This window comes from Dietzia papillomatosis NBRC 105045 (assembly GCF_001570845.1).
GTDB lineage: Bacteria > Actinomycetota > Actinomycetes > Mycobacteriales > Mycobacteriaceae > Dietzia > Dietzia cinnamea.
Window position 1 is genome coordinate 1 of sequence record NZ_BCSL01000011.1, and the last position, 86,277, is coordinate 86,277.

An 86,277-nucleotide genomic window follows, 5' to 3' on the forward strand; every position below is an offset into this window, starting at 1 on the left:
CTGCTCCCGGGACCCACTCGGCGCGGCCGCCGAAGTTGGCCGCCCGTCCGGACGGAGTAACCACTCTCGCCACACAAGCAACACTGATAATCGCTGGTCACAGCGGTAACGCGGTGCCGAGTCCGGTTCGTTACCTGATCGATCAAACGGTTCGCGTCAGGCGCACCGAAACGGCATTATCACCATCATGCGCACAAGGCTCACCGCGTCACTCGCGACGATCGCCGTCACCGCCGCCACCCTCGTGGGCGGCGGGGCGGCCACGGCTTCCGCCCAGACCCTGCCTTCCTTCATCCCCCAGCACCTGATCCCGGCGCACCTCGCGCCGCAGGTGGAGGGGATCGTCTCGCAGGTGCGCGCCGCCCTGCCGCCGGAGGCGTGGGCGGCGGTCGGTTCCAGCGAGATGGCGTACGGGGATGTCGCCGCCTTCGGGGTCACCGGGGGGTTGCGCGAGGGGATCATTCGCGAGATCGACGCCTACCGCATCGCCCACGGCCGCGGAGCCCTTGCGCCCAACGCCGACCTTGACCGCGAGGCCCAGGCGTGGGCGGATCGCCTCGCCGCCCGGGATGAGGTGATTCACAACACAGCATTGATCAACCGGGGTCACGGGGAGAACATTGTCGCCGCGGGCACCCATTGTGGGGCGATCTGCCTGGTCGACCTGTGGAAGAACTCGCCCGGCCACAACGAGAATCTCCTCGACCCGGGCTACCGCTCGGCGGGCATGGGCATCGCCTACTCCGGCAACGGCAAAGTTTTCGTGGTACACAACTTCGCGTACTGACCTATGAACTCTGACTGAGCTACTCGATCCGGCAGCGGTGCTCTGAGGGGGCCGAGACGACGGGAGAGATCATGTCCGAACGGATACTGCGAGCACTGAGGCTCAAGACCGATCCGGGGGTGTTCTTCTCGACTGTCGGGGTGATCCTCGCCTTCGTCGTCATCACTTTCTTCGCCGGCGAGTGGGTGGGCGAGGTCTTCGGCACCGCGTCGGGTTGGATCATGACCAACCTCGGGTGGTTCTACGTATTCGGGGTCACGTCGTTCCTGGCCTTTCTCATCTGGATAGCCATCAGCCGGTTCGGACACGTCCGTCTGGGCGGCGACGACGAGGACCCGGAGCACTCCACCGCGGCGTGGTTCGGCATGCTCTTCGCCGCGGGCATCGGCACGATCCTCATGTTCTGGGGCGTCGCGGAGCCCATCTCTCATTTCGCCACGCCGCCGCGGGGGAACGTGGAACCGGGCAGCACGGACGCCGCGCAGGAGGCGATGGCGTTCACGCTGTACCACTTCGGTCTGCACACGTGGACGATCTTCGCCCTGCCGGCCCTCGCGTTCGCCTACTTCATCTACAAGCGCAAGATGCCGCCGCGCGTCAGCTCGATCTTCGCCCCGATCCTCGGGGACAAGGTCTTCGGTCCCATCGGCAAGACAATCGACGTCGTGGCGCTCGTGGGTACCGTCTTCGGCGTGGCCACCTCGGTCGGCCTCGGTACCCTGCAGATCAACGCGGGCCTGGCGGAACTCTTCGGCATCGCGATGTCGCCGGTCGTCCAGGTGCTCATCATCGCGGTCGTCACGTCCGTGGCCTGCATCTCCGTGGCCCTGGGGCTGGAGAAGGGCATCAAGCGGCTGTCCAACCTCAACATCGCCATGGCGATCGCCCTGCTGCTGTTCATCCTCGTCACGGGCCCGACCCTGTTCCTGCTCAAGGGCACGGTCGAGTCGCTGGGCGTCTATCTCGCCACGCTGCCGGAGCTGGCCCTGTGGAACAACGTCTTCCCCGCCAGTGACGACCTGGAATCGTGGCAGAACACGTGGACCGTCTTCTACTGGGCGTGGACCATTACGTGGTCGCCGTTCGTGGGCATCTTCATCGCCCGGATCAGCCGCGGCCGCACCATCCGTCAGTTCGTCTTCGGCGTCCTCGGCCTGCCGGTGGGCTTCTCGGTCCTGTGGTTCGGGATCTTCGGTATGGCCTCGTTCCATGTCGAGTTGTTCGGCTCGGGCGGGCTGACCGAGGCGGTGGTCGACGAGGGTGACATCCCGGGTGCGCTCTTCGCGTTCCTGTCGAACTACCCGCTCGCGACGTTCCTGTCCGGTCTCGCGGTCGTCCTCGTCGTCATCTTCTTCACCACGTCCGTGGATTCCGCGGCGATGGTCGTGGACATGATCGCGTCCGGGAAGGACGACGACGTCCAGGTCTCGCCCACCCATCAGCGCGTGATCTGGGGCGTGCTCATGGGCGCGGTCGGTGCCACGATCCTGGCGGGTACCGGCGAGGGCGGTCTGACCGCCCTTCAGGAGGTCATCACGGTCGTCGGTCTGCCGTTCTTCGTGGTGGGCTTCGTGATGATGTACAGCCTCGTGCGGGGTATCAGCAACGATCTCGGCGAGCGGCCGCCCACGGTGACCCGCCAGTGGCGCCGTGCGTACTCGCCGGAGGCGCTCGAGCGGAACGAGCACTCGCCGTCGCCCGAACCTGTCCACCCGCTGCATCACATCCCGGACTCCGAGCAGGATGACGGGGCGCCGTCGGACGCCACCGAGGAGGGCTCGGCCAGCGGGGAGGGCTAGTGTCCGCGCACGTCGAGCATGGTCATGCCCGCGTGCATCTCCCAGACGAGGATCTCGGCGCCCTGCGCGCCGGCGGCGACGCGTCGCCCGCCCGTGGCGGTGAGGCGCGCGGCGTCGCCGGTGTCCAGGGCGCCCTCGCCTTCCAGGGTGACCGACCCGAGTGGGACGTAGAGGTGGAGATAGGGCGCGTCGGGGAGCTCGACGGTGCGTCCGGGTGTGAGCCGGGCGGCGTGGAGCGCGGACGTGCGGTTGCGGATCCGGATGGCGGCGCGGTCCGCGTGGGTGGGAAGGCCCCCGGCGACGACGACGAGGTGGTTCTCGAGCTCGCGCGGGTCGATCTCCATTTGTTCGTAGCCGGGTTGCTCACCGGTCGTGTCCGGCACGACCCACATCTGGACGAGGTGGACCGGTTCGGCGGGGGTGTCGGCACGGAGCGAGCCGTCGCGCCAGCCGTCGTTGCGTTCGGAGTGCAGGATCCCCGAGCCCGCGCTCATCCGCTGGGCGAGCCCCGGGTAGATGACGCCGCTGTGGCCCTCTGAGTCCTGGTGGACCAGCGAGCCGGACAGGACCCACGTGACGATCTCCATGTCGCGGTGCCCGTGGGTGTCGAAGCCGGTGCCGGGCGCGATGTGGTCGTCGTTGTTGACCAGCAGTCGCCCGAAGTGCGTGTTCATCGGGTCCTGGTAGCGGCCGAAGGAGAACGAGTGCTGCGAGTCCAGCCAGCCGCCCCGGTCGCGGGACCGCGCACGGGAGCGGTGGATCTCGACGCCGGGGACGAGCGCGGGCACGGTGACCTCCTCGGGACATGGCGGGCCCTGTGCGAGCGCCGCCGGCTCCGGTGACGCATCAACTATAGCGGCGGGGTGGCCGCGCCGCGCCGGGGATGGCCCGCGCCGCATCGGGGTCGCCCGCACCCGCACCGGGGCCGGGGGTCGCCCGCACCGGGGTCGCCCGCACCCGCACCGGGGTCGCCCGCACCCCCGGGCCGGGGGTCGCCCCGATCTGCGCCGAGTGGTCACAAGCGCAGGGCCGACGGGGTCGCGACCGGCGCAAACGTGATCGGATTCGACCGTTCGGCGCTACCCCGCCGGCTGACGGGCGGGATCCGGTGGCATCCGAGTAGGGGGATGGTTAGCGTTCGGAGTCGCACATCAGAACGGGCGTCCAGGTTTCTGGGTGGAAGTACCCGCGGGCGACCATGCTCGCAGGTACCGTGACAGGAGTCACATTTATCGACGGAGGGTAGAGGATGTTGCAGAACGCGCTGATCGCCACGGTTCGAGTGAGTGTGGCCACCTACGCCGGGGTGACGCAGCTCCTCGTGGACAACACGCTCGGCCGCGTACTCGACACGAACCCGGACAAGGTCCGCTAGGCGCCGGTCGACCCCTGAGGTGCGCCCGTTTCGGCCTCCGGGGTGGCATCACGGACCTCGCCGACGAGTCGGGCGAGCACGTCCTCCAGAACCACGAGACCCGACGGGCCGGCTGCGGAGGTGTCGTCCGCGGCGTCATCGCGGTCGACGACCCCCAGGTGGGCCCGGGCCCGCTGCATGGTGGCCAGCACGTCGTCCAGTGGCGTGTCGGGCGACACCGAGCCGAGCCGGCGGATCCGCTCGGGGCGCAACGGGCGGGACGGGTCGTCGGCCAGGACGTCCTTGACGTGGACTTACCCCACGTACCGGCCGTCGCGGAGCACGGGGAACCGAGAATGCCCGGTGCGGACGCACAGCTGTTGTATCTCGCCGGTCGTGAGGTCCGCGTCCACCGCGTCGACCTCATCGAGCGGTCGGAGCACATCCGCCGCGGTGATGTGATCGAACCCCAGCGCGCCCGCGAGGAGGGTGGTCTCGTCCTCGTCCAGCAGGCCCGATTCGCCGGCCGCCGCGACCATCCCGCGCATCTGGTCCACCGTGACCGTGGTGTCCACCTCGGACTTCGGCTCGACGCGTAGGACGTGGCGCACGACGAGGTCGGCGGTCTTGTTCATCAGCCAGATGGCGGGCAGGAACACCAGGACGAACACCCGCAGGACCGGACCCAACAGCAGCGCGGCGGCGGCGGGCCGTGCGATCGCCATGTTCTTGGGCACCATCTCGCCGAGCACCATGTGCAGGAACGTGACGATGAGCAGGGCGATCACCAGCGCGATGGGGTGCGCGAACCCGGTCGACACCCCCAGCCACTCCAGCGGCCTCTCGATGAGGTGCGCGATGGCGGGCTCGCCGACAGCGCCGATGAGGAGGGAACACGCGGTGATCCCGAGCTGCGTGGCGGCCAGCGAGAGCGACACGTTCTCCATGCCACGCAGTGACCACCGGGCGCGGGTGCTGCCCCGGGCCGCGCGGGGCTCGAGGTGGTCGCGGCGCGCGGAGACCATCGCGAACTCGGCGGCCACGAAGAAGCCGTTGCCCAGCAGGAGGGCGGCGAGCACTAGGATCGCGACGCCGTCACTCATCGGACTCCTCCGTCCCCGCGTCGCCGGAGTCGTCCGGCTCGCCGCGCAGGACCGTCGCCCGGACCCGCTCGGCCCGGTAGTCGCTCACCGTCTCGACCCGCAGCCGCACACGGGCCCGGGTGGGGAGGTCGTCGCGGTCGCGGTGCTCGTGGTCGTGGGCCTCCAGCTCCACCTCGTCTCCGACCTCGGGGAGGCGGTCCGCCGATTTTGACAGCACCCCGGACAGGGTCGACGCGGCGCCCGCCGGGGGGATCTCCAGCCGCAGGATCGCGCCCAGTTCGTCGGGCCGCATCATCCCGCCGACCAGGACCGTGTCGTCGTCGATCCGCTCGTGCGTGCGGGACGCGCGGTCCTGCTCGTCGTCGATCTCGCCGACGATCTCCTCCACCAGGTCCTCGAGCGTGACGATCCCCGCGGTACCGCCGAACTCGTCCACGACCACCGCCATCTGCAGATCGGTCTGCCGTAGCAGCCGCATCAGGGGATCGAGGGTCATCATCTCCGAGACCACGGTCGGCTCGGCGGCGATGTCGCGCACCGGAGTGCGGTCCCGCTCATCGGGGTCCACGGCCAGCGCCTGGCGGTAGTGGACGACGCCCACCACCTCGTCGACGGTGCCGCCGAGGACGGGGAAGCGGGACCGGCCGGTCGCGGCGACGGTGTCCAGCAGGTCCTGCGCAGTGTGGTCGCGAAGAAACGTCACGAGCGGCCTGGGCACCATCGCGTCGGCCGCCCGGTGCTCGCCGAACGAGATCGACCGGGTCACGAGCTCGGCGGTGTGCGGGTCCATCACGCCCTCGCGTCCCGACCGCGCCGCCGACGCCCGCAGCTCCTCGGGGGAGCGGGCGTCACCCGGTTCCTCCGTCGGGGTGAACCCGAGCAGGCGCAGCACCTGGTTGGCCGAGGCGTTGAGGGCGGTGACCAGCCAACCGAACACGGTCATGAACGTGCGCTGCGGATGCACGACCAGCCTCGCCACCTGCATGGGTGCGGCGATGGCCCAGTTCTTGGGGACGAGCTCGCCGAAGACCATCTGGAGGAAGGTGACGACGACGAAGGCCGCCGTCATCGCGATACCGCGGGCGGCGGCCTCCGGCATTCCGGACAGGCCCAACGCGCCGGTGAGCAGTTCCCCGACGGAGGGGCCCGTGAGGTATCCCGCCACGAGGCTGCTGACCGTGATGCCGAGCTGGGCCCCCGACAGGTTCGTCGAGGTCTTCGAGAGCGAGGAGTCCAGGGCCGCGGCGACGCGATCGCCCTCCGAGCCGGCGGCGCGGACGTCGTCCCGGTTGACGGTGAGGAACCCGAACTCGACCCCGACGAACAGCGCGTTCGCTGCGATGAGCAGGACCAGCGCCAGCGTGAGGAGGAGTGCGACGGTCACCGGTCGACCGGGCTACTGACCGTCGGCCGTGCCGTCGGAGCCGCCGACGGCGTGGTCCGGCTGCTCGGGGGTCCGGTACACCTTCGACTGCTCGGCCCGGTCGGCTGAGCTCTCACCGGACGCGCCGGTGGCCGCGTCGCCGGCGGCGTGCCCGGTGTCGCCGGCGGTCGAGGGCCGGGACGCCGGGGCGCGACCCTCCTCGTCGGTGCCTCGGGTGGTGCTCCCGTCACCGGCGCCGGAGCCGTCGACGGTGTTGCCGAGCTCCTCCGGCGACTCGTCGGGCACGCGGGCGTCGTTCTCGGGTCGGGTCGAGTCGGTCACGGTCGCCTCCGGGGGTCGTCGGTGGGTCGTGCTGTGTGGTGCCTCGGTCTGTGGTGTCGACCCTAGCCGTGTCCGCCACGGCCCGTCGGGCTCTCGCGGCGTCACAGGTGTGCCTTAGTCTGGTGCCCATGTCGGACAATCCCTTCGGTCGGGTCATCACCGCGATGGTGACCCCCATGCACGACGACGGCTCGATCGACTTCGACGCGCTGCAGCGACTCGCGGTCCATCTCGCCGACCACGGCCACGACGGTCTGCTGGTCAACGGCACGACCGGCGAGTCGGCCACCACTACGGACGACGAGGACTACGACAGCGTCGCCGCGGTCGTCGAGGCCGTCGGCGACCGCGTGCAGGTCATGGCCGGATGCGGCACCAACGACACCGAGCACTCCATGCGAGCGGCCCGCGAGATGGTGGCGAGGGGTGCGGACAGCCTGCTCGTGGTGACCCCGTACTACAACAAGCCCACACAGCACGGGATCGTCGAGCACTTCCGGATGATCGCCGAGGCCGCCGACCGGCCGGTGATGGCGTACGACATCCCGGGGCGCACCGGCACCGCGCTGGCCACCGACACCATCCGTCGGCTCGCGGAGATCCCCCACGTGCGGGCGGTCAAGGACGCCAAGGGGGACCTGTTCGAGGCCAGCCGCCTCATGGCCGAGACCGACCTGCTCTGGTACTCGGGTGACGACGTGCTCAACCTGGCGTTCCTGGCCCTCGGCGCCACGGGGATCGTCTCGGTGGTCGGCCACGTCGCCGGCGACGACTACCGGGCGATGATCGACGCCGTGGACGCGGGCGACCTGCCGCGGGCCCGCGAGATCCACACGCGCCTCATCCCGGGCGTGGACGCCATCATGCACACCTCGCAGGGCGCCATCCAGGTCAAGGCCGCGCTGAAGATGGCCGGTCTCATCGGCTCGGACCGCCTGCGCATGCCGCTGCTCCAGGGGCCGCCCGAGCATCAGGCCAAGCTGCGCGACGGGCTGGCCGCCGCCGGGCTGGCCTGACGGGTCGCTCCTAGCGGAACGCCGCGGCCTCCGTGCACCGCCGCCACAACGCGGCGGCGGTGGCACGGTCGTGCGAACGGCGGCTCGACCGGGTGAGGTGCGGGTGCCCCCGCAGACCACCGAGGCGGTCCGGTCCGACGAACGCCCCGCCCGGCACGTCGGGCACCGTCGCGGCGTAGAGCACGGACAGCGCGCCCGTCTCCGGTGACAGGCCCGCCCAGGTGAGGGAGTTGCCGAGTGCGAAGAACCGGTCGGCGACAGGGTTGCCGCTCTGCCGGATGAGTTCGGTCGCGGTGTAGCCGGGATGCGCGGCGACCGAGCGGAGGCCGCCGCCGGCCCGCTCGAAGTGCCGCTGCCACTCGTAGGCCAGCATGATGCACGCCAGCTTGGAGTTCGCGTACGCGGCCATCGGCCGGTAGCCGCGGACGTCCATGCCGAGGTCGTCGGTGTCGACCCGCCCCATCAGATGCGCGAGGGAGCCCAGCCAGACCACGCGGTCCGTCAGGATCGGCTCGAGGCCCAGGGTGAGCGCGTGGTGGCCGAGGACGTTGACCCCGAACTGCATCTCGTGGCCCTGCGCCGTGCGGGCGTGCGGGATGTTCATCACGCCGGCGTTGTTGATGAGGACGTCGACCCGGCCGCCACCGGACCGTGCCGCGTCGGGCGCCGAGGCCTCCGCCCGCATGGCGGCGACGAACTCGTCGACCGAGTCCAGATCGGCCATGTCCAGCCGGCACACACGCGCTCGCTCGCGCGAAGCCTCAGGAAGGGTCGCGCGCGCCGCCTCTGCCTTCTCCAGGTTCCGGCAGGCCATCACGACCCGGGCCCCCCGCGCCGTGAGCGCGGCCGTCGTGGCCAGCCCGATGCCCCCGTTGGCGCCGGTCACCACGAACGTCCGCCCGGTCTGGTCGGGGATGTCGACGGCGGACCATCTGCGGGATCGTGTCATGAAGATCAGTCAACCAGCCGCGCCTGCCCTGCGGTGGTGCTCTCCTGTGGTAACGCGGGGATATCGTCCGCGATCTCTTTGTGACACACTCGTCGGGGTGCGTGAGTCCCACAGGCCACACGCCTCCCTCACCGTTCGAGATCCCGGAGTACCTCCATGACGTTCGACCGCCGATCCTTCCTCCGTCGCGCAGGCCTCAGCGCGGCCGGGGCCGGCGCCATCGCCGCGGGCCTGACCCCCGCGGTGGGCGCTCAGTCCTCCATCCCCGCCGAGATCGGTGCCCTGCCGGGCGCGGGAGCCGGGGTCCCGGTCGGCACGCTGCTCGACTACGCCTCCGGCCCGCCGTCGGCGGCGTCGGTCCGCGCGGCCGGCCACATGGGTGCCGTGCGCTACTGCTCTAACCGCCGCCCCGGCGCCGAGTGGATGTCCGGCAAGCCGCTCCTGCGCCGCGAGGTCGACGACTTTCGTGCCCACGGACTGAACATGGTCTCCTGCTACCAGTACGGTCGCGCCGAGACCGCGGACTGGAAGGGCGGCGCCGGCGCCGGCGATCACCACGCGCCCATCGGCATCCGCATCCACCGGGAGGCCGGCGGGCCGTCGGGCGTGCCGATGTACGTGGCGATCGACGACAACCCCACCCGCTGGCAGTTCGACAACCAGATCCGCCCGTACCTCGAGCGCTGGCGCGCCCACCTGCACGGCTCGGGCATGAAGCTCGGCGTGTACGCCAACGCGCCGACGATCGACTGGTGCCGGCAGATCGGCCTCGGGCAGTACTTCTGGCAGCACGACTGGGGTTCCGGTGGGCGGCTCAACCCGGCCGCGACGATCCACCAGCTGCCCGTGGCGCAGCAGGTCACCGTCGGCGGTGTGGTGTCCGACCTCAACCGCGTCTACGCGCTGGACTACGGCCAGTGGTGGCCGATCGACCCGCTCGCGCTCGCGCAGTCGGCGCTGGGCAGCTCGATCTGACCGACCGGCGACGCTTCGGCACGCCCCGGCGTCGTCCGCGTCCGCGATCCCGCGGCCGGCGACACCGGGGCGCACTGCTATCCGGCGACGGTCACTCGACGGTGATCTCGCCCATCGTGCCCCACTGATCGCCCTCCGCCGGGGTGTTGATGATGCGCGGCGTTCGCTCGAGGTACCGGGCGGCTGACCCCGTGAACTGCTGGAAGTGGTCCGACTGCACATGCAGGGCCGGCGCGTCGCCCTCGCGGAACGCCTCGCACAGCAGGTAGGTGTTCGGGGACTCCGGCGAGCGGTACCAGTCGAACCACAGGTTGCCCGCCTCGGCGCGGGTGGCCTCGGTGAACTCGCGGGTGATCTCGAGCCAGGAGTCGGCGAACTCGGGTTTGACGTCAAAGCGCACGTTGATGAGGATCATGTCCCCATCCTGCCGGGCCCGGCGAGGGTCGTCGAGGCGTGGCTCGGCACGGGCGATTCGGCCGTGACTCGCCCGGCGTCGCCGCACACGCCTACCCTGTATCAGGTGACCATCGAGCTGAGCATCGAGAACCCGTGCGTCCCGCAGGCGGAGGCCGACTCCTCCGTCCGCGCCGTCTGGAACCGCTTGTCGCTCGACGCGACCTCGAGCCGGAACGAACCGCTGATCGCGGGTCTAGTCCTGGATCTCATCGACGGGTGCGACGACCTCGGTGAATCCCTGGCGCGGCTCGCCGCGTCCCGGATCGCGACGCCCGAGATCGGCCGCCACGTCCTGGAGAAGGAGATCCGGGCGGTGCTGGTCGAGCACCCCCACGTCCTCGACGCCGTGGCCGCGGACCTCGTGGTGAGCTACGAGAGGAACCCGGCCTACCCCAACTATCTGGTGCCCTATCTCTTCGCCAAGGGTTTCCTCGGGCTCCAGGTGCACCGCGTCGCCCACGAGATGTGGAACTCCGGTCGCGTGATGGCCGCGTCGTTCCTACAGAGCCGCATCTCCGAGGTCTTCGCGATGGACATCCACCCGGCCGCGCGGGTGGGCTCGGGCATCCTCGTCGACCACGCCACGGGCATCGTCGTGGGGGAGACCTGCGTGATCGGCGACGGCGTCTCGATCCTCCAGGGCGTCACCCTCGGCGGCACGGGGAACGAGGACGGCGACCGGCATCCCAAGATCGGTTCCGGTGTCCTCCTCTCGGCGGGCTCGATCGTGCTCGGCAACGTCCGCGTCGGCGACTGCTCGAAGGTCGCCGCCGGTTCGGTCGTCCTGCACGAGGTCCCGCCCCACACCACCGTGGCGGGAGTGCCCGCCAAGGTCGTCCGCCGCCACGCGGATTTGCTGGTCCCCGCCGAGCGGATGGACCAGGAGATCGACCCGCGGGGATAGGGCAGCGAGCCGATGCGGGTCCTTGTGGTCGACGACGAGCCGGCGCTGCGCGAGAGCCTGCGCCGCGGCCTGGCCGCGGGCGGGTGGTCCGTGGAGACCGCCCCCGATGGCGAAGCCGGTCTCGAGATGGCCTGCGGCGACGACTTCGACGTCGTCGTGCTGGACATCATGATGCCGCGCCGCAGCGGATACGAGGTGGTCCGCGAGATGCGGCAGCGCGGCATCTGGACCCCGGTGCTCATGCTCACCGCCAAGGACGGCGAGTACGACGAGGCCGACGCGTTCGACCTCGGAGCCGACGACTACCTGGTCAAGCCGTTCTCGTTCGTCGTCCTCGAGGCCAGGCTCCGGGCCCTCGTGCGCCGCGGCGCACCCGAACGCCCCGCCACCTTCGAGGCCGGTGACCTCGTCGTGGACCCCGCCGCCCGCGAGGTCCGCCGGGGCGACACCCGGATCAGCGTGACCGCCAGGGAGTACGCGGTGCTCGAGTACCTCATCCGCAACCGCAACCAGGTGGTGTCCAAGGCGCAGATCATGCGGGCCGTGTGGGACTCCGCCTACGACGGGGACGACAACATCGTCGAGGTCTACGTCGGCTACCTGCGCCGCAAGATCGACGCCCCGTTCGGGGCCCACGCCATCGAGACCGTCCGCGGCCAGGGTTACCGACTGGTCGACAGCCAGGTCACTCCGTCAGGGACAGCGCCTCGCGGTACGTGAGCTTGCGGCCGGTCTGCATGATCGACCGGCGGTAGACCCGCTCGGCGATCCGGATGATCACCGCGGCGGTGACGAGCGTGATCACGGTGGCGACGGCCGGCTCCCACCACGACGCCGTGCCGGCGACCAGGCGGATCGGCATCGTCACCGTCGACATGATGGGCACGTAGGAGCCGATGACCTGCCACGTGTCCTGCAGGAAGAGGCCTCCGAAGAACACGATCATGATGACCGTGAGCAGGGGCGAGGTCGTGGTCTGGACGTCCTCGGCGCGGGTGGCCATCGCGCCGGCGACGGCGAACAGGCACGCCAGGGCGACGAAGCCGATGACGAAGAGCACCAGGTACCAGACCGCCGCGCCGGCGACCGACGGCAGCAGGGTGGCGTAGTCGGTGAAGCTGAGGCCGATCAGGCCGATGGCCACGAAGATCACCATCTGCCCCAGGGCGAGGGCCGTGGCGCCGACGACCTTGCCGACGAGCAGCTGCCGCAGCGGGATGGCGGCGGCGAGGATCTCGACGATCCGCGACTGCTTCTCCTCCACGACGCTATTGGCGATGGCGTAACCGAAGAGGATCGCCGCCATGTAGAAGAGGAAGACGAACACGAACCCGGCGATCACCTGAATCCCTTCGTCGTCCGCCCCGTCGGCCTCGAGGAGACGCTCCTCGACGATCGAGCCCGCCGTGAGATCGGCGACGGTGGTCCCGGCGGCCGCGGCGTTGCGCTCGAGTGCAGCGGTCGCCACCGTCGCGCTGACCGCGGCGGCGATGTCGGAGTCGACGCCGTCCGAGCCGACGAGCGTCCATGCCCCCTGCTCGCCGAGGAGGGCCGCATCGACGTCGCCGTCGCGGACCGCCTGTTCGGCCGCCGCGGGATCCGCCACCTGCTCGGTCTCGAGTCGCACGGTGGGCGCGCCCGCGGTCGCCGAGGAGTCGGTGTCCTCGTCGTCGGCGGCGTCGGCCCGCGCGTTCGTCTGCTCGACGATCGTCACCGCGTCGCCCGAGACGACGGCGATCCGCTTCTCCCCGTCGTCTCCGCCCAGCAGGAACGACACCCCGAACGCGACGATGAAGATCGCGATGGTCGTGAGGGTGGAGATGATGAAGTTCCGGTCGCGCAGTTTGACCATGATCTCGCGCCCGGCGACGATCCGCCATGCGGCGTCCGTGGAGCGGGGCCCGGTGGAGGCGTCCTCGTGGTCGGCCGACGACGGGCGTCGTGTGAGGGGGGTGGTGGTCATGAGGTCACCTCGCGGTAGATGTCGGACAGGCTGGGCACGACCCGGGCGAGCTCGCTGACGCTGCCGCGGGCCATCGCCTCACGCAGGACGAGGTCCGTGCTCCCCGGGCCCTCGAGTTCGAGCAGTGCGGCCGGGCCGTCGACGTCCACGACGTGGACGCCGGGCAGCGCACGGACCCAGCCGGCGTCCCCGCCCACGACGAGGCGGTGCAGCACCCGGCCCCGGCTGCGGAGTTCGGACACGGTCCCGGTCGACACGACCCGCCCGCGGGCCAGGACGACGAGCTGGTCGCAGAGCCGCTCGACGAGATCGAGCTGGTGGGAGGAGAACAGGACGGGCACGCCCCGGGTGGTGTGCTCGCGGAGGAGGTCGACCATGGAGTCCACCGCCGCCGGGTCCAGTCCGGAGAACGGCTCGTCGAGGACGAGGAACTCGGGCTCCCCGATGACGGCGGCCGCGATCTGGACGCGCTGCTGATTGCCGAGTGAGAGCGACTCGAGCTTGTCGCTCGTGCGCTCTCCCAGGCCGAACCTGTCGAGGAGTTCGAGCGCGGTCTGCCTGGCGCCCGCCGCGCTGCGGCCCTGTAGCCGGCCGAGGTAGACGAGCTGGTCGAGGATCGGCTGCTTCGGGTACAACCCCCGCTCCTCCGGCATGTAGCCGAACGTGCGCCGGTCCGCGACCGTGACCTCGCGACCCGCCCACGTCACCGTTCCGGCGGTGGGCTGGAGGACGCCCATGATCATGCGCATCGTGGTGGTCTTGCCGGCGCCGTTGCCGCCGACGAAGCCGGTCATCGCCCCGGCGGGGACCTCGAAGGTCACGCCGTCGACGGCGAGGTTGTCGCCGAATCGTCTGGTCAGTCCGTTGACTCCGAGCATTCGTGCCCTCCCTGGTGCCGGTCTACTGCTCACGCTAGGCCCGGGTCCGGGGTCGGCGGATCAGCCCACGGGATGATCTGACGCGGACGGCGGCGGAGAGATCTCCTCCTCGGGGGGGAGGGCGGCGTCAGGAAGAGGGTGGCCTCGAGGGGAAGGGACCGGGCGGGCTCAGTCGCCGGGGTGGACCAGGCCGACCTCGTAGGCCAGGACCACCGCCTGGACGCGGTCGCGCAGGTGGAGCTTGGCCAGGCAGGAGGAGACGTGGGTCTTGACCGTCGCCTCGCCCACGACCAGTTCGTCGGCGATCTCGGCGTTGGACAGCCCCCGCGCGACCAGGCGCAGCACCTCGGTCTCGCGGGCGGTGAGTCCGGCGAGCTCGGATGCGCGCGGCCCCGGCCGCCCGGCATCCGGGGCGTCGTCGGTCGGGGGCGGGGCCGCCAGTCGCTCGATGACCCGGCGCGTGACCTCGGGCGCGAGCAGGGCGTGGCCGTGGCCCACCGCCCGGATGCCGTCGACCAGGTCGTCGGGGTCGGAGTTCTTGAGCAGGAAGCCGCTCGCGCCGGCCCGCAGGGCGTCGAACAGGTAGTCGTCCCGGTCGAAGGTGGTGAGGATGAGGACCTTGGCCAAGTGCTCTCCGGTGATGGTCTCCGTGGCGGCGATGCCGTCGGTCCCCGGCATCTGGACGTCCATCAGCACGACGTCCGGACGGAGGCGGCGGCACTTCTCGATCGCCGTCGCACCGTCCGCCGCGTCGCCGACGACGTCGATGTCCGGCTCGACGCCGAGCATCATCGAGAACCCGGAGCGCATGAGCGCCTGATCGTCCACGACGAGAACCCGGAGCACGCCGGCGCGGGCGGCCTCGTCGGTGTGCTCGCTGCCGGCGCGCGGTCGGTCGTTCGTCCCGGGCACGGTCACTCCTCGCCGCCGTCGGTGTCCGGCCGGTACGGCAGCCGCACGCGGACGCGGTAGCCGCCGGTCACCCGCGGACCGATCTCGCACTCCCCGCCGTGCGAGCGGACCCGTTCCCGCATCCCGAGCAGGCCGAGGCCGCTGCCCGAGGTCCCGGTGCGCGGCCGCCCGTCGTCGAGGACCTCGACTTCCGCGTACGGGGTGCGATCAGGGCCCTCCCCGGTACGCAGCACGATACCGGCGCGGTGCGCGGTGGAGTGGCGCCGGACGTTGGCCAGGGCCTCCTGGGCCGTCCGGTACAGGGACAGGCCGATGATGGGCGGGACCTCCTCGAGCGGATGCCCGGCGTCGGCGGCCACGGAGACGGTGGTGGAGAAGCCGGCCGTGTCGTGGGAGGCGGCCAACCGCGCGACGTCCGCGAGCCCGTGACCGGCGGACCGGGACGCCTCGCCCGTCGGCCGGGACGGCTCAGCCGTCGGCCGGGACGCGTCGCCCTCGGAGCGGGACCCCGGGTCGTCGGACCGGAGGGCGTCGAGCAGGGCCCGCATCTCCGCGACAGCCGAGCGCGAGGAGTCCTCGATCGTGCGCAGAGCGCCCGCGGCGGAGTCGGGATCACGGTCCATGACACGGCGCGCGGCGGCGGCCTGGACCCCGATCGCCGCGACGTGGTGGGCGATCACGTCGTGCAGCTCGCGGGCGATGCGTAGACGCTCCTCCACCACGGCCCGATCCCGCAGGGCCTCTGCCTGCTCCTCGATCGTCCGGGCCTGCTCCGCGAGGTCGTGCCGACGGCGGGCGCCGCGCCATGAGGCGATGCCGAGCGCGGTCGCCCCGCCGAAGTAGGCGATGTTGATCAGCACGGTGTACAGGAGATAGGCGGGGACCGGCGGGAGGAGGCCGCTCGAGCGGTCGACGTCGTCCACGGCGTCGAGTATCTGCTGCATCCCCGAACCCAGGGCGGTGTACCAGACCATCCACACCGCCAGGGCGGCGGTGATGCCCGCGGCGACGCCGATGAGGGCCCGCCGGTCGCGGGCCCAGGCGACCGCGGAGTAGACCCCGACGAAGTACAGCACCTGCTGCGAGACCTGCCCCATCACCAGCGGCATGACGCTGCCGACCACCAGCAGGTGCGCGGTGGCGCCGATACCGGTCGTGAGCGGGAAGCGGCGGCGGACCGCCAGCAGGGCCGCCACGCTGGCCATGGCCAGGTACTGGGCCCAGACCGGCGCGCTCTCGTCGGCCAGGACGCCCATGCTCCGCAGGATCTCCACGCCGACCGCCGAGCACGCGAACACCACCAGGGCGAGGACCGCGTCGGCGCGGAGGTAGTGCTCCGGCAGGGGGCGGATCCATGCGTCCTCGGCGTCGAACAGGCGGTTCAGACGGTCCAGCACGAGAAGTGAGCCTATCGGGTGGCCGGGCGGCCCTGCTCGCCGTCCGGTTCGTCTCCCGGCTCGTCCAGCGGCTCGACCGGCAGCTCGACGACGAACCGCGCGCCGCCGCCGGGCGCGTCCTCCGCCCGCACCGAGCCGCCGTGGGTCCGCGTGATCTCGGAGACGATCGCCAGGCCCAGCCCCGACCCGCCCGTGCCCCTCGCGCGGTCCGCGTCCAGGCGGGCGAAGCGATCGAACACCGATTTCCGCTGGTCGGGGGGGACGCCCTCGCCGTCGTCGTCGACGATGATCACGGCGCGCGGGGCTCCGGTACCGGACCGGTCGACGGTGAGGCGCAGCGACACGCGCTCGCGTGCGTGTCGGCGGGCGTTGTCGACGAGGTTGCGCACGACGCGTTGGAGGGCGTCGGGGTCGCCCACCAGTCGCGCGGGCTCGACCGAGACCGCCACCTCGAGTCCTCCCGCGTCACCGGGGCCGGCGAGGCCGCGCAGGCGCGCGGCTTCCGACAGGACGACGTCGTCGAGGTCCACGTCGTCGCGCCGCAATGGCATTCCACGCTCGTCGCTCTTGGCGAGCAGGAGCAGGTCCTCGACCATCGCGCGCATCCGCTCCACCTCCGGCAGGAGCAGTTCGTTGACGGTCTCGACGTCCACCGGGGTGCCGGAGGTGGAGGCCAGCTCGAGCATGGTGGACAGCGTGGACAGTGGGCTTCGCAGCTCGTGGGAGGCGTCGCCGACGAAGGCCACCTGGGCGGTGCGGGCCGCGTCGAGGCGGGCGAGCATCTCGTTCATGGTGCGGGCCAGGCGCGCGATCTCGTCCTCGGCCTCCGGCACCGGCACCCGCTCGCCGCGGCCGGAGACGGAGATCTCGGCGACGCGGGTGCGGATCGACTCGACCGGCCGCAGCACCCGGCCCATGGCGTAGTAGACGAACCCGGCGGTCGCGAGCCCGGCGACGGGCACGAACGACAGGAAGAGCACCGCGCCGGCGGCCAGGACGGTGTCGTACCGGTCGCTGTCGGTGCCCACGTCCACGGCCAGCGTCACCCCGCGCATGTCCACGCCGACGGACGTGACCCGCAGGTCGGTGCCGTCGGGGGCGTCGACCTGGCGGCGGAGGATCTCGCCGGGAGCCGGGACGGGCAGGGCGGGGACGGTCTCGAGCCCGCGGGTGACCTGGCCGGCCAGGACGCGGCCGTCGGGGGCGACGATGCGCACCAGGTCCACGCCGGACAGCGGTTCGGAGACCAGTTCGAGGGAGGCCTGCGGGCCGCGGGCGGCCAGCCTGTTCGCCACGTCGACCGCGCGGTCGCGCGCCGCCGAGTCGATCGCGCCGTGCACCGCCGAGCGCAGCAACAGCCAGGCACCGCCCGCCGCAAGGGCCAGCACCAGCATGACGATCGCGGTGGCGATCACCGTCGTGGCGACCCGGATGGGCCAGCGGCGGGGGGTCGTCAGGAACTCGGGGGTCAGGGGCACGTCTCCATTGTGCGGTGCGCCGGGGGCCCGGACGGGCGGGAACGCGGGCCGGGGGCGCGACTAGAACACGTGTTAGCGTCGCCGGGTGAGAGAATCGCAGCACAACGGCCCCGAGCCCCGCCTCGGCCTGACGTTCAGTGAGAACCCGGACGGCACGGTGAGCTGGCACCAGCCGGTCTCGGACCAGTTCGTCGACCCGTCCGGCCGCTTCGCCACCGGCGGCCTGGCCGTGCTGGTGGACTCGGGGCTCGGCGCGGAGAACCACCGCCGCCGCCCCAGCGGGAAGTGGACCGTCACCACCGAGCTGCGCCTGGATCTGATCGGCGCGCCGCGGGAGGGCTCGACCGGCCTGGGGATCCGCGCGGACCACCTGGGGCACGACGGTCACTGCCTCACCACGCGCGGTGAGGTCGTCGACGACGACGGCGAGGTGATCGCCTCGGGACTGGTCAAGACCATGGAGTTCGCGGCGGGCGTGGACGCGGAGGGATATGACGACGAGCCGCCGTGGCCGTCCGCGCTCGAGCCGGGGACGCTGGCCGAGGTGCTGTGTCTGACGTTGAGCGAGCGGGGCGACGGGGACGGCGGCCGCGTGGTGGAGGGCGTCATCGCGCCGGAGCCGACGCTCGCCAACCCCCTGGGCAATCTGCACGGGGGCGTGTTCGCGGCGGCCGCGGAGGTCGTCGGCGCCGCGGTCTTCTCGCACGAGCGCGACGTCAGCTCCTCCTCGCTGGACGTGCGGTACGTGCGGCAGATCCCGCTGGTGCAGCCGGTGACGGTCCGCGCCGAGGTGCTGCACGACGGTCGGAGCTGGGGGATCTCGCAGGTCACGACGCGGGACGAGCGGGGCCGGGTGTGCGCGGTGGCGACGGTCACGGTCTATGGCCGCCGGTAAGTCGTTGTCACGTCACTCACGTAGTATGGACGGGTAAGAATCAGTCCGTACGACGAGAGGGGACGCATGAAGATCGGCATCATCCTGGGCAGCATCCGCGAGGAGCGGACCGGCAAGTCCGTGGCCGAGTGGGTCGCGCAGCAGGCCCGCGACCGGCAGGACGCGACCTATGAGCTCGTCGATCTCAAGTCCTTCGACATCCCCCTGCTGACCTCGGCCACCGTGCCGGGCGCGGCGAACAAGCAGTACGAGGACGAGCGGGTCCAGCGCTGGAGCTCGGCCATCGACTCCTACGACGCCTTCGTCTTTGTGACCCCCGAGTACAACCACAGCGTCCCCGGCGGTCTGAAGAACGCCTTCGACTCGCTCGGGAACGAGTGGGCCGACAAGCCCGTCGCGTTCGTCTCCTACGGTGCCGAGGGTGGTGTGCGCGCGGTCGAGCACTGGCGGCAGATAGTGGCCAACTTCCGCATGTTCGGCGTGCGTCAGCAGATCTCGCTGAGCCTGTTCACCGAGTTCGGCCCCGAGGGCGTCCGGCCCGCGGAGCGGCGCACCGAGGAGATCGCGACCCTGTTCGACCAGCTCGAGGAGGCCACGCGGCGATTCGCGCTGGTGGACGCGGGCGCCTGAGTGATCCCGCGCTGATGCAGACACCGCGGCCCGCCCCCTGAGAGATACGGGGGCGGGCCGCGGGCGTTCGCGTCGGGGAGCCGTCAGTTCACGGCGGCGAGCGCGGAGTCGTAGTCCGGCTCGGTGGTGATCTCGTCGACGAGCTGGGTGTGGACGACCTTGCCCTCGGCGTCGACCACGACGACCGAGCGGGCGCACAGTCCGGCCATCGGGCCGTCGGTCATCTTGACGCCGTAGTCGGAGGCGAAGTCGCTACGGAACGTCGACCCCGCGGTGGCGTTCTCGATGTCCTCGGCGGCGCAGAAGCGCTTGTGCGCGAACGGCAGGTCGGCCGAGATGTTGACGACCACGGTGTCGTCCAGGCCGCTGGCCTTCTCGTGGAAGGTGCGCACCGACTGCGCGCACACGCCGGTGTCCACGCTCGGGAAGATGTTGAGGATGAGCTTCTTGCCGGCCAGCGACTCGGAGGTGACCGGGCCGAGGTCGGTGCCGACCAGCTCGAACGCCGGAGCGGTGGAGCCGACGGCCGGGAGCTCGCCGGAGGTCGTGACGGGATTGCCCTTGAATGCGGTGGTTGCCATGTGTCCGTTCTACCGGACGCCCCCGGCCGACGGGTGGCCGGTCAGCGCGGCGTCGCGACGTGGACGGCGATCTCCTCGGGCACACCTTTGACCCCGCCCCACCGGAAACCGCGCTTGGGGCGCGTCGCGACCCGGGCCGGATCCAGTCCGGCGCGCGTGACCTCGCTGACGAGGATCTCCCCGGCGCCCGCCTTCTCCGCGAGCCGCGCGGCGATGTTCACGTCCATGCCCAGGTAGTCGCCGCCGATCCTGCGCGGCCGCCCGGTGTGCACGCCGACCCGCAGACGCGGACGCCACCCGGCCACCTCGACCCCGGCCACCCCGGCGAGGCACGCCCCCACCGCGTCGAGCGCGAGCTGAGGCGACGGGAAGGCCGCCATGAGGCCGTCACCGAGCCGCTTGACGACGGTCCCGCGGTGCTCCAGCACCTCGGGTTCGGTGGCCGCGGCGACCCGGCGCAGCAGGAGCAGCGACTCCTCGTCACCGACGCGCATCGCCCAGTCGGAGAACCCGACGATGTCGGTGAACACGATCGTCACCTTGGCGCCGACACCGGCGCGACCGGTGCGTTCGCGCAGGGAGTGCCACACCTGTAGTCCGCCGAGCGTCACCTCGCGACTCGCGGTGGGCTGCTCGTCGAACAGTCGCCAGGCCAGCCGCGCGATCGTGCCCTCGCAGCGGCGCGGGCCGCCGCCGCCCGCGTCCGCTCCCAGTAGAGGTTCGCCATGCGCCCGAGCCTAGGACGCCGCGGACGTGGCGGGCACCGACTCGCCCGTCTGGTCGACCGCGCGCCACAGGTACCAGGACGCCACCGACCGGTACGGGGCCCACAGCCGCGCCCGTTCGAGCATGAGGTCGGGGGAGGCCTTCTCGTCGAGGCCCAGCACCCGCTCGAAGCCGCGCCGGACCCCGACATCCGCCACGGGGAAGACGTCGGGTCTGTCCAACAGGAAGATCAACTGCATCTCCGCGGTCCACCGGCCGATCCCGCGGACGGTCGTCAGGGAGGCGATGACCTCGTCGTCGTCGTACTCCCTCAACGCGGCGAGGGACGGGACCCGACCGGTGCCCACCGCATCGGCGAGATCCCGCAGGGCGGCCACCTTGGGCCGCGAGATGCCGCACGCCCGCAGCTCCTCGTCCGACAGGGCGGCCACCCGGACGGGGTCGAGCTGACCGGCGCTCGTGGCGCGCTCACGAAGCCGCCCGGCGATCGTCGCGGCGGCCCTGACCGACAGCTGCTGGGAGAGGATCGACGAGGCCAGGCGGTCGAACAGCGTGTGCGGCCCCGCATCCGGGGTGGGGGTGAGCGTGCACGGTCCCACCACGGCGATGTGCGCACCGAGCTCCGGATCCGCATCGTGGAGGTACCGCGCGGCCGTTACTCTGTCGTATCCTTCCGGCATGCCGTGCAGGGTACGCGGCGACGTCGTGACCACCCCGTGCTATGGGTAACGGCGGCCCCGTGATCCGCGATAACCATTCGGTCACGACACTGCTTGGGAGAGGAACGTTCTCGTGCGTAGAACACACACGCGTCTCGCCGCGATCGCGGCCGCCGGCGCGCTGGCGCTCGGAGCCGGGGCCGGCACCGCATCCGCCGGATCGGCCGAGATGCCCACACCGGTCGCGCTGTACAGCGGGCTGACGTCGCTCGGCTGCCAGCAGGTCGACGCCTCGCTGCTGCCGCTGTGTGGCGACTTCGAGGTGCTCACCTCCGACGACCCGGCGATGCTCACCATCAACCCCTTCACGACCGACATCGTGATCCTGGGCGCCGGCCTCTTCCCCGACGGCGGCATCCGCCCCGTGCTCGAGGAGCGGCTGCGCACCGGCTACCGGCTGGCTCAGGAGTACCCGACGGCCCGCATCATCGTCACCGGTGGCGTGCCGCAGAACGGGCGCACCGAGGCGCGCGCGATGGGCGACTGGCTCCGCGGCGCCGGCATCTCGCCGCTGCGGATCACCGAGGAGGGCAACTCCAACTCCACGGTGCAGAACGCCCAGTTCACCGACCGGATCTTCCGCGACCGCGGCACCACCGGCGCGGTCGTGGTCACTACGGGCGACCACGTCAAGCGCGCGGTGCTCAACTTCCGTCAGGCCGTGGGCGGGCGCATCCCGATCACCGGCGTCGTCGCGCGGGGCTGACCGGCCGGGGCGCTAGTCGGAGTCGGACTCCGGCCACGCGCCGGTCCGCAGCAGCTCCAGGCTCGCCTGCTGGTCGACGATCGGCTGGCGCATTTGTTCCGCGCAGAAGTCGAGCAGCGCCTCGGACAGCACCGAGTTGTCCGACGAGATCGCGCCGCGGGCGATCGCCACGTGCAGGTTCTCGGCGAACCCGTCGATCGCCGTCTGCGCCACGCAGCTGTGCGTCGACACCCCGCACACCAGCAGGTGGTCCACGCCCAGGTGCGCGAGCCGCGCCTTGAGATCGGTGCCGAAGAACGCGCTGTCGCGGGTCTTGACCACCTCGATGTGGTTCCCGGTGGCCAGCTCGTCGAGGAATTGCGCCTGCTCGGTGCCGGGGTAGGCGAACCCCTGGTCGTCCTCGCACATGTTGAGCGTCCACGTGGACCTGTCCCGGGCGTGCTCGGTGCGCACCAACACCACCGGGCGGCCGGCCTCGTGGGCGGCCTCGATGAGCTCGTTGATCGACGCGACCAGCTCGTCGCGCACGGAGGCGAGGTCGGGGAACTCGAAGTACGAGTTCTGCATGTCGATCACCACGAGCGCGGTCTGCTCGCCCGGACGCCACCAGGTGTCGGACACCTCGACCGGGGTCGTGCGCTTGTGGCGGTTGCGGTGCCACACCGACTCGATGGTCTCGGCGATCTGCTCGGGCACGTCGCGGCCCTCGAGGTAGTCGTCGATGTCGTCGTAGCGCAGGCCCAGCTCGTCCTCGTCGGTCTGCCCCTCGTTCTCGTCGAGCAGGTCGGCGGTGGGCACCTTGTTCCACAGCTGCTCGGGCGCGCCGAGGTGCCGCAGCAGCGCACGACCCTGCCGCTTGTTCAGGCCCGACAGCGGGAGGACGTCGGCGGCGCCGTCGCCGAACTTGGTGAAGAAGCCGGTGACGTTCTCGGCGGCGTGGTCGGCGCCGATCACGAGCAACCCGCGGTCCCCGGCGAGGGCGTACTGGGCGACCATGCGATGGCGGGCCTTGGCGTTGCCCTTGGTGAAGTCGGTGAGCTCGCTGCCCGTGGCCTCGCGGATCTCGCCGTTGAGCGCGTCGACGCCCGGCGCGACGTTGACGGTGACGGCCTCGTCGGCGTCGACGAACTCCACGGCCGCCACGGCGTCGGCCTCGTCGTGCTGCACGCGGTAGGGCAGGCGCATCCCGACGAACACCGCGTCCCCGCCCTCGGCGCGGATCCGCTCCACCGCGAGCTGGGCCAGGCGACCGGCCAGCGTCGAGTCGACCCCGCCGGACAGGCCCAGGACGTACCCCTTGGCGCCGCTCGCCCGTAGGTAGTCCACGAGGAACCGCACCCGACGGTCGACCTCGGCGGCCGGGTCGATCTCGGGCTTCACCCCGAGGTGGTCGATGATCGTCCTCTGAAGTTCACGCATGGCCCCATTGTGTGGATGGGCCGCGGCGGCGCGCCACCGGAGGCCGGAGCCGCGTTCAGGCGAAGAGTTGCTCGATCTCCGCCGCGTAGAGATCGTCGACCACCCGGCGTCGCAGCTTCATCGTGGGTGTGAGCTCGTGCCCGGGGCGCCAGTCCTGCCGCAGCACCGTGTACTTCTTGATCTGTTCGACCCGCGACAGCGTGGCGTTGGCGCGATCGATCTGCACCCGGATCGCCTCCTCGAGTTGCGGGTCGCCCGCCCGCTGCGGGTCCGCCACGATCAGGGCGACATTGTAGGGGCGCTGATCGCCGATCACGGCCACGTGGGAGATCGCGTTGCCCGCCGAGCGGATGGCCATCTCGATGTTGGCCGGGGACATGTTCTTGCCGGCCGCGTTGATGATCAGCTCCTTCTTGCGGTCGACGATCCACAGGTAGCCGTCCTCGTCGAGCCGGCCGATATCGCCCGTGTGAAGCCACCCGTCGCCGTCGATCGCCTCGGCGGTCTTCTCCGGCGCACCGCGGTACCCCCGCATGACCTGCGGGCCGCGCACCGCCACCTCGCCGTCCTCGGCGATCCGGACCTCGACGGTGTCGAGCGGCTTTCCGACGCTCCCGAGCTTGATGGCGTCCGGGGTGTTGGTGGCCACGCAGCACGAGACCTCGGACATCCCCAGCATCTCGCAGAGCGGGAGGCCGAGGGCGGTGAAGAACTCCAGGACACCACGAGGGGTCGGGGCCGCCCCGGTCACGACCCACCGGGCCTCGTCGAGTCCGATCTTGGCCCGCAAGGCCTCGGCTACCTGCGGGTTCGCGACGGAGTCGGCCACCGCGTCACCCGGGTAACCCGCCTCGAGTGCGGCCTTGAGCTTCTCCCACACCCGCGGGACGGCGCCGAACAGGGTCGGGCGCGTGGCCACGAGCGCGGCCGGCAGCTCCGCCATGTCGGCCACGCACGTCACCGTGTTGGCGTAGGCCATGAAGCCGGAGTAGTGCGAGGTCCAGCGATCGGCCACGTGGGCCGCGGGCAGGAACGAGATCTGGCGCCCGTGTCCCGGCAGCGGGACCGCGTGATGGACCCCGCGAAGCTGCGTGAGCATGCCCTCGTGGGTGAGCTCGACGCCCTTCTGCGGCCCCGTGGTGCCAGAGGTGTAGATGAGCGTCAGCAGGTCGTCGGGGCGGATCGCCTCGGCGCAGGAGAAGTCGAAAGCGGTCTCCTCGGCGGCCAACTCGCGCAGCAGGTCGTCGTGGTCGTCCGGGCTCTCGTCCACCAGGACGAGCCGCTCCACCGCCGGGGCGGACCCCCGTGCAGCCCCGAGGGCCCCGACGAACGCCGACTCGGTCACGATGGTCTTCACACCGGCGTCCGCCAGGACGTAGGCGAGCTGATCAGGCGCCGACGTGTTGTAGAGACTGAACGGCACGGCGCCGAGCATCATCACGGCGGTGTCCACGAGGTGGAACTCCGGTCGGTTGCGCAGCATCAGGGCGACCGGCTCGCCCGGGGCCACACCCAGCTCGCGGAGCGTGCCGGCGATCGCCCCGACCCGTGCCCGGGCCTGTGCGTACGTGACCTCGGCTCCCGTCTCGTGGGAGCGGAGCGCGACCTCGCCCGGGTGGGCGGCAGCCGTGGCGAGGAACAGGTAGGCGAGGGTGCCCGATTCCGCCAGGCGGGTGGCGATCGCGGACGCGGACGGGGTGGCGGTGGAGGTCACAATGGTTTCCTGGGGGTTGTCGGGGCTCTCGGGGTGGTCGCAGTGTCGTCTGACTCACATTCTCGCCGGGTTCGTGATCGCGGTGACACCCCCGGAGGTCGTGGAAGATCACCCGAACGGGTGCCGGCCCCGGCGGGCCGGGGCGGGCACACACGCTGCCGTAGCCTGGGCTGATGCACGACGATCCGTCCCTCGACTACCGGGACCTCCTGGCCCGGCTCGCGGATGTCGTCTACGCCGTCGACACCGACGGCAGGTTCACCTACATCAACCCCGCCGGCGAGCGGATCTTCGGCTGGGACCTCGCGGATCTGATCGGCGAACACTTCTCCAAGGTCATCGCCCCCGACGCCCTCGCGGAGACCGTCGAGCACTTCCGACTGGGGATGGCCAGCGCCGACCCTGGGCGCTACTTCGAGACGCGGATCCTGCAGCCGGACGGCCAGGTCCGCGACCTGGAGATCCACGCCGGGAACATCTACCGCGGCGGCCGGCTGGTCGGCCGGCAGGGCGTCGGCCGGGACATGACCGAGCTGCGCCGGCTCCAGGCCAACCTGGCCACCAAGACCAGGCGCCTGGAACTTCTCGAGGAGCAGCAGCGCACTGCGCTCGAGGTCTACCGGCGCCTCAACCTCATGGTCGGCCGCGCCGGCGGTGACCCGGGCCGGACGGAACGGGCGCTCGACGCCGTGGAGAGCTCGCTCCAGCTCGAGACGGCGCGCGTGATGGGGTTGCAGGACGACCTCGAGATCATCGCCCTGATCGCCGACGGCTACTCCAACCAGGAGATCTCCGACCGTGTCCACCTGAGCGTGCACACGGTCAAGGACCGCGTCAGCCGCATCATCACCAGGCTCGGCGCCCGCAGTCGCGCCGCGGTGGCCACGCGCGCTACCGAGGCGGGGCTGCTCCGCTCTCGCCGGTGAGGGCCCCGATGAAGGCCGCCACCGCCCGCGGCCACTTCTCGACCTCCGCCGGGGAGCGGGCGACCTCGAGCCGGGCGTCCGGCAGCAGCTCGAGCAGGTGCTCGGCCACCTCGAGCGGGTGGGAGGCGTCCTGCGGCCACGCCAGCAGCAGCACCGGCATCCGCAGCCGCCCGATCTGCTCCTCCGGCGGCAGGTCGGTCGCCGCCGCGCCCCGGAACGCCGCGGGCAGCCACTCGTCGCGCACGTCTGGGGCGGTGTGTGGCCGGTCCGGGTCGATCGCCGGCGAGGTCGGCGGCGTCCTCGTCAGCTCAGACCACCGCGCGCCGCCCCACCGGGCCACCTGCCGCGCGGCGAGGTCGTACAGGCGGGACTGCTCACGCCGCCACCCCCACACCGTCGGCGGGATGCCCAGCGTGAGAGAGGCGAACCGGTCCGGCTCGGCGGCCGCGGCGGTGAGGAGCGTGGCCGAGCCCATCGACTGCCCCACCCCGTGCACGCGCCGGCCCGGGAACTCCTCGTCGAGCAGCGCCAGCAGGTCGCGGGCCAGCGCGGGCCACGTGTAGTCGTCGGGATCTGTGGTGCCGGGCGACTCGCCGTGTCCGCGGGCGTCGTAGCGGACCACCTGCAGACCGTCGCGGCCCGCCGTGAGATCGAGCCCGAACACCTCGTCGCGGCGCCGGCTCGAGCTGAGCCCGTGCAGTTGCACCACCGGAAGGCCGGTGCCCCTGCGGTCCCGGGCCAGCGCGTGTCCGTCCCCGCCGGGCGGGGTGTCCGCCCGTCTCGTCGTCGTCACACTTCGCGCCTTTCCCCGTAACACGGCGGCCCTACCGTGCGGGCCATGAGGCTCACCACGGTAACCCGGATGGAGCTGCCGGACGGCGTCGTCCACCGGTATGTGACGAAGATCAGTCCAGCTCAGGACGCCGATCTGCCGCCGTCGTTCGACCAGGCGCGGCACGCCTCGCTCGGGCCGCGCGCGGGGTCGTGGATGGCGCTGGCGTTCACCCTGCCGCCGGCGGCCGACCGCGACCTGGTGGCCCGCGCGTGGCTGGGGGTCATCGAGCGGCACGGGACCCTGCGCACGGTGCTCGAGGGCGGGGGTCGCCGCGGCCGGGACGGGGCCGGGCGCGGCGTGGGTCACGGGGGAGGTGACGACGACGAGGTCGACGACGAGCTCCGCCTGCGGCCGGTGACCGTGCAGCCGCTCGGCTGGCGGGTCCCGCGGACGGGGCCGGGTGAGGACCCGAGGGCGGTGGTCCGGCGGGTCTTCGACGAGGCGTGCAGTCCGTTCGCCCGGCCGGCGCACGCGCTGTGCCTGGTGCAGCCAACCGATCCGCGGGAGCGGCCGGTGGTGGTGATCGGGTTCGACCACAGCCACGTCGACGCGTGGTCGCTGCTGGTGGTGATGCGCGACCTCTGCTCCGGCCTGGACGACCTGGCCCGCGGCCGCGAGCCCGCCGCGCGCCTGCCGCCGGCGGCGCCGTTCGCCGAGCACACCGCCGAGCTGGCGGCCCGGCCACCGGCGCCGGCCCGGGTGCACGAGAAGTGGGCGGGGATCATGGACCGCGGCGCGGGCGGGATGCCGGTCTTCCCCTTGAACCTGGGCGACATCTCGGCGCCCCGCGAGCAGGTGGTCGAGGTGCGCGACGTGCTCGACCCGGACGGGGTGGCCGCGCTGGAGGCGGCGGCCGCGGCGGGCGGGGTGCGGATGATCGCGCTGGCCGTGGCCGAGATGACCGAGGTGCTGCGCCGCCGCGCCGGGGTGGGGCTGCGGGCGGTGCTGCCGGTGCACTCGCGCCACGACCCCGATCGGCCGCACCGCTGGGACGACTCGGTGGGCTGGTTCATCACCAACTCGGTCATCGAGTGCGACGACCCCGACCCGGCGGCCTGCGCGGCGGCGGTGCGGGAGGCCATCGAGCTGGGCTCGCACGCGCTCGCCCCGATCCTCGCCCCTTACGGCGGGATGCCGCACACGCCGGGCATGTTCGCGGTCTCGTGGCTCGACCACCGGCGCCTGCCGATCGACGTGGACCTGGACCTGCGCCCGCAGCACGTGTCGGCGGTGATCCGCACCGACGGGGTGATGGTGTGGTTCGTGGTCAACGGCTCGGGACTGCACGTGCGCTGCCGCTACCCGGACACGCCCGCCGCGCGGGCCTCGGTGGGCGGGTGGCTCGACGAGTTGTGCGCCGGGTTGGTGCGCCGCGCCCTCGGAGCCCTCAGCCCGGCGGGGGCCGGTGCCCCGGGGGCCCCTGGTGACCCGGGGATCGGTGACCCGGACGCGCTGTCGGGGGCGCCGCCGGGTCCGGGCCGAGGTCGGCCTGCATCCAGGTCACGTCCAGCCACCGCCCGTGCTTGAACCCGATCCGCTCCAGCCGCCCCGCCTCCCGGAACCCCAGCGCCCGGTGCATCCCGACGCTGGGTTCGTTGGGCAGGGTGATGATCGCGAGCATCCGCCGGAAGCCCAGCCCCTCGAGCCGGGTGAACAATTCGCGGTAGAGCGCCCGGCCCAGCCCGTTGCCGCGGGCGTCGGGGTCCACGTAGACGCTCACCTCGCAGGACCAGGCGTACGCGGCGCGCTCCTTGACCGGCCCGGCGTAGGCGTAACCGGCGATGCGCCCGTCGAGCTCGGCGACCAGCCAGTCGTAGCGGTCGAGCGCCCGCGAGATCCGCGCGGCGAACTCGTCGACGGTCGGCACCTCGTCCTCGAACGTCACGGTCGTCTCGCGCACGTACGGCGCGTAGACGTCCCGGCATCCGGCGGCGTCGCCGATCGTGGCCGGACGGATCACCGGCCCGTTCTCCGACCTGCTCGCACTTCCCGTTGACCTGCTCATACCTCCGGCCCTCCCGGGTTGCATCCCTCGGCCAGCATCCGCTCCGGCGAGACGACCGGCCGCCACGGCTCGACGTTCCACGTGGGCTTGTCTGGCTCGAGCAGACGCGCCCACGTCCAGTGGCAGTCGAACTGCTCCCACATGCCCGGGGTGTCCGCGTCGGGGGCGAGCCGCAGCACCTCCTGCCAGGCGGCCTCGGCGTCGCCCTCGGCCCACGCGCGGCGCCCCGAGTCGGTCGGTGCGACCTCGAGGGTGGCGCCGTAGTCGGAGTCCGCCCAGGTCGCGGCGGCGATGAACGGCGGTGCGGGCGGGGTCGGCGGCGACCGCCGGGCGGACGAGGTGGGTCCTGGGGCCGACGGCGAGGTGGCCGGCGACGACGTGCCCGGAGTCGGCGACGACGAGGAGTTTCCTGGCGAGGTCGGCGTCGCGTCGGTCGCGGTCGCCGGCCCGGCGGGATCGTCGGGGTCGGCCGCACACCCGCCGGTGAGAGCGATCGCCAGGAGCGCCGCGAAGGCGGTGGCTCGGAGGGGCGGTCGGTGGCGCATCGCACGCAGTCTGCCACGAGGGAGGGGTTGCGCCCGAGTGTGACGGCAGAGGATCCTGGGGACAGAGGGAGCCCGGCGACGGCGGAGAGCCCGCACGCCGCCCTCTGCAAGAGAAGGAGCGTGACAGATGCCCCCGTTCGACCTCTCCCAGCTCCAGGCCATGTGGGATGGAATCTTCCCCGCGATCTTCGGGCCCCTGGCAGCCGTGGTCGACACCATCGGTGCGTCGGTCCAGGGCCCCTGATCTCCTGACGGCACGGCCCTCGGCCCGGGGCGGTTCAGCCCAGGGCGACTCAGCCCAGGGCGAGGATCTTGCGCAGCGTCCTGATGTTGCGCATGGTCAGATGCCGCCCGTGTGACCTCCCGCTGGTCACCTTGGCGGCGGGCGAGCTCAGCGTGAGCCCTCTGGCCACCCGCCAGTAGACGCACACCGATCCGGCCGCGACCTCCTCGGTGCCCTCGGCGGCCATCGCAGCGCGCATCGCCCCGGCGACGGCCACGGTGACGTCCGGGTCGTCGCAGAAGATCAGGTAGTCGTGATGGTCGTCGAGGGTGGCGAACGGGTACGCCGCGACCGCGTCCTCGACGGCGCCGCGCGTGAGGACCTGGACCACCGCGTCGTAGCCGAAGCGGTCGGCGTAGGCCGCCTCCAGCGCCGCACGTAGCTCTGCCTCGGGGCGAGGGTCGGTGACGACCACGTTGCCGGTGGCCAGCACCGTCTTCACGTCCGCGCAGCCGGCGGCTTCGGTGCACTCCCGCAGGTCCGCCATGGCGATCCGCGCGGCCTTTCCCACGTTGATCCCCCGCAGGAGGGCGATCTTGCGATCGGTGGCGGCGTTCATGGATCGATCGTCCCACCGTATTCGCGCGTGAGGGTAACTTCTCGGCCATGGCAGTGTCAGTGCAGTCCGTGACGACCATCGAGGCCGGGATCCCCGAGATCATGGCCGTCCTGGCCGACGTGGAGTCCCTCGTCGACTGGTCGGAGGCGCACCGCGCCGTGGAGGTCCGCGAGGCCGACGACGAGGGCTGGCCCATCGTGGTGTGGGAGAAGATCTCCCAGTACGGCATGACCGAGGAGATGGTCGTCCGCTACGAGTGGTACGACGGCGAGGTGAGCTGGACCCTCGAATCCGGGACCAACCAGAAGATGCAGAACGCGCGGTACTCACTCACCGACAACGGCGACGGGACCACCCGGGTCGTGTTCGACCTCGAGGTGGAGCTCAAGGCCAAGCTGCCGGGCATGGTCGTCAAGAAGGCCCAGAAGCACATCGCCGACGTGGCCACGGCCGGCCTGCGCGAGGAGGTCCTGCGCCGCTACGGCTGACCCGCACCCGGGTGCAGCAGGCCGAGAGCCGCGCGCACCCCGGCCGCGGGCAGCTGGCCCGGCGCCGAGGCCTCGCCCACGGTGGCGAACGTCGCGGCCGAGCCGAACGCACCGCCGCCGATCCGCGTGACCGCGCCCGGCGCCCCCATCGACATCGTGATCAGCGGGATCTCCGCCTCGCGATAGCGACGCTCGGTGGCGGCCAGCAGCGTCACCACGTCGGCCGCCGAGCGCGGCATCACGGCGATCTTGGCCACGTCCGCGCCCGCCTCCTCCATGGCGGCCAGGCGCGCGACGATCTCCTCGACAGGCGGGGTCGCGTCGAAGTCGTGGTTGGACGCCACCACGGCGACACCGTGGTCGTGCGCGGCGGCGATCGCCCGCGCCGCGAGTGGGTGCCGGTACTCCACGTCGACGGCCGCGGCGAGGCCGCTCGCCGCGAGCGTGTCGACGAGCCGCACGTAGAGCTCGTCGGACAGGGGCGCGCCGCCGCCCTCGGCGGTGGTGCGGAACGTCGCGAGGATCGGGGTGTCCGGCAGCGCGGCGGCCAGGGCGCCGAGGGCGGCCACCACCGGGACGGGATCGAACCCGCTCCCGGCGGCGTCGCGACCTCCCGCGGCGTCCGCCCCGACGGTGGCGGTGAACGGCTCGTAGAGGTCCACCCGCCACTCGATCAGGTCGAACGGCCGGGCGGCGCCCGCGGGGTCTTGGTCGTCCTCCGCCTCGTACGCCCGGATGTCCGCCACGCCGTCCTCGCCGGCTCCGGCGTCAACGCCGACTCCGGCTCCGACTCCGACGGCCCCGGCGCGGGCGCGCGCGAGTGCCTCGGCCTGTCGGCCGAGCTCGGAGCGGTCGCGCGCGGTGACCGGCACGATGATCGACGGCGAGTTCGCGTCCAGGTGCAGCGGAGTGCGGGGCATCCCTAGACCCTACGACGACCCGCGGGTAGCCTCGGCTGTCAGTCGCACACCTCGCACGGGCAGGGCCGACGCGCGGGGATCAGCTCGAGCGCGGAGAGGCCGCCGGTCCCGGCGGTGCGGTAGTAGCGCGCGGCCAGCACCAGCGTGCGCGACGGGCGCCGCACCGGCACGAGTTCCCAGGTCGGCCCGCCGGAGCCCTCGCACAGCAGGTGCCCGGCGTCGAAGACCTCCCCGGACAGGACGGTGTCACCCCACCGGGAGAGCAGTCCGGCGGTCTCCCGGGCGCTCAGCCCGCGGACCATCAGTTCCGGGTGCCCGACGCCTGTCAACCCGATCGTGTAGCCGAACCTCTGGTCCGGTGGTAGTGGTGCGGCCGTGCACTCCCCGCAGTCACACCCCTCGCCGATGTGGATGACGTGCATCCCGTGACGGTCGATGGCCGAGGCGATCCCGAGCATGGTCGGATCGATCGTCGCGGCGAGGCCGGAGCGGGAGGTGAGCGGGATGGCGGTGCGGGACATGGCTTCTCCTGATGGTGAGTCGTCCGGACTGTGGGTCCGATATCGAACAGGTGCTCGATACGGTGCAGACGGTAGATCGCGCCTACGACACGAACGGGTGACGATGAGGCCCGTGGCCGGCACGCGCCCGGTGCACACTGGTCACGACCGCGCGGGGATCGCGCGAAGACCGGGCAGGAGGGGGCATCGATGAGAGTGGCGTTGGCACTGGGATCCGGCGGGGCACGCGGGTACACGCACATCGGGGTGATCCGCGAGCTCGAGGCACGTGGGCACGAGGTCGTCGGCGTCTCCGGCGCGTCGATGGGCGCGATCGTGGGCGCGCTCTACGCGGCCGGGAAGCTCGACGACTTCGAGGACTGGGTGTGCGGGCTGACGCAGCGTGACGTCCTGCGGCTGCTCGACGTGTCCTTCGCCGGCGGCGGGGCCATCCGGGCCAACAAGATCATGGGCGTGATCGGCGCGATGCTCGGCGACGTCCGCATCGAGGACCTGGCCATCCCGTTCACCGCCGTCGCCACCGACCTTCGGGCCCGGCGCGAGGTGTGGTTCACCCGCGGGCCAGCCGACGTCGCCGTCCGGGCGTCGTTCGCCATCCCCAGCGTGATCACCCCGGCGCTCGTGGGCGGGCGGCTCATCATCGACGGCGGCGTCACCAACCCGGTCCCGCTGGAACCGCTCGCGCCGGTGAGCAGCGACCTGTTGCTGGCCGTGTCACTGACGGGCCGCCGGACCGGGATCCGGGGGTCGACGTTCGAGGAGAGCTCGGACCCCGATGAGGCGACGCCCGACGCGGAGCCGCGGATCGCCCGCAGGGGCCCCGGCGGCGGGGCGAGGCCGGCGGGACGGCTGGCCGGCCGGATCCGCACCGCGGCGGCGGACGTCCGCGACGCCGACCTGATCCGGCTCATCGCCGCCCGTTTCGGTCAGGACCCCGAACCCGATCCGGACGTCGCCGCCGTCGACGGGGTGGACGCCGGTGCGACCGTCACCGCTTCCGACGGCTCGGTCGGTGCGAAGACGCCGCGGCAGCTCTCCCACGAGGTCGAGGAGGCCGTGGAGCACGGCGAGGAGGAGGTGGCCGACGGCGACGAGGAGTCGCTTCCCGCTTCGCTGCGCATCTTCGACGTGGTCACGCAATCCATCGAGGCGATGGAGAGCATCGTGACGGCCTACCGCCTCGCGGGCAACCGCCCGGACGTGCTGGTCGAGGTGCCCTCCGACGCGTGCTCGACCTTCGACTTCCACCGGGCAGACGAGCTCATCGCTCTCGGGCGACGGTTGACCGCGGAGGAACTCGACCGGGCCGGCGTCTGAGACAGGGCCGGGTCTCCCGCGTCAGGCGCCGCCCCCGGCCTCGCCGACCTCGCCGCCCCCGCCCCCGTCACCCTCGCCGACCTGCGGCAGGTGGTGCGAGCAGAACGCCTTGACCGCCGCCGTGACCACGACGGGCGCCTCGGTGACCGGGGCGTCGGGGTGGGCGTCGTTGTACTGCCGGAGCACGTCGACGTAGCCGGTTCCGGCGTCGAGCGAGGCGCATGCGTCGCGGCCGCGGGCGAGATAGTCCTGCTCGTTCCCGGCGTCCACGCCCACCCGCCCGATGTCGCGCAGGAACTCCTCGTCCGGGTTCCCCGACCCGCCCTCGCCGCCCGTGGAGTCCTCGGGCTGCGGTTGGTCGCCAGTCGTGGCGTCGGGGTCGCCCTCGCCGTCGTCGCGCGTGGCGTCACCCACCGCGCTCGTGGCCTCGGCGGCGGCGGACCCCACCGCGCTGGTGGCCTCGCCGACCGCCTGCTCGGCGCTGCCCTCCTCGCCGCAGGCGCCGAGCGCCAACGCCAGGGCGGCGAGGCCCGACGCGGCGGCGACGGTGCGGGGACGGGAGGGGCCGGAACGGGCGGCGCGGGAGCGGGTGGGGCGAGCGGATCGGGATGCGGTGAACACTCGGGTCCTCCTCCGGAGACGGTGTGCGCACGCGGTGGTGTGCGCAGAATCGGTGTGCGCGAACGGCCCTCGAGGCCGACGTGTCCGAGAGGCTACGGGCCCGCGCGGGGGCGGGTGGCCCGGATCGCCCGATCGCCCGTGAGTGGTGTCACAATCGAGACGTGAACGAGATGGGTTTCGGGGAGTCGCGGGCGGCTGCCGCGAGCGGCTCGGATGCGTCTTAGGCCCGCCCGGGTGGAAGCCTGCGGCCTCGCCGGCGCCGTCCGCCCCCGCCACCCGATAGTCGGCGGGGGCCACCGAGCGCTACTAAGGTGTGACTCATGGGAACCGCCGTGAGTCTCGCCGAACCACTCGTCGTCGGTACCGAAAGCCACGCGCGCGGCGTGCAGCGACTCGTCGACAGCTTCCGGGCCGTGCCCGCCCACGAGCCCGTCCGGCTGGCCAAGTCCACGTCCAACCTCTTCCGCCCGCGCGCCTCGTCGTCGTCGCCCGGTCTCGACACCACCGGCCTCACGCGCGTCGTCTCCGTGGATCCCGACGCCCGCACCGCCGACGTCCAGGGGATGTGCACCTACGAGGACCTCGTCGACGCCACCCTGGCGTACGGACTGATGCCCTACGTCGTGCCGCAGCTCAAGACCATCACCCTCGGCGGCGCCGTGACCGGCCTGGGCATCGAGTCCACCTCGTTCCGCCTGGGCCTGCCGCACGAGTCCGTGCTCGAGATGGACATCCTCACCGGCACCGGTGAGATCGTCACCGCCCGCCCCGACGGCACCGATCGCGAACGCGCGCTCTTCCGTGGCTTCCCCAACTCCTACGGCTCCCTCGGGTACGCGGTGCGGCTGCGCATCGCCCTCGAACCGGTCAGCCGGTTCGTGGAACTGCGGCACGTGCGGTTCGACTCCCTCACCGCGCTTGAGTCGGCGTTGGCGCGGGTCAGTGAGTCGGGGACGTACGACGACGAGGAGGTCGATTTCCTCGACGGGATCGTCTTCTCGGCCGACGAGTCCTACCTCTGTCTGGGGCGGCGGACCGACCAGCCCGGGCCCGTCTCGGACTACTCGGGTGTGGCCGACAAGCAGGCGATCTACTACCGCTCCGTCCAACACGGCGGTCCCGCCGGCTCCGTGAAGCGCGACCGCCTCACCATCCGCGACTACCTGTGGCGCTGGGACACCGACTGGTTCTGGTGCTCGCGCGCGTTCGGCGTGCAGAACCCGCGGATCCGCCGCTTCTGGCCGCAGCAGCTGCTGCGCTCCTCGGCGTACTGGAAGATCATCGGCCTGGACCACAAGTACGACCTCGGCAACAAGATCGGTGCCCTCAAGGGCGAAGGGCCGCGCGAGCGGGTGGTGCAGGACGTCGAGGTGACGATCGACCACACCGCCGAGTTCCTCGACTGGTTCCTGCGCGAGGTGCCCATCGAGCCGCTGTGGATCTGCCCGCTGCGGCTGCGGGAGTCCACCCCGGCGCCGGGCCCGGACGGCGAGCCGGCGTCCGACCGTCCGTGGCCGCTGTACCCCCTGGCCCCCGACACCACCTACGTCAACATCGGTTTCTGGTCCTCGGCGCCGATCGAGCCCGGGATGGCCGAGGGCGCGTGGAACCGGCGCATCGAGGAGGAGGTGTCCCGGCTCGGCGGTCACAAGTCGCTGTACTCGGAGGTCTTCTACTCCCGCGAGGAGTTCGCCCAACTCTACGGCGGCGACCACGCGGGCCGGCTCAAGACGGAATTCGATCCCGAGGGCCGGTTCGCGACCCTCTACGAGAAGGCGGTGGATGCACGGTGACCACGACGAGCGCGGGGACCGCGGAGCCCGCGGGTGCGGCGAGCGCAGCGGGCAGGATGACGATCGGCGAGATCATCGGAGCCTTCGCCACCGGTGAGCCGCCGCTGCGGATCGAGGCGTACGACGGGTCCGCGATCGGCCCGGCGGAAAGCCGACTGGTGCTACGCCTGAAGAGTGAGAAGGCGCTGCAGTACTTCGTCACCGCCCCCGGCGACCTCGGCCTGGCCCGCGCCTACCTCATGGGCGAGCTGGAGATCGACGGCGTGCACCCCGGGGCGCCCCACGACGTGTTCGGCGCGCTCGAGGTGTTCCGCAAGCACATGACCCGCACGCCCGACGCCAGAACGCTCGCGCGGATCGCCCGGTCCGTGGGCACGGAGAACGTCCGGTTCCTGCCCATCCCGCCGATGGAGGTCAAGCCCGCGTGGAAGCGCGTCCTGTCCGGGATGCGGCGGCACTCCAAGGAGCGGGACTCCGAGGTGGTCAGTTACCACTACGACGTGTCGAACCGCTTCTACGAGTGGATCCTCGGACCGTCCATGACGTACACGTGCGCCTGCTACCCGGACGCCGACGCGTCGCTCGAGGCGGCGCAGGAGAACAAGTACCGGCTGGTGTTCGACAAGCTCGGGCTCAAGGCGGGGGACCGGCTGCTCGACGTGGGCTGCGGCTGGGGCGGCATGGTCCGCTACGCCGCACGCCGCGGCGTGAAGGTGATCGGCGTGACCCTGTCCAAGGAGCAGGTCGAGTGGGGCCGCGCCGCCATCGAGGCCGAGGGGCTGGGCGACCTGGCCGAGGTCCGGCTACAGGACTACCGCGACGTGCCCGAGCGAGACTTCGACGCCGTGAGCTCGATCGGCATCACCGAGCACATCGGCCGGAAGAACTACCCCGACTACTTCGCCAAGTTGCACGGATATCTCAAGCCGGGTGGGCGGCTGCTCAACCACTGCATCACCCGGCCGGACAACGTCGGCAAGGTCAAGGCCGGGCAGTTCATCGACCGCTACATCTTCCCCGACGGCGAGCTCGCCGGCGCCGGCACCGTGCACCTCGAGGCGGAGAACGCCGGGTTCGAGGTGGTACACGAGGAGAACCTGCGCCAGCACTACGCGTTCACCCTCCGCGACTGGTGCACCAATCTCGTCGAGCACTGGGACGAGGCGGTCGAGGAGGTCGGCGAGCCCATGGCCAAGCTGTGGGGCCTGTACATGGGGGCCTGCCAGTACGGGTTCGAGCACAACAAGATCCAGCTGCACCAGATCCTCGCCGTGCGCCTGGACGAGCGCCAGACCTGGGACGTGCCGCTGCGGCAATGGTGGCAGGCCTGAGCGACTGACCCCCGGCGAGAGGGTGAGCCGGCGGGCCGCCTATGCGGCCCGCCGACCCCACCGGGTCACTGGAGGTCGAGCGCGAGCAGGACCTGACCGGTCGGCGCCGGCGAACCACCCGCGGGCTCCTCGGTGATGCCGATCTGCTCTGAGTCACGGATGCCGTCGATCCGGGCCGAGGGCGACGGGCCGACCTCACCGGACTCCATGGTTCCCGCGGAGATGGGCTCGTGATCGCCCATGAGCCACAGCTGGTAGGCGCGGCCCTCCGGCGGGGCGGGGAGGTCCGTCATCGAGATGACGGCCATGTCCGCCGACTTCGACGCCAGCACGGTGGCGGTTCCGGTCCCGCCGACCTGGCCGCGGACCACCGCGAGATCCTCGGCCGCCAACAGTGAGGTGACCTGACGCGGCATCGTCCCCGAGGGGGGCGCGGCGGTGGGTAGGTTCTCAGACCCGGTCCCGTCGGTGAGGCGGCCGATCATCACACCACCGACCAGCAGCACCACGGCGGCCGCGGCGACCGCGAGGAACGTCAGTAAACCGGGCCGTCGGCGCTCGCGTTCGCGACTCAGGTCGATGACGTCCGCACCCCCGTCGGCGTCCCGCCCGGAGCCGCGGCGGTCGCCCGGACCGACGGGCCCGGTGGGGCCGGACGGCGAGGAGGTCGCCGCCAACTCGAGGATGCGCTCCCGCAGGTGCGCGGGCGGCGCGGTGTCGAGACCGGCGTCGGCCACGAGTCCGGCCATGACCTCGCGGGTCGAGGCGATATGCGCGAGCATCGACGTCCGATCCTCTGGCGCGGCATCCACCAGCGCGGCCTCGACGGCGTCGGCCTCGTGCTCGGGCAGTGCGTCCAGGGCGTAGAGGTCGAGGTCCTCGGGGCGGACGCTGTCAGGGGTCGACGGGTGATCGTGGTGACGAACGCTCATGACAGCTCACCTCCCAGGCAGTTCTTCAGGCGACGGAGTCCGTCGCGGATTCTCGATTTGATGGTGGGTAACGCGGCGCCCAGTCTCTCGGCGACCTCGCGGTAGGTGTGGCCGGAGAAGTACGCCATCTCGATGGACTCGCGCTGGTTGTCAGTCAGCGTCTCCAGGCACCTGCGCACCTCGGCGGCCTCCTCGTCGCGCGAGATCTGCTCCGTGACCTGGTCGGCGACGTCGCCTCCGTGGATGGTGCCGGTGGCGGCGTCGACCTCGTCACGTCGGGCGGCCGAACTCTCGGAGCGGACGCGGTCGACGGCCCGGCGGTGCGTGATGGTCAGCACCCAGGACTGGACGGACCCCAGCGAGGGCCGGTAGTCGGCCACCTGCTTCCAGACCTGCAGGAACACCTCCTGCACCGTCTCCTCGGCGTACCCCGGATCGCGCAGGACCCGCAGGGCGAGCCCGTAGACGCGTGGGGACATGAGGTCGTAGAAACGACCGAAGGCCTGGAGATCACCGGACGCGGCCAGCTCGAGCAGGCTCCCCGGGTCGGTCAGCGGCGGGGCGGCTGGCTCGGACACGGAGACCAGTCTAGTGCCAGCCGGCTCGTGACCGCGCGACGGCGGCGCGGGTGGTCGACCCGGTGGCCGCGCCGACGGTCTGCGGGTGACCTGGAGGGTCATGCCGCCACCACCCGGAACGTGCGGTTGTGCCAGCCGGTGGCGCCGCTGGGTACGGGATCCCTGCGCTCCTCAGGCTGGACCTCACCGGTCGAGTCGGTGGCCCGGACGTGGAGGGTGTGCAGGCCCGGTTCGGCGTCCCAGACCCACGACCACATGCGCCACGTGTCCACCGAGTACTCGTCCGCCAGTTGGGCGTCCTGCCACGGCCCGTCGTCGACCCTCACCTCCACCCGGTCGATGCCGCGGCGCTGCGCCCCGCGGTCGGTCCAGTACGCGCTGGCACGGTCGAAGCGCGTGACCTCCCAGTCCACGACCCACTTGGTGGCCGAGACGTACCCGTACAGGCCGGGGACCACCTGGCGGACGGGGTAGCCGTGCTCGAACGGCAGCGGCTCGCCGTTGATCCTCACTGCCAGCAGGGCGTCGCGGCCGTCCGTCAGAGCCTCCAGTGGCGTCCCGGCGGTCCAGCCGTCGACCGACGTCGACAGCAGCATGTCTGCGCCGGGCAGGGGCCCCGACTCGGCGAGCAGGTCGGCGATGGGGAACCCGGTCCAGGTCGCGGTCCCCACCAGATCCCCGCCGACCTCGTTGGACACGCAGGTCAAGGTGACGATGCGGTCGCGTGCCTCGCGGTCCACGAGCGCCTGCCAGTCGAGCTCGATCTCCCGCTCGACCATCCCGTGGATCCGCAGCCGCCACTCCGTGGTGCTCAGGGACGGCACGCGAAGGGCGGTGTCGATGCGGTAGAACTCGGCGTTGTCGGTGAGGAACGGTGTCACGCCCGGCGCGTCGGGCACGACGCCCGGCGGAACCGGGGCGGCCGCGTTGCGGGCGAGTACCCGCGGCAGTCGCAGACCGGTGCGTTCGGCGACCGCGTCGGCGGCGCGGCGGGTCAGGGCGATGCCCGTGGTGCCGGCGGCCGCGATGACGGCGACAGCGGACCCGGCCAGGACGAGGAAGCGTCGGCGGTCGGGTGCGGGCCGGTCGCCCAGCCGCGCTCCGGGCTGCGGCGTCGGCGCCGACGGTGGCGTCGACGCGGGCGGCCCCGCCTCCGAGGAGGTGGCTGCGGACGGTCGGGACCCGGCCTCTGCCGTGAACAGGGTCCCGATGAGGGCTCGGAGCGCCACGACGGCGACGACCACGCCGAGCAGGGTCGGTACGGCCCACAGCGGCCCGGCAGACGGGCGGGCCAGCGCCGCCACCATGCCGACGAGGCCGAAGACGACCAGGACGGCGCTCCCGGCGGGACGACGCGGACGCTCGACGAGGCCCGCCACCACGCCCGTGACGAGGAGGATGGCCGCCAGGCCGAGCATCAGCGCGGGCTTGTCCGCGGTGCCGAGCGCGTCGATCGTCACCTCGCGCACGGCCGCCGGTGCGCGGTCGACCACGGAGTCGGCGACCGCGAGGAACGGGGACGAGCCCGGGGCGACGAATCCCGCCATGGCGTGCCCCACCGCGACGGCGAGGCCGGTGGCGAGGAGGCCCGAGGCGGCCCGAGCGACCGCCCTGGGTCGTTGCTCTGTGCTGTCCATGCCAGGAGTTCGGAGCCGGGGTCTCGGTGGACCGGTACGAAACAAATTCCCTACGGCACCCATCCGGACCGGATGGCCCGCCGAAGCACTGGTGACCCACTGCACAGAGTCCCGCCAACTCGGCGGGGCCCTACCGAAAGGAAACGCACCATGGGCATCACGATCTCCCGGCGCGTCGCGTCGATCGCCGCGGCCGCCGCGGTCTCCGGTCTCGTCCTCGCCGGCTGCTCGAGCGACGAGGGAAGCGATACGGAGAACACCGCCGAGGGCACCGCCACCTCGGTCATGACCACCACGTCGGCGAGCGAGACCTCCACCATGGAGTCGAAGCCTGCCGGCATGCTCGTCGGCGCGGGCTGCGCGGACTACGCCGAGGCCAACCCGGAGGGTCCGGGTTCGGTCGAGGCGATGGCGATGGAGCCGGTCGCCACCGCCGCCTCCAACAACCCGTTGCTCACCACGCTCACCTCGGCCGTCTCGGGCGGGGTGAACCCGGAGGTCGACCTCGTCGACACCCTGAACAGCGGCGAGTACACCGTGTTCGCCCCGATCGATGACGCCTTCGCGCAGATCGATGAGGCCACTATGCAGTCGCTGCAGACCGACGCCGACCTGCTCACCGGCATCCTGACCTACCACGTGGTGGAGGGTCAGGCCGCGCCCGATCAGGTCGTCGGCGAGCACACCACCCTCAACGGTGCGCAGCTCGAGGTCACCGGATCCGGTGACGAGCTCATGGTCAACGGCGCGGGCGTCGTCTGCGGCGGCGTCCAGACCGAGAACGCCACCGTCTACCTCATCGACCAGGTCCTCATCCCCGAGGAGTGAGCAGACCGGCGTCCGGTGCCCTGAACACCCCGCCGAGGGCATCAGTGGGAGCCCTGAACTCCCACGCAACGCGACCCGGGCCCGGGCCGACACCACGTCGGTCCGGGCCCAGTCGCGTCAGAACCAGTCGTCGCGCATGTCCAGCGTCGTGCGGTCGCCGGCGGCCAGCAGGTCGAACTTGGCGTCGACGATCGGCAGCTCGCGGCGCAGGAAGTACTCGGCCGCCTTGAGCTTGCCGGCGGCGAAGGCGTCGGCGCCGGCACCGCCCGCCACCCGGTCACCCAGCGCGAGCAGCTGCTCGATCCAGATCCACGCGATCACCACGTGGCCGGTCGCCTCGAGGTACTCGGTGGCGTCGGCGAGGAACGCCTCCGGGTCGGTCGCGCCGACCTCAGCGAGCGAAGTGGTGACCTCGATGAGCCGGGTGACGCGCGGGCGCAGCAGCGAGGCCAGCTCGGCGACGACCCCGCCGGCCGCGGCCGCCCGATCGCAGCTCTGGGTGATCCGCCCGGTGAGCGCGGCCAGCCCGGCGCCGCCGCCGGCGAGGACCTTCCGGCCGAGCAGATCCTGCCCCTGGACGCCGTGGGTGCCCTCGTGGATAGGGTTGAGGCGGTTGTCGCGGTAGTGCTGTTCGACGTCGTAGTCGATCGTGTACCCGGCCCCGCCGAGCACCTGCACCGCCAGCTCGTTGGCCTTGAGGCACCACTGCGACGGCCACGATTTGGCGATCGGGGTGAGGACGTCCAGTAGCGTCTTCGCGGCCATCGACTCCTCCGGTGAGCCCGTCTTCTCGTCGTCGACCAGTCTCGCGCAGTACAGGCCCAGCGCCAGCGCGCCCTCCACGTACGATTTCTGGGCGAGCAGCATCCGCCGCACGTCCGTGTGACGGGTGAGCATCACCTGCGGAGTCGACGGATCGGCGCCGGCGGGCCGGCCCTGGGGCCGGTTTCGTGCGTAGTCCAGCGACTTGAGGTAGCCGGTGTAGCCGATCGCGGTGGCGCCCAGGCCCACGCCGAGCCGGGCCTCGTTCATCATGGTGAACATCTTCTTGAGGCCGGTGTTCTCCTCGCCCACGAGGTACCCGACCGCGCCCGGCCGCCCGCCGGGGGTGTGTATGCCCTGCCCGAGGGTGGGCATGGTGTTGACCGTGCCGCGGAAGCCCATCTTGTGGTTGAGGCCGGTGATGACGATGTCGTTGCGCTCACCGAGCGAGCCGTCGTCGTCGACGAGGTACTTGGGCACGATGAACAGGCTGATGCCGCGGGTGCCGGCGGGGGAGCCGGGCACCTTGGCCAGGACGAGGTGGACGATGTTCTCGGCCATCTGGTGTTCGCCGCCGGAGATCCACATCTTCTGGCCGAACAGGCGGTAGGTACCGTCGGGCTGCGGCTCGGCGCGGGTGGTGATGTCGGCGAGGTTGGAGCCGGCGTGCGGCTCGGACAGGCACATCGTCCCCGTGTACCGGCCCTGGATCATCGGCTCGACGTACGTCCGGATCTGCTCGTCGGAGCCGTGTGCGAGCAGCAGGTTGGCGTTGCCGGTGGTGAGCAGCGGATAGGCGGCCGTGGAGATGTTGGCCGCGTAGAACCAGGCCATGCACGCCAGGTACGCGGTGTAGGGCAGTTGCATGCCGCCGACCCGCTCGTCCATCGCCGCGCCCACGAGGTCGGCCTCGGCGAACTTCGCCAGCGCCTCGCCGATCTCGGGGATGAGCTCGACCTCCTCGCCCACGAGGCGGGGCTCGGTGAGGTCGGCCTTGCGGAAGTGGGGCGCGAAATACGTCTCGGCGAGCTCGGCCGACAGGTCCAGCACGGCGTCGATCGTCTCGCGGGAGTGGTCGGCGTAGCGCTCGCGCCCGGTCAGCTCGGACACCCGCAGCCAGTCGTGCAGGAGGAAGTCGAGGTCGGCGCGGGACAGGAGGTGGGAGGGGGTCATGCCGCACAGGTTACTCGCGGGTGGCGCGCGCGAACTTCCGACCCATCTCGGTCATCGTCTTCTCGTAGGCGGCGGGCAGGAGCCGCTTGCCTCGGTAGGACTTCCGCGCCTCGGGGTCGGGGAGGATGAGGAACCGCCCGGCGTCGAGTCCGGTCATGACCTCGGCGGCGATCTCGGCGGCGCCGCGTTCGGAGCGGTCGATGAGCTTGCTCGCGAACCCGCTGGCGGCGGGGTCGGAGGAGTTGAGGCTCGAGGCGAGGTTGGTGCGGAAGAACGACGGGCAGATCACGGACACGTCCACGCCGAACGGCTCGAGTTCCCAGCGCAGGCTCTCGGAGATCGCCACGACGGCGGCCTTGACGGCGGTGTAGGAGGACATGGTGGGCGGGTGCACGAGCCCGGCGAGGGAGGCGGTGTTGACGATCCGACCGCTGTTCTGCGCCTTGAGCATCGGCACGAACGTGCGGCAGCCGCGGGCCACGCCGAGCAGGTTGATGTCGACGATCTGCCGCCAGTCGTCCTCGGTGAGCATCTCGATGCGCCCGCCCTGGGCGATGCCGGCGTTGTTGACCAGCACGTCGAGGCCGCCCCAGATCGACTCGACCTCGGCGCGCGCGGCCTGCCACTCGTCCTCCGAGCGCACGTCGAGGCGCAGGTAGCGGGCGTCGGCGGGGATCGTGTCGGGCCGGGCGTCGGTGGGGGCGACGTCGGTGACGATCACGCGGTCACCGCGTTCGAGGAACGCGGTGACCAGCGCCAGTCCGAGTCCGGAGGCGCCGCCGGTGACGAGGACGCGACGGTGGGTGTCGGTGGGGGAGGGGGACGACGACGAGAAGGGCAGTCGATCCAGCCCGGGCAGCGGCAGAGCGGACAGGGAGACCGCGGGCAGGGAGAGTGCGGGGAGGGGGACCTTGGGCAGGCGCATGAGCCGAAACTACCGGTTCAGCGCGCCGGCAGCGGGGCCGGTTGCCCCGCGGCGCCGAGGAAGTCGGCGGCCATCTCCACCGCCGGGGCCGAGGAGTCGGCGCCCTCGATGAGCACCGCCACGGCGATGTCGCCGGTCGATCCCACGAACCAGCCGTGCGACGGGCCGCTGCCGACCTCGGCGGTGCCGGTCTTGCCGATCAGCCCCGGGATCGAGTTCGCGGCAGTCGCGGTGCCGCTGCGCACGACCTCCTCCATGTAGCGGCGCAGGGTGTCCACGACGCCCGGCGGCAGCGGCTCGGGGGAGTCATTGGCCACCGCGGGCATCCCCGCGACGACCTGCGGCAGGATCATCCGCCCACCGTTCGCGACCGAGGCCTGCATGACGGCCAGGCCGAAGGGGCTGGCCAGCACCTCGCCCTGCCCGATCGACGCTTCGACACGCGCCGGGCCGCGCTCGGTGACGGGCACCGAGCCGGTGAACCACGACGAGCTCATCCCCGGGCCGGAGAACCCGACGCCCAGGCCCAGCTGCGCGGCCGTGTCCTTCATGGCGGTCGGCTCGAGCCGGTCGCTGATGACGGCCTGGCTGGTGTTGCAGGAGCGGGCGAACGCGGTCTCCATGGGCACCTCGCCCAGCGCGAAATCGCTGTCGTTGGGGATCGTGCGGCCCGAGACGGTGATCGAGGCCGGGCACGGCACGATCTCGTCGGGACCGACGGCGCCGGACTGCAACGCGGCGGCCGTGGTGACCACCTTGAACGTGGAGCCGGGCGGGAAGCGGCCCTCGAGCGACACGGGTCCCTGCTGGTCGGCGGCGGAGTTCTGCGCCACGGCCAGGATCCCGCCGGTCGAGGGCTGGATCGCGACGATCGACGCCGCCAGCCCGGTGCCGGCCACCGCGTCCGCCGCGGCCTGCTGCACGGATATCTGGACGGTGGAGACGAGGTCCTCGACCTCCCCGACCGGCGCGCTGCCGAGCTCGATCGGTTCGACGCCCGGGTTGACGATCTCTGCACGCCACCCGCCCTCGGCCTGCAGCGCCGCGAGCCACGCGTCGGGCAGTCCGTCCAGCACCGGGGAGCGGAGCTCGCGGTCGGTGCGGATCAGCTGGCCCTGTTCGGGCAGGCTCACGCCGGGGACCGCGGCGAGTCGCTCGCGGATCGGGTCGATGTCGCTGGGCCGCAGCGCGACCACCTGGTACGGCTGGTCGCCGGCCTGCGCCATGCCGTCGCGGATCGACTGCCCGGTGATGGTCGGGGCGGCCGCGCTCACCAGGGCCGCGACCGCGTCGGCGCTCCCGGCGGCGTCGGGGGCGAGCGTCACCGCCGTGACCGGAGTCCATTGCAGCAGCGGCGCGCCCGTCCGGTCGAGGACGGACGTGTCGTAGTCGAGGATTTCGGAGAACGCCAGGTAGCCACCCGGTTCGAGACGGGTGTCGAGGATAGTCGGCGCCCACTGCACCTTCCACTGGTCGTCCACCTTGGTCGTGGCGGCCTCACCCGTGGTCGTGACCACGCGCGGGGCGGGCGACGGCTCACCGCCCCCGCCGGCCGGGTCGGCGCCGCCCTCGTCGTCGTCACCCTCACCCCCGCCGCCTCCGGCGACGCCCATGTCCCACGTGATCTCCACGGGCACGGGGTCCTTGTCGGGGCGCCGGTCCCCCTCGGGCGTGTCGATCGTCAGGGTCGGCGTGAACCCCATCGACTCGATGTTCGCGGCGAGCGTCTCCTCCGCGGCGGCCGGGTCGGTGGTCATCGCGGCCGCCCCGGCGACGTCGCCGGCCTCGAGCGCGGAGAGGAACTGCTGGAGCTCGTCGGAGCCGGTGTCCCCGGTCAGCGCCGCGCAGCCGGTTCCCCCGAGGGCCACGGTCAGCACGGCGGCGACCACACCGGAGGCGGTGCGGCCGCGCCGACGGCGGGTCGTGCGGAAGGCGGGCGCGGTCGTCATCTCTCCACGAAACCAGATTCCGGCCGCGTCCGCCCGTCGTGTGGTCGGCGCCGCCGCCGGTCCGCCACGTACCCTCGGGCCACATGAGCGACAGCCGCCCCGCGCGGGCACCCGCCGACCGTCCGGGCGCCTCGCCGGTGACCGCCGGCCTCGCGCGAGTCCTCGACGACCTCGTCCGGGTGCCGGGCACCAACTACCGCGTGGGGCTGGACCCGGTGATCGGCCTCGTGCCGGTGGTGGGTGACGCGGTGGGCACGGTGGTCGCCGCGGCCGTGTTCGCCGAGGCCGTGCGCAATCGCATCCCCGTCCACCTGCTGTTCCGCATGGGGTGGAACTACCTGGTCGACGCCGCGCTCGGCGTGGTGCCCCTCGTCGGCGACGTCGCCGACGTCGCGCACAAGGCCACCTCCAAGAACCTGCGGCTGGTGGACCGCGCCATCGCCGAGGGGCGCCGCGTGGACACCGACGCCCGCGGCTACCTGCTGCGGGCGATCGGCGCCGTGGGGCTCATCCTGCTGGTGCTCCTCGGCCTGGTGGGCCTGGCGCTGTGGGGACTGCTCAGGCTCATCGGCCTGGTGTTCTGACCCGCGCCGCGCCGACGGGGAACGCCCCCGGGAGGCCAGTCCTCCCGGGGGCGTGTCGTCGCGGTGCGTGGGTCAGGCCGAGGTGACCGGCAGGAGGCGCCGGACCACGTCGTCGAGCGTGAGGACGCCCCGCACCTCGGAGACGTGGGTGCCCGGGTGCCCGCCGGACTGTTCGACGACGACGAGGTGGGCGCGCGCCTCACGCATCCTGCGGAACGCCTCGGCGACCGTCAGATCGTGCTCGAGGGACAGGCTCGGCCGCATGAGTTCCCGGGCCGTGGCGTCGCCGTCGACGTTGATCGCGTCCCGCGCGTGGACCACGCCGACCGCGGTGTCGTCCTCGAGGACCAGCAGGCGCAGATGGCCGGTGCGGCGGGCGGTGTCGCGGATCTCCTCCGGGCCCGCGTCGACGCCGACCGAGGACATCTCCTCGGGCGCGGCGGGCTGATCGAGGTCGCGCTCGCCGAGCAGGTCGCCCACGGTGAGCTCCTGCAGCTCGAGGGCGCTGAGCAGCTGGCGCTGATGGGTGTCGTCCAGGGTCCCCGCCTCACCGGAGTGCCGCACGAGCTCACGCAGCGAGTCGGCGTCCTGGCCCGCGGCGACCTCGTCCACGGCCTCGACCCCCAGCCGGTGCAGGATGTTGTTCGCCATGGCGTTGAGGGCGACCAGGAGCGGACGGGTGAGCCAGAGGAACGCCCGCATCGGAATCGCCAGCAGGGTGGCCGAGTACTCGGGGTGGGTGATGGACCACGACTTGGGGGCCATCTCGCCCACCACGAGGTGCAGGAACGTGACGATGATCAGCGCCAGGATGAACGCGATGACGTCGGCGGTCCACAGCGGGAGCCCCCACCCGGCGAACACCGGGGTGAGCCAGTGGTGCACGGCGGGCTTGGTGATGGAGCCCAGCGCCAGCGCGCACAGCGTGATACCGAGCTGGGCGCCGGCGAGCAGGAGCGTCAGCTCGGACGCGTTCTTCAGGGCCGCGCGGGCGGCGGCACTGTGCGCGGCGTCGTCCTCGAGCCTGTGCCGGCGGGCCGAGATGAGCGAGAACTCGACGGCCACGAAGAACGCGGACGCCGCGATGAGCAGGACGGTCGCTAACAAGACGACCCAGGGATTGCTCATCACCCCACCGTCGGCGTCGGCGGCGAGCAGGGTGGTGGTGGGAGTCATCGTGCGGCCTCCTCGACCACGACGTGCAGTTCCGCGGGGACGCGGCGTTCGATGCGGCGGACCTCGGTGCGCAGGACGCGGTCGGTGGAGATCTCCTCGAGGACGTCCGTGTCCGGCAGCGGGATGTCGACGCGGGCGCCGACGTCCGGCAGGTCACCGATCGTCTCGATGACGAGTCCGCCGAGTGTCTCGGCGTCGACCTCGGGGAGGGTGATGTCGAGGAGGCGCTCCACCTCGTCGAGGTGCGTGTCGCCGGTGAGGACCCAACCCAGCCCCTCACTGACCGGGACGTCCGCGGCCTGCGGGTCGTGCTCGTCCGCGATCTCGCCGACGATCTCCTCGGCCATGTCCTCCATGGTCACGACGCCGGCGAATCCACCGTACTCGTCCACGACCACGGCCATCTCGGAGCCCTGGGCGCTCAGTCGGGCCGCCACCTCGGGTAGCGGCAGTGACGCTGGCACCCGGAGCGGGGCGCGCATCACCGTCGACACCTGGGTCAGCGAGCCGTCGGTGTCGTCGTCACAGAGCACGAGGAGGTCATGCAGGTCGACGATGCCGATCACGTCGTCGGAGTCCTCGCCTACGACCGGGTAGCGGGTATGTCCCGTCGCCATCTTGGCCAGGACCGCGTCGACGGAGTCCTCGGCCCGGACGACGTCCGTGCGCGAGCGCGGGATCATCGCGTGCTCGGCGGGCTGACCGGGAAAGTCGAGCATCCGGTCGAGGAGCCGACTGAGCTCGGGGGAGAGTTCGCCGGCCTCGCCGGACTCGGCGACGATGTGCTCGAGGTCGCGGGCCGTGGCCGAGTGCTCCTTGTCGTGCACGGGCTCGATGCCGACCGCCTTGAGCAGCGCCACGGAGGCCTTGTCGAACAAGCCGATGAGCCAGCCGAACACGGCGAGGTAGATGGCGGTGGACCGGGCCAGCCACCGGGCCACGGGCTCGGGCCTGGCGATCGCGAGGTTCTTCGGCACGAGCTCACCGAAGATCATCTGGACCACGGTCGAGAACAGCAGTGCCAGGATCGTGCCCACGCCCACGCCGACGGCCTGCGGCACCGAAGCCAGACCGAGGAGGTCACCGATCGCCCGGCCGATGAGCGGCTCGGCGACGTACCCCACGACGAGGGTCGTGACGGTGATCCCGAGCTGCGCGCCCGAGAGCATGAACGACGTGCGTCTGGTGACGCCGAGGACCCGCTCGGCGACCGGGTCGCCCTTCTCGGCCGCCGCCCCCATGCGGGAGCGGTCGACGGCCATGAAGGCGAACTCCTGGGCCACGAAGTAGCCCGTCAGCGCGGTGATCGCCAGTACGACCACGACGCCCACTAGTAGTGAGAGCGCGATGCTCATCCGGTGTGCCCCCTTCCGTGAAGGGGGCTGGTAGATCGGGCCGGGGTGTCGGCTCGGCTCACTGGAGGTGCTCCTGCGCTCATCGGGTTGCACCCCGGGCCGGTCGCCCGAGGGTTGATTTCTCCGATTGTCCTGTCCCGGGTGGGAAATGTCGACTCCCACCTGTGGGGCGAGATCGACGGCACAGTTTGTCCCGCAGGAAAAGCAGGAGTAGCACTGTCTGTCATGACAACTCGGAATGCCGAGGTGGCTCTCGCCGATACGGACCGCAGGTTCTTCGGCCATCCACTCGGATTGGCGAACCTGTCGGGTATCGAACTGTGGGAGCGTTTCAGCTTCTACGGCATGCAGGGCCTGCTGGCGTACTACATCTACTACGCGGTCGCGGACGGTGGCCTCGGGTACTCCGAACAGATCGCGGCGTCGATCGTCGGTGCTTACGGCGGTCTGGTCTACGCCTCCGCGATCCTCGGCGGCTGGATCTCGGATCGCCTGTTCGGCGCCGAACGGACCCTGTTCGGGGCGGCCGTGCTCATCATGCTCGGCCACCTGTCCCTGGCCCTCGTGCCGGGCCCCGTCGGGCTGGGGATCGGCCTCGTGTTCGTGGGCGTCGGCGCCGGCACGCTCAAGGCCACCACCTCGACCGTGGTCGGCGACATGTACCGGCGGACGGACGACCGGCGTGACGCCGCGTTCTCCATCTACTACATGGCGGTGAACATCGGTGGCCTCACCGGCCCGCTGATCACCGGGGTGCTGTGGCACGCCAATGGATTCCACTGGGGATTCGGCGCCGCGGCGGCGGGAATGGCGATCGGCCTCATCCAGTACGTCGCGGTGCGTGGCGCCACGCTCAAGGGCGTCGGGGCCGTCGTGCCCGACCCGCTCCCGCGGCCGCAGCGGGTCCGGGCCCTGGTCATCGGCGTGGTCGTGGTGGTGCTCGTCGCGACAGCGCTGGCCCTGGGCCTCATTCCGCTGGAATCCCTGGCGGACATCGTCACCGCGATCGCCGTGGTGGGCGCCGTCGCACTGTTCGCGCTGCTGATCACCAGCCCCAAGACGCAGCCCGACGAGCGAAGCCGGGTCGTCTCGTTCATCCCCATGTTCATCGCGTCGGTGGCGTTCTGGGCGCTCTTCCAGCAGCAGTTCACGGTGATCGCGATCTACTCGGACCAGCGTCTCGACCGCAACCTGGGTGGCTGGGAGATGCCGGCGAGCTGGGTCCAGTCCATCAACCCGCTGTTCATCATCATCTTCGCCGCGGTCTTCGCGACCCTGTGGGTCAAGCTCGGCAGCCGTCAGCCCTCGAGCCCGATCAAGTTCGCGCTCGCGAACCTCATCATGGGCATCGCCTACCTGGTGTTCCTGTTCTTCGTCGGCAGCGTCGCGACGCCGCTGCTCGGCATCGTCGGTATCCTGTTCCTGTTCACCATGGCCGAGCTGCTGCTCTCGCCGGTCGGGCAGTCGCTGTCGACCAAGCTCGCACCGGAGGCCTTCAAGACGCAGATGGTCGCGCTGTTCTTCCTCAGCGTCTCCATCGGCAGTGCGCTGTCCGGCGTGCTCGCGGGGTACTACGACCCGAACGACGCCGGGGCTGAGCGCAACTACTTCCTGGTGCTCGGCGTCGCGTCGATCGTCCTGGCCGGGATCATCGCCGCGCTGTCGCCGTGGATCCGCAAGAACATGATGGGCGTGCGCTGACGCACCTCTGACTCATCCCCTGACACGACCGCGGCCACCGAGGAGATTCTCGGTGGCCGCGGTCGTATCAGGATCCGGCCGGGACGGCGGTGTTCAGTCGGCCGAGCCGGTCTGCCAGACCTCCCATGGCACGGACCAGTCGCCGTTCTGCCAGACCTCCAGCTCGGGCCCGCCGGTGCCGCGGACCTCGACGACGTCCCCGGTGACCGCCTGGTCGAAGTACCACTTCGCGTCAGCGGGGGAGAGGTTGAGGCAGCCGTGCGAGGTGTTGGTGTTGCCCTGGGCCCACATCGACGACTCCAGGGCGTGGAAGTAGATCCCGTCGTTGGAGATGCGCACGCCGTGGTCGACGGTGACCCGGTAGCCGGCGGACAGGGGCAGGCCGTAGGTCGTGGAGTCCATCAACACCGAGCTGGACTTGTCCAGGACGGTGTAGGTCCCCGGCTGGGTCCAGAAATGCATGGTCACGCCGCCGTACGTGGCCCAGCCGCCCTTGCCCATGGAGGTGGGCATGGTCTTGAGCAGTTCGCCGTTGCGGTACACGGAGACCGTCTTGGTCGCGTCGTCGGCGATCGCGATGCGCCGGTCGCCGATAGTGAAGTCGGCTTCCGCGCCGGCACCGCCCCACTGGTCGCCACCGAGGTCGCGCCCCTCGGTGTCGAGTTCGACCCGCACTCGGGTGCCGGTCTCGTAGTAGTCCTTCGGACGCCAGTGTGCCGAGGAGTCGTCGGCCCAGAACCAGTTGCCCTCCACCTCGGGCGAGGTGGTGACCTTCATGTGTTTCTCAGCTTCTTCGCGGTCAGCGATGGGCTGGTCGAACTTCGCCACGATGACGATTCCGACGCCGTACTCACGGTCCGACTGCAGGGTCCCGCCTCCGGTCGTGGTCAGGGTCGGGGTCACGACGGCCGCCGGGTCGGCCATGCTGAACGTCCGTGTGTCCGTCCTGGTCCCGCCGACCGCACCCTCGTAGGTGATCTCCAGGGTGTAGGTGCGCCCGAACCCGAGTGTGACGGCCGGCTCCCACTCCGATCCGTCACGCGAGATTTCGCCCTCGATCTGCTTGCCGGCGTCGTTGGTGAGCACCGCGTTCGTGATGGTGCCGTTCTCGACGGTGGCCCGGACGCCGTCGACCACGGCGACGTCAGTGGCGCCGTCGGCGGGGACGACCTCCAGTGCCGCCGGGGCGGGCGCCTGCGCACTGGGCTCGGTGGGGGTCGTCTCCCCGGCGGAGCCCGTGGGCACCGGGATGGTGCACCCGGCGACGACGAGGATCAGCGCGAGCAGTCCGGCGAGCAGGGCGAGGGGGCCCGTCACCGCCGGAAGAGAGGGGGTTTCAGACCTGGACAGGGACATGCATCAACTCCGAAGCGACAAGCGTGGGGCAGCCGGTGAATCACGGCTTATGTCGACATGATGCACTCCGTGTCCGACACGGAGCGAATCCGAAACGGCCGGCCGCCCACTCGTTGTGGAGTTGTGACCGTCGTGGGGCCCGCGCGATGGCGGAAGCCGGTCGGCGGGGATGCGTTCGGACGGGTACAACGGAGGCCATGAGTATCGATCGACCAGTGACCATCATCGGCGGCCACGGCAAGGTCGCCCTCCGCACGGCCCGGATCCTGTCGGACGCGGGCGCGGAGGTGCGCTCGGTGATCCGCAACCCGGACCACGCCGACGACATCCGGGCGGCGGGCGCCACCCCCGTGGTGGCGGACGTCGAGAAGCTCGACGTCGAGGGCCTCCGCGAGGTCGTCCGCGGCAGCGGCTCCGTCGTCTGGTCCGCCGGCGCGGGCGGCGGCAATCCCGACCGCACCTACGCGGTAGACCGCGACGCGGCGATCCGCTCGATGGACGCGAGCGTCGCCGAGGGCGTGGAGCGCTACGTCATGGTGTCCTACGACGGCGCCGGACCCGATCACGGCGTGCCGGAGGACAACGCGTTCTTCCCGTACGCCGAGGCCAAGGCGGCGGCCGACGCCCACCTGCGCGAGTCCGATCTGCAGTGGACCATTCTGGGGCCCGGCGCGCTGACCGACGAGCCCGGTGGCGAGACGATCGGGATGGGAGCGGACAAGCGCGAGGACCGGGCGACCAGTCGGGACACGGTCGCCGAGGTCGTCGCCGCCGTCCTGCGCCGGCCCGACACCGTCCGCCGCACCATCGAGTTCTCCGACGGGGACACCCCGATCGGCGAGGCCCTGACGAGGGACTAGCGCCGCGTTATCCTCACCGGATGAGGATCCTGGTGGGAGGTTCGTGGATCACCGTGATCTGCGCACTGCTCACCGCGTCGTGGAGCGTCCCGCAGTACATCATCACAGACACCGTCACGCTCAACTCCCATCCGTTGTTCGTGGTGCTGTTCTTGTTCCCGGCGCAGATCGGCGTGCCGGTGTGCCTGTTGGTGGCGCTCAACTCGCTGCTGATGGGCCTCCGTCGTCAGCTCACCACGATGCCGCGGCGGTTCCTCGCGGGAGGCCAGCTCGTGACGGTCATCCTGCTGGGGATCTGCGCGGCACTGCTGATCTCGCCCACCGCATTCGGTCGGGAGTTCATCGTCATGGCGCTGGCGTTCCAGGTGGGCCAGGTGCTGGTCGCGTTCGGGCTGGTCCTGCACCTGCTCCGCCGGCGTCGTCATCGCCGTGCGGCGGAGGGCGCCGGCGTCGGCTGAAACGTCCGGCGCGCGCGTCGGCTGAACCCTCCGGCGCGCGCGTCGGCTGAGCCGAGCGGGGCACGCGCGCAGTGGTGGGCTGACACTATGGATCGCATGCGTGCCATCCACATCTCCAGCCATGACGGACCCGCCGCCCTCGAGGTGGTCGATCTTCCTGAGTCGGAGCCCGGCGCGGTCCTGATCGACGTCCACGCCGCCGGCGTGACGTTCCCCGAGGTGCTCCAGACCCGTGGCAGGTACCAGATCTCGCCGCCTCTGCCCTTCATCCCGGGCTCGGAGGTCGCGGGCGTGGTGCGGTCCGCGCCCGAGGGATCGGGATTCGCCGCGGGGGACCGCGTGTGCGCGTTCCCCGGTCTGGGTGGCTTCGCCGAGGTTGTGGCGACCGAGCCGTCCCAGGTGTTCCACCTGCCGGAGAACCTCAGCTTCGTCCAGGGCGCGTCGATCCCGATGAACGTGCTCACCGTCCACTTCGCGCTGGCCCACCGCGGTCGGCTGCAGCCGGGCGAGACGGTGCTCGTGCACGGCGCGGGCGGCGGGATCGGTATCGCCGCCACCCAGTTCGCCACCGCCCTGGGTGCCCGCGTCATCGCGGTGGCCTCCACCGAGGAGAAGCGGGAGCTCGCTCGCAAGGCCGGCGCGACCGATGTCATCGCGCCGGAGGGGTTCAAGGACGCCGTGAAGGAGCTCACGGGCGGTCAGGGCGTCGACATCGTCGTCGACCCCGTAGGCGGTGACCGGTTCACCGACTCCATCCGCGCGCTGGGCCAGGAGGGGCGGATCCTCGTCATCGGCTTCACGGCAGGCGAGATCCCCACGGTCAAGGTCAACCGCCTGCTGCTGGGTAACAAGAGCGCGGTGGGCGTCGGCTGGGGCGAGTACTGGATGTCCAACCCCGGCTACCTGCAGAAGCAGTGGGCCGAGGTCGAGCCGCTGCTGGCCTCGGGCCGGCTCGACCCTCTCGTCGGTGCGGAGTTCCCGCTCGAGAACGCCGCCGAGGCGCTCGAGCTCATGGACGGCCGCGGCGCGGTGGGCAAGATCGTCCTGACCACCGGCCGCTGACCCGGGCCCGCGTCGCGGCGGCCGGGTGCTGCGCCGGGCGGCGTCAGCGCGCCAGGGCCCGCAACCGCCGCCCGGCCTCCGCGAGCACCTCGGGTCGCTTGCAGAACGCGAACCGCACCAGGTGCGACCAGTCGTCGGTGAACGCGTCGGTGAACGGCGCGAACGGCACCGCCGCCACCCCGACCTTCTCGGGCAGCTCGAGGCACCACGCCGCCGCGTCGGTCACCCCGAGCGGGCCCGGGTCGGCGGTCAGGAAGTAGGTGCCCTGCGCGACGACGAGGTCGAACCCGACTCCCGTGAGGATCCCCGCCAGCTCGTCCCGCCGGTCCTGCATGTCCTTCCGGAGCGTCGCGATCCATTCCTGCTCGTGGCGCAGCGCGTGCGCGACCGCCGGCTGTAGCGGCGAGGCGACGGTGAAGCTCATGTACTGACGCGCGGTGCGCGCCCCCTCGACGAGATGCGCCGGCCCGGTGAGCCACCCGATCTTCCAGCCCGTGCAGTTGAGCAGCTTCCCCGCGCTGGAGATCCGCAGCGTCCGCTCCGCCATCCCGGGCAGCGTGGCGATCGAGACGTGTTCGACCCCGTCGTAGGTGAGGTGGGAGTACACCTCGTCGGAGATCGCGATCGCGTCGAACTCGCGGCACAGGGCCGCGATCTCCTCGAGGTCCTCACGCGGCAGCACGGCGCCCGTGGGATTGTGCGGCGTGTTGACCAGCACGGCCCGCGTCCGCGGCGAGAACGCGTCCCGCAGCGAGTCCACATCGAGTCGGATATGGCCGCCCGAGCGGATCAACCGCGCGGCGCGACGAGTGGCCCCGGCCATCGCCACCGCGGCCACGTAGGAGTCGTAATACGGCTCGATGACGACCACCTCGTCGTCGTACTCCACCAGGCCCACCACCGCGGCGGCGATGGCCTCCGTCGCGCCGACCGTCACCAACGTCTCGGTGTCCGGATCGTGCACCAGGCCGGTGCGCGCCGTCTCGTCGGCGACGATCGCGTGACGCAGCTCGGGGATCCCCGACCCGGGAGGGTACTGGTTGTGGCCGTCGCGAAGCGCCCGCACCGCCGCCTCGATCATCGACTCCGGCCCGTCCGTGTCCGGGAAGCCCTGGCCCAGGTTGATCGCGTCGAACTGCGTTGCCAGGCGCGAGACCTCGGTGAAGATCGTCGTGGCGTGGGGCGCGAGTCTGCGGACCGTCATGGGGGAAGCCTAGGTGTGTTGACGGCGCCGGTGGCCGCGGGCCGGGCCGATACGATGGGCGGCATGTCCGAGCCCTTCTCCGCCGCCCCCGCTCCGATCGGTACCTCCCCCGCCCGTGCCAGCGGTGCCCGCTCCACCACGGTCGGCCCGTGCACGCAGCGCCGGGCCGTGCTGGCGGCCCTGCCCGGGATCATCCTGCTGCCGGGCATCGCCTCCGCGTGCGGGATGACCGAGCCGGCCCAGCCGCCGTCGACCGTGCAGCAGACCACCACGGTGGCCGCGACCACCATCCCGGCCGCCGAGATCCCCGTCGGCACGGCCAAGCAGTTCAAGGCCGGCGACTCGACGGTCATCGTGGCCCAGCCCACCGAGGGCGAGTTCGTCGCCTACTCGGCGCGCTGCACCCACCAGGGCGGTGTCGTGCAGGTGATCGAGGGCATGACGCTGCGCTGTCCGCTCCACGGCGCCGAGTACGACGCCACCGACGGCCGCAACACGCTCGCCCCCGCGCCGCGTCCACTCGACGTCGTGCCGGTCAGCGAGTCCGGCGGACAGCTCGCCCTCGGCTGACGCTGACTGGAGCCGGTCGACGCCGGCCTACGACCCCGCGGCTTGCGGTGCATCCCGGGGCGGGGCGCGGCGCGGCCCCGACGCGGGTTGCGGCGCGGCCGCGTTCAGGGGTACAACAGGAACACGTTCTCAGGGCGGGGTGAAACTCCCTACCGGCGGTGATGTCGTCGACCCCATGGTCGGCGGCGAGCCCGCGAGCGCCCCGCACGCGCGGGGGTCAGCAGACCCGGTGTGATCCCGGGGCCGACGGTCATAGTCCGGATGGAAGAGAACCTCGCGTCACCCGATGCGGACCCGGCCGGCGACGGTCGTGGCCGGGCGGGCGTCGTGGCACAAGCCCTGGGCCGTCTGTGTAGAGCCCGTGAAAGGGGCACACGATGAGCCTCCTCGTCTCCTTCCTCGACGCGCAACTGGTGATCGGCGGAGTCCCGATCCTGTGGCGCGAGATCATCGGCAACGTCTTCGGCCTGGCCGCCGCGATCGGTGGCATGCGCCGCGTGGTGTGGGCGTGGCCGGTGGGGATCGTCGGCAACCTCACCCTGCTCACCGTCTTCCTCGGCGGCGTCTTCCACACCCCGCAGGACGTCGACCTCTACGGCCAGGCCGGCCGGCAGGTGATGTTCCTCGCGGTGGGCGTGTACGGCTGGTGGCAGTGGTCGCGGACGCGGCGGGCCAACGCGACCGCTGCTGCCGCGGCGGCCGCCCACGGTGGGCCCGTCGCTGACGCGCCCGCGGTACGACCGCACTGGGCGACGGGCCGTCAGAGGGCCGGGCTCGTGGTGGGGATGCTCGTCGGCACGCTGCTGTTCGGCTGGATCTTCGCGCAGCTCGGCTCGTGGGGCCCGTGGGCGGACGCGTGGATCTTCACCGGCTCGATCCTCGCGACCTACGGCATGGCCCGCGGCTGGACGGAGTTCTGGCTGTTGTGGATCGCGGTCGACGTCGTGGGCGTTCCGCTGCTGCTCAAGGCCGGCTACTACCCGTCGGCGGCGTTGTACCTCGTGTACGCGGCGTTCGTCATCTGGGGGTTCGTGGTGTGGTGGCGCGTCGACCTGGCGGAGCGAGCGGCGGCGGCCACGGCCGTCGGGAGGACGGAGTCGCTGGCGGAGCCGCAGCGGGCGTAGTTCCGCTGCCGGGTACGCACCGCTGCGTCGATCCGCCCTCCGATTCGCGACTTGCCCTCCGATTCACGATTCGCCCTCCGGAGTACGCTCCGCGCTAGGAACTCCGCGGGCGGATCGTAATTCGAGGGGCCGATCGCAATTCGAGGGGCCGATCGTGGCCCGAGGTGCGGATCGCGAGCCCCGCGAACACCGAGCCCGACACCAGCGCTCCGGCCGTGGGTTCGGGAGTGCCCGCCCTTTCACGTCGCGCCACCTATCCGATTTCACGCCGCCTAAGGGGTCCGATAGGTGTCGCGTGATCAGATAGGTGGCGTTCGCAGGGGCAGTCACAAACCGCCGCTCACCGCCGCTGTCAGCGCGAACGGCCCCGCGGACGGCCCTCGTGGACGGCCCCGCCGCGAACGACCCCCGCGGACGCCGAACTCGCGCGCGCCGTCAGTCGGCCCAGCGCCGCGCGTGCAGCAGGACGTCGATCGCGGTGGCCTTGCCGGCCGGCCGCAGGTCGTGTCGCAGGGAGATCACCTCGAGGCCCTCGGCACCGCGGGCGAGGTCGGCGACTCCGGGCAGGAGAGTCGGGTCCTGGGGCCCGCCGACACCGCGGCGGAGGTTCTCGGCGGCGTGGCCCAGGTAGACGAGGTGCCCGCCGGGCCGCAGCCAGGTGCCGGCGTCGCGTAGCACGGCGTCGAGTTCCGGCAGGTCGAGGTGGAGGAAGCCCACCACGACGAGGTCGACCGGCTCCGCGGGTGACCAGGTCCGCGCGTCGCCGACCACCCAGTCGACGCTGCCGCTGCGCCCCTCGTCGGAGTCCTTCGCCCGGGCCTGCTCGATCGCGACCTCGGAGAAGTCCACGGCCTGCACCCGCCAGCCGTGCGCGGCGAGCCAGCGCGCGTGCCGCCCGTCACCGCACGCGAGGTCGACGGCGGTGCCCACTCCGAGGCCGGCGTCCTCCGCGGCCGTGACCTCCGCGACGATCCGGGCGGCCGGGGTGGTCCCCCAGGCATCGGGCTGCGCGAGGTAACGGGCGTTCCATGCGGAGGCGTCCACGGGCGGTGGTCCTTTCGGTCGAGTGTGGGAGAGGTCGAGTACGGGAGAGGTCGGGTGGGGCGGACAGGAGGGAGGGCGACTACGACCCGCGCACGTCGCGCATCGGCGGCCGCTCACCGGGGTCGACGCGGACGGTCTGGGCGCGGAAGCCCCCGTCGTCGGGATCGCGCCGGTGCAGGGTCAGGGTGTCGCCGGGGGCGTCGGCGCCGGTCACGCGTCCGTGTCGCCGCAGTCGGCTCAGCATCGCCAGGTGCTGGTGCATGGCCATCACGGCCAGCGCGGAGTCGGGGGAGTTGCGGTGCACCCGTCGCCCCAGGTCCACCTGGGCGAGTGCGTCGAGGCCGTACGCCTCATAGAGGTCCACGAGAATGCCGAGGTCGACGCCGTACGCGCCGGCGAAGGGGATGGACTCGAGCGCCTCGCGCGTCCCCGCGTACTCGCCGGCGAGCGGCTGGACGAATCCGCCGAGGTCGGGCCAGTGGGTGGCGATGAGGGGCCGGGCGACGAGTTCGGTGACGCGGCCGCCGCCGGCGGGCAGGACGGTGCGGCCGTCGTCGAGGGGCCGGTCGTAGGCGCCCTTGCTGAACACGACGCCGGGTTCGGTGAGCAGCGGCCCCAGCAGTCCGGTCGCGAACGCGGGGTCGAAGTCGCGCAGGTCGGAGTCGAGGAACGCGACGATGTCACCGTCGGTGGCGGCGAGCGATTTCCACAGCGCCTCGCCCTTGCCGGGCACGTCGCCCAGGGCGGGGAGGATCTCACCCTGGGCCACGACGCGGGCGCCGGCGGCGCGCGCCACCTGTGCGGTGGCGTCGGTGGAGTGGGAGTCGACGACGACGAGCTCGTCGATCAACGGCACGCCCCGCACGAGCTCGGAATGCAGGGCGGCGACGATCGCGCCGACGGTCGACTGCTCGTCGCGGGCGGGCAGCACGACCGAGATGCGGCGGCCCGCCTTGGCCGCGACGAGGTCGCCGGGGCGGAAGTCGGCCGCGCGGTAGGTTCGTCGCGCCGACCAGGCACGAACCGGGTCCGCCCGGTCGGCGAGGGTCGTCCGCGAATGCTCGGTCACGTCCGCGATCCTGCCAGAGCCGGGGACGTGGTGGTCTCGAGCGCCGGGCCCGGGTGGGAGCGGTGTGCCACGATGCACATATGGACTTCTCCCCGTCGCCGCGCGCCGCCGAGCTCACCGCCGCGGTCCGCGAGTTCATCGACGCCCACATCGCCCCGGTCGAACCGGACATCCACGCCGACATCGCCCGGCGCCGTCTGTCCGGGCGGGACCCGTGGGCGGTGGACCCCCGGGTCGGGGAGTTGCAGGCGCTCGCGCGCGAGCAGGGGCTGTGGAACCTCTTCCTGCCGGCCGGCCACGAGCGTCCCTACGCGGAGCGCTACGGCACCCGCGGCGGCACGGGCCTGACCAACACGGACTACGCCCCGGTCGCGGAGGAGATGGGCAGCTCGTTCCTGGCCCCGCTGGTGTTCAACTGCAACGCCCCGGACACGGGGAACATGGAGGTCCTGCTCAAGTACGGTTCGCAGGAGCAGAAGGACCGCTGGCTGGACCCGCTTCTGGCCGGGGAGATCCGCAGCGCGTTCCTCATGACCGAGCCCGCAGTGGCCTCCTCCGACGCCTCGAACATGGCCGCCACCGCGCGGATAGAGGGGGACGAGGTGGTGCTCGACGGTCGCAAGTGGTGGTCCACGGGCGTCGGTCATCCCGAGGTGGGCATCTTCATGGGCGTGTCCGACCCGGACGCGCACCGCTACCTGCGGCACTCGATGGTGCTCGTGCCCATGGACGCCCCCGGCGTGACGGTGGAGCGGATGCTCACCGCGCAGGGCGTCCACGACGAGCCGCTCGGCCACGGCGAGGTGACGCTCACCGGTGTGCGGCTGCCGGTGTCGAACATCATCGCCGGCCCCGGCCGGGCCGCGGAGATCGCGCAGGGCCGCCTGGGCCCGGGCCGCATCCACCACTGCATGCGGCTCATCGGGCTGGCCGAGATGGCGCTGGATCTGGCGTGCCGCCGCGCCTCCGAGCGGGTGGCGTTCGGCAAGCCGATCGTCAACCTCGGCGGCAACCGCGAGCGCCTGGCGGGGGCCCGCATCGCGATCGACCAGGCCCGCCTGCTCGTCCAGCACGCCGCCTGGAAGCTCGACGCCGAGGGGCAGGCGGCGGTCGAGGTCAGCGCGATCAAGGCCGCGGTCCCGAAGATGGCGCAGGAGGTCATCGACATGTCGCTGCAGCTGCACGGCGGCGGCGGGATGAGCGACGACTTCCCGCTGGCCGGGGCGTACGCCACCGCGCGGTCGCTGCGACTGGCCGACGGCCCGGACGAGGTCCACCTCGCCGTCGTCGCCCGCGCCATGCTCGCCCCCTACCGTGACGCCGCCGCGGCCCGGACCACCGCCGACGCCGGGTCCGACCGGTGAGCCCGCGGGACGGTATGCCCGACGACGACGCCGCCCTGCGCCGCCGCGTCCCCGGCACCGGCGCGGTGCGCGCCGAGGACGCCTTCGACGTGGAGGCCGTCGCCGCGTGGTTGCGGTCGATCACCCCCGACGACCCGGACGTGCTCGCCGGCGTGGACCTGGGCGACGACGACGAGCCGGTCCTCCCGGAGGTCCGCCAGTACACCGGTGGCGCGTCGAACCTCACCTACCTGCTGCGCTACCCCGGCGCGGACCTGGTCCTGCGGCGACCGCCGGCGGGGACCAAGGCCCGGGGCGCGCACGACATGAGGCGCGAGTACCGCGTCCAGTCGGCGCTGCGGCCGGTCTACCCGCTGGTCACGCGCATGGTCGGGTTCTGCGACGACCACTCGGTCATCGGCTCGGACTTCTACGTCATGGAACGCATGGCGGGCACCATCCTGCGCAAGAACCTGCCCCGCGACCTGCGCCTCGACCGGGTCACGACCCGGCGCCTGAGCGAGTCGGCCGTGGACGCGCTGGTGGACCTGCACGCGGTGGACGTCGCCGCCGCCGGACTGGAGGACCTCGACCGCGGCGAGGGATACGTGCGCCGCCAGGTTGAGGGCTGGTCCGCCCGCTACCGCCGCGCCCGCACCCCGGACGTCCCGGACTTCGCGCCGGTGATGAAGTGGCTGCACGCGAACCAGCCCGAGGACGTCGGCCACTGCCTCGTCCACAACGACTTCCGGTTCGACAACCTCGTCCTGGACCCCGACGACGTCACCCGGGTGATCGGCGTCCTGGACTGGGAGATGGCCACAGTCGGCGACCCGCTCATGGACCTGGGCGGCGCGCTGGCCTACTGGGTCCAGGACGACGACGGCCCGCTGTTCAAGGCCTTCCGTCGCCAGCCCACGAACGCGCCGGGGATGCTCACCCGACGGCAGGTCGTCGAGCGGTACGCGCGCCGCGCCGGCCTGGACATCACCGACGAGCAGTGGCGCTTCTACGAGGTGTTCGGCCTGTTCCGGCTCGCGGTGATCGCCCAGCAGATCAACCACCGCTACTACCACGGGCAGACCACCAACCCGGCCTTCCGCGCGTTCCGCCCCGGGGTGGCGTTCCTCGAGCAGCGCTGCCTGCGCCTCATCCGCACCGGCGACGGGCGCCTGTCACCCACGCGGATCTCCCCGAAGGACGTGATCCCGGAACTGCTCGGCGTGCCCCGCGTGGCGCTACCGCTGCTCGCCGGCGGCGTCCACGACGCCCGCGGCAAGGTCACCGGCGTCCTCGGCGGGCTCCCCGTCATCGGCGGTCTGGTCCGCGGCGCGGGGGGTGAGCGCTGATGGGCGCCATCCACCTCGTCCGCCACGGTCAGGCCTCGTTCGGCAGCGGTGACTACGACCGGCTGTCCGAGACCGGACACCTGCAGGCGCGCCTGGCCGGTGAGGACATGGCCGCCCGCGGTCTGCGGCCCGACGTCATCATCCACGGCGGCATGCGGCGCCAGCGCGAGACCGCCGAGGGCCTGCTCGAGGGCCTGCGCGCGCACGGCGACGTGGACTGCCCCGTCGAGGTCGACGAGCGGTGGGCGGAGTACGACGCCGACGCCGTCCTCGAGGCCGCGCGCGTGGCCGGCCTGTCCGCCGAGCACGGCACCCTCGACTCGGCGGGCTCCTCCGACGAGGCCAAGCAGGCCTTCCAGCGCGAGCTCGACGCGGCGCTGGGCCACTGGTCGGGGCTCGAGGCGTTCGCCCGGTACCGCGCCGACGCCGAGGCCGCCCTCGCCGACGCCGCCGCCCGGTCCGGCAGCGGCAGGACGACCTTCGTCGTGTCCTCGGCCGGCACCATCTCGCTGGCGGTGGCGACGCTGCTGGCCGACCCGGAGGGTGTCGTCGGGTTGTGGACCCGCCTGCAGCGTGTGACGGTGAACACCGGCACGGCCCGTGTCGTGGTGGGTCGGGGCGGGATGACCTGCATCGCGGTCAACGAGCACCAGCACCTCGAACGGGCGGCCGGACCGGATGACCCGCGGCGCCTGATCACCCTCCGGTGAGCGGGCGGCGGGACACGACCTCAGGAGAGACGCCCGATGCCCACGTTCCGACGCGGTCACACGACGATCGCCTACACCGACACCGGCGCGCCCGCCGGTCGTGAGGACGCCCCCGTGGTGCTGTTCGCCCACGGTCTGCTGTTCTCCGGCTGGATGTTCCACCCCCAGATCGCCCGCCTGCGGGACCGCTACCGCTGCGTGACGATCGACTTCCGCGGCCAGGGCAACTCGCCGCGTGCCCTCGGCGGGTACGACATGGACACCCTCACGGTGGATGTCGCCGAACTGCTGCGGCACCTGCGGATCCCGGTGGTCAACTTCGTGGGGCTGTCCATGGGCGGCTTCGTGGGCATCCGGCTGGCCGCCCGCAATCCTGAGACCGTGCACACCCTCACCCTCATGGACACCGCCGCCACCGCCGAGGAACCGGCCAACCGCCGCAAGTACCGGACCCTGTCGGCGGTGTACCGCGTCGCCGGCATCCGTCCCGTCCGGTCGCGGGTCGCGCCGATCATGCTCGCCGAGGGCAACCTCGACGCCCCCTGGATCGACGAGTGGATGGCGATGCTCGAGCGCACCGACCGGGCCGGACTCGTCAAGGCGATCGAGTCGGTCGCCGATCGGGACCCGTGCGAGGACGAGGCGATCCGGATCATCGCGCCCACGCTGGTCGTGGTGGGCGCCGAGGACGCGGCCACGCCGCCGGAGAAGTCCCGCCGGCTGGTCGAGCTGATCGCGGACTCGCGGTACCGCGAGATACCCGGGGCCGGGCATTCGCCCACCCTGGAACGCCCCGACGAGATCACCGCCATCCTCGAGGCGTTCCTCTCCGAATACGGCGTGTGAAGACAGGGGAATCGATGCGAGCGGGGCGCTCTGCCGCGGAGAAGTCAGGGTCGGCGGGAGGGTGGGTGGGCGTCGTCACCGGCCGGGTCTCCGCCTGGGTGACGCTGGTGGCGGTTCTGCTGGTGAGCGGGGCGGTGTTCGCGTTCGCCTCGTCGGAGAGCTCGTCCGAGGCGCCGCGGACCCTGCCCGACGACTCCGAGGCCGCGCTCGTCTCCGTGATCCAGCGGGAGTTCCCCGACTCCGGCTCGGTGCCCGCGGTCCTCGTGGTGACCCGCGAGGACGGCGCGGAGCTCGGCCCGCAGGGCATCGCCGCCGCGGTCGGCGCCGGTGAGCGCATGTCCGAGGTCGTGGGGACCCCGCCGCAGGGTCCGATCCCGTCGGACGACGGGGCCGCTGCTCTGGTGCTCGTGCCCGTCGACGCGTCGCTCATCTCCGGCGGCGAGGGGCGTGAGCTCGTCGCGGAGATGCGCTCCGTCGTCGTCGCGGGGCTCGACGACGGGCTGAGCGCGCAGCTCACCGGCGGACCCGCGTTCGCCGCGGACACGGCCGCCGCGTTCGAGGGCGCCGACTTCCGGCTGCTGGCCGCCACCGCTCTGGTCGTCGCGGTGCTGCTCATCATCACCTACCGCTCGCCGGTCCTGTGGCTGGTGCCGCTGCTCATCATCGGCGTCGCCGACCGGGTCGCGGCTCTGCTCGTCTCGTCGGTCGGCGAGGCCGCGGGCGTCACCGTCGACGCCTCGACCTCCGGCATCGTCTCCGTCCTCGTCTTCGGCGCGGGCACCAATTACGCCCTGCTGCTGGTCTCCCGCTACCGCGAGGAACTGCGCAGGACCCGGGACCGCCGCACCGCACTCCGCGACGCCTACCGCGGCGCGGTCCCGGCCGTCCTCGCCAGCAACATCACGGTCGTCCTCGCGCTGCTCACCCTGCTGCTGGCGACCCTGCCCAACTACCGCTCGCTTGGCCTGGCCGCGGCGGTCGGCCTTCTCGTCGCGCTGGTCTACGCGCTCGTCGCGCTGCCCGCCGCCCTCTCGGTGTGCGGCCGCGGCCTGTTCTGGCCGTTCATCCCGCGCCCGGGCCGGCACCACGGTCGCCACGAGGCGGGTTCGGAGCCCGCCACGCCCGAGGGCTTCGACGAGGAGGTGCCCCCCGGGGTCTGGGGCCGCATCGCCGCACGCGTCGTGAAGCGCCCGGTCACGGTGCTGGTGTCCTGCGTTCTGCTGCTGGCGGTCCTCGCGCTGGGCCTGGTCGGCACCCGCGTCGGCCTGAGCCAGACCGAGCAGTTCCGCACCGCGTCCGAGTCCGCCGCCGGTCTGGAGACCGCGGCCGAGCACTTCCCGGCCGGCGTCACGGACCCGGTCACCGTCCTCACCCGCACCGGGACCGAGGCCGGGGTCGCGGAGGCCGCGCAGGGCGTCGAGGGCGTCGTGTCCGCCCGCCCCGCAGGAGCATCGGGAACCGGGTGGAGCCGCGTCACCGTCGTGCTCGACGCCGCCCCCGCCACCGACCGGTCCGAGGACAGCGTGGTCGCGCTGCGCGAGGCGGTCGACACCGTGCCCGGCTCCGAGGCGCTCGTCGGCGGGTCCGTGGCGGAGGCCGTCGACACCTCCGAGGGCAACATCCGGGACCTGACGCTCATCGCGCCGCTCATCCTGCTCGTGGTGTTCGTCGTCCTCATCCTGGTTCTGCGGTCGCTCGTCGCGCCGCTGCTGGTCCTCACCGCGACGGCGCTGTCGTCCGTCGCCGCGCTCGGGCTCGGCACGTTCGTCACCACCCAGATCCTGGGCTTCCCAGGCCTCGACGTCGCGGTGCCGCTGTACAGCTTCCTGTTCCTCGTGGCCCTCGGCGTGGACTACTCGATCTTCCTCACCATCCGGGCCCGCGAGGAGGCCGGCACCCACGCCACCCGCGAGGCGATGGTCCGCGCCGTCGCCCTCACCGGCGGGGTCATCACTTCTGCCGGCATCGTGCTCGCCTCGGTGTTCGTGGTGCTCGGCGTCCTGCCGCTCATCGTGCTCACCCAGGTCGGCGTGATCGTCGCCCTCGGCGTGCTGCTCGACACCTTCATCGTGCGCACCCTGGTCGTCCCGGCCCTGTTCACCCTCGTCGGGGACAAGGTCTGGTGGCCGGGCGATCCGCGCCGCGGGCACCGGCGCGCCACCGGCGCCGGCCGCACCGACTCCGACACCCCCCGCCGCACAGAGGAGATCCGCGCATGAGCATCACCGCCCGCACCCACGCCCCCGCCGACCGCACACACGACCGCACCCGCCGCCCCGGCTCCCGCCTCCGCGGGCTCGTGACCGCGCTGGCCGTGGCCCCGCTGCTCGCGGCGGGCCTCGGCGCCGCCCCGGCGGCGGGCGCGCAGGACCTCACCGACGGCGGCCGCCTCGGCGGCGGGTCCTCGCAGCTGCTGCCCGACGGCGTGGCCCTCGGATCCCTCGGCGGCCCCGAGCTCTCGCAGGTCGAGTCGGTCGACCTCGAGCGCTACGCGGGGGAGTGGTTCCAGGTCGCCGCGATCCCGCAGCCGTACACCCTGCAGTGCACCAACGACACCCGCGCCGAGTACGCGGTCACCGCGCCCGGCACGGTCTCGGTCCGCAACAGCTGCGGCTCGGCGATCAGCTCGGACTCGGTGATCGAGGGCGAGGCGAAGGTCCGCGACACGGACACGAACGCCTCCCTGCGGGTGAACTTCCCGATGGTCCCGTTCCAGGACGAGGCCGGACCCGTCAACTACCGGATCACCTACCTCGCCGACGACTACTCGCTGGCGATCGTCGGCGATCCCACCCGCTCGTCGGGCTTCGTCCTCAGCCGCGAGCCCGCGCTCGACGCCGGGCAGTGGGCCACGGTGCGCGACGTCATCGAGGACCGCGGCTGGTGGTCCTGCGCGTTCCTCACCGTCCCGATGGCCGGTGGGCGGGGCGACGCCTCCCCGCTGTGCCTCCTGCCCTGACGCAGACGACCCACATCGACACGGATGAGTGACCGATGAGCATCGACCTGACCTGCACGGTCGCCGCGACGCCCGGGGAGGCGTGGCGCTACTTCGCCTCCCCGGGTGCGTTCCGCCGACTGTCCCCGCCGTTCATGCCGCTGCGTCCGGTCCGGGAGGCGGCGTCCCTGCGGGACGGCCTCGCGGTGCTCGAGCCGCGCACGGCCCTGCCCGGCCCGCTGGGCAGGCGCTTCGGTCCCCGGTGGCACGCCCGGCACGATCCCGCCGGCTACGTGGAGGGGGAGCGCTTCGTCGACCGCTGCGTGTCGCAGCCCTACGCCGCCGCGACCGGCTGGGTCCACACGCACACCGTCACCGCCGCTCCGGACGGTGAAGCGCTCCTCGGCGACCGGGTCGAGGCCCGCGTCCCCGGCGGGGCCCTCGCCCCCGTGTTCGCCTACCGGTACCGGCAGATGGCCGCCGACCTGGCCGCGATCGACCGCCACCGCGGCGCGCCGGTGACGGTCGCCGTGACCGGTGCCTCCGGACTGGTGGGCACGGCCCTGACGGCCCTGCTCGGCGTGGCCGGCCACCGCGTCATCCGCCTGGTGCGCGGACCGGTCGGCGAGAACGACGGCGACAACGACGACGACAACGACGACGAGGGCGGCGTCGCCCGGGACGGACGCGGTGGCGGGTCGGAGCGGAGCTGGGATCCGGAGGCCCCCGCCCCGGATCTGCTCGACGGCGTGGACGTGCTGGTCCACCTGGCGGGCGCACCCATCGCGGGCCGGTTCACCGATCGTCACGTCGCACGGGTCCGCGACAGCCGCGTCGGCCCCACGCGTCGCCTCGCCGAGCTCGTCGCCGCCCGCAACGGGGCCACCGCCATGGTCTGTGCCTCGGCCATCGGCTACTACGGCCCCGACCGCGGTGACGAGCAGCTGACCGAGGACTCCGCGCCGGGGACCGGGCCGGTCGCCGACATCGTGGTCGACTGGGAACGCGACTGCGACCCCGCCCGCGAGGCCGGTGCCCGGGTCGTCTCCGTCCGCACCGGCATCGCCCTGTCCGGGGCCGGCGGGATGCTGCCTCCGCTGGCGGCCCTGACGCGCGCGGGGCTCGGTGGCCGTATCGGCTCCGGCCGACAGTGGATGTCGTGGATCTCGTTGGACGACCTCACCGACATCTACCTGCGCGCGATCGTCGACCCCACGATGTCGGGGGCGGTCAACGGCACGGCCCCCGAGCCGGTGACGAACGCCGAGTTCACCCGCGTCCTGGGTTCGGTCCTGCGCCGCCCCACTCTCGTCCCCGTCCCGGGGTGGGCGCCGGCCGTCCTGCTCGGTGAGCGCGGGGCCGACGAACTGGCCCTGGCCGATCAGCGGATCCTGCCGCGGACGCTCACGGACGCCGGTCACCACTTCCGGCATCGCACGCTGCGCGCGGCGTTCGCGCACGAACTGGGCGCGGAGGAGGTCCCGGCCGCGCTGTAGCGAGGTGCCGACCGCGCTGTAGCGTCAGCGCTGCAGGATCATGGGCACGAGCACCCGGCGCGCCAGCGCCCGGATCTGCTCCTCGGAGTCCACGACGGGCGGGCCGTCCGGCATCACCACGAGCGAGTGCAGGAAGCGGCCGACCACGGAGGCGACCTCGAGCGAGAGCTGCTCGGCCTCGTCGGGCTCCATGTGGCGCGTGTGGACGTCGGCGTTCCACGTGCTGCGCACGAACTGCGCGAGCATCTCGATGATCGTCTCGAGCACCGAATCCGACTGACCGGCGAGCATCGCCATGGCCTCGACCTTGTCGCTCTCGATCATCCGACGCAGCAACTCGTTCTGGCGGATGTCGAAGACGGTGCCCACGAGCAGGTCCTCGACGTGCCGGACCGGGTCCCATTCGAGGGATTCGAACGGCGTGTACCGCGCGTTGACGGTCATCATGAGCCGCTGCGCCTCGTGCGCGTAGATCGCCCGCAGGATGTCGTCCCGTGGCCCCAGCCGACGGTAGAGCGTCACCCGCGTGACGCCGGCGGCCCGCGCGATGTCGTCGGTGCTGGTCCCTTTGATCCCGCGTTCGGCGAACACCGCGGACGCCGTCTCGATCAGACGGACGTCCTCGGCGTCCGGTTCCGCCTCCGGCGTCCGGACACCACCGCGGCCACTGTCACGAGTCACGCCCTCATGTTAGGACGTGAGGCCGCGGCGGCTGCCCGTAACGGGGTGTCGGGGGCCCGCCGGGGTTGTGCTATCGCGGAGGCTGATCGCCGCCGTCGACGGGATAGCCGCCCTGCTGGCCCTGGCCCCACCGCTGGTCGGGATCCGGCTGATAGGCCGGGTCGTAGCCCTGGGCGCCCTGCCCGCTCTGGTCGAAGCCGGGCTGACCGGGCGCGGCGCCCCGCGGGCCGTCGATCGCCTGGGTCTCCCGGCTCGACGGGGCGTCGGGGGCGGCGCCGCCCTCGGACTCCGGCACCATGTCGAACACGCCGGGCCTGGGCTTGTCCCGTCGCGGCTCCTCGTCCATCACGGAGGTGGCGCCCTTGGCGGCGGCCTCCGCGGCGGCCACGGAGCGGGCGATCTCCGGATCGGTCCGGGTGTCGAACCACTCGTCGGGGGCCGAGGGCAGATCCGCGTCGGTGTCGACGTCCGACGGCTCGTAGCGGAAGACCCCGTCGTCGTCCTTCTTGGCGACGGCCTTGGCGAAGGTCTCCAGGGAGTCGCCGAACTGAGACGGGATCATCCACATGGTGGCCGCGTCGCCCTTGGCCATCTCGGGCAGGTTCTGCACGTACTGGTAGGCCAGCATCTCCGGCGTCGGCTTGGAGGCCTTGACGGCGGCGTTGACCCGCGCGATCGCGGCGGCCTGCCCCTCGGCCACCAGGTAGCGGGCGGCCCGCTCACCCTGCGCGCGCAGCATGCGCGACTGCCGGTCCGCCTCGGCCGCGAGGATGGCCGCCTGCTTGTTGCCCTCCGCGTCGAGGATCGCGGCCTGCTTGGCGCCCTGCGCGGTGGTGATGGCGGCCTCGCGCTGCCCCTCGGCGGTGAGGATGGTGGCGCGCTTCTCGCGGTCCGCGCGCATCTGCTTCTCCATCGAGTCCTGGATGGAGGGCGGCGGATCGATCGAGCGCAACTCGACCCGGGCGACGCGCAGTCCCCACCGGCCGGTCTCCGAGTCCAGCACGCCGCGGAGCTGCTTGTTGATCATGTCGCGGCTGGTGAGCGTCTGCTCCAGCGTCAGGCCGCCCACCACGTTGCGCAGGGTGGTGGTCGCGAGCTGCTCGACGGCGATGATGTAGTTGTTGATCTCGTAGACCGCCGACTTGGGGTCGGTGACCTGGAAGTAGACGACGGTGTCGATGCTCAGCGTGAGGTTGTCCTCGGTGATCATCGACTGCGGCGGGAACGTCACGACCCGCTCACGCAGGTCGACCTTGGCGCGCACGCGGTCGATGAACGGGATGATGAGCGTGAGCTGACCACTCACGGTGCGCTGGTAGCGGCCGAGCCGCTCGATGACCGCGGCTTCGGCCTGGGGGATGAGCTTGACCGAGCTCACCACCACCGAGACGATCAGGACGACGATGACGGCGAGAAAGATCAAGCCACCCATGGGTACCTCCGGTTGAGTCGTGCGTATCGGCTGCTGCTGGGAGGCCTCGAACTCATAGGCCGCGCACGACGATCGCCGTGGCCCCCTCGATCTGGTGCACCAGGACCTTGTCTCCGGCCTCGAACGTCTCGCCCTCGATCAGCGGTCGCGCCGTCCAGGTGTCCCCGGCGATCTCGACCAGGCCGTCGGACGGCCCGATCGCCTCGACGACCGTGCCGCCGCGACCGGTGAGGGCGGCCGTGTTGGTGTCGTGCTCGGGCAGCGTGCTGAGCAGGCGCCGACGGACGAGCGGGCGGACACCGACGACGAGGATGAGCGAGACGAGCGCGAACGCCAGCGCCTGACCCCACACCGGTGCGCCGAGGAAGGCGGCGGCCGAACCGCCGAGGGCGCCTCCGGCGAGCATGAGCATGAACAGCTCTCCGCCCGCCGCCTCTCCGGCGGCGAGAAGAACCGCTGCCCCCAGCCAGGCGAATCCCACGTGCATGACACCGACCCTACCGACAACGGGCGGTCGGCAGGTGGACTCTCGGCACGCGACTACGCTCTGGGAACGTGTCGACTCTGAAGAAGTTCGCCTGGCTCTCGGTGGCCACCGCGATCGTCACCATCGCGCTCAAGGTCGGGGCGTGGTGGGTCACCGGCTCGGTGGGCCTGCTGTCCGATGCCGCCGAGTCCGTGGTCAACCTGGTGGCGGCGGTGATCGCGCTCGGCGCGATCAGCGTGTCGGAGCGGCCGGCCGACGACGACCACCAGTACGGGCACTCCAAGGCGGAGTACTTCTCGGCGGGTGTCGAGGGCGCGATGATCTTCGTGGCCGCGGCGTTCATCCTGGTCGTGAGTGTGGAGCGGCTGATCAATCCGACCCCGCTGGAGGCGCTCGGCGTCGGCCTGGCGATCTCGGTGGTCGCCGCAGCGCTCAACGGGGTCGTCGGTCTGGCGCTCGTGCGGGCGGGCACCCGCCACCGGTCACCGACTCTGCGGGCGGACGGCAAGCACCTGCTCACCGACGTCATCACCTCCGTCGGCGTGGTTCTGGGTCTCGGGCTCGCGTGGGCGACCGGCTGGCAGGTGCTCGACCCGATCGTGGCGATCGGCGTGGGTCTGAACATCCTGTTCATCGGCTACCGGTTGGTGCACGAGTCGGGCATGGGCCTGATGGACGCGACCCTGCCCGACGAGGACAACCGGCTGATCGAGGAGGTGCTCGAGCGGCACCGCGAGCCCGGCCGCGTCGACTTCCACGAGCTGCGGACCCGCGAGTCGGGCAAATGGCGCTTCGTCGAGTTCCACGCGCTCGTGCCGGGCCGGTGGACCGTCGAGCGCGGGCACGACCTGGTGGAGACCGTGGAGCAGGAGATCCACGCCGCCCTGCCCAACTCGCACATCACCACCCACCTCGAGCCGATCGAGGACGAGCGGGCCTACAACGACGTGCACCTGTAGAGCGCGTCGCGTGGCCCGCCCGTCGGCCGTCCGGCGCTACCCCGCCGTCTCCCGCGGCTCCGCTGCCCGCAACCCCGCCGCCTGCAGGCCCGCCGCGCGGCCGCGACGCCGGTAGTAGCTCCGGCCCACGACGTTCTGCTGGTGCCAGTAACCGCGCAGGAGAAGTGGTAACTCGGGGATCCAGAACCGCTCCTCGAGCGGCAGGACGGGCTCTCGGGTCCCGAGAGTGACGTCCGCGTAGACGATGTCGGGGCCCTCGTCGGCCCGCCGGGAGGCGAGCACCGTGCCGGAGGCGTCGACGATCTGCGTGGCGCCGACGTACTCCGTCTCGTACGGCACGGACACGGTCGTCCCGGGAGCGAGGAGGAAATCGGTGCGGAACGACCCGCAGTGCGAGGCCTGTAGGACCGGTGCGCCGAGGCGGCGGGCGAACTCCGTCGGTGCGCCTTCCGAGAGGCGGCGGTTGTACTCCGCGAGCGGGCCCAGTGCGCGGTCGGTGAGCCTGCCCCAGTTCCGCGGAACCGTCCACCAGTGCGTGCCGGTGACGGCGACACCGACGCGTCCCCGGAGTCTGCTCACGGTTCCGGTGCGGATGAGTTCCCAACAGCTCGCCACCCCCACGCCGCCCAGTGCTGTCTCGAACGCGCCGTCGTCACTGCCGTCGCGGTAGAAGTCGCCGCCGGTGTAGAAGCAGTTCTCCCACATCGTCGGCAGGTCCTTGTCGTGCGTGTGCACGGTCCCGTCGGGTTCGACCAGGTGGTAGCGGTTGTAGACCTCGTCGTCGTCGGCCACCACCATCGACCCACCGACGGTGAGGTGGTAGCGCGCGGCGAGGCGACGGAACATGTCCACCGCCACGTTCTCGCGCGGCAGGACCGCGTCGTGGACCTCCGCCCGCATCGGCAGCGGCGATGTACAGAACTCGGGCACCGCGATGAGGCGCGCGCCCCGCTCGGCGGCCTCGACGATCATCGTTTCCAGCCGGCCGAGCGTGAGGTCGACGCGACCCGGCACGCCCTCCAGCTGCACGGCCGCGGCGCGGACCACCTGACCCGACATCGGACCTCCTGTAGTGAGCACGAACATGGATCGAGCGTGAACGCGGACCGACCGCGAACGAGCGCGCAGGTCAGCGACCTGCCCTATGGTCGTCATCATACAAATCCCCGCGCATTGTCAAGTGCTCTTCGGAAGGACCCATGGAACTCGGCATCGACACCCTGCTCACCCTCCTCGCGGCGGGCCTCGTCTTTCTGCTGGCGCTGTTCCTCGGCGTGTGGAAGTACCGCCAGATGGCCACGAGCCCCGGCCACGTCGCACACCCGTACGTGGACATCGCGCACCGGGCGTCGTTGCTGTACTCGTTCGCGACTCTGCTCATCGCCGTGTTCGTCGAACTGAGCGGCTGGCCGACCTGGGTCAACCTCACCGCCGCCGGCGTGCTGGTGTTCTTCTTCCTCGTGGCGATCGGCAGCTACATCCTCCACGGCGCGCTGAAGGACACGACCAACCAGTTCGAGCGGCCCTCGGCCGCGCTGCACCTCGGAATGGGGGCGCTCATCCTCGGAGAGATCGGCGGGTTCGCAGTGCTGCTCGCGGGGTTCGTCTCGGGACAGTTCATGGGCTGAGTCAGTTCGGAGGCCGAGCGCGGGTCGGGCGCGGCCGGCCCGGCGGGGTCTGTGCGCCGTTCGCCCCGGCCCGGGCCGCCGGCGGTCGTATCCTCGGCGGTGTGGGCCACCCGATCATGTTCGACGCCGCGGACCCGCTGCTGGCGCGGCTGCGGCAGGTGTGCCTCGCGCTGCCCGACGCCGCCGAGAAGATCTCGCACGGACGCCCCAACTGATACACGACCAAGGTGTTCGCGGTGTATGGCGGCTCGGTCAAGGGCGACCACGCGGACCCGCTCCTGTCCCGGGCGCTGCTGTTCCTGCCGGATCCGGGGGAGCGCGCGGCGCTGGAGCAGGACGAGCGGGTCCACGTCCCGGCGTACTACGGGCCGGCCGGGTGGCTGGCGCTGCCTCTGGACGATGGAGCGGACGGCGGCGGCCCCGGGCCCGACTGGGACGAGGTCGCCGAGCTCGTCGAATCCTCGTACCGGCAGACCGCGGGAACCCGGCGGGTCGCTAGTCTCGACGACGAGCGCGGTCGCTCGCGCGACTAGGCTGGCCGCATGCCGCTGCGCCCCCGCTCCGACGCCGCCTCGCCGCGCAAGCGCTCGTCCGGCGGCAAGCGCTCGCCCGGCGACATGGATCTGGGCACCCGGGCGCTCCTCCTGGGGGTCGGCTCGCTGGTCCTGTCCTGGGTGCCGCTGCTCAACATCATCGCGTTCCTCGCCGGGCTCATGGCCGTGGCGTTCGGCCTGCTCGCGCGCTGGCCGACCGGGTGGCTGACCAACGAGGACACCAACCCGCGGCGTGGGCTGTGGGGCGTGGTGCTGGGCTCGATCGCGCTGGTCGTGTTCGTGGTGACCGCGGTGCGGTACTCGGCGCTGTAGGGGCCGGCGCGATCAGCGGAGGTTCGACACGACCCAGCCGATCGCCGTGCGCATCCGGCGGGCGAACTCCCCGGGGTGCGTCGCGCACGCGGCATGTCCGGCGTGGACCGGGAACACCGCGCTGTGAGGCAGCAGGTCGGCCATCTCGTCCTGCACCCACTGCGGGAACGCCAGGTCCCGGGTGGTCTTGACGACGGCCACCGGCAGCGTGAGCTCGTGCAGCCACGACGTCGAGTTGAAACCCGCGACCTGCGCGATGACGTTGCGGTGCGTCGCGAACGACACCGAGGACAACTCGCGCAGGGCCCACGCGTGCGGCCGGAGTACCTCGTCGTCGACCTCCTCCTCCACGACCTCGCCGACCTCCTCCGGCACCGCGTTGAGCAACGGGGCGGAGCGCGTCAGGCCACCGAGCGACATCCTCTCGATCGCGTTGCGCCGCGCGCCGGTGCCGGTCGCGGCCAGCACCAGCCCGCCGAGGCGAGACGGGTCGCGGCGCGCGGCCAGCTGGGACACGATCCCGCCCATCGAGTACCCGCCCAGCACGGGCGCGGGCAGCTCGAGGTGGTCGGCGACCCGGAGTACGTCGTCGGCGAGGGTCTCGAACGTGAACTCGCCGTGGAAGCCGTGGCCGTGCCAGCGCTGATCGAAGGTGATGAGCCGGTGCTCGCCGCGGAGCCGCTCGAACGTCTGGTACCAGTTGAGCATCCCCGTGGCCGCCATGCCGTGCAGGAGGATCACCGGCGTGAGGTGCTCCTCGCCCGTGTCGTGGACGCGGGTGGTGACCCCGTCGGCGAGCGAGACGATCCGCCCCGGCGGCAGCAGCGACAGGTCCGGCACCATCCGCGGCACACGCGTGGCCACCCGCGGCAGCGATCCGATAGGCCTCCTGGTCACGCGCAACCTCCTGGGGTCGTGTCCTGATTGTGGGGCACCCGGCGGCCGGGTGCATCCGCGTCAGTCCACGGACACCAGCCCCTCCTGCTCGAGGAAGTCCCGCGCGACCAGCGCGGGGTCCTCGCCGTCGACGTCCACGCGCATGTTCATCTCCACCATCACCTCGTTGGTGAGCAGGTCCACCAGCGGCGCGAGGACGTCCTCGATCTGCGGGTACGCGTCCAGGACCTCGCCGCGGACGACGGTCGCGAGGTTGTAGACGGGGAAGAAGCGCTGGTCATCCTCCAGGACCACCAGGTCGAGGCCCTTGACCCGGCCGTCGGTGGTGTAGACCTCGCCGAAGCGGCACTCCCGGCCGACCGAGGTGGCCTGGTAGATGATCCCCGGCTGCATGATCGGCGTGGGGACGGTGGCGGCATCGAACCCGTAGGCCTCGGCGAGCCCCGGCCAGCCGTCGCGGCGCACCGAGAACTCGGTCTCCATGCACGTGACGGCCGATTGGGGGTCGGTGCGGACGAGCTCGGCGTAGTCGGAGAACGTCCGCACCCCGGTCTCCTCGGCGGTCGCCTGGTTCATGGCGAACGAATACGTGTTGTCGACGGTCGTGGGCGGCATCCAGCGCAGGTCGTGCTCGGCCAGGTCGGCGTCGCGCACCGCTTCCCACTGCCCCTGCGGGTCGCGGATCGGCTCGGAATTGCCCAGGTAGCTCATCCACGCGGTGCCCGTGTACTCCATGCCGATGTCGACCTGCCCGGTCACCAGCGCCTGCCGGAAGCTGTTGGACCCGGCCAGCGACGACATGTCAGACACCTCCATGCCGGCCGCCGCGAGGAGGAACTCCACGAGATAGCTGGCGATGACGCCCTCGGTGAAGTCCTTTCCGCCCACCGTGATGCGCACGCCCTCGAGCTCGGGGACCGTGCCCCCGGGCCCCGGTCCCACGCTCAGGGGCACGGACCCGCCGTTGTTGAGGCCGCAGCCGGTCGCGAGCAGCACGGTGGTGAGCAGGGCGGCGGCGAGGCGTCTGACGGGCGAGGTTCTCGTGCTGGTCATCGCAGCCCCTTCGGGTTGAACAGGAGCTCGCCGACCCCGCCGAGCCAGTCGACGAACAGTGCCAGGCACACCGCGAGCACCGAGCCCACGGCCAGCGTCGTGTAGTCCTGCAGGCGGTACCCGGTGTCGATGAAGATGCCCAGCCCGCCGGCGTCCACCAGGAAACTCAGCGTGGCCGTGCCCACCGCCAGCACGAGCGTGGTGCGCAGCCCCGCGAGGATGAACGGCACCGCCAGCGGCAGCTCGACCGACCGCAGGACGCGGGCGCTCGTCATCCCCTGACCGCGCGCGGCGTCGATGAGCGCCGGGTCGACGTTGCGGATCCCCACGATGGTGTTCCGCAGCACCGGAAGCAGCGAGTAGACCGCCACCGGCAGCACCCCGATCCAGAAGCCCGTCCGGTTGGTCGCCAGGAACAGCAGCACGATCAGCCCGATCGCCGGCGCAGCCTGCCCGATGTTGGCGAACCCCACCGCCACCGGAGCGAGGAACCGCGTCCGCCGGCGGGTGAGCAGGATCCCCAGGGGAACACCCACCGCCACGACGATCCCCACCACCGTCACCGTGATCTGCACGTGCTCGAGCGTCCGCTGGGTGAGGGACGCCGCGTTGAGCGAGGCCCGCTGCGTCTCGTCGAGCTCGCGGGAGAACGCCCACCACAGCACCCCGACCGCCGCGGCCACGATGACCAGCGGCTGCACCCACAACCTCGCCGACCCGCCGCGGGCCACGGCAGCGGGCGCGCTCATGCCCGACCGCTCTGGCCGGGGACCCGGCCCTCGTCGTTGTGCCGGTGGTTGATGCGCCGCAGCTCGGCGACCAGGTCGTCGATGCCGATGGTGCCGCGGTACACCCCGTCGCGGTCCACGACCACCGTGGTGGCGCTCGCCGTGGACAGCAGCCCGTCGAGCGCCTCCTGGAGGGACGAGTCCACCGTCACGGACCCGACCACCGGCAGTCCGCCCGACCGCAGATCGGGCATCCGGGCCACCGTGTCGCCGCGCACCCACCGCAGGGGCCGGCCCGCGTCGTCGAGCACGACCGCCCACTCGTCGCCGGACCCGCGCAACCGGGTGGCGAACTCGGCCGGGTCGTCCGAGGCCCTCGCCGTCGTCGCCTCTCCCAGGTCCACGTCACCCACGCGCCGGAGGGTGAGGGTCTTGAGCGCGGCGTCGTCACCGATGAACCCGCTCACCGTGTCGTCCGCCGGGTTGGTGAGGACGGCCTCCGGGGTGTCGAACTGCAGCACCGACGACCCGGGGCCGAGCACCGCGATCCTGTCTCCCAGCTTCACCGCCTCGTTGAAGTCGTGGGTGACGAACACGATGGTCTTGCGCAGCTCGTCCTGCAGCCGCACCAACTCGTCCTGCAGCGACGCCCGCGTGATGGGGTCGACCGCCCCGAACGGCTCGTCCATGAGCAGCACCGGCGGATCCGCGGCCAGCGCCCGGGCCACCCCGACCCGCTGCTGCTGGCCGCCCGACAACTGCGCGGGGTAGCGGTCGCGGAACTCCCCGGGGTCCAGGCCGACCAGCTCGAGCATCTCGTCCACGCGGGCCCGGGTCCGGGCCTTCTTCCACCGTAGTAGCCGCGGCACCGTGCCGACGTTCTGCGCGACGGTCATGTGGGGGAACAGCCCCGACGCCTGGATGGCGTAGCCGATGGAGCGGCGCAGGGTGTCGGCGTCGAGGCCGCGGTTGTCCTGACCGTCGATCGTGATGGTGCCGGAGGTCGGCTCGATGAGGCGGTTGATCATCCGCATGGTGGTGGTCTTGCCGCAGCCCGACGGCCCCACGAACACCGTGGTCCGGCCGGCGGGCAGCTCGAGCGAGACGTTGTCCACCGCCGGCCGCTCCTGGCCGGGGTAGATCTTGGTGACGTCGTCCAGGACGATCGGGACGCCGGAGACGGACTCGGTGGTGGTCGATCCGGTACTGGTCACTGGTTCCCCTTGATGGTCAGGCGTCCGAGCAGGACGAGGAGCGCGTCGAGGACGAGCGCGAGGACGACGATGAGCACCGTCGCGGTCAGCGCCATGGGCAGCGCGGTGGGCGTGCCGACTCGCGACAGCGCCGCGAAGATGAGGTTGCCCAGCCCCGGACCTTTGACGTACGCGGCGATCGCGAGGATGCCCATCGACATCTGCGTGGAGATCCGGATCCCGGCGAGGATGGACGGCCACGCCAGCGGTAGTTCGACGCGGGCGAGCACCCCGATCCGGCTCATACCCACCCCGCGCGCGGCGTCGACGGTCGCGGCGGGCACGGCGTCCAGGCCGACGATCGTGTTGCGCAGGATCGGCAACACGGCATAGATGACCAGCGCGGTCATGGTGGGCAGCACGCCCAGACCCAGCACCGGGATGAGCAGGCCGAGCAGCGCGAACGACGGCACCGTGAGCGCCGTGGCGGCGAGGCCGGTGGCGACCGCCGACCCGGACCGGCTGCGGTAGACGGCCACGCCGATCGCCACCGACAGCAGCGTCGCCAGCAGCACCGCCTGCACCGTGGCGCTGACGTGCTGCCATGAGTCCGTGGCCAGCTGGAGGCGGCGCGTGGAGAGGAAGTCCATCAGGGCGGTCATCGCATCTCGGCTCTGTCGGGTCGGCGCGGTACGGGTGCGACCACGTTAGCCCCGTCCGCACCTGTAGAGGGCGGAGTCGGGATATCCGACTCCCGGATCGGCTGTGGCGGCGCGGTGCGGTCGTGCACCATGTAGACATGACGCCACGGCCCACCCGTCCCCTGGATCCCGACCTGACGGAGCACCTCGACGAACTCCTCGCCGCGAGCGGCCGCATCGCCCGCCGGCACTTCTACGGTGACCTCGCGGCGCTGGCCGCCACGGACAAGGGCGGCGCGGGCACGGGCACCGCGGACTCGAACGGCGCGGCCGTCGGCGGAAACGGGCACCGCTACGATCCCGTGACCGAGGCCGACCGTGCGATCGAGGAGCTCCTGCGCGCGGGGATCTCGTCGATGTCCCCGGGCGACCGGGTGGTGGGGGAGGAGAACGGCCTCACCGGTCCCGCCGACGCCGCCCGTACGTGGTACCTGGATCCGATCGACGGGACCAAGGCGTTCCTCACCGGGATGACGGGGTGGGGGACCCTGGTCGGCGTGGTGGAGGGCGGCCGCGCCGTCGCGGGCTGGATGGACCAGCCGGTGTTGGGCGAGACGTTCTCCGCCGTCCACGGGCGCGCCACCGTGCGGCGCCGCACCAACGGACCGGAGGCCATCGACCTGCGCGTATCGGGCTGCACGGAGCTGTCCGAGGCGATCATGTACACCACGCACCCGTCGATGTTCGGCGACGACGGCGAGGTCCGCAGCCGCTACGACGACCTCGGCCGCCGCGTCCGCCTCCAGCGCTTCGGCGGGGACTGCTACGCCTACTGCATGCTCGCCGCGGGGCGCGTCGATCTGGTCGTGGAAGCCGACCTGAAGTCCTACGACATCGTGGCGCTGATCCCGATCATCGAGGCCGCGGGCGGCGTGATCACGGGCCCGGACGGCCGGCAGCCGCTCGAGGGCGGGACCGTCGTGGCGGCGGCGACGCCAGAGCTGGCCGAACAGGCCTGGGCGGTGCTGCAGCCGGAGCGGTGAGAGGGGAGGAGCTGCCCCTCCGGTAGGGCACGACGACGCAGACGCGCCCCCCGACGAGAAACGTCGAGGGGCGCGGAAGGCACTACTTAAGAGTCCCCTGAATCAGCGAGGCATGGGAGGCAGCGTGATGCCCAGCTGCTCCGCCTGGATGAAGGCTTCCTGGGGAAGCATCCCCATGCTGTGCGCGACGGCGCCCCAGAACGAGGTCGAGGTGACCAGGCCGACGGCCGTGGGGATCAACGCGGTGAGGGACAGGGTGGGCATAAGGCTGAGTGCCGCGAGTCCTTGATTTCCCATTGAGGATTCTCCTTGTTTCGTCCGAAGTTCGGCTCGGTTTCTTTGGGGACGTTAAGAATCTACCAAACATAAGTTCTTGCCCATGTCAGGGGGGTTAACGCCGCAGGTTGGTCTCTGCGGCCGCTCGCATCCACCACGCCGGTGGGCCGTCGCCCCGCCCGGTGGGGTCGAAAACGTGGTGAAGCCGAACCGCTCGTGGAGCAGCACGACCCCGGCGTCGGGCTCCGGGGCGTCCGGGGGGCAGGAATGCGACGACACCGTCTACCGGGTCGGTGATGCCGACGGGACCGTGCCGGAGTGCGTGCCGGAGGTAGAGGAGAGCGCACGGACTTCCCGCCGCGCCGACGCCCGGATCGGATGCGACCCCGGTCACAGTTGGCTAGAACCTAGTCATGGAGCGACATCCCCGGGGTGATGCGTCCCCCGACACCGGGTCAGGGTCGGGCACACGCAGGCGTAAGCGCCGGCTCAGCACCATCAAGACGGCCGTACCCGCCCGGATGGACCGCCTTCCCTGGGCGGGGATCCACTGGAAGATCATCGTGGGCCTCGGGACCGTGTGGATCCTCGACGGCCTCGAGGTCACCCTCATCGGCTCACTGGCCGCGCGCCTGGTGGAGCCCGGCAGTGGCCTGCCGATCACGGAGGGCCAGATCGGTCTCGCAGCGTCGATCTACATCTTCGGTGCCTGTCTGGGTGCACTGTTCTTCGGCCGACTGACCGACAAGTGGGGCCGCAAGAAGCTGTTCATGCTCACCCTGGTGGTGTACTGCGTCGCCACGTTCGCCACGGCCTTCGCGGTGGAGCCGTGGATGTTCTTCATCTGCAGGTTCTTCACGGGCGCCGGCATCGGCGGTGAGTACGCGGCGATCAACTCCGCGGTCGACGAGCTGATCCCCGCCCACTACCGCGGTCGCGTGGACATCCTCATCAACGGCACCTACTGGCTGGGCGCGACGTTCGGCTCGTTCTACTCGCTGTTCTTCCTCAACACGGCGATGTTCGCCGAGAACCTGGGCTGGCGGTTCGCGCTCGGCGTGGGCGCGCTGCTGGGCGTGGTGATCATCTTCGTCCGCCGGCATGTCCCGGAGAGTCCGAGGTGGCTGTTCATCCACGGCCGGGAGGACGAGGCCGAGGAGATCGTCGAGAGGATCGAGAAGCAGATCCGGAAGGAGACCGACGAACCGCTGGAGAAGGTCGGCCGCGACGAGCGGATCACCATCCACCAGAGGGCCTCGATCCCCTTCAGCGAGATCGCGAGGACCGCCTTCGGGAAGTATCCCAGGCGGGCGATCCTGTGCCTCGCGTTGTTCATCGGTCAGGCGTTTCTCTACAACGGGATCACCTTCAACCTCGGCACGCTCTACCAGAACTACTACGGCATCGACGCGGGCTCGGCGCCGCTGCTACTGGCCCTGTTCGCGATCGTCAACTTCCTCGGCGCGCTCACTCTGGGCCCGCTGTTCGACAAGGTCGGACGTAAGAAGATGATCGCCGGCACGTACCTCGGGTCGGCGCTGGTGACGGTGCCGCTGTACTTCGTATTCCTCAATGAGACGGGTGGATTGTGGGGCTTCGTCGTGCTGCTGTCGCTGACGTTCTTCATCGCCACGGCGGGCGCGTCGGCCGCCTACCTCACCGTCAGCGAGATCTTCCCGATGGAGACCCGCGCGCTGGCGATCGCCTTCTTCTACGCGATCGGCACGGGCGTCGGCGGCATAATCGGCCCGCTGCTGTTCGGTAACTTCATCGAGAGCGGCGACCGCGGACTGGTCGGCCTGGGCTTCCTCCTCGCGGCGGGCATCATGGCGATCGGCGGAATCGCCGAGATCTTCCTCGGCGTCGACGCGGAGGGGAAGTCCCTCGAGGACATCGCCGCGCCGATCACCGCGCAGAAGCCGGGGGAGGAGAACACGACCAGGTGATACTGAGTTCCTCTTCAATGATTGAGTTCTTCTCCGATGACTGGGTTCTTCCTCGATGACTGGGTTCTTCTTCGATGACTGAGCCACTGTTCGGTGTCCACCGCGAGCCGTCGCTTCTCGGTCCGGGCGCGGTGCACGTGCCGGACTGGATGAGCCGCGAGCAGCAGGAGTATCTCCTCCGGGCGTGCGCGGACTGGGCGGCCGTGGCGGCGCCGCGCTCGATCGTCCTACCCGGCGGCGGGCGGATGTCGGTGCGGACGTTCAGTCTGGGGCGCCACTGGTCGCCGTATAGATATGACGACGACGACGCCGCCACCCCGCCGATCCCCGATTGGCTCGTGCGGGCCGCGCGAACCGCGCTGACCTCGGCTGCGGCGGTCGATCCGCGCTCCGCGGTCCTCGACGGCGGCGATCCCTGCACCCCCGACGCCGCTCTGGTGAACCTCTACGGCCGTGGCGCGACGATGGGCCTTCACCAGGACCGCGACGAGGCGAGCCCCGCGCCCGTCGTGTCGTTCAGCCTGGGAGACGCGTGCACGTTCCGCTTCGGCACGCCCGAGCACCGCGGCCGGCCGTACACCGACGTCCGCCTGGAGTCGGGCGATCTGGTGGTGTTCGGCGGGCCGTCGCGGATGGCGTTCCACGGTGTGCCCAAGGTCTTCGACTCCACGGCGCCGTCGTGGTGCCGTGAGGTGCTGGGCGCCGAGCCGGGGCGGGTCAACATCACGCTGCGGATGACCCGGCCACCTACGCTGGGCGGATGAGTTCCGCAGAGAAGTCCGAATCCGGCCGTTCCTCCGGGCCCTCCGCGTCCCCTGTCGCGGGCCGGGCCCGGGCCGCGCTGGCGATCGCGCTGGTCCTGGTGGTGGCGCTGATCGCGGCGGTGGCGACATGGGTGATCTCGGACCGGACGCACGCGCCGTCCGCGCGGCAGCTGAGTCCGAAGGTCCAGGTGGCCGCCGGCTCCGATCACGTCGACCCCTTCGCCGGGCTGGTGATCCGCGTCCCCGAGGGCTGGCGTGCGGAGTCGGGCGAACTGCTCTTCGGCAGCACCGCGATGAGCCCCGAGCGGGCAGAACCCGCCCAGTCCGACGGAGTCGTGCTGGTGGGCGGGCTCACCGAGGACCTGTTCGACCCCCGCGAGAGCGACAACCGGCTGGCGGCGATCACCCTGGCCAACGGAATGGGCCCGATCCTCCTCCCGGTCCCGGGGCAGGCGGTCGACGAGCGGGTCGAGGAGCTGTCGACCCGAGTCGGCGACGGCTGGTCGGTCTCGTTCCGGGTCATCCCCTCGGCCCCGCAGGACGTGGTCGGCCCGGAGGGGGCGTTGGTGTACTCGGCGGTCGTCGGTCAGGGCGCGCAGCGCTACTGGCTCACCTACGTCGGTCGCCCGGGCGACGGCACCGTGCCCTCACCGACCGCGGAGTGGGCGGACGAGATCGTCGAGCGCCTGCGGCTGTCCGAGGCCGCCTACACGCCGGCCGGCCGGCCGGGCGCGCCTGCCTGACGCCCGCCCGTCACGGCCGCATCCGCCGGAAACCCACCACCGGGTTCCCGCCGGCGATCCCCTCGATCGGCGCGCACACCGCCTCGACCTGCCGACGGGCCTGTTCCCGCACGGGCGTGGCCGGGTCGAGGACCGAGAGGTACTCGGAGTGCTGCGCCAGCGCCTCCACAGCCGGCTCGACGAAGCCCGTGACCTCCACGTAGTGGGTGGGCCCGGGCGCGGACTCGAACCACATCTGCGGTCGCCCCTCCGCGGCGTCCACGCCGACCGCGGCCACGAGGTCGTCGTACGCCGCGCCCACGGCCGCGCCGAACTCCATGTGGTCGCTCTGGTTGGGCATGCCGGGGCCGAATTCGGGGCCCGAGTACAGGGACACCACGATGTCGGGCCGGTGCCGGCGGATCGCGTCCGCGATCGCGTCACGCAGCGCCGCGTTGTTGACGATCCGGCTGTCCGGGAACCCCAGGAACTCGACCTCGTCGACCCCGACCACGGCCGAGGACCGCCGCTGCTCCTCCTCGCGGATCGGCCCGGCGATCGCCGGCGACATCCCCTCGATGCCCGCCTCGCCGCTCGATGCCAGCACGTAGACGACGCTGCGGCCCTCCGCGGTCCACCGCGCCACGGCCGCGGACATCCCGTACTCCGGATCATCAGGGTGGGCGACGAGGACCAGGCAGCGGGTCCAGTCCGAGGGGAACGGCTCGGGGAGAGCCGCGGCCCCACCTCCGGGCGTCGTCCCGGTCGGTTCCGTATTCTCCGGCAGGTCGGGGGATTCGCTCATGGCACGAGTATGACCTCTCCCGCGCCCGTGCGCGCGCCCTCTTCCGGAACGGGCGGACGTCAGCTCAGAGGCGTTCCTCGTCGTCGTCGTCCCCTCCCGGAGGCCTCTCGTGTCCGCACTCTTCCCCGACTACCGCCCCGCGTGGGAAACCGACGACCACCGGCTGCTGCGCGAACACGCCCGCGCGTTCTTCGCCAAGGAGATGACCCCCAACCAGGAGAAGTGGGCCGCGCAGAAGCACGTCGACCGCGAGACCTGGGTGCGCACCGGCGAGGCCGGCCTCATCTGCCTCGACGTGCCCGAGGAGTACTGCGGGCAGGGCGGCGACCCCGGCATGGAGTACCTCGTCACCGAGGAACTGGTCTACTCCGGCGACACCGCCTTCGGCATGGGCGTGGGCTCCACCATCACCCCGCACTACGTCGCCAACTACGCCACCGAGGAGCAGAAGAAGGCGTGGCTGCCCAGGATCTGCTCCGGTGAGTGGATCTCCGCGATCGCCATGACCGAGCCCGGCGCAGGCTCCGACCTGCAGGGCGTGCGCACCACCGCCCGCCGCGACGGCGACGACTACATCATCAACGGCTCCAAGACCTTCATCTCCAACGGCGGCTCCGCCGACTTCGTGGTGGTGGCGGCCAAGACGGACCTCGACGCCGGCCACAAGGGCATGGCCCTGTTCGCGGTCGAGGCGTCGACGCCCGGCTTCGAGCGGGGGCGCGTGCTCGAGAAGATGGGCCGCCACGGCGCCGACACCGCCGAGTTGTTCTTCAACGACATGCGCGTGCCCGCCGCCAACCTGCTCGGCGGCGGGGAGGGGCAGGGCTTCTACCAGCTGATGAACCAGCTGCCGCGCGAGCGTCTGGCCATCGCGGTCGACGCGCTGGCGATGGCCGAGGCCGCCGTCGTGGAGACGCTCGAGTACACCCGCGAGCGGGAGGCGTTCGGCAAGCCGGTGCTGGATTTCCAGAACACCCGCTTCGAGCTGGCGCACTGCAAGAGCCAGGTGATGGCCACCCGCACGTTCGTCGACTACTGCATCCAGCGCGAGATCGCCGGTGAACTCGACGCCGTGACCGCCTCCATGGCCAAGATGCAGGCCACCGACATGCTCGACGACGTGGTGGACCGCTGCCTCCAACTGTTCGGCGGCTACGGCTACATGATGGAGTACCCCATCACCCAGAAGTTCGCCGCCGCCCGCGTCATGCGGATCTACGGCGGCACGAACGAGATCATGAAGGAGGTCATCGGCCGGGCGCTGTAGCCCTCCTGCGGGCGGGGTCCGCGCGGCGCGTGGGCTGCGCGGCGCCGACTGCCCGGGGTCGGCGCGGTGCCGGCTGCCCGGGGTGGGCGCGGTGCCGTGGCCGCCGTCGGTGACCGGCGTCCGCCGTTCCGCTTGACCGGTCGCGCGCGCCTTTGGGTGCGCGCGATCGTGCGTGTACCGGGAGTTTGCTGCCGCAGGGCCGAACGTCGCTACGGGCCCGGGCGGGACGCGACGGCGGTTACGAGCCGCTCTGCTGGCGCGGGCCGTGGGGGGAGTGCGTCGTACGGAACTCGGCGGTCGACTCGTGGGAAGCCCTTGTGGTGTCGAACGCGTGGCCGTAGGATAGAACACGTATTCGAGATATGGCGCGGCATGGCCGCGTAGGCGACCACGGGGGGTGGGGCATGGACGGCGATCCCGAGCGCGCTGCTGGCGGCCCCGCGTCCGGTTCCGGCCCTGCCGGCTCCACTGGCTCGTCCGGTTCTGCCCACTCGTCTGGCGCTGCTGGCTCGTCCGGTTCCGCCGACTCATCCGCCCCGGCGGCGTTGACGGGGTTGACGGTGGCGGCGCGGGAGGGGTGGGCGGCGGAGAACCGGGCGGCCGCGCAGCGCCTGGTCGCTTGTTACGCGCTGCTGCAGGAGTGTTGGCGT

86 protein-coding genes, 1 pseudogene and 1 riboswitch are annotated in these 86,277 nt (G+C 71.8%); of the genes and pseudogenes, 39 read left to right on the top strand and 48 right to left on the bottom strand.

What is annotated here, in order from left to right; all coding sequences use genetic code 11:
• The first annotated feature begins 187 nt into the window (after nt 1-187).
• Nucleotides 188-787 (top strand): CAP domain-containing protein, encoded by a 600-nt coding sequence (locus DPA01S_RS05440; RefSeq protein ID WP_061229266.1) that lies wholly within the window; start codon nt 188-190, stop codon nt 785-787.
• 71 nt (nt 788-858) lie between these two features.
• Nucleotides 859-2,586 carry a BCCT family transporter gene (locus tag DPA01S_RS05445; RefSeq protein ID WP_061914444.1) on the top strand — a complete coding sequence of 576 codons (1,728 nt, stop codon included), beginning with the start codon at nt 859-861 and terminating at the stop codon, nt 2,584-2,586.
• Here DPA01S_RS05445 and DPA01S_RS05450 read toward each other — a convergent pair.
• Entirely contained in the window at nt 2,583-3,374 is a 792-nt protein-coding gene (locus DPA01S_RS05450; protein ID WP_061914447.1) for a pirin family protein, read from the bottom strand. The genes DPA01S_RS05445 and DPA01S_RS05450 overlap by 4 nt on opposite strands.
• A gap of 461 nt (nt 3,375-3,835) precedes the next feature.
• Here DPA01S_RS05450 and DPA01S_RS17435 point away from each other — a divergent pair, with 461 nt between their 5' ends.
• Entirely contained in the window at nt 3,836-3,961 is a 126-nt protein-coding gene (locus DPA01S_RS17435; RefSeq protein WP_256386791.1) for a hypothetical protein, read from the top strand.
• Here DPA01S_RS17435 and DPA01S_RS17230 read toward each other — a convergent pair.
• From DPA01S_RS17230 to DPA01S_RS05465, 4 genes are all read right to left on the bottom strand, one after another.
• Complete coding sequence (locus tag DPA01S_RS17230) at nt 3,958-4,179, bottom strand: hypothetical protein (protein WP_232303028.1); 222 nt, start codon at nt 4,177-4,179, stop codon at nt 3,958-3,960. The genes DPA01S_RS17435 and DPA01S_RS17230 overlap by 4 nt on opposite strands.
• Before the next feature lie 75 nt (nt 4,180-4,254).
• Nucleotides 4,255-5,043, bottom strand: a complete 789-nt coding sequence (locus DPA01S_RS05455) for a hemolysin family protein (protein ID WP_232303029.1) — start codon at nt 5,041-5,043, stop codon at nt 4,255-4,257.
• Nucleotides 5,036-6,427, bottom strand: coding sequence for a hemolysin family protein (locus tag DPA01S_RS05460; protein WP_061229263.1), 1,392 nt, complete (start codon nt 6,425-6,427; stop codon nt 5,036-5,038). The genes DPA01S_RS05455 and DPA01S_RS05460 overlap by 8 nt, the downstream gene beginning before the upstream one ends.
• Before the next feature lie 12 nt (nt 6,428-6,439).
• The gene (locus tag DPA01S_RS05465) at nt 6,440-6,748 is read right to left on the bottom strand and encodes a hypothetical protein (protein ID WP_061229262.1); all 309 of its coding nucleotides are present in this window, start codon (nt 6,746-6,748) and stop codon (nt 6,440-6,442) included.
• A gap of 128 nt (nt 6,749-6,876) precedes the next feature.
• Between DPA01S_RS05465 and dapA the strand changes: the two genes are divergently transcribed.
• A complete protein-coding gene (gene dapA, locus DPA01S_RS05470) occupies nt 6,877-7,764 on the top strand; it encodes a 4-hydroxy-tetrahydrodipicolinate synthase (RefSeq protein WP_061914450.1) in 888 nt (295 codons plus the stop codon).
• Between the two features lie 10 nt (nt 7,765-7,774).
• Here the strand turns inward: dapA and DPA01S_RS05475 are convergent, their stop codons facing one another.
• Nucleotides 7,775-8,713 carry an SDR family NAD(P)-dependent oxidoreductase gene (locus DPA01S_RS05475; protein ID WP_061229260.1) on the bottom strand — a complete coding sequence of 313 codons (939 nt, stop codon included), beginning with the start codon at nt 8,711-8,713 and terminating at the stop codon, nt 7,775-7,777.
• Between the two features lie 156 nt (nt 8,714-8,869).
• Here DPA01S_RS05475 and DPA01S_RS05480 point away from each other — a divergent pair, with 156 nt between their 5' ends.
• Complete coding sequence (locus DPA01S_RS05480; protein WP_061229259.1) at nt 8,870-9,688, top strand: DUF1906 domain-containing protein; 819 nt, start codon at nt 8,870-8,872, stop codon at nt 9,686-9,688.
• Between the two features lie 91 nt (nt 9,689-9,779).
• Here the strand turns inward: DPA01S_RS05480 and DPA01S_RS05485 are convergent, their stop codons facing one another.
• Entirely contained in the window at nt 9,780-10,103 is a 324-nt protein-coding gene (locus DPA01S_RS05485; protein WP_061229258.1) for a putative quinol monooxygenase, read from the bottom strand.
• A gap of 105 nt (nt 10,104-10,208) precedes the next feature.
• Between DPA01S_RS05485 and epsC the strand changes: the two genes are divergently transcribed.
• Together epsC and DPA01S_RS05495 are read left to right on the top strand one after the other, a co-directional pair.
• Nucleotides 10,209-11,048: a serine O-acetyltransferase EpsC gene (epsC, locus tag DPA01S_RS05490; RefSeq protein WP_061914453.1), complete on the top strand. Its 840-nt coding sequence runs from the start codon at nt 10,209-10,211 to the stop codon at nt 11,046-11,048.
• A 12-nt stretch (nt 11,049-11,060) separates the two neighbouring features.
• On the top strand, nt 11,061-11,768 hold the full coding sequence (locus DPA01S_RS05495) for a response regulator transcription factor (RefSeq protein WP_061914455.1): 708 nt from the start codon (nt 11,061-11,063) through the stop codon (nt 11,766-11,768).
• On the opposite strand, the gene DPA01S_RS05500 is transcribed toward DPA01S_RS05495, so the two are convergent.
• From DPA01S_RS05500 to DPA01S_RS05520, 5 genes are all read right to left on the bottom strand, one after another.
• Nucleotides 11,734-13,011, bottom strand: a complete 1,278-nt coding sequence (locus tag DPA01S_RS05500) for an ABC transporter permease (RefSeq protein ID WP_061914458.1) — start codon at nt 13,009-13,011, stop codon at nt 11,734-11,736. The genes DPA01S_RS05495 and DPA01S_RS05500 overlap by 35 nt on opposite strands.
• Nucleotides 13,008-13,889 (bottom strand): ABC transporter ATP-binding protein, encoded by an 882-nt coding sequence (locus DPA01S_RS05505; protein ID WP_061914462.1) that lies wholly within the window; start codon nt 13,887-13,889, stop codon nt 13,008-13,010. Before DPA01S_RS05505 ends, DPA01S_RS05500 begins: the two co-directional genes overlap by 4 nt.
• Nucleotides 13,890-14,057: 168 nt before the next feature.
• Entirely contained in the window at nt 14,058-14,699 is a 642-nt protein-coding gene (locus tag DPA01S_RS05510; protein ID WP_061914558.1) for a response regulator, read from the bottom strand.
• Between the two features lie 104 nt (nt 14,700-14,803).
• Nucleotides 14,804-16,198 (bottom strand): sensor histidine kinase, encoded by a 1,395-nt coding sequence (locus DPA01S_RS05515; RefSeq protein ID WP_061914464.1) that lies wholly within the window; start codon nt 16,196-16,198, stop codon nt 14,804-14,806.
• Nucleotides 16,199-16,209: 11 nt separating this feature from the next.
• Nucleotides 16,210-17,676 carry a sensor histidine kinase gene (locus DPA01S_RS05520; RefSeq protein WP_061914467.1) on the bottom strand — a complete coding sequence of 489 codons (1,467 nt, stop codon included), beginning with the start codon at nt 17,674-17,676 and terminating at the stop codon, nt 16,210-16,212.
• A gap of 85 nt (nt 17,677-17,761) precedes the next feature.
• On the opposite strand from DPA01S_RS05520, the gene DPA01S_RS05525 reads away from it, so the two are divergent.
• The gene (locus DPA01S_RS05525; RefSeq protein WP_061228571.1) at nt 17,762-18,571 is read left to right on the top strand and encodes a hotdog fold thioesterase; all 810 of its coding nucleotides are present in this window, start codon (nt 17,762-17,764) and stop codon (nt 18,569-18,571) included.
• Nucleotides 18,572-18,637: 66 nt separating this feature from the next.
• Nucleotides 18,638-19,201 (top strand): NADPH-dependent FMN reductase, encoded by a 564-nt coding sequence (locus DPA01S_RS05530; RefSeq protein ID WP_061228570.1) that lies wholly within the window; start codon nt 18,638-18,640, stop codon nt 19,199-19,201.
• A gap of 83 nt (nt 19,202-19,284) precedes the next feature.
• On the opposite strand, the gene tpx is transcribed toward DPA01S_RS05530, so the two are convergent.
• The 3 genes from tpx to DPA01S_RS05545 all read right to left on the bottom strand — a co-directional run bounded on the left by tpx (nt 19,285) and on the right by DPA01S_RS05545 (nt 21,188).
• Nucleotides 19,285-19,782, bottom strand: a complete 498-nt coding sequence (gene tpx / locus DPA01S_RS05535) for a thiol peroxidase (RefSeq protein ID WP_007631493.1) — start codon at nt 19,780-19,782, stop codon at nt 19,285-19,287.
• Nucleotides 19,783-19,823: 41 nt separating this feature from the next.
• Nucleotides 19,824-20,393, bottom strand: coding sequence for an adenylate/guanylate cyclase domain-containing protein (locus DPA01S_RS05540; RefSeq protein WP_232303030.1), 570 nt, complete (start codon nt 20,391-20,393; stop codon nt 19,824-19,826).
• A gap of 126 nt (nt 20,394-20,519) precedes the next feature.
• A complete protein-coding gene (locus DPA01S_RS05545; RefSeq protein WP_061228569.1) occupies nt 20,520-21,188 on the bottom strand; it encodes a DNA-3-methyladenine glycosylase family protein in 669 nt (222 codons plus the stop codon).
• Between the two features lie 112 nt (nt 21,189-21,300).
• On the opposite strand from DPA01S_RS05545, the gene DPA01S_RS05550 reads away from it, so the two are divergent.
• The gene (locus tag DPA01S_RS05550) at nt 21,301-21,933 is read left to right on the top strand and encodes a YdcF family protein (RefSeq protein ID WP_061228568.1); all 633 of its coding nucleotides are present in this window, start codon (nt 21,301-21,303) and stop codon (nt 21,931-21,933) included.
• A 12-nt stretch (nt 21,934-21,945) separates the two neighbouring features.
• Here DPA01S_RS05550 and DPA01S_RS17545 read toward each other — a convergent pair whose 3' ends face one another.
• From DPA01S_RS17545 to DPA01S_RS05560, 3 genes and pseudogenes are all read right to left on the bottom strand, one after another.
• Entirely contained in the window at nt 21,946-22,554 is a 609-nt protein-coding gene (locus DPA01S_RS17545) for a cysteine hydrolase family protein (RefSeq protein WP_258305866.1), read from the bottom strand.
• Nucleotides 22,534-23,352, bottom strand: a pseudogene (gene nadE / locus DPA01S_RS17550) (NAD(+) synthase); the annotation flags it as partial. The pseudogene nadE and the gene DPA01S_RS17545, both read right to left, overlap by 21 nt.
• 55 nt (nt 23,353-23,407) lie before the next feature.
• Nucleotides 23,408-25,066, bottom strand: coding sequence for an AMP-dependent synthetase/ligase (locus tag DPA01S_RS05560; protein ID WP_061914474.1), 1,659 nt, complete (start codon nt 25,064-25,066; stop codon nt 23,408-23,410).
• A gap of 173 nt (nt 25,067-25,239) precedes the next feature.
• On the opposite strand from DPA01S_RS05560, the gene DPA01S_RS05565 reads away from it, so the two are divergent.
• Nucleotides 25,240-25,992 (top strand): PAS domain S-box protein, encoded by a 753-nt coding sequence (locus tag DPA01S_RS05565; protein ID WP_061914477.1) that lies wholly within the window; start codon nt 25,240-25,242, stop codon nt 25,990-25,992.
• On the opposite strand, the gene DPA01S_RS05570 is transcribed toward DPA01S_RS05565, so the two are convergent.
• From DPA01S_RS05570 to DPA01S_RS05585, 4 genes are all read right to left on the bottom strand, one after another.
• Nucleotides 25,958-26,785, bottom strand: a complete 828-nt coding sequence (locus DPA01S_RS05570) for an alpha/beta fold hydrolase (protein ID WP_061914480.1) — start codon at nt 26,783-26,785, stop codon at nt 25,958-25,960. The two genes, DPA01S_RS05565 and DPA01S_RS05570, sit on opposite strands and share 35 nt — an antisense overlap.
• A 1,429-nt stretch (nt 26,786-28,214) precedes the next feature.
• Complete coding sequence (locus DPA01S_RS16270) at nt 28,215-28,832, bottom strand: GNAT family N-acetyltransferase (protein ID WP_061228564.1); 618 nt, start codon at nt 28,830-28,832, stop codon at nt 28,215-28,217.
• Nucleotides 28,829-29,377, bottom strand: a complete 549-nt coding sequence (locus DPA01S_RS05580; protein WP_061228563.1) for a DUF2599 domain-containing protein — start codon at nt 29,375-29,377, stop codon at nt 28,829-28,831. Before DPA01S_RS05580 ends, DPA01S_RS16270 begins: the two co-directional genes overlap by 4 nt.
• A 293-nt stretch (nt 29,378-29,670) precedes the next feature.
• Nucleotides 29,671-30,219, bottom strand: coding sequence for a DUF1697 domain-containing protein (locus tag DPA01S_RS05585; protein WP_061228562.1), 549 nt, complete (start codon nt 30,217-30,219; stop codon nt 29,671-29,673).
• A 47-nt stretch (nt 30,220-30,266) separates the two neighbouring features.
• Here DPA01S_RS05585 and DPA01S_RS05590 point away from each other — a divergent pair, with 47 nt between their 5' ends.
• On the top strand, nt 30,267-30,707 hold the full coding sequence (locus tag DPA01S_RS05590) for an SRPBCC family protein (protein ID WP_061228561.1): 441 nt from the start codon (nt 30,267-30,269) through the stop codon (nt 30,705-30,707).
• Here the strand turns inward: DPA01S_RS05590 and aroD are convergent.
• The gene (gene aroD / locus DPA01S_RS05595; RefSeq protein WP_061228560.1) at nt 30,698-31,627 is read right to left on the bottom strand and encodes a type I 3-dehydroquinate dehydratase; all 930 of its coding nucleotides are present in this window, start codon (nt 31,625-31,627) and stop codon (nt 30,698-30,700) included. The two genes, DPA01S_RS05590 and aroD, sit on opposite strands and share 10 nt — an antisense overlap.
• A 38-nt stretch (nt 31,628-31,665) precedes the next feature.
• Nucleotides 31,666-32,148, bottom strand: coding sequence for a DUF4262 domain-containing protein (locus DPA01S_RS05600; RefSeq protein WP_061228559.1), 483 nt, complete (start codon nt 32,146-32,148; stop codon nt 31,666-31,668).
• 189 nt (nt 32,149-32,337) lie between these two features.
• Here DPA01S_RS05600 and DPA01S_RS05605 point away from each other — a divergent pair, with 189 nt between their 5' ends.
• Entirely contained in the window at nt 32,338-33,465 is a 1,128-nt protein-coding gene (locus DPA01S_RS05605) for a patatin-like phospholipase family protein (protein ID WP_061914484.1), read from the top strand.
• A 21-nt stretch (nt 33,466-33,486) separates the two neighbouring features.
• Here the strand turns inward: DPA01S_RS05605 and DPA01S_RS05610 are convergent, their stop codons facing one another.
• Nucleotides 33,487-34,086 (bottom strand): DUF732 domain-containing protein, encoded by a 600-nt coding sequence (locus tag DPA01S_RS05610; RefSeq protein WP_061228557.1) that lies wholly within the window; start codon nt 34,084-34,086, stop codon nt 33,487-33,489.
• Nucleotides 34,087-34,406: 320 nt separating this feature from the next.
• Here DPA01S_RS05610 and DPA01S_RS05615 point away from each other — a divergent pair, with 320 nt between their 5' ends.
• Nucleotides 34,407-35,879 (top strand): FAD-binding oxidoreductase, encoded by a 1,473-nt coding sequence (locus DPA01S_RS05615; RefSeq protein ID WP_061914487.1) that lies wholly within the window; start codon nt 34,407-34,409, stop codon nt 35,877-35,879.
• 56 nt (nt 35,880-35,935) lie between these two features.
• Entirely contained in the window at nt 35,936-37,210 is a 1,275-nt protein-coding gene (locus tag DPA01S_RS05620; RefSeq protein ID WP_061914561.1) for a class I SAM-dependent methyltransferase, read from the top strand.
• Between the two features lie 65 nt (nt 37,211-37,275).
• On the opposite strand, the gene DPA01S_RS05625 is transcribed toward DPA01S_RS05620, so the two are convergent.
• The 3 genes from DPA01S_RS05625 to DPA01S_RS05635 form a co-directional block, all read right to left on the bottom strand.
• Nucleotides 37,276-38,142, bottom strand: coding sequence for an anti-sigma factor (locus DPA01S_RS05625; RefSeq protein ID WP_061914490.1), 867 nt, complete (start codon nt 38,140-38,142; stop codon nt 37,276-37,278).
• Nucleotides 38,139-38,720 carry an ECF RNA polymerase sigma factor SigK gene (gene sigK, locus DPA01S_RS05630; RefSeq protein WP_061914492.1) on the bottom strand — a complete coding sequence of 194 codons (582 nt, stop codon included), beginning with the start codon at nt 38,718-38,720 and terminating at the stop codon, nt 38,139-38,141. Before sigK ends, DPA01S_RS05625 begins: the two co-directional genes overlap by 4 nt.
• A gap of 98 nt (nt 38,721-38,818) precedes the next feature.
• Nucleotides 38,819-40,357 carry a molybdopterin-dependent oxidoreductase gene (locus DPA01S_RS05635; protein ID WP_061914496.1) on the bottom strand — a complete coding sequence of 513 codons (1,539 nt, stop codon included), beginning with the start codon at nt 40,355-40,357 and terminating at the stop codon, nt 38,819-38,821.
• A 150-nt stretch (nt 40,358-40,507) separates the two neighbouring features.
• Between DPA01S_RS05635 and DPA01S_RS05640 the strand changes: the two genes are divergently transcribed.
• Nucleotides 40,508-41,185, top strand: a complete 678-nt coding sequence (locus DPA01S_RS05640) for a fasciclin domain-containing protein (protein ID WP_061914499.1) — start codon at nt 40,508-40,510, stop codon at nt 41,183-41,185.
• Nucleotides 41,186-41,302: 117 nt separating this feature from the next.
• On the opposite strand, the gene DPA01S_RS05645 is transcribed toward DPA01S_RS05640, so the two are convergent.
• From DPA01S_RS05645 to DPA01S_RS05655, 3 genes are read right to left on the bottom strand one after another with little or no spacing between them, the layout of a single operon-like run.
• Nucleotides 41,303-43,120: an acyl-CoA dehydrogenase gene (locus DPA01S_RS05645; RefSeq protein ID WP_061914502.1), complete on the bottom strand. Its 1,818-nt coding sequence runs from the start codon at nt 43,118-43,120 to the stop codon at nt 41,303-41,305.
• 10 nt (nt 43,121-43,130) lie between these two features.
• The gene (locus DPA01S_RS05650; RefSeq protein WP_061914505.1) at nt 43,131-44,045 is read right to left on the bottom strand and encodes an SDR family NAD(P)-dependent oxidoreductase; all 915 of its coding nucleotides are present in this window, start codon (nt 44,043-44,045) and stop codon (nt 43,131-43,133) included.
• A gap of 17 nt (nt 44,046-44,062) precedes the next feature.
• Entirely contained in the window at nt 44,063-45,994 is a 1,932-nt protein-coding gene (locus tag DPA01S_RS05655; RefSeq protein ID WP_061914508.1) for a penicillin-binding transpeptidase domain-containing protein, read from the bottom strand.
• Between the two features lie 83 nt (nt 45,995-46,077).
• On the opposite strand from DPA01S_RS05655, the gene DPA01S_RS05660 reads away from it, so the two are divergent.
• On the top strand, nt 46,078-46,578 hold the full coding sequence (locus DPA01S_RS05660) for a DUF4112 domain-containing protein (RefSeq protein ID WP_061228548.1): 501 nt from the start codon (nt 46,078-46,080) through the stop codon (nt 46,576-46,578).
• 72 nt (nt 46,579-46,650) lie between these two features.
• Here DPA01S_RS05660 and DPA01S_RS05665 read toward each other — a convergent pair whose 3' ends face one another.
• The gene (locus tag DPA01S_RS05665) at nt 46,651-47,754 is read right to left on the bottom strand and encodes a hemolysin family protein (protein WP_232303031.1); all 1,104 of its coding nucleotides are present in this window, start codon (nt 47,752-47,754) and stop codon (nt 46,651-46,653) included.
• Nucleotides 47,751-49,109 (bottom strand): hemolysin family protein, encoded by a 1,359-nt coding sequence (locus tag DPA01S_RS05670; protein WP_061914511.1) that lies wholly within the window; start codon nt 49,107-49,109, stop codon nt 47,751-47,753. Before DPA01S_RS05670 ends, DPA01S_RS05665 begins: the two co-directional genes overlap by 4 nt.
• A 225-nt stretch (nt 49,110-49,334) precedes the next feature.
• On the opposite strand from DPA01S_RS05670, the gene DPA01S_RS05675 reads away from it, so the two are divergent.
• Complete coding sequence (locus DPA01S_RS05675) at nt 49,335-50,810, top strand: peptide MFS transporter (protein ID WP_061228546.1); 1,476 nt, start codon at nt 49,335-49,337, stop codon at nt 50,808-50,810.
• A gap of 93 nt (nt 50,811-50,903) precedes the next feature.
• On the opposite strand, the gene DPA01S_RS05680 is transcribed toward DPA01S_RS05675, so the two are convergent.
• Complete coding sequence (locus DPA01S_RS05680) at nt 50,904-52,166, bottom strand: L,D-transpeptidase (protein WP_061228545.1); 1,263 nt, start codon at nt 52,164-52,166, stop codon at nt 50,904-50,906.
• A 197-nt stretch (nt 52,167-52,363) separates the two neighbouring features.
• Between DPA01S_RS05680 and DPA01S_RS05685 the strand changes: the two genes are divergently transcribed.
• From DPA01S_RS05685 to DPA01S_RS05695, 3 genes are all read left to right on the top strand, one after another.
• Entirely contained in the window at nt 52,364-53,026 is a 663-nt protein-coding gene (locus DPA01S_RS05685) for an SDR family oxidoreductase (RefSeq protein WP_082767681.1), read from the top strand.
• 20 nt (nt 53,027-53,046) lie between these two features.
• A complete protein-coding gene (locus tag DPA01S_RS05690) occupies nt 53,047-53,484 on the top strand; it encodes a hypothetical protein (RefSeq protein ID WP_061228543.1) in 438 nt (145 codons plus the stop codon).
• A 96-nt stretch (nt 53,485-53,580) separates the two neighbouring features.
• Nucleotides 53,581-54,546, top strand: a complete 966-nt coding sequence (locus DPA01S_RS05695; RefSeq protein WP_061228580.1) for an NADPH:quinone oxidoreductase family protein — start codon at nt 53,581-53,583, stop codon at nt 54,544-54,546.
• 43 nt (nt 54,547-54,589) lie between these two features.
• Here DPA01S_RS05695 and DPA01S_RS05700 read toward each other — a convergent pair whose 3' ends face one another.
• The gene (locus DPA01S_RS05700; protein WP_061228542.1) at nt 54,590-55,750 is read right to left on the bottom strand and encodes a pyridoxal phosphate-dependent aminotransferase; all 1,161 of its coding nucleotides are present in this window, start codon (nt 55,748-55,750) and stop codon (nt 54,590-54,592) included.
• A 63-nt stretch (nt 55,751-55,813) separates the two neighbouring features.
• On the opposite strand from DPA01S_RS05700, the gene DPA01S_RS05705 reads away from it, so the two are divergent.
• Entirely contained in the window at nt 55,814-56,320 is a 507-nt protein-coding gene (locus DPA01S_RS05705; protein WP_232303032.1) for a Rieske (2Fe-2S) protein, read from the top strand.
• A 121-nt stretch (nt 56,321-56,441) separates the two neighbouring features.
• Nucleotides 56,442-56,597, top strand: a riboswitch (FMN riboswitch).
• Nucleotides 56,598-56,697: 100 nt separating this feature from the next.
• Nucleotides 56,698-57,444 (top strand): nicotinamide mononucleotide transporter family protein, encoded by a 747-nt coding sequence (locus tag DPA01S_RS05710; protein ID WP_061228541.1) that lies wholly within the window; start codon nt 56,698-56,700, stop codon nt 57,442-57,444.
• A 435-nt stretch (nt 57,445-57,879) separates the two neighbouring features.
• Here DPA01S_RS05710 and DPA01S_RS05715 read toward each other — a convergent pair whose 3' ends face one another.
• Nucleotides 57,880-58,488 carry a class I SAM-dependent methyltransferase gene (locus DPA01S_RS05715; protein WP_061228540.1) on the bottom strand — a complete coding sequence of 203 codons (609 nt, stop codon included), beginning with the start codon at nt 58,486-58,488 and terminating at the stop codon, nt 57,880-57,882.
• 79 nt (nt 58,489-58,567) lie between these two features.
• Nucleotides 58,568-59,557, bottom strand: coding sequence for a glucosyl-3-phosphoglycerate synthase (locus DPA01S_RS05720; RefSeq protein WP_061228539.1), 990 nt, complete (start codon nt 59,555-59,557; stop codon nt 58,568-58,570).
• 80 nt (nt 59,558-59,637) lie between these two features.
• Here DPA01S_RS05720 and DPA01S_RS05725 point away from each other — a divergent pair, with 80 nt between their 5' ends.
• From DPA01S_RS05725 to DPA01S_RS05755, 7 genes are read left to right on the top strand one after another with little or no spacing between them, the layout of a single operon-like run.
• Nucleotides 59,638-60,921: an acyl-CoA dehydrogenase family protein gene (locus DPA01S_RS05725; RefSeq protein WP_061914514.1), complete on the top strand. Its 1,284-nt coding sequence runs from the start codon at nt 59,638-59,640 to the stop codon at nt 60,919-60,921.
• Nucleotides 60,922-60,935: 14 nt separating this feature from the next.
• Nucleotides 60,936-62,249, top strand: coding sequence for a phosphotransferase family protein (locus tag DPA01S_RS05730; protein ID WP_061914518.1), 1,314 nt, complete (start codon nt 60,936-60,938; stop codon nt 62,247-62,249).
• Entirely contained in the window at nt 62,249-62,959 is a 711-nt protein-coding gene (locus tag DPA01S_RS05735; RefSeq protein WP_061914521.1) for a histidine phosphatase family protein, read from the top strand. The genes DPA01S_RS05730 and DPA01S_RS05735 overlap by 1 nt, the downstream gene beginning before the upstream one ends.
• A gap of 36 nt (nt 62,960-62,995) precedes the next feature.
• On the top strand, nt 62,996-63,805 hold the full coding sequence (locus DPA01S_RS05740; protein WP_061914524.1) for an alpha/beta fold hydrolase: 810 nt from the start codon (nt 62,996-62,998) through the stop codon (nt 63,803-63,805).
• 14 nt (nt 63,806-63,819) lie between these two features.
• Entirely contained in the window at nt 63,820-66,024 is a 2,205-nt protein-coding gene (locus tag DPA01S_RS05745; protein WP_083961697.1) for an MMPL family transporter, read from the top strand.
• The gene (locus DPA01S_RS05750; RefSeq protein WP_083961699.1) at nt 66,021-66,764 is read left to right on the top strand and encodes a lipocalin family protein; all 744 of its coding nucleotides are present in this window, start codon (nt 66,021-66,023) and stop codon (nt 66,762-66,764) included. The genes DPA01S_RS05745 and DPA01S_RS05750 overlap by 4 nt, the downstream gene beginning before the upstream one ends.
• Nucleotides 66,765-66,799: 35 nt before the next feature.
• Nucleotides 66,800-68,239 carry a TIGR01777 family oxidoreductase gene (locus DPA01S_RS05755; protein WP_061914526.1) on the top strand — a complete coding sequence of 480 codons (1,440 nt, stop codon included), beginning with the start codon at nt 66,800-66,802 and terminating at the stop codon, nt 68,237-68,239.
• 24 nt (nt 68,240-68,263) lie between these two features.
• On the opposite strand, the gene DPA01S_RS05760 is transcribed toward DPA01S_RS05755, so the two are convergent.
• The 3 genes from DPA01S_RS05760 to DPA01S_RS05770 form a co-directional block, all read right to left on the bottom strand.
• Complete coding sequence (locus DPA01S_RS05760; RefSeq protein ID WP_061228533.1) at nt 68,264-68,920, bottom strand: TetR/AcrR family transcriptional regulator; 657 nt, start codon at nt 68,918-68,920, stop codon at nt 68,264-68,266.
• Between the two features lie 70 nt (nt 68,921-68,990).
• Nucleotides 68,991-70,352, bottom strand: a complete 1,362-nt coding sequence (locus DPA01S_RS05765) for an SPFH domain-containing protein (protein WP_061914530.1) — start codon at nt 70,350-70,352, stop codon at nt 68,991-68,993.
• A gap of 52 nt (nt 70,353-70,404) precedes the next feature.
• Nucleotides 70,405-70,839, bottom strand: a complete 435-nt coding sequence (locus tag DPA01S_RS05770) for an NfeD family protein (protein WP_061914533.1) — start codon at nt 70,837-70,839, stop codon at nt 70,405-70,407.
• Between the two features lie 68 nt (nt 70,840-70,907).
• Between DPA01S_RS05770 and DPA01S_RS05775 the strand changes: the two genes are divergently transcribed.
• Nucleotides 70,908-71,798, top strand: coding sequence for a cation diffusion facilitator family transporter (locus DPA01S_RS05775; protein ID WP_061914536.1), 891 nt, complete (start codon nt 70,908-70,910; stop codon nt 71,796-71,798).
• 36 nt (nt 71,799-71,834) lie between these two features.
• Here the strand turns inward: DPA01S_RS05775 and DPA01S_RS05780 are convergent, their stop codons facing one another.
• The gene (locus tag DPA01S_RS05780; protein ID WP_232303033.1) at nt 71,835-72,857 is read right to left on the bottom strand and encodes a carbon-nitrogen hydrolase family protein; all 1,023 of its coding nucleotides are present in this window, start codon (nt 72,855-72,857) and stop codon (nt 71,835-71,837) included.
• A 140-nt stretch (nt 72,858-72,997) separates the two neighbouring features.
• On the opposite strand from DPA01S_RS05780, the gene DPA01S_RS05785 reads away from it, so the two are divergent.
• From DPA01S_RS05785 to DPA01S_RS05795, 3 genes are all read left to right on the top strand, one after another.
• Entirely contained in the window at nt 72,998-73,426 is a 429-nt protein-coding gene (locus DPA01S_RS05785; protein WP_061228529.1) for a hypothetical protein, read from the top strand.
• A gap of 227 nt (nt 73,427-73,653) precedes the next feature.
• Entirely contained in the window at nt 73,654-73,959 is a 306-nt protein-coding gene (locus DPA01S_RS05790) for an MmcQ/YjbR family DNA-binding protein (RefSeq protein ID WP_375545264.1), read from the top strand.
• Between the two features lie 9 nt (nt 73,960-73,968).
• Nucleotides 73,969-74,292, top strand: a complete 324-nt coding sequence (locus DPA01S_RS05795) for a hypothetical protein (protein WP_061914539.1) — start codon at nt 73,969-73,971, stop codon at nt 74,290-74,292.
• Between the two features lie 12 nt (nt 74,293-74,304).
• Here DPA01S_RS05795 and DPA01S_RS05800 read toward each other — a convergent pair whose 3' ends face one another.
• The 5 genes from DPA01S_RS05800 to DPA01S_RS05820 are packed head-to-tail and all read right to left on the bottom strand — an operon-like array spanning nt 74,305 to nt 78,825.
• Nucleotides 74,305-75,189: an alpha/beta fold hydrolase gene (locus DPA01S_RS05800; RefSeq protein WP_232303034.1), complete on the bottom strand. Its 885-nt coding sequence runs from the start codon at nt 75,187-75,189 to the stop codon at nt 74,305-74,307.
• Between the two features lie 60 nt (nt 75,190-75,249).
• Nucleotides 75,250-76,242: a glycine betaine ABC transporter substrate-binding protein gene (locus tag DPA01S_RS05805; protein WP_061914542.1), complete on the bottom strand. Its 993-nt coding sequence runs from the start codon at nt 76,240-76,242 to the stop codon at nt 75,250-75,252.
• A complete protein-coding gene (locus DPA01S_RS05810; protein WP_061228524.1) occupies nt 76,239-76,991 on the bottom strand; it encodes an ABC transporter permease in 753 nt (250 codons plus the stop codon). The genes DPA01S_RS05805 and DPA01S_RS05810 overlap by 4 nt, the downstream gene beginning before the upstream one ends.
• Nucleotides 76,988-78,184: an ABC transporter ATP-binding protein gene (locus tag DPA01S_RS05815; protein WP_061914547.1), complete on the bottom strand. Its 1,197-nt coding sequence runs from the start codon at nt 78,182-78,184 to the stop codon at nt 76,988-76,990. The genes DPA01S_RS05810 and DPA01S_RS05815 overlap by 4 nt, the downstream gene beginning before the upstream one ends.
• Nucleotides 78,181-78,825 (bottom strand): ABC transporter permease, encoded by a 645-nt coding sequence (locus DPA01S_RS05820; RefSeq protein ID WP_061228522.1) that lies wholly within the window; start codon nt 78,823-78,825, stop codon nt 78,181-78,183. Before DPA01S_RS05820 ends, DPA01S_RS05815 begins: the two co-directional genes overlap by 4 nt.
• A gap of 137 nt (nt 78,826-78,962) precedes the next feature.
• Here DPA01S_RS05820 and DPA01S_RS05825 point away from each other — a divergent pair, with 137 nt between their 5' ends.
• The gene (locus DPA01S_RS05825) at nt 78,963-79,847 is read left to right on the top strand and encodes an inositol monophosphatase family protein (RefSeq protein ID WP_061914549.1); all 885 of its coding nucleotides are present in this window, start codon (nt 78,963-78,965) and stop codon (nt 79,845-79,847) included.
• Between the two features lie 102 nt (nt 79,848-79,949).
• Here the strand turns inward: DPA01S_RS05825 and DPA01S_RS16735 are convergent, their stop codons facing one another.
• A complete protein-coding gene (locus DPA01S_RS16735; protein WP_129591165.1) occupies nt 79,950-80,144 on the bottom strand; it encodes a hypothetical protein in 195 nt (64 codons plus the stop codon).
• A gap of 500 nt (nt 80,145-80,644) precedes the next feature.
• On the opposite strand from DPA01S_RS16735, the gene DPA01S_RS05830 reads away from it, so the two are divergent.
• The 3 genes from DPA01S_RS05830 to DPA01S_RS05840 all read left to right on the top strand — a co-directional run bounded on the left by DPA01S_RS05830 (nt 80,645) and on the right by DPA01S_RS05840 (nt 83,576).
• On the top strand, nt 80,645-82,069 hold the full coding sequence (locus DPA01S_RS05830; protein ID WP_061914552.1) for an MFS transporter: 1,425 nt from the start codon (nt 80,645-80,647) through the stop codon (nt 82,067-82,069).
• Between the two features lie 74 nt (nt 82,070-82,143).
• A complete protein-coding gene (locus DPA01S_RS05835) occupies nt 82,144-82,833 on the top strand; it encodes an alpha-ketoglutarate-dependent dioxygenase AlkB family protein (RefSeq protein ID WP_061228519.1) in 690 nt (229 codons plus the stop codon).
• Nucleotides 82,830-83,576, top strand: coding sequence for an APA family fibronectin-binding glycoprotein (locus tag DPA01S_RS05840; protein WP_083961703.1), 747 nt, complete (start codon nt 82,830-82,832; stop codon nt 83,574-83,576). Before DPA01S_RS05835 ends, DPA01S_RS05840 begins: the two co-directional genes overlap by 4 nt.
• A 10-nt stretch (nt 83,577-83,586) precedes the next feature.
• Here DPA01S_RS05840 and DPA01S_RS05845 read toward each other — a convergent pair whose 3' ends face one another.
• Complete coding sequence (locus tag DPA01S_RS05845) at nt 83,587-84,360, bottom strand: PIG-L deacetylase family protein (RefSeq protein ID WP_083961705.1); 774 nt, start codon at nt 84,358-84,360, stop codon at nt 83,587-83,589.
• Nucleotides 84,361-84,469: 109 nt separating this feature from the next.
• Between DPA01S_RS05845 and DPA01S_RS05850 the strand changes: the two genes are divergently transcribed.
• Nucleotides 84,470-85,627, top strand: coding sequence for an acyl-CoA dehydrogenase family protein (locus tag DPA01S_RS05850; RefSeq protein WP_061914555.1), 1,158 nt, complete (start codon nt 84,470-84,472; stop codon nt 85,625-85,627).
• The last annotated feature ends 650 nt before the right edge of the window (nt 85,628-86,277 follow it).

Excerpts from the sequence above, each read along its gene's own strand:
- DPA01S_RS05440 (WP_061229266.1), top strand. The coding sequence starts at position 188 with ATGCGCACAAGGCTCACCGCGTCACTCGCGACGATCGCCGTCACCGCC.
- DPA01S_RS05445 (WP_061914444.1), top strand. The coding sequence starts at position 859 with ATGTCCGAACGGATACTGCGAGCACTGAGGCTCAAGACCGATCCGGGG.
- DPA01S_RS17435 (WP_256386791.1), top strand. The coding sequence starts at position 3,836 with ATGTTGCAGAACGCGCTGATCGCCACGGTTCGAGTGAGTGTGGCCACC.
- DPA01S_RS05455 (WP_232303029.1), bottom strand. The coding sequence starts at position 5,043 with ATGAGTGACGGCGTCGCGATCCTAGTGCTCGCCGCCCTCCTGCTGGGC.
- dapA (WP_061914450.1), top strand. The coding sequence starts at position 6,877 with ATGTCGGACAATCCCTTCGGTCGGGTCATCACCGCGATGGTGACCCCC.
- DPA01S_RS05475 (WP_061229260.1), bottom strand. The coding sequence starts at position 8,713 with ATGACACGATCCCGCAGATGGTCCGCCGTCGACATCCCCGACCAGACC.
- DPA01S_RS05480 (WP_061229259.1), top strand. The coding sequence starts at position 8,870 with ATGACGTTCGACCGCCGATCCTTCCTCCGTCGCGCAGGCCTCAGCGCG.
- DPA01S_RS05485 (WP_061229258.1), bottom strand. The coding sequence starts at position 10,103 with ATGATCCTCATCAACGTGCGCTTTGACGTCAAACCCGAGTTCGCCGAC.
- DPA01S_RS05495 (WP_061914455.1), top strand. The coding sequence starts at position 11,061 with ATGCGGGTCCTTGTGGTCGACGACGAGCCGGCGCTGCGCGAGAGCCTG.
- DPA01S_RS05500 (WP_061914458.1), bottom strand. The coding sequence starts at position 13,011 with ATGACCACCACCCCCCTCACACGACGCCCGTCGTCGGCCGACCACGAG.
- DPA01S_RS05505 (WP_061914462.1), bottom strand. The coding sequence starts at position 13,889 with ATGCTCGGAGTCAACGGACTGACCAGACGATTCGGCGACAACCTCGCC.
- DPA01S_RS05510 (WP_061914558.1), bottom strand. The coding sequence starts at position 14,699 with ATGCGCTCCGGGTTCTCGATGATGCTCGGCGTCGAGCCGGACATCGAC.
- DPA01S_RS05530 (WP_061228570.1), top strand. The coding sequence starts at position 18,638 with ATGAAGATCGGCATCATCCTGGGCAGCATCCGCGAGGAGCGGACCGGC.
- tpx (WP_007631493.1), bottom strand. The coding sequence starts at position 19,782 with ATGGCAACCACCGCATTCAAGGGCAATCCCGTCACGACCTCCGGCGAG.
- DPA01S_RS05545 (WP_061228569.1), bottom strand. The coding sequence starts at position 21,188 with ATGCCGGAAGGATACGACAGAGTAACGGCCGCGCGGTACCTCCACGAT.
- DPA01S_RS05565 (WP_061914477.1), top strand. The coding sequence starts at position 25,240 with ATGCACGACGATCCGTCCCTCGACTACCGGGACCTCCTGGCCCGGCTC.
- DPA01S_RS16270 (WP_061228564.1), bottom strand. The coding sequence starts at position 28,832 with ATGAGCAGGTCAACGGGAAGTGCGAGCAGGTCGGAGAACGGGCCGGTG.
- DPA01S_RS05580 (WP_061228563.1), bottom strand. The coding sequence starts at position 29,377 with ATGCGCCACCGACCGCCCCTCCGAGCCACCGCCTTCGCGGCGCTCCTG.
- DPA01S_RS05585 (WP_061228562.1), bottom strand. The coding sequence starts at position 30,219 with ATGAACGCCGCCACCGATCGCAAGATCGCCCTCCTGCGGGGGATCAAC.
- DPA01S_RS05590 (WP_061228561.1), top strand. The coding sequence starts at position 30,267 with ATGGCAGTGTCAGTGCAGTCCGTGACGACCATCGAGGCCGGGATCCCC.
- aroD (WP_061228560.1), bottom strand. The coding sequence starts at position 31,627 with ATGCCCCGCACTCCGCTGCACCTGGACGCGAACTCGCCGTCGATCATC.
- DPA01S_RS05600 (WP_061228559.1), bottom strand. The coding sequence starts at position 32,148 with ATGTCCCGCACCGCCATCCCGCTCACCTCCCGCTCCGGCCTCGCCGCG.
- DPA01S_RS05605 (WP_061914484.1), top strand. The coding sequence starts at position 32,338 with ATGAGAGTGGCGTTGGCACTGGGATCCGGCGGGGCACGCGGGTACACG.
- DPA01S_RS05615 (WP_061914487.1), top strand. The coding sequence starts at position 34,407 with ATGGGAACCGCCGTGAGTCTCGCCGAACCACTCGTCGTCGGTACCGAA.
- DPA01S_RS05620 (WP_061914561.1), top strand. The coding sequence starts at position 35,936 with ATGACGATCGGCGAGATCATCGGAGCCTTCGCCACCGGTGAGCCGCCG.
- DPA01S_RS05625 (WP_061914490.1), bottom strand. The coding sequence starts at position 38,142 with ATGAGCGTTCGTCACCACGATCACCCGTCGACCCCTGACAGCGTCCGC.
- DPA01S_RS05635 (WP_061914496.1), bottom strand. The coding sequence starts at position 40,357 with ATGGACAGCACAGAGCAACGACCCAGGGCGGTCGCTCGGGCCGCCTCG.
- DPA01S_RS05640 (WP_061914499.1), top strand. The coding sequence starts at position 40,508 with ATGGGCATCACGATCTCCCGGCGCGTCGCGTCGATCGCCGCGGCCGCC.
- DPA01S_RS05645 (WP_061914502.1), bottom strand. The coding sequence starts at position 43,120 with ATGACCCCCTCCCACCTCCTGTCCCGCGCCGACCTCGACTTCCTCCTG.
- DPA01S_RS05650 (WP_061914505.1), bottom strand. The coding sequence starts at position 44,045 with ATGCGCCTGCCCAAGGTCCCCCTCCCCGCACTCTCCCTGCCCGCGGTC.
- DPA01S_RS05655 (WP_061914508.1), bottom strand. The coding sequence starts at position 45,994 with ATGACGACCGCGCCCGCCTTCCGCACGACCCGCCGTCGGCGCGGCCGC.
- DPA01S_RS05660 (WP_061228548.1), top strand. The coding sequence starts at position 46,078 with ATGAGCGACAGCCGCCCCGCGCGGGCACCCGCCGACCGTCCGGGCGCC.
- DPA01S_RS05665 (WP_232303031.1), bottom strand. The coding sequence starts at position 47,754 with ATGACTCCCACCACCACCCTGCTCGCCGCCGACGCCGACGGTGGGGTG.
- DPA01S_RS05670 (WP_061914511.1), bottom strand. The coding sequence starts at position 49,109 with ATGAGCATCGCGCTCTCACTACTAGTGGGCGTCGTGGTCGTACTGGCG.
- DPA01S_RS05675 (WP_061228546.1), top strand. The coding sequence starts at position 49,335 with ATGACAACTCGGAATGCCGAGGTGGCTCTCGCCGATACGGACCGCAGG.
- DPA01S_RS05680 (WP_061228545.1), bottom strand. The coding sequence starts at position 52,166 with ATGTCCCTGTCCAGGTCTGAAACCCCCTCTCTTCCGGCGGTGACGGGC.
- DPA01S_RS05685 (WP_082767681.1), top strand. The coding sequence starts at position 52,364 with ATGAGTATCGATCGACCAGTGACCATCATCGGCGGCCACGGCAAGGTC.
- DPA01S_RS05690 (WP_061228543.1), top strand. The coding sequence starts at position 53,047 with ATGAGGATCCTGGTGGGAGGTTCGTGGATCACCGTGATCTGCGCACTG.
- DPA01S_RS05695 (WP_061228580.1), top strand. The coding sequence starts at position 53,581 with ATGCGTGCCATCCACATCTCCAGCCATGACGGACCCGCCGCCCTCGAG.
- DPA01S_RS05700 (WP_061228542.1), bottom strand. The coding sequence starts at position 55,750 with ATGACGGTCCGCAGACTCGCGCCCCACGCCACGACGATCTTCACCGAG.
- DPA01S_RS05705 (WP_232303032.1), top strand. The coding sequence starts at position 55,814 with ATGTCCGAGCCCTTCTCCGCCGCCCCCGCTCCGATCGGTACCTCCCCC.
- DPA01S_RS05710 (WP_061228541.1), top strand. The coding sequence starts at position 56,698 with ATGAGCCTCCTCGTCTCCTTCCTCGACGCGCAACTGGTGATCGGCGGA.
- DPA01S_RS05725 (WP_061914514.1), top strand. The coding sequence starts at position 59,638 with ATGGACTTCTCCCCGTCGCCGCGCGCCGCCGAGCTCACCGCCGCGGTC.
- DPA01S_RS05730 (WP_061914518.1), top strand. The coding sequence starts at position 60,936 with ATGCCCGACGACGACGCCGCCCTGCGCCGCCGCGTCCCCGGCACCGGC.
- DPA01S_RS05735 (WP_061914521.1), top strand. The coding sequence starts at position 62,249 with ATGGGCGCCATCCACCTCGTCCGCCACGGTCAGGCCTCGTTCGGCAGC.
- DPA01S_RS05740 (WP_061914524.1), top strand. The coding sequence starts at position 62,996 with ATGCCCACGTTCCGACGCGGTCACACGACGATCGCCTACACCGACACC.
- DPA01S_RS05745 (WP_083961697.1), top strand. The coding sequence starts at position 63,820 with ATGCGAGCGGGGCGCTCTGCCGCGGAGAAGTCAGGGTCGGCGGGAGGG.
- DPA01S_RS05750 (WP_083961699.1), top strand. The coding sequence starts at position 66,021 with ATGAGCATCACCGCCCGCACCCACGCCCCCGCCGACCGCACACACGAC.
- DPA01S_RS05755 (WP_061914526.1), top strand. The coding sequence starts at position 66,800 with ATGAGCATCGACCTGACCTGCACGGTCGCCGCGACGCCCGGGGAGGCG.
- DPA01S_RS05765 (WP_061914530.1), bottom strand. The coding sequence starts at position 70,352 with ATGGGTGGCTTGATCTTTCTCGCCGTCATCGTCGTCCTGATCGTCTCG.
- DPA01S_RS05770 (WP_061914533.1), bottom strand. The coding sequence starts at position 70,839 with ATGCACGTGGGATTCGCCTGGCTGGGGGCAGCGGTTCTTCTCGCCGCC.
- DPA01S_RS05780 (WP_232303033.1), bottom strand. The coding sequence starts at position 72,857 with ATGTCGGGTCAGGTGGTCCGCGCCGCGGCCGTGCAGCTGGAGGGCGTG.
- DPA01S_RS05785 (WP_061228529.1), top strand. The coding sequence starts at position 72,998 with ATGGAACTCGGCATCGACACCCTGCTCACCCTCCTCGCGGCGGGCCTC.
- DPA01S_RS05795 (WP_061914539.1), top strand. The coding sequence starts at position 73,969 with ATGCCGCTGCGCCCCCGCTCCGACGCCGCCTCGCCGCGCAAGCGCTCG.
- DPA01S_RS05805 (WP_061914542.1), bottom strand. The coding sequence starts at position 76,242 with ATGACCAGCACGAGAACCTCGCCCGTCAGACGCCTCGCCGCCGCCCTG.
- DPA01S_RS05810 (WP_061228524.1), bottom strand. The coding sequence starts at position 76,991 with ATGAGCGCGCCCGCTGCCGTGGCCCGCGGCGGGTCGGCGAGGTTGTGG.
- DPA01S_RS05820 (WP_061228522.1), bottom strand. The coding sequence starts at position 78,825 with ATGACCGCCCTGATGGACTTCCTCTCCACGCGCCGCCTCCAGCTGGCC.
- DPA01S_RS05825 (WP_061914549.1), top strand. The coding sequence starts at position 78,963 with ATGACGCCACGGCCCACCCGTCCCCTGGATCCCGACCTGACGGAGCAC.
- DPA01S_RS16735 (WP_129591165.1), bottom strand. The coding sequence starts at position 80,144 with ATGGGAAATCAAGGACTCGCGGCACTCAGCCTTATGCCCACCCTGTCC.
- DPA01S_RS05830 (WP_061914552.1), top strand. The coding sequence starts at position 80,645 with ATGGACCGCCTTCCCTGGGCGGGGATCCACTGGAAGATCATCGTGGGC.
- DPA01S_RS05835 (WP_061228519.1), top strand. The coding sequence starts at position 82,144 with ATGACTGAGCCACTGTTCGGTGTCCACCGCGAGCCGTCGCTTCTCGGT.
- DPA01S_RS05840 (WP_083961703.1), top strand. The coding sequence starts at position 82,830 with ATGAGTTCCGCAGAGAAGTCCGAATCCGGCCGTTCCTCCGGGCCCTCC.
- DPA01S_RS05845 (WP_083961705.1), bottom strand. The coding sequence starts at position 84,360 with ATGAGCGAATCCCCCGACCTGCCGGAGAATACGGAACCGACCGGGACG.